The following is a 115,343-nucleotide window of genomic DNA, read 5'->3' as shown; positions in this document are numbered from 1 at the left end:
GTGCCGGTGCCGGTGCCGGGATCGCGGCCGGCTGGGTCGAAGCCGCGGTTGACGATGCGCAGGACCTCCTGCCCGTCGCGCAGCACGAAGGCCCGGGCGGTGGTCTGGACGACGGCGGTGTCGCCGGCCATGGTGGCGGGGACGATCGCCTCTGCGCCGTCCGGGGCCACCGCGTAGATCACCGGGACGCGCCGGCTGCCGGGAAAGCGGAACGCGGTCTGCCGACCGTTGTCGCTGACCTCGGCCGGCTCCAGGGTGCCCGAGCCCTGGGCGACATAACGCCAGTTGCGCGGCCCCTCGGCCCAGGCGCCGGCGAGCCGCGCCTGCGCGTCCTGCTCCCGCGCCCGCTCCGCCGCCCGGGTCCGGCGAGCGGTGCGCTCGGCGCGCTCGTCCTGCGGGTAGCGGAAGTGGACGGCATACATGGCGCCGCCCACGGTCTCCCCTCTGGCGCTGGCCATGACGCTGGCCATGGCGCCGTCGATGCCCTCGCCGCCCGGTTCGGCGACGAGGCGCAACTGGTAGGAGCGCAAGCTGCCGTCGGCGCGGCGGGTGACGACCTGGGCGTTGGTGGCGGGGCGCCGCTCGGTGGGCTTGAGGAACAGCATGTTGGCGGCCGGCTGGGCCAGCCAGCCCTCGGCGTCGCCGATCGCCACCTGGGTGATCTCCTCGCCGGCGCCGAAGGTGATTTGCGTGGAGTTGGTGGGAGAGCCGACGATGCGCACGACGTCGAGCGGGTTGTAGGCGACGAGCTGGACCCGCGGGTCGAAGCCGCCGGGCTTGGGCGCCTGTTCGGCGCTGGCGGCACCGCCGGCGAGGACCGCGCCGGCCAGCAGGCCGGCGGCCGCCGCGGCGGTGGGGCGGAGCGGGATCATGGCGTGGCCTCCACGTCGGCGCGGTAGCTGGTGACGACGAATCCCAGCGGGTTGACGTTGATCGCCGAGGCGCTGACCGGACCGGGGACGATGTCGAAGCCGATGGTGGCGACCATGCGCCGGACCGGCAGCGCGACATCGCCCTTGCGCTCGTGCTGGACGAAGCGGAGCTGGGCCAGCTTCGGTCCGAGAAAGCTGGTGGAAACCCAGCGCAGCGTCGCCGTGCCGTCGCGCCCCAGCAGCACCTGCGGGCTCGCCGGGTTGGAGCCGCGGAACTCGGCGGCATACTCGGCCTGGACCGGCGGCGCCGACAAGAGGGCCACGGCCTCGAAGTTGGCGGGCGCCTCGGCGGCGCTGTAGCCCTGGCGCAGGCGGACATACTGCCAGAGGAAATAGCGCCGCTCGGCCTCGGTGGCCGCCAGCGGTCCGCCCTGCAGGTCGTAGACGCGCTCCACCGCACCGGTGGCGTTGTCGACGCGGAAGACCAGCGGCACCACGCTTTTCAGCGGGGTCAGCGCGGCGACGGCCAGCGCCCCGGCCAGCCCGACCAGGGCGCCGGCGGCGCCGATCGCCACACCGGCCCGCGCCGTGCGCCGGTGGCTGCGCAGGCGGTCGGCCTCGTAGCTGGCGACCTGGGCGAAATAGGCGTCGAGCATTGCTGGATCGGCGGCGACCGGACGGGCGAGGAAGGCGTCGGGGGGCGGGGCGGGGGCGGTCATCGGGCGGCCGCCTCCGGCAGGGCAGGCTGCAGGTCGCCGACATCGGGCGTCCAGCGGCCGGGGTTGAGCGCGCGGTAGGGGCCTGAAGGCTCGGGCGCCCCCGGCTGGCCGGCACAGGCTGAGAGAGCGAAAAGGAGGACGCAGGCAAGATGCTTCGTCATGGTGCGGCGGTTCCTCAAGGCTAGGGGCACGGCGCCGGTGGCGTGGGCGTGTGGAAGGGCGTGCGGGTGCGGGCACGGGGGCTCAGAGCGGCGCACCGCGGTCGGAAAGGGACCCGCCGGCCGGCCGGCGGAGCGGAGCGTGTGGCGGCCCGCCGGCCGGCGCCAGCGGCGGCCCGCCAGCCGGCCGAGCCGGCGAGGTGCAGCGCGCCGAGTGCGCCGGAGCGGCCGGTCCGGTGGCTGTTGCCCTGGGCATCCACCCGGCTGTGGCCGGTGGAGCCGACGGCACCCTGGGCGGCGCGGGCGAGCGCGCCGGTGTGGAAGGCCAGGCCGCCGGACAGCGAGGCGGCGAAGGCGGGCAGCTGGAAGGCGACATAGGCGGCGACGGCGAAGAAGATCATCCCGGCGAGCAGCACCTGGAGCATCACCATCGGGTCCACCGAACCCATCACAACGATCCGACCGACGACCTGCTGCTCCACACCAAGCACGATGTACAACAGCACGATGGTGGTGACCTGCAGGATGACGCAGGAGATCAGCGAGCCGATCCAGCGCTCGAAGATGGCGCGGGTGGCGGCGAACAGCACCAGAGGGACGAGCAGCGGCCCGAGCGCGATGTAGAGCGCCAGGATCACCCGCGAGATCAGCCAGATGGCGAAGCAGAAGCCGGTGGACAGGATGGCGACACCCCAGAACAGGACGACGACGGCTTTTTCGGCGATGTCGCTCCAGCCGAGCGTGCGCCATACCTCAAGACCGGCCCGCCATGCTTTCAACCAAACCTGATCGAAACTTTCCGCGCTGACGGCGCTGACCGACCCCGACGAGGTCAGCGCACCCGCGAGACCATTTGGCAGCATGACGAAAAATAGATCGTAGACGTACTGCTGATATACCCCAGCTCCGGTGACGAGCCAGACGACCAAGATCATCTTGAGCAAGCGGCCAAATAGTACGGCGCCGGTCTCAGTCACCTCGCCGCGCAGGACGAGCAGGCCTGTGAGGGCGATGTAGAGCACCAGTGTCAGTCGCAATGGTGTGACGACAAAGGTCAAGAAGGCAGTCAGCACATCGGCGACCGCAGCCACCAGCGGGGTCTCCACCTGGGAGACGATGTAGGCGAAAATCTGCCATTGGATGTCGCCCATTGAGGATCACCTCTGAATTTTCCCAGCTTCGATGAGCAACGAGCGTTTGGCGGCGTCGCAGTGGTCAAGATTAGGGGTCCGCCGGCACATGATGAGTTTGCCCCGCCGGGTTTGCGGATCGTTTGACCAAAAGGCCGGATCGTTGGGGTCCATGGTTCCGGTGCGCGACCGCGCCTCGCGGAGCGCCACCTCGACGCTCGCCTGCTGGGCGTTGACGCAGTCAGGGTCACGGCCCAGCCGGCCGGGATCGTCGAAGCAGGCGAGCTGGACTTGCGCGCGGGCCTGCGGGTGGTCGGCGTACCAGCTCACGGTACGCGGTTCCGCGGCCGGGGAGCCTTGCGCCACCGCCGGCCCGGCGGCGAGTGCCAGGGCGAGACAGGCGGGCAGAGCCCGCCGGCTGGATGGTGTCCTGGTCATCGCTCAGCCTCCCCGCGCCTTGGCCTGGTCGATCAGCGCGTCGATCGATTGCCGGCGCCGTTCCTGCTCGCGCTGGTCCTGGTTGCGCATCTGCGCCTGCTGCCACAGCACCAACGATTGCGCCTGCACCTGCTGGGCCTGGATGTAGGCCTGCTCGGCAGCGAGGCGGGCGGCGAGGTCGGCCACCGCCTTGGCGTCCCCGGCGGCGGCAAGCTGGCCCTCGATTGCCCGCAAGGCGGCGATCCGGCTGGACGCCGATTGGTAGAGCCCGCTCGCCATCGCCTGCGCCCCGGCGATGCTGGTGGCGCTGCGCTGCATCTCCTGCGCCTGGAAGTCGCCGCCGGACGGCGCATAGACGCGGTTGCGCTCCAGATTGCCCTGCGCTGCATTGCCGAAGCCGCCCGGACCGAGCGCGGTGCCGGTCATCACCGCGCCCAACTCGCCGCTCTGCGCCGGCAGGGTGTTGCGCAACGCCTCGACGTCGAGCTGGCGGCCGAGCTCGGTCAGCGCGTCCGAGGGCGCATGGGCGATCGCCTGGTAGGTCTGCTGGAGCTGCTGGTATTGCTGCTGCATCGCCTGGAGCTGCTGGGCCATCTGCTGGACCTGCTGGACCGCCTGGGCGAGGTTGGCCGGGTCGATCACCGTCAGCTGGGCCAGGGCGGGCGGGGCCGCCGCGCTCAGGGCGGCGAGCGCCAGAAGACAGGGCAGGGCCTGCACGGTGTGAATGGTCCTGGTCATCGCCGGATCTCCATCCTTGGTGAGGGCGGTGTCATGTGAGGGCGCCGCGCCACTGCCGACGGAACTGCGGCAGCCAGGCGTCGGGCTTGGCGCCATGCTCGGCGATCAGCTGCTCCATCAGCCGCACCGTGCCGGCACGCGCCGACAGCACCGCCACCAGATCGTCGAGCCCGCCGAGATCGAGTTCGCAGGCGACCGACGCCGTGCCCTGCTTCAGCAGGAAGCGCCGGCCGCCGACGGTGAGATCCTCGCGCACCGCCTGGAACTCCGGGCCGGTCAGCTTCAGCCCGCCCTGGTAGTCGGCGGCATCGGCGCGCGGGTTCGGCATCAGGATCTGCGTCGGGCACTGCTCGATGATCGAATGGGCGATCGGGCTTTTCAGCGCATCGGCCGGCGACTGGGTGCCGAGCACCACCAGCCCGTTCAGCTTGCGGATGGTCTTCAGCTTGTCGTTCACCAGCTCGCGGAAGCCGGGGTCGAGCAGAGCCTTCCAGAACTCGTCGATCATCAGAACCAGCCGCCGGCCGTCGAGCAGGCGCTCCACCCGGTGGAACAGGTAGGCCAGCACCGGGCCGCGGGCGACGGGGTCGTCGAGCAAGGCCGTGACGTCGAAGCCGAGGAACGGCGCCTCGAGCGCCAGCGCGTCGGCCTCGTTGTCGAGCACCCAGCCGAGCGCGCCGCCGCGGCACCAGCGGTCCAGCCGGGCGCCCGGCCCGCCGGCCTCGCCCTGGCCGAGAAAGGCGCGCAGCTCGCCCAGCGAGCGGGCCTCGGGGGGCAGCGCCAGCACGGCGCGCAAGCCCAGCTCCAGCCGCCGCTCGGTCTCCGGGGCAAGCCCGGCGCCCGGCTCGCCGATCAGCGGCGCCAGCAGGCTCTTGAGGAAGGCGATGTCGGCGGGGGAGCCGGTGAGGGCTTTCAGCGGCGCCAAGCCCGACGGGGCGCCGGCCGGCAGGACGAGGTAGGTGCCGCCAACGGCGCGGGCCAGGATCTCGCCGCCGCGGTCCTTGTCGAAGAACACCACCTGGGCGCCTTGGCGCCCGGCCAGTGCGGCCAGGAACAGCATCAGCGTCGTCTTGCCCGAGCCGGCCGGGCCGGCGACGAAAACGTTGCCGAGGTCGCTCACCGTCCCGGTGGGGGCATGCAGGTGGAAGCGGTAGGCGGTACCGCCGCTGGTGCGCAGCAGGGTCAGCGGCTCGCCCCAATGGCCCTGCGCCGCCCCGGCCGGGTGGTTGTGCAGGCTGGCCATGGCGGCGAAGTTGCGCGAGCTGATGGCCCCGGGGCGGGTGCGCAGCCGCAAGTTTCCCGGCAGCTGCGCCCAGTAGGCCGCCTCCAGCGCCAGATCCTCGCGTGCCACCACCGCCCCGCTCTCGGCGAGATCGCGCCGGGCGCGGGCGGCGACCTCGCGCAGGCCCTCCAGGCTGTCGGCGACGGTGACCAGGCTCAAATGGTGGTCGCCCATGACAAAGGCGTTGGAGGCCAGCAGGTCGGCCGCCTCGCTGAGCGCCGCGGTCTGGCTGGCCGCCTTGTCTTGCGCCGTCACCATCTGGTTCTGCTTGCGGGTCAGCACGGCCTGGGCCGCCTGCTTGGGCAGAAAGCCGAAGCTCTGGGTCAGCACGCAGCGGTAGGGAGCGGCCAGCACCGCGTCGAACATGCCGGGCCAGCTGGTGGCGGGATATTCGCGCAGGCCGAAGGCGGCGGCATAGCTGGAGCCGCCGGGGCCGCGGATTTCGATCGCCTCGCGGCCGACGATGACGCGGTCGGTGTAGATCGCCCCGCCAAGATGGCCGGTGACCAACGGCACCGGCAGCGTCTGCCCGGTCAGGATCAGCCGCAAGGCCTCGGCCGGCTCGGAGAACAGCACGCCCTTGCCCTCGCGCAAGCCCAGCCGCCGCGGGGCATGGTCGTCGAGTTCGGCCAGCAGGGTGGCGACGACGGCGTCGAGCGCCTCCAGCGTGGCCGGGCCGGCCGGGCGAGCGAGGTCACCGCGCCGGCGCCGGGCAAAGAGGCCGGCCAGCCGGCTGCGCTCGCCGGCCCCGGGCGGGCGCAGCAGCACCGACAGGTAGAGCCGGTTGCGGAACAGCCGGCCCACCAGCAGGCGCGCCCGGTAGGCGGCGTCAAGATCGCGGGCGAAGGCGGTCGCGCAAGCGGCGGCGGGATAGCCCGAGCCGTCGTCCAGCGTGCGGACGGTGTGGGTGGCCAGCACCAGGCGGTCGGACGCGATGTTGCGCAGCAGAAGGTTGCGCCGGCCGTGGCGGGCATTGACCTCCTCGGCCGCCGCCGTCTCGAAGCCGGCGCCGGCGAGCTCGATCATGGCGAGCAGCGAACCGTCGTCGAGCAACAGCGTGCCGGCGGCGGCGTGGCCGAGATAGGGCACATAGGTGTCGGGGTCGCGCTCGCGCGCCCACAGCGCGGTGTCAGGCATGGATGCGGATCTCCCAGGCGCTGCGGGCGGGACCGAGCGGCAGCGGGCTGACCGAGGAGCCGCCCCAATGGCCCGTGTTGCGGGCGCGCGCCTTGGTGTCGGCCCACAGCCGCAGCGTGCCGAACAGATGGGCGTCGCGGGCCACCAGTGCCCGCAGGGCATGGTGGAGGACGACGCCGATCAGCAGGTAGGCCGGGTTGCCGGCCAACACGAAGACGATGCCGGTGGCCATGCCGTTGACCGCCACCGCCTCCAAGGGCACGCCGCGCCACATCGCCGGTCGGGTGCAGGCGAGAAACAAGGGGTCTTCGGCGAGAGCTTGGCCGTCCATGTCAGGCTCCGACGATCTGGGTGACGATCCAGGCGGAGGAGAAGATCAGCATGACGCCGAGCAGCACGCCGCCGGCGGTGCGCAGGCTGAGAGCCCCCATCAGCGCGCCGATGCCGACGATGCAGATGGCGATCACCGCGATCAGGCGGCCGGCGGTGCCGGTGAGGATGTTGACGACGTTCTGCAGGAAGGTGGTGAGGTCGCCGCCGCCGCCGGCCGCCTGGGCAAAGGCGGGGGCCGCGGCCAGCACGACCAGCAGTCCGATGCCGAGCGCCGTCAGGCGGGGTGGTGTGGTGCGGCCGGCGCGGACACCGGAGGGAGGGAGCACGGCGACACCGTCGGAGGCCGGCCGCCGGGCGGGCAGGGAGCGGGAGTTGACCATGGACGAACGCCTCCTCGGAAACTGGGGCTGGGGGCTAATCGGGACGCCGGTGCCGGCTGTCGTCAGGGGCGGGCCTCCGGTGCCGGCGGGGGTGCCGGTGTTTGCGGTACGACCGGCGGCGGCGGTGGTCTCTGGGCGCGGTCGCGGTCGCGGCGAGCCCGCGCGTAGACGTCCCAGGCCGGCGGCTCCGGCAGGGGGGCGGTCGCGGGAGGCGGGGGTGCCGGGCTGCCGGAATCAGGACGCGCCGTCCCCTCCAGCCGGATCGCCGGCACCACGGCGGCGGCGGCGGCCTGGACGCGGGCGACGTAGCCGTTGGCAACGCCGCGTTCGGGTGAGCCGGTGTTGTAGCGCGACAGCGCCCGCACCAGCGCCTGCTGGCCGTCCTCACTGCCCCGGGGGTCGAAACCGCCGGCCAGCACCCGCGCGCCGGCGGCGATGTTGCGGCAGGGCTCGAAGGCGTCGGCGACGCCGAGCCCGAGCCGGGCCAGGGTGGCGCTGTTCAGCTGCAGCAGGCCGAGGTCGAGGGAATGGCCCCGGCGCAAGAGTGCGGTCGCTTGAGCCACCGCGGCGGCGGGGCTGCGCGGGCGGTGCGCACGGCCGGCGGTGGCGTCGCCGATCGCCAGCGGGTCGAGGCCGCTTTCGGCCTGGGCGACGGCGGCCAACGTGTCGACATGCACCCAAGGACCGCAAGCGGCGGCCAGATGGGCGAACAGCGCCAGGGAGAGGGTCATCGCCGTCCTCCCCGGCCGGCAGCGGCGGGGACGAGGCTAGCCCGGCGGTGCCGCTTCGGGCCGCTGGAGATCGATGTCGCAGTGGGGCGGCAGCGCGCCGGCGACCGGCAGCTCCCGGGCCAGCGTCTTGTAGCGGGCGAGCTCGGGGTCGCCGGCGATGTAAACCGGAATGCAGCCGGCAAAGCCGAACTCCACCCGAATGAGGGTGAGCAGGCGGTCGAGGTCGCGGTAAGTGCGGTCGCCGCGGTCGTTCCAGGTGCGCAAGGGCAGGAAATCGCGGCGCCAGCTCGCCCGCAGATATGCCAGATGCTCGACCGCGCGGCCGATGCCTTTGGTGACAACCAGAACATTGCGGATGCGGCCGCCCTCCTGGAGGGCCTGCCTGATCTCGCCTTCCTGCAACCCGGTCGCCAAGCCTCGCCCCCGCCGTTCCGCTGTGCTGCGCGCCGACAGGGCGGCCCGGCCCGGTCGACCGGCCGCGGCCGGCCGGTGTCGCGAGGCGTCCCGCCTGCCACTGGTGTCTTACCAGCGCAAGCGGAGCGGGAGCGAGTGGTCCTTGCGGATAGGCACCTCATCATTCCGTGGGCCTCCCTTGGAAGAGCGCACAAGCGGCTGAGATGGGCAATGGCTGGTGCTTTTATAAAAACGCCAGCGATAGAGGGTGGGGCTGATGCAGCGGAGACGGGAAAATCATCGCCGCGTGGACACGTCCCGCGGTGAGACAAAAAGCGGTCCGCAGCCAGTTTTTCGAGACTCTTTCGCGCAAGGGTGGCGCGAACGGCTGTCGCCTTTGTAGTCACGCACGCCGGGCGGACATTTCACCGACGATCGAAGCGTATTTGCAAAAACCCCTCCGCGCGCTCTCGGCCTGTGGGCAGCGCGCGGCCGGACAAGCCCCCTTTGAGGAGGTCCGATGAAAACCTTGGCCGTGATGAACGAGAAGGGCGGGGTCGGCAAGACCAGCCTCACCGCCCACGCCGGCTGGTACTTGGCCGAGCGCTTCCGCACGCTGGTGATCGACCTCGACCAGCAGGCCAACCTGACCGCCACCTTGGGCGCGCATCTCGGCCGGGTCGACAGCGTCGAACTGTTCGTCCGCCCGACCCGGGTGCCGGAGGCCGGCCGCCTGACCGTCACCCGCTCGACCCGCGACCTGCTCGGCGTGGAGGGGGCGGAGCGCGCCTGCATCGCCACCTTCCGCGACAGCCTCGCCGCCATGGATGCTGACTACGACGTCTGCGTGATCGACACCCCGCCGGCGCTGACCAACCGCACCTTCGGCGCGCTCCTGGCGGCCGACGCGGTGCTGGCGCCGATCGGCATCAACGACTATTCGCTCCAGGGGGTGGCCGAGCTGTTGCGCGCGATCAAGGGGGTGGCGCGGCATTACGGCCGGCCCGAGCCCCTGTTCCTCGGGCTGCTGCCCTCAATCTTCGACCGCAAGAGCCGGCGCGAGCGCGCGCTGTTCGAGAGCCTGGCCGCCGAGCTCGGTCAGTTGCTGTTTCCAGGCCTGGTGGCCAAGCGCGACGCTTATGCCCGCGCCGCCAGCGACCGCGCCCCGGTGTGGGCGATGCCGGGCAGTGCGGCGCGCGAGGCGGCCTCGGAGATCCGCAGCGTGCTCGCCACCGTGGCCGAGCGGATGGAGCTCCGGCCATGAGCGCACCGTCCAACCCGCGCGCCGCCTTCGCCGCGGCCAGCTTCGCCGCCTTGCGGGCGGCGGCGGGAGACGGGCAGGGCGAGGTGCTGCACCTGCCGCTCGCCGACATCGACGAGGACCCCGGCCAGCCGCGCACCGTCTTCGCGGAGGAGGAGTTGGCGCTGTTGGCCGCGTCGATCCGCGCGCATGGGCTGGTGCAGCCGGTGGTGGTGCGGCCGGCGGTGGACGGGCGCCACCGACTGGCCTTCGGGGCGCGGCGGCTGCGCGCCGCCCGGCTGGCCGGGCTGGCGGAAATCCCGGCGGTGATCCGGCGGGAGGGCGACGGCGACTTCGCAGCGCAAGTGATCGAGAACCAGCACCGCGCGTCCCTGTCCAACAGCGATCTCGTCGCCGCCATCGCCCGGCTGGCGGCGGACGGGCACACCGGCCCGCAGATCGCCACGATCTGCGCGCTCAAGCCGTATGAAATCTCGGCGTTCCGGCAGGCCGGCAACTTCCCGCCCGAGCTGCGGGCGCGCATCGACCAAGCCGACATGCGGGCGCTCTACGACCTCTACCGCCAATGGCGCAAGACCCCCGACGCGGTGCTGGCGGCCTTGGCCGATAGGGACATGGTCCTCACCGTCACCGAGGCGCGCCGGATCGTCGGCGGCATCACCGGCCGGCCGACCGGCAGCCTGGTTCCGGACCGGCCGGTGCCCGCCGCCAAGGAACCGGACCCGTTGCGCGGCGTCCCGTCCGCACCGGCGGGCGGCGCCCTTGCGGCCGGCGAGGGTTTGCACGGTGCAAAACCGGACGTCCAGGAGAAGCCCGGGCAGAGTGGGGGCAAACCGAAGCCGACCGTAGTTCCGGACCCCGTGGCAGTCGCCCCGGTGCCGCCGGTGTTCCATGTCACGGCCGGGGACGGGGCGGAGGGCCGCCTGATCGTCGACCGGCGGGCCGGCGGGGCCGGACTGGTGCTGGTGGCCTACGCCGGCGGCATCGCCGAGGTGAAGGCCGCCGAACTGCGCATCGTCCGCGTCGAGTGAGCGGCCGCCACCTCAATCGGCATGTGTTGCGGGTTTTGCACGGTGCAAAACGGAAGCGGGGCCATGGAGGAAGGAAGGAGAGGGCAGGATATGTTTGGTGGGAGCAGGTTTGAAACGGGGCTGGCGTGATGCCGCCGAAGCCCGGACAGAAGATGGTCGGCGGCTATGTCGACGCCGCTCTGGCCGAGCGCTTCCAGGCCTGGGCGCGGCGGACCGACGGTGGCGCCTCGGCTGCGCTGCGGCGGCTCATCCTCCAGGCGATGGACGGGACGGCGCCAGCGGCGCCACGAGGGAGTGGAACGGGCCAGCAAGTCGGTGTCCGGTTCAAGGAGGCCGAGCGTGCGGCCCTGGCCGAGGCGGCCCGGGCGCACGGCACCGGCCCGGCGACCTGGCTGCGCTCGCTGGCCCTGGTGCATCTGACGCGCCGGCCGCAGTGGAACCCCGCTGAGCTGGAGGCGCTGCGCGCGGTGTTCCACGAGCTACGGACCATCGCAACCAACCTCGACCGCAGCACCCGCGTGCTGGCCGAGGCCGTCGACGCCGGTCTGTGTCCGCCAGAGCACTGCAACGCCGCGCGCGAGGCCGGCGATCTGGTCCGGACCGAGATGCGCCGCGTCGTCGCAATGATGACCGGCAACTTCGACTATTGGGGCCTGCCGGACGCCGAGCGCCCGGATGCGGCGCCAGGGGCGGCCGACCGTGCCGCAGCCGCGATCCGCGTGGCCGAACAGCGTCGGAAGAACCGGCCGCGCCGGTTGGCCGCGCGCGGCCGTGAGGACGGGTGATACAGGCGGGCAAGGGGGCCGGGGTGACGCTTCGTGGACGCAAGTTGAAGCGGTGCTCGTAGGATTGAAACTCGATTAAAAGATAAGGCGATCAGTCATGGGGCTTTGTTCCGATCGCCGCCCAGGAGATCTCGTTGACCCAGGCGAGCTGCACGTCTTCCAGCCCGGCGCCCTTCATCAGCGCCTCCACCTCGTCGCGGCGCCAGTAGTTGGCGATCTTCGGCAGCATCTGGTCGAACACGATGGAGCGCAGATGCGCGAAGTCGAAACGGCGGATCAGGCGGAAATATTCCAGCCGGTCCAGCCCCAGCCGCAGGGCCAGCCACAAGAGCGCGGTCGGCGGCAGGGACAGCGCATGCACCAGCCCGATCGGCAGGCGGCTGAACAGCGCCTTGCGCAACGGGTCGGCGAAGCGGACGATCCAGCCGTTGTTCTCGCGGCCATAGACCCAGATCATCACCCGCCCGCCCGGCTTGACCGCGCGCACCATGTTGGCGAGCGCCGTCTCCGGATGGGCCAGATGGTGGACGACGCCGATGGAGAAGGCGAGATCGAAGCGTTCGACCTCGTTCAGCTCATAGGCGCTCTGGCGGCGCACCTCCATCGCCGGATGCGGCGCCAGCGTGGCGCGGGCCGAGGCGAGGCTGCGCTCGTCGATATCGATGGCCAGCCCGCCGGCCGCACCGTAGCTCATCGGCCAATGGCTGTTGCGCCCCATGCCGCAGCCGACGTCGACGAAGGTCAGGCCCCGCCAGTCCTCCGGCTTGAGGAAGGGGGTCCAGCGGCGGAACTGCTCCTCATAGATGTCCTTCAGCTCGGCATAGCGGCCCCATTCGTAGCCGAAGCGGTCGGCCGACCCGCTGTGCACCGCGGACGCGGTGTCGGGGGCGGGGGAAGAGGGCGGCGCTTCGCTCATCGCAGCGGTCCGGTGTGGTGGCGGGGAAGGAAGGCGCTATCGGTAGAAGCCGGAGGGCGGGCTTGTCAAGCAAGGGGCAAGGACGAAAGGCGGGCCGGGCGCAGGACAGGCCGGTTCCGCCCGCCGCCGCGGGCGGCTACCATGCAGCCCCTTATCGCGAGACGAAGCAGCCCCTCCATGCCCGACACGCCGTTCGACAAGCCCGGCATTCCGATCCTGTTCGTCCATATCGGCTACAAGGCCGTTCTGGACATCGCGCTGAGGCAGGCGGTGCGCGCCTCGCCCGGCAGCCCGGTGATCCTGCTGACCGACGAGATCCGCGAGCTGCCCTTCGCGGTGCATCAGGCCGACATCCGCCTCTACACCGGCTCCTACGCCCGCTTCGGCGCGGTGTACGAGCATCTCTCGGTGAATGGCGAGGGGTACGAGGCGATGTGCTACGGGCGCTGGTTCTTCGTGCATGACTTCGCCGTCCGCCATGGGCTCGGCCGTTTCTGCGTGTTCGACAGCGACATCATGCTCTACCGGCCGGTGGAACGGTTCGCCGAGCCCTTCGCCGGCCATATCGCCGGAAACTGGAGCTGGGCCAACTGCTTTGCGGGGCCGGAGGCGCTGGGCGTGCTGTGCGACCGCTTCGTCGAGATCTTTGCCGACAAGCCGCGGCTGCATGCCCTGGCCGACCGTTTCCGGATCGGCGGCCGGCCGCATGTCAGCGACATGCATCTGCTGATGGAGATCGCCGCCGCCGATCCCCGCTTCCTGGAACAGGGAAGTCTAATCGACCAGGGGTTTGACCACAACATCCGCGACGCGAACGGCCGCTTCGCCATGCGCGATGGGCTGAAGGACGTCCGCTTCGGCACGGATGGGGTTCCGGTGTGCGCCCGCACCGACGGCGGCGCCCCGGTCTTCTTCACCTTCCTGCATTTCCAGGGACCGGCGAAGGAACGGATGGGCGATTTCGCCTGGCCGGTCGCAGGGATGCCTGCCGGCAAGGGGCGGGTATAGGATTGGGAACGGAGCATGGCAAGAAACCTGCTGCATTGACAATTTTTGCCAATCTGCTCAGCCTTCACGTCGAAAAGCAGGAGGTTTCCCGTGCCCACCATGAACGTCAGCCTGCCCGAGGCCCTTGCCAGCTTCGTCGAGCGTCAGGTCGCCAGCGGGGGATATGCGTCGCAAAGCGAGGTCGTCCGGGATGCGTTGCGCCTGCTGCACCGGGAAAAGGCTGCCGAACATGAGAAGCTGGAGATGCTCCGGCGGGCAGTCATGGTCGGTGTCGAGGATTGGAGGGAAGGTCGCCTGGACGACCGGCCCATAGACGACATCCTCGACGGGATCGACGAGTGAGGACGGTGTTGGCCTATCGGGTAACCGACGCGGCGAAGCAGGACTTCAAGATGGTGCTGAGGGAAACGTTGGAGCGGTTCGGAACGCACCAGCGCGAAACCTATAAGCGGCTTATCGCGAAGGCGGTGACGATGATCGCTGAAGACCCCGGTCGGGGCGGTTCCCGAGACCGTGGAGGCGTCGTTCCGGGCCTTCGGGCATTTCATCTGGAAACCGCGGCGGGCCGGCGGGGCGCCGCAGCCCACATGCTGTATTATGCCGTCGAACGTCCGGCCGGCGGAGCGGCCAGGGTCATCGTCCTGCGCCTGCTGCACGAAAACATGGAGCCGGCCCGGCATTTCGTGCCGGAGTCCGATCCCGCCGCGGAAGTGGATCAGCCGCCTTCCGTTTAGCTCTCTGGCCGCCGCTGATCGCACCAGCGCCGCCACATCAGCCGGTAGGCGGTTTCCAGATTGCGCATGAAGCGCGCCTCGTCGCACAGGGCCGATGCCCGCACCCGCTCGCGCAGGCCCATGCGCAGCCGCATCAGCCGGGTCAGGTCGCCGGCCAGACCGGCGGCGATCTCGGCATAATGGGCGGGCGTGGCGGCGACCAGCTCGGGCAGGCCGATGGCGGTCATCAGGCTGGCGCCGACGCGGGCGGCGTGGCGGCTGCCGGCCAGCGTGACCAGCGGCGCCCCCATCCACAGCGTGTCGCAGGTGGTGATGGTGCCGTTGTAGGGGTGCGGGTCCAGCGCGATGTCGATGCGGTTGTAGGCGGCGAGATGGCCGGCGGCGTCCTTGATGAAGCCGACGAGGTCGAGCCGGGCCGGATCGATGCCGGCGGCGGCGAAGCGCGCCCGTATCATGTCGGCGGTGCCGGGATCGGACAGCGGACGGTCCTTCAGCAGAAGGCGCGCGTCCGGCACCCGCCGCAGCACCTCGGCCCACAGCGCCACGGTGCCGTCGGTGATCTTGGACAGCTTGTTGAAGGACCCGAAGGTCACGGCCCCGGTGGCGCCCGCCGGCAGCGGAACGACCGGCGGTGCGGAGGCCGGCGGGCGGAAGCACAGGAAGGGGGCGGGCAGCCGGACCAGCGTTTCCACCGCATGGGCGTCGGTGGGACCGATCGGGTCGCTGACGGGATCGACGATGCGGTAGCCGACCGACGCCATGCCGGTGCCGTTGGGATAGCCCAGCCACGTCACCTGCACCGGCGCCGGGCGCCGCGCCAGCATCGGCAGCCGGTTCAGCCCGGAATGGCCGGCGAGGTCGACCAGGATGTCGATGCCGTCGGCGCGGATCTGCGCGGCCAGGGCCTCGTCGTCCAGATGGCCGATATTGCGCCAGCCGTCCGCCTGCGCCTTGAAGCGGGCGGTGTAGGCGTCGGCGTGGCTGTCCGGCAGGATCGAATAGCAGACGATCTCGAACCGGCCGCGGTCGGCCGCCTCGAACAGGGGCGTCAGGAAATAGGCGCCCAGATGCTCGCGGAACTCGACCGACAGATAGCCGATGCGCAGCCGCTTCTCCGGATCGGGCGGGTTGGCATGCGGGACGGCGGGCAGGCCGGCCCCGCCGGGCCCGTCACCGAACCGCTCGTCGAAGCGCCGGTGCTCGGCCAGCAGGCGCTCGCCGGACAGGTCGAGATAGTTGAGGCACAGCAGCCGCTGGCTGGCGACGCGCGGGTCGTCGGGCTTCAGCGCCTCGGCCCGGTCGAAGACGGCGGCGGCCTCGGCGGCCTCGCCCCGCATCTGCCGGGTCACGCCCAGGTTGAACCACAGCCCGGCGCTTTGCCGCGGTTCCAGCCGGATGGCCCGTGTCCAGCAGCGCACAGCCTCGTCCAGCCGGTCGCCGAAGGCGGCGCTGCCCAGCCCGACCCAGGGCTTGTCGTAGTCCGGCCGCAGCACCAGGGCCTTGCGCAGCGCCGCCGCCGCCTCGGCCGGGCGCTTCAGATCGGACAGCAGGATGCCCAGGTTGTTCCACAGGTCGGCGGCCGTGCCGTCCTGGCCCAGCAGGTGGCGGTAGAGGGCCTCCGCCTCCTCCAACCGCCCGGCGCCGAAAGCCTCCAGCGCCTGGCGTTTCAGCGCATCCCGGGCGTCCCGGACATCCTGGGTGAGCGGGGTCATGGACGGGGTCAGGCCAGCCGGGCTTCGACCTGCTCGCACAGGTAATGATAGAGGCAGATGTGGACCTGCTGGATCAGCGGGGTGGAGCGCGACGGCACGTCGAGCAGGATGTCGCTCATGCCCGCCAGCTTGCCGCCGCCCTCGCCGGTCATGGCGATGGTGGTCATGCCCAGGCTCTTCGCCACCTCGAAGGCGGCGATCACGTTGCGCGAATTGCCGCTGGTGGAGATGCCCAGCAGGACGCCGCCCGGCTCGCCATAGGCCTCGGTCTGGCGGGCGAAGACGCTGTCGTAGGAGTAGTCGTTGCTCCAGGCGGTCAGCACGGCGGCGTTGGAGCTGAGGCAGATCGCCTTCAGCCCGCGCCGCTCCTTCAGGAAACGGCCGACCAGTTCGCCGGTGATGTGCTGGGCATCGGAGGCCGAGCCGCCGTTGCCGCAGACCAGCAGCGCCTTGTTGGCGCCGAGTGCCGCGGTGACCGCCTCGACCGCCGCCTCGACCCGCGCCGGATCCAGGATGTCCATGGTGCGCTGCAGGACGTCGATGGCGGCGGTGAGGCAGCCGTGCAGCGAGGGGGCGGGGGCGGACTGGTTGGCCATGGGACGGGATACCTTGTGCGTGACCGATGGTGCGTTTCGGCGGCGACGGCGGGAAGACCGGGAAAGGCCGGGTCCGTGCGCAGCGGCCAGTGGATCCTATGGATCGTGGGGTCTGTCAACTCCAAGCCGCACAATGACGGCTTTTCCACACCGCGTGAAAAGCTTACCTTCCGTCCCGTGCCCCGGCGGCCGGGGCGCGGACATCAAGGGTGGCCAATGACGACGCGGACGGTCCGGCTGGGCCCCCTCAGCGTGAAGATGTACTGTGCGATCGGCATGATCGCCGTGTCCTGGGCCCAGCTCGAGGACATGGTGTCGCTGTGCATCTCCCGCCTGCTCGGGACCGACCACACCGACTTCCTGCCCATCGCCTCCAACATGCAGGTGAAGGCCCGCTTCGACGCGCTGAAGTCCATCGCCGGCCTGCGCCTGCCCCCCGACGAGGCCAAGGCCCTGGTTGCCCGTTGCGACGAGGCGTTGGAATTGGGCCGGGAGCGCAACAAGATCCTGCATGGTTCCTGGATCCAGGGCGAGACCGACGACGTCGCCATCCGCCTGAACTACCGCGCCCACGGCCGCATCGCGGCCGACGCCCCGGTCATCTCCGCTCGCGAGATCGCCGAGATCAGCGACCGCATCACCATGCTGACCGAAGGCTTCGCCCAGACCTTGCAGCGCCTGGGCCTGTTCGACCCGAAGAATCCGATGCGCAACCCGGCACGCGGGCCGGTGAACGAGACGGTCAAGCCACCGGAACCGGCGGCGGACTGAAGCGCTCCCGCCGCCCTCCTGCCGCGCGCGCCCTACCGCCAGACCTCGAACGGCTGCAGCCCGCGGTTGCCCTCGGCGGGGTGGAGCAGCAGGCGGGGGGAGGGGTTCAGGGCGGCGGCGGTGGCGGCGAAGAAGCCGGTGCTGATCGCCAGGATGTCGGCCCGCGTCATCACGTGGAAATCCTGCAGATACTCCAGCCCCTCCCAACGGACCGGGAAGTCGGCCGGAGTGGTCGGGTTGAAGCGGGCGAATTCGGGAACCACGCTCGGCTCGTCGGTGGCGACGAACAGCACGGGGTCCTCCAGCGTCGGCCACAGCCCGTCCAGCCAGTCCAGATAGAGCGACAGCGGCGTGTAGTCCTGGTTCCACCAGTCGGTCTGGCGGATGTGCACGGCGACCAGCGTGCGGCCGCGCCGGCGCAGCGCCTCCACCGGCGGTTCCAGGAAGCGGTTCCAGCAGGGGCGCGGGGTCAGCCAGGACAGGATGTCGGCCCGCCGCTCCTTCAGCATGGCATTGACCGGCGAGCCGCCCAGGAACAGGTCGCGGTCGCGGAAGGGATCGTCCACCCGCTCGTCGAAGCCGCGGGCGAAGTCCTTGCGCTGCCGCAGCCAGCCCTGGAACTCCGGCAGCACCGACGGGTCCAGCCGGGGATCGTCGAGGGAGAAGAAGGCATGGCCGACCCAGTCCGGGGTCAGGAACTCCATCCCGTATTTCTCGGCATAGAGGCGGACGGCGACATACTCGTTCACCGTCTGGGCGAAGCGCCCATAGGAGCCGAGCGAGGCCATGGTCAGGCGGGGGCGGTCGCGCCGCGCCTCCCGCCGCCGGTTCCATCCCTCTTCCTCCGGGGGCAGCGAGCGGTCGAAGCGCATCAGCGAATAGGTGATGTAGGAAGGCGAATAATTGCCCTTCAGCGCGACGGACCGCTGCAGCAGCGCGAAGGCGCCGTCGGCATCGCCCTTGGCCCGGTGCACCTCGGCCAGCCCCGCCATCGCCTCGGCATAGTCCGACCGTGCCTGCATCGCGCAGGTGAAGGCCAAGCCAGCCCGGTCGAACTGTCCGGACAGCAGCAGCGCCATGCCCAGATGGTACATGGCGTCGGACGAGGACGGGTCGCGGCGAAGCGCGTCCGACAGGATCGCCACGGCGCTCGCCGGGTCGCGGTCCTTGTAGGTGGCGATGCCCCGGATCAGCAGGGCGTGGGCGTTGCCCGGATCGGCGGCCAGGATGCGGCCGCAGATGTCGGTGCTGATGTCGAGCCAGCCGGCATTGCAGTAGTCGAGCGCCTGCTTGACGGCATCGGGCACCGTCATCCGCTGCCCCGGCAGGGTTTCGATCTGGATGGGGGCGTCGATTTCGGCAGAGGCAACCATAAAAGGGTAACCTGGAAGAGAGGGAAGTGATCGTTCTGACTTGCACCTTCATCGGCGGGAGGGTCAAGCTGCCTTGTTGCAAGGCTCCGGAATTTCACTGATCTTCCTTCGCCTTCCAGGCTCCTGCGGCCCGGACGGCCCCCATCGTCCCTTTGCCCCGCTTCCTCGCCCCTCCCGGTTCCGGAACTGCGCCCGCACCATGACCACGATTCAAGATACCCTGATCCGGGCAGCCACTCTGCATCAGGCCGGCGATGCCGACCGGGCGGCGGTACTCTACCGCCTCGTCCTGACGACCGATCCGGCCCAGCCGGACGCCCTGCATCTGCTGGGATTGCTGCGGCGCCGTTCCGACCCGGGACAGGGTGCGGCGCTGGTGAACCGCACGTTGCGGCTGATCCCGGCCCATGCCGCCGCCTTGTTGAACCAGGGCGGCACCCTGATGCAGATGGGCCGGCTGGACGAGGCCATGGCGCATTTCCGCCGCAAGCTGGAGGTGGATCCGGACTGTGCCGCCACGCTGCAGCGCCTGGGGACCGAAGCGCTCGCCTGCGGGCGGATCGATGAGGCCGAACGGCTGCTGCGCCGCGCCGCGGTGGTGGAGGCCGGCGGCCGTGTGCCCGGTTCCCGGCTGCGCTGCGCCCTGGAGCGTTGCGTCACCGCCCGCACGATCCGCGACGATGCCGCCGACCCGTCCCTGCCGCCGGGGCTGGTGGTGCGCGGCGTGTTCCGCGACAGCAGCGGCTACGCCTATGCCGTACGCCGCTTCGTCCAGGAACTGGTGGCGGCCGGGATCCACGTCCGGCTGGTCGACCTGAACTATGGCGACGCCGATAACCTGCCGGACGACCAGATCGACCCGCTGCTGCTCTCGCTCGACCGCCCGGTGCGGGCGAAGGCCGTCCTGTCCATCACCACCCCGCCGGCGGTGGAGCGCATTCCCGGGCTGAAGACCATCAATTTCAGCATGTTCGAGGGGGTCGACATTCCCCCCCTGTGGGCGACGCTCAGCCGGCGCCACGACCATGTCGTTGTCGCCACCGACTCCTCGCGTACGGCTTGGCTGCGTGCCGGCCACCCGCAGGACCGCATCCACATCTGCCCTGCCGGGGTGGATGAAATCGATCCCGGCGGCATCGCCCCAGCCCCCATCGCCGACCATATGGGCCGCCGGTTCGCCGATTATCCGGTGCGCATCCTGAACGTCTCCGACTTCACCGATCGCAAGAACCTGGACGGGCTTCTCCGCGTCTGGGTGCGCGCGACACGGGCGGAGGACCGGGCCGCCCTGCTGCTGAAGGTCGGCAAGAGCAGCGGGGTTGCCGGCAGGATCGGCGAGCTGCTGGTGCGGGCGGCGGCGCAGGTCGGCCGGCCGGCGATGGGGGTGGCGCCGATCTTCCTGGTGGAAGGCAAGCTGCCGGATGCGGGGATGATGTCGCTCCATGCCGCCTCCACCCATTACTGGAGCATGTCGCACGGCGAGGGCTGGGACCTGCCGATGGCGCAGGCCGGAGCCATGGGGCTGACCCTGCTGGCGCCCGACCACAGCGCCTACCGGGCCTATCTCGACGGGCGGTTCGCACACATGATCCCCTCCGCCGTGACCCCCGCCATCGGCGCCTATGCCGGCCAGGACTGGTGGAGCCCCGACGAGGACGCCGCCGCCCGCCTGCTGCGCGCGGTCATCGACGATCCCGCCGGCACCCGCCGGTCGGCGCAGGCCCACCTGCTGGAGCATTTCAACTGGCAGGCCGCCACCCGGCGGCTGATCACCCTGCTGCGGGAGCTGGACGCGCTGTGACCGGCCCAATCCCGCCGGTTTCCGGCCTGCCCGATCCCGTCACGCTCTTCTGCTGCCTGGCTCCGCCCGACTATTACCGCCGGCCGCTGTTTTCGGAACGCGAGGTGTTCTGCGGTCCCGACTGCCTGACGGTGGAGACCGGCGACGGCTTCGCCTCGCTGAACACCCCGCCCGGCGAATACGACCTGACGGCCATCGTCGCCCGGCTGCCGGCGCACCAGCGGCCGGAGCTGATCGTGGTGAAGGCCGATGCCACCCGGCGCAACCTTCCCCGCGGGCTGGACCGGCTGCCGGGCACCAAGGTGCTGCTGGTCGGCGACACCCACCATTTCGCCGGCCCCCTGCGCACGCTGCTGGCCTACGGCGCGATGGAGAGCTTCGACGCGGTGATGCTGGACCACACCCGCCAGCACGCCCATGCCTTCCTGGAGGCGGGGTTCGAGCGGGTCTACTGGATCCCGGCGGTCGATTATGCACTGCGCCGGCGCGACATCCCGGCGGATGGCGAGTTCCCCCTCACCTTCGTCGGACAGATCGGCGCCTTCCATCCCTGGCGGCGCCATGTTCTGGACCGGCTGACCGCAGCGGGGCTGCCGCTGCTGGGCATGCGGGCCGGGCCGGAGAGGGCGGCCGACGTCTATGCCGCCTCGCAGGTCACGCTGAACGTTTCGCTGAACGGCGACCTCAACCTGCGCGTCTTCGAGGCGCTGGGTGCCGGCGGCTTCCTGCTGACCGATGCGCTGTCGGAGGACGCCGGGCTGGAGCGCTGCTTCACCCCCGGCCGCCATCTCGCCACATACCGCTCGCCGGACGAACTGGTGGAGTTGGCGCGCCACTATCTCGACCATCCCGACGAGGCGATGGCGATCCGCCGGGCAGGCCAAGCGCATCTGCTGGAGTTCCACAGCCCGCAGGTCAAGCGCGCCCAGTTCTTCGCCGCGGTTTTCGACGACCGCGTCGATCCGGCGCTGGAGGTGCGCGGGGAGCGGCGCGGGCTGTCGGCGCTGCCGGTCCAGGGCATGGGCTTCCGCCGCCGCCTCGCCGCCTACGAGGCGCTGCAGCGGCTGCAATTGACAGCGTCGCGGCTGACCGTCCATGCCGGCGGGGAGGAGGACGGTTTCGCGTCCGACCTGCGCCTTATGGCCCGCGACTTGGCACGGGTGGCGTTCGCTCCGCCCGACAGCACGGCCGATCCGGTTACCCTGCCGCTGCCGCCATCTGCCGATCAGGCCGCCGACCGGGTGCGGGATGACGCGGTGACCCTGCTGCCCTGGCCCGACAGGGCGGAGACCGACCGCCGGATGGCCGGGCTGCCCGGCGCCTCCGTCCTCTGCCCCACCGCTTCGTCGCGCGACCATGCCGCGGCGGCGGCCCATCTGGCCGGCTGGGGTTTCGCGCCGACCGAACCCGGCGGCATCCTGTTCCAGTGCGCCGACGCCCTGCGCTATGCCGCCCGCTCGCTGTCCGACCCGGCCCTGGCGGCGGGGCTGGCGCCGGTCCTGCGGCGTGCCCGCCTCGCGGCGCTGGAGCCGATGCTGAGGACGACGGACCAGATGGTCGGCGTCGCCCGGCTGGCCCTCCGCTTCGGCGAGGACGCCCTGGCGGAGCGGTTCCTGCTGAACGCCGTCGGGCTGGACCGCCAGCAACCGGACGCGCTCGCCGGGCTGGCCCGCCTGTGCGCAGGGGCCGGACGCCCGGTGGAGGCGGTGATCTATCTGGGCGAGGCCCGGCGCGCTGCCCGTCTTGCCGGTGCATCCGATCCCGCCCCCGACCTCGGTGACGACGCACTCGCCGCCGCGGCCGGCAATCATCCGGGGCTGGAGCGCTACCGCAGCCTGTTCCGGCAGGCGACCGCCCCCTCGACCGGGCGGCACCGCCGCATCCTGGTGGTCACCAACCTGTTCCCGCCGCAGGAGTTCGGCGGCTATGGCCGCAAGCTGTGGGAGTTCTCGGCCGAGCTGATCCGCCGCGGCCATGCGGTGAAGGTGCTGACCGCCGATGTGCCCGAGCTCGCCCGCCCGGGCATGGCCGGGACCGACGACATCGAGGCGCATGTCGACCGTTCGCTGACACTTTACGGATATTGGAAGGACGGGCGCGCCTTCACCCACGACGATCCGGCCCACTGCGCCGCGCTGATCCGCGCCAACATCCGCCGCGTGCTGGAGACCGCCCGCGACTTCCGCGCCGACGCCTGTCTGGTCGGCAACCTCGACATGCTGGCGACTGGGTTCCTCGACCCGCTGACCCGGCAGATGGGCGTGCCGGTGCTGCATTGCCTGGGCAACCAGCATCCCGGCTACGCGCCGGATGCGGCACCCCGCTCCCCCCTCTACCGCGCCGGGCCTGCCAGCGGCTGGGTGGCGGAGCGGCTGGCCGCCGGCGGCTACGGCCTGTCCGCCACGGTGATCCACCCGGGCGCCCGCGTCGATCACTTCCACCGCGCGGTGATGCCGGCGCCCGACCGGCTGCGCATCGCCTTCGCCAGCCTGTTCGTCAACTACAAGGGGCCGCAGACGCTGGTCAACGCGCTTGCGATCCTGCACCGCGAGGGCATCGACTTCGACTGCACCTTCGCCGGGGAGGCGCCGGACGCCGACCTCGCCGCCCGCTGCCGCGACTTCGTGGAGCGCAACGGCATGGCCGGCAAGGTGCGCTTCACCGGCTTCCTCGACCGCCGCGGCCTGTCCGGCCTGTTCGCCCGCTGCAACGTGCTGGTCTTCCCCAGCGTCTTCCAGGAGCCCTTCGGCATTTCGCAGGTGGAAGCGATGGCCGCCGGCCTGACCGTGGTCGGCAGCGGCACCGGCGGCAGCGGCGAGGTGCTGCGCGACGGCGTCGACGGCCTGCTGTTCCCGGCGGAGGACCACGAGGCGCTCGCCGACCGCCTGCGCAGTCTGGTTGCAGACCGCGCCGCCTGGCAGCGCTTGGCCCTGTCCGGCCGCGACCGTGCCCGCGACTTCACCGTCGCCCGGTCCGTCGACCGCATCGAGGCGGTGTTCGAGGAATTGATCGCGCAGAAGGAATGAACGTGGAGAGGAGAACGTGGAGAGGACCGGCAGCGCCGTGGCCGGTGAGAAAAAAGGTCCGGGTTCTCCTCCCCTTTCGATAGGGGAATGAAAGGCTGTAGAGTGGCGGAGCCGCAGTCCGCGGCGCGGATTCTTCCTCCCGGCCATGACGACCACCATCTCCGACCTGTCCGACGACCCGGCCGGCACGATGCCCGCCTGTTCCTGCCTGCTGTGCAGCGCCGCCGGCTGGAGCGCCGCTCCCATCGCCGCAGGGCTGGACCCGCAGGGAAGCCAGCCGCAGGGCGCCTCCTTCGCCACCGTCTCGACCCTGCTGGCGGCGGGGACGCCCCGCTGGGGCAGTGGCGCCGTCGGCAGCGGGGCGACGGTCAGCTACAGCTTCATGGAGCAGGCGCCGTCCTACGCCTCCACCTCGGACAGGACCGGCTTCGCGGCGCTGTCCGGCACGCAGCGCGACGCGGTGCGGCAGGCCTTCGCCGCCTGGAGCGCCGTCGCCAACATCTTCTTCGTCGAGACCTCCGACAGCGCCAACAGCGGGCAGGGCGGGTCGATCCGCATCGGCACCAACCGGCAAGGCTCCAGCGCCGCCTACGCCTACTATCCGACCAGTTCGCTCTATGACGGCGGCGGCGACATCTATCTTTCCAACAGCGCCGCGACCAATGCCAGCCCGACGCAGGGCAGCTACGGCTATCTGACCATCCTGCACGAGATCGGGCACGCCATCGGGCTGAAGCATCCCGGCAACTACAACGCCACCGGCGGCGGGGGCGAACCGCCCTACCTGTCCTCGTCGGAGGACAATTACCGCTACACGATCATGTCCTACAACCGGCACCCCAGCCTGGGCCTGAACGGGCTGGCGACGGGGCCGGCGCTGTACGACATCGCGGCTGTCCAGTATCTGTACGGCGCCAACACCGCCACCCGCATCGGCGACGACCGCTACGCCTTCGCCAGCAACACCGTGGCTGTCAGTCAGGCCATCTGGGATGCCGGCGGCGCCGACAGCATCGACGCCAGCGGGCAGGCGTCGGCCGTCACCATCGACCTGACGCCCGGCGCCTTCAGCTCCATCGGCCCCAACGGATCGGGCGGGCTGGCGGTGGACAATGTGGCGATCGCCGACGGCGTCACCATCGAGACCGCCATCGGCGGCGGCGGCAACGACATCCTGATCGGCAACACCGCCAACAACCTGCTGACCGGCGGCGAGGGCTCCGACACGCTGACCGGCGGGGCGGGCGACGATACGCTGCAGGGCGGCGGCGGTACCGACACCGCGGTCTACAATGGCAGCCGCTCCTCCTACACCGTCACCGTCACTGCCGACGGCGCCGTCATCTCCGGCGGCGGCGAAGGCACCGACACGCTGACCGACGTCGAATACGCCCTGTTCGCCGACACCCGCATCAGCCTGATGCCCCCGGCGGTCACCGTCCGGGCCGGCCGGGTTTCCATCGGCTCCTCGATCACGCTGGCCAGCCTGATCACGGCCGCCGATCCGGCCGGCGGCCTCGTCACCCAGTACGAACTGGTCGACAACACCAACGGCGCCGGTTCTCTGATGGTCGGCGGGACGGCTCAAGGTGCCGGCGCCGTGGTTTCGCTGACCGCGGCGGCCTTCGCCGGTGTCACCTTCGCCGCCTCCACCCTGACCAGCCTCGACGAGCTGTCGGTGCGTGCCTACAACGGCGTGGCGTGGAGCCGCTGGATCGGCTTCACCATCGCCTCGCGCCCGGCCAACCGGCCACCGGCCGTGCAAAGCGACAAGACCCTGACCGTGCAGGAAGGCGGGCCGGCCATCGCGCTCGGCATCGACCGGCCGAGCGACCCGGACGAAGGCGACGGCATGACGGTGACGCTGGCCCGGCTGCCGGCCGCCGGCACGCTCCGTCTGGCCAACGGCACCGCCATCACCGCCGGGATGACGCTCGGCACGGCCGATCTGGCCGGCCTGGCCTATCATGCCCCAACCGGCACCCCGGCATCGCCGGGCTCCTTCGCCTACACCGTCACCGACAGCCAGGGTGCGGTCAGCGGGCAGACCGTGACCTTGCGGGTGACCCCGCTGGCCGAGACGATGGCCGGCTTCGACCCGCTGGCCTATCTCGCCTCCAACCCCGATCTGGCCGCCGCCTTCGGCACCGACGCGACGGCCGCGCGCGAGCATTACCTGGGCTTCGGCTTGGCGGAGGGGCGGGCGACCCGGTCCTTCGATCCGCTCTCCTACCTCGCCGCCAACCCGGATCTGGCGGCGGCCTTCGGCGCCGATCCCGTGGCGGCGAGCCGGCATTATCTGACGCTGGGCCGGCGGGAAGGCCGGTCGGCCGGCAGCTTCGACCCGCTGGCCTATCTGGCGGCCAACCCCGATCTGGCCGCCGCCTTCGGCACCGATACGACGGCCGCCACCCGCCATTACCTGTCCAACGGCCGGCGAGAAGGGCGCAGCACCAGCTTCGACGGCTACGGCTATCTGGTGTCGAACCCGGATCTGGCGGCGGCATTCGGGCTGGACCCGGCAGCGGCGGCCCGCCATTACGTGACCTCCGGCCGGACCGAGGGGCGCGGCATCACCTTCGACCCACTGGCCTATCTGGCCGCCAACCCCGACCTTGCCGCCGCTTTCGGCACCGACACCGCCCGGGCGGCCGGCCACTACCTGTCCAGCGGCCGGCGGGAGGGGCGGGCCACCAGCTTCGACGCGCTCTCCTATCTGGCGGCGAACCGCGATCTTGCGGCCTCCATCGGCAACGACCCCGTGCGGGCGCAGGAGCATTACATCCGCTACGGCCGGCTGGAGAACCGCACCACCAGCTTCAACGCCCACGATTATCTGCTGGCCAACCCCGACCTGCTGAGCGTCTTCTCGGGCAGCGAGCAGCAGGTGAAGCTCTATGTCGTCCTTTACGGCAGCACGCCGCGGCGCGACGCCGCCGGCTTCGACGCGCTGAGCTATCTGGCGGCCAACCCGGATCTGGCAGCAACCTTCGGCACCGACACCGCCGCCGCCACTGCCCATTACCAGTCGACCGGACAGGCGGGCGGGCGGGCGACCCGGTTCAACGCGCTCGCCTATCTGATGGCCAACCCCGACCTGAGCGCCGCCTTCGGCAGCGACCAGCAGCAGGCCCTGGTCCATTTCATCCAGCATGGCCGCAACGAGCCGCGCCCCAATCCGATCGGCTACGTCCGCCCGCAACCGGCCGGCTTCGCCATGGCCGGCGGCGGGATGCTGGCGGTGGGGATGGGGTGATCCCGTACGCCTATTGACCGGTCAGAAGCCCGTCTCCCGGATCAGCACCGACGCGGCGATGCGCCAGAAGCGCTCGGCGATGCTGCGGGCCTCGCCTGCCACTCGGACGATGCCGCGGGTCACGCGCTCCGGCCCTTCTTGCACGGCGCCGGCAACGGCCGGCCCGCTGTTCGCTTGGCCAATGTTTGCCGGCTCGACGTCCAGGGTGATGCGGTAGACCGCCTCCACCGGGGCGAGCGCGCTGCGGCCGCCATCGAGCCTGGACCCGCCATGCGGCTGGCCCGGCTGCGGTCCCGCCTGCCCCTCCACCGCCACCGGGCCGCCATTGACCGAGGCGAGCGCCGGCACGTCCAGAACCGAGACGGCGACCGGATCGACCGCACGCACCCTGGCCGCGCGCCGGGGGGCCAGCGGGTCATCCGGGTGGAACTCCGCCCCGGCACCCGGGCTCAGCCGATCGAAATCGCCTTCGCCGACATAGCCGACCAGTTCGCCGCTGCCCGGCGCCACCACCATCGCCAGCGGCAGCTTCGGCCCGATCCAGCGGCCGGGGGTCAGCGCATCCTCCATGTCGCGCACGGTGCCCGACAGGGGAGAGCGCACCACCAGCCGCTCGCGGCTGTCGAGAAGCCCTTGCCGCTCGGCGAGCGCGGCGGCCAGATCTTCCTCCATCGCCCGCACGCGGTCGAGCTGCTCGCGGCTGGCGGTCAGGCGGGCGATCTGTTCCTGCATCCAGTCGATGCGCAGCTCCGCCTGGCGCAGCTTGCCCTCCAGGTCGGGGGCGGTCAGGCGGAACAGCGGCTCGCCCTCCACCACGCTCTGGCCGCGGGCGACCAGCGTCTCCTCCAGCCGGGCGGGGAAGGGGGCGTAGACGGTGGCGAAGCCGGACGCCCGCCAGACCACCGGCACCGAGACGGTGGTGGTCACCGGCAGCAGGGTCAGCCCGACCGCCGCCGCCAGCCCGGCCAGCGTCAGCCCGGTGCGCAGGTTGACCCGGAAGCGGTCGCGCAAGGACCACCAGACCTTCGCCTCGTGCAGAAGGGGGCGGGCGATGAACCAGCCGATCTCGATGGCGAACAACAGGATCCCCAATACCTTGATGGCGACGTGGTAGACCAGCAGCGCGATGCCGAGGAACAGCACCAGCCGGTAGACCCAGGTGACATAGGAATAGACCAGCAGGATGCGCCGCCGCGCCGCCGGCATCTCCTCCGGCGGGGCCATGCCCAGGCCGAACAGCCACTCCCGCAGCTTCCAGCGCGCCATGGCGAAGCCGCGCTCCTGCAGGTTGGGCACGTCCAGCGCGTCGGACAGCAGGTAATAGCCGTCGAAGCGCATGAAGGGGCTGAGGTTGATCGCCAGCGTGGTGATCCAGCTGACCGTCGCCAGGAAATAGGCGGCGCTGCGCAGCGGCCCGTCGGGCAGGAAGCTCCAGGCCAGCGTGGCGAAGACGGCGATCGTCAGCTCGGTCAGCATGCCGGCCGCCCCCACCGCCAGCCGCTGCCGGCGCGAGACCAGCCTCCAGGCGTCGGTGGTGTCGGTGTAGAGCACCGGCCACATCACCAGGAAGGCCACCCCCATGGTCGGCACCCGGCAGCCGTAGCGCTTGGCGGTGTAGGCATGGCCCAGCTCGTGGCAGATCTTGGTGCCCATCAGCGTGACGCCGTAGAGCGCCAGCCCTTCGGGGGAGAAGAAATGCTGGAAGGTGTGCAGGAAGGCGTCCCACTGCCGCGCCACCAGCAGCCCGGCCAGCACCGCGGTCAGCAGCACCAGGGCCAGCCAGGCCCGGCTGTAGAAGGGCGCCACCAGCCCCACCGTCGCCGACAGGAAACGGTCGGGCCGCACCAGCGGGATGCGGAAGAACAGGTAGTTGTGGACCAGCCACCAGAACCAGCCGGTTTTCCGTGCCGCCGCCTGACGGGCCAGGAAGGCGGTGTCGACGGTGACGGTCAGGTTGTTGGCCGCCAGGAACTGGTAGAAGCCCATGACGTCGTCGACCGTCGGCTCGAACAGGCTGTCGTCGGCCACCGCCGCGGCGATGGCGAACGGGTTGGCGTGGTGCCAGTGCGCGATCAGCGCGAAGGCCTCCGGCCCGATGCGGAAATAGCGGTTGCGCACCGGATCGTGGATGGTCCAGCCCGGCGCCCCGTCCTGCCCCGCCGGCGCCGGCAGCAGGGCCAGATCGTCGCGCAGTCCCGGCAGCCGCAGGGAGGCCCGCGGGTCGGCGGGGGCGGAACCGACAGTGCCGACCTTGGCGGTACGGAGGCCATTGGCAGGGCCAGCGGGAGGCGTGAGGGCGATGGACACGGGAGGACGGCGTCCTTTTCGGGAAAGCGGGTCAGAAGTGGCGTGAAGCTGTGGAGCGGCGCCGAGCCCGCATCGCCGTTGACGGTGCGGGCGAAAGGGCCCAGGTTACATGTAACCGATGACAGGAGCCCGCCATGCCTGCGATCCACCATACCTCGCGCGAGAAGGTGAAGGCGCACCGTGCGCGGCTTCGGGCGCAGGGGCTGCGTCCGGTGCAGATTTGGATCCCCGACGTCCGCAGCCCGGCCTTCGTTGCCGAAGCTCTGCGCCAGTCCCTGGCCGTCGCCCGCAGCCCGCGGGAGGCCGACGACCAGGGCTTCGCCGATGCCGCTGGCTGGGGATCGCTGGATGACGGGGAATGAAGCGGGGTGAGATCTGGACGGTGGCCGGCGGGGCCGATTATGCGGGAAAGCCGCGGCCGGTCGTCATCCTGCAGGACGACCGTTTTTCCGGCACCGCCTCGGTCACCGTCTGCCCCTTCACGACCGATCCGACCGACGCACCGCTGTTCCGCCGGCTGGTCGAGCCGACCGGCGGCAACGGCCTGACCCAGCCATCCCGCATCATGGCGGACAAGATCATGACGGTTCCGCGGGCCAAGGTCGGGCATCCGATCGGCGTGCTCGAAGCCGCCCATCTGGCCTGGATCGGCAAGGCCGTCCTCGTGTTCCTGGGCTTGGCCGGAGGGGGCTTTTCCGAGGAGGAGGCATCCGGTCAAATCCGTCCGGACTGATGGAGAGGGCGGGCTATCCATCTCCGGCCCCTTTTCAAATTCCCAGCGACTGGCGCAGCAGGGCCAGCGGGCGGCGGAACAGGTAAAGCGCCAGAGGCACGCGGTCGCCCAGGATCTTGGCGGTGCCGCGCAGGCCGATGCGCGGCGGGGCGTCCCCTGGGCTCTGGCCCGGTTCCAGCGCCGCCTTGACGCGGTAGGACAGCACGCCGGCGGCCGACAGGCCGGCTTCGTAGCTGGCATGGGTCAGGCGGGCCCGGAGGGGGTGGAGCGGATCGACGTTCAGGAACAGCTCCACCGGCGAGCCCGGCTCCAGCACCAGGGCGTCGCCGACCGGCACCATGATGTCGATCTCCGGCGCCTGCGGATCGGCCAGCGTCAGCACGCGCTCGCCCACCGACAGCGGCTTGCCCAGCCAGTCGTTGACGTCGGTGAAGACGGCGATTCCGGCGCGCTCGGCCTTCACCGTCACCCGGTCCAGCAGGTCGCGGGCGAGCGCCAGCTCGGCCCGGCGCAACTCCACCTGGGCACGGAGCTGGGCGACGCGGGCCTTGGTCTGCGGGTCGGCGAAGGCGGCCTGGGAGGCGGTCAGCAGTTCGGCCTCCGCCTGGGTCAGGCCCTTGCGCGCCACCTCGAACCGGCTGCGCAGCACGGTGGAATCGAAGCTGAACAGCGGCTGTCCGGCCGCCACCGCCTGGTTCGGCTGCACGTGGAAACGCTCGATCACGCCGTCCAGCGGGGCGGCGACGATCACCGGGTTGCTGGTCTGGATCTCGGCCGGGGCCAGGGTCGACATCGGCACCGGGATGGCGAGCGCGCCGGCGAGCGTCAGCAGCACCAGCAGGGGCAGCAGGACGCGGCGCAGCCCACGCCGCTTGGCGCGCTTGCCCGACAGCGCCCACCAGGCATGGCCGTAGCCCTCCGCCAGATGGCTCAGCAGCAGGATTTCGCCGTCGGTCCAGGGCTCGTCGCGGCCCAGCCACAGGCCGGCCAGGGGCGGGGCTGCCTTGTCCCGGCTTTCCGCCGAGGCGCCGGGCGGGGGCTCCCGCTGGGGTTCCGGCTTGCGCAGCGGGCACCACAGAACCTGCGCCGGCCCCCACTCGCCCCAGGCGCCGCGGACGTCGGCGGGCAGGGCAGCGGGATCGACGACATGGACCGTGTCGGCCTGCGGTCCGGTGGCGACGGCGCGCACCGCCTGCTCCAGCCATTGGGCGAAAGGGGCGTTCGGTTCCAGAACCGCGATGTTGGACACCGCCTCCAACGTCGGCCGGCCCCGGTCCGCCAGGGTCAGGAAGGCGGCCTGCCGGTAGGCGATCAGTCGGCGGGTCTGGTTGACGATGTGATAGCGCAGCTCCGGCGCCGTCGCCTGCCGCCACGCCTGCCGCTGCAGCTCCAGCAGCATCAGCAGGCCGTTGACCGGCTGCGGTGCCGCCTGTGGAGCGGCCTGCTGGGGCGGGGTCTGGGCCATCACGGCGCTCATGGCTTCGCGGTTCCGGGCTTGGCAGTTCCCTGCGGAGTCCCCTGAGCCCCGGCCGGCAGCGCCGACAGTGCCGGCTCGGGGAAGATGGCGGTGCCGCTCATGCCGGCGACAAGCGCCTGGGACGGAGCGTCGCCGGTCAGCTTCGCCGTCACCTTCACCGACTGGCTGGCCGGGTCGACCTTGGCGCCGGGCAGCACCACCTCGCCCGGCAGGGTGACCCCGGTCTCGTCGACCCGCAGGTCGAAGCGCTGCCCCGGCCTCAGCCACACCAGCCAGGAGGAGGGGACGATCAGCTCCACCTTCAAATCCCGGTCGGACAGGATCTCCAGCAGCGGCGCGCCGGCGGCGACCGACTCATGCTCCTGGATCCGGCGCTCGACCGCGCGGCCGTCGAAGGGCGCCTTGATCTCGCAGCGCCGGGCCTGCACCTCCGCCTTGCGGACATCGGCGCGGGCGACCTGGGCCTTCGCCTCGGCCAGCTGCACCTCCGCCTCGCCGATGGACCGCAGGCTGTTCAGGCGCCGGTTGACCCGCGCCGTCACGTCCGCCGCGTTCAGCTGGGCGCGGGCGGCGTCCAGCTCCGCCTGATAGCTGGCGCAGTCGAAGGCGACCAGCAGGTCGCCGGCCTTGAAGCTCTGGCCGGCATCGACGCTCATGCGGGCGATGCGGCCGGGGATCTCGGAGGACAGGACCGCATGCCGCCGGGCCTCGATCAGCGCGCGGACCTGCCCCTGCGAGGCGTCCTGGGCGACTGCCGGAGCGGGGGCGAAGCCCCCGCCCAGCAGGACGGCCACGAATGCGGCGGCCTTGACCGCAGCACCGGAACGGATCACAGCGACGCGACCTTGCCCATCGGCAGGCTGTCGAGCTGGATGTCCTGAGCCGAGAGGGTACGAACGGTGCATTCCCGCTGCTTGTCCTTCACACGATGACAGAACCGCTCGGCCGCGGCGCGGTCGGCGAAACCGCCTGCGCGCAGCTGGACGATCGGCTTGCCGTCCTCGCTGCGCCGGGTGGTGACGTACAGGGCGCCGGCCCCTTCCGTTCCCGTTCCCAGGCGTTTGGCGATCATACCCCATTCCTGCTCGGCAAGCCTGTGGCTTGCGTAAGCCCCAAGCTCGGCCTGTATGACGGGAGAGAAGAACGCCGTCGCAACCGGAGCGGCGACGGAAGGCGATTGTTTCGCTGCCGTAATGGGGGCGGGGGCAGGAGCGGGGGGCGCAATCGGAGCCGGAGCCGAGACCTGTTCAGGTTCCGGGGCAGGCTTTGCGGAAGACTCCAGAACGAAAGGCGTGGAGGCCGGGGTCGGTTCGGCCGCCGCGGCCTTCGGCGCTTCCGCGGCAGGAACAGGAGCGGAGGCCGCAACAGGGGCCGAGGCCGAGGTCGGCGCGGCCGCCATGGGCACCGCCGCCTTGGCGGGCTCCGGCTTCACCGGCTCCACCTTCGCCGGTTCCGCTTTCTCGGCCTTGGCCGCGTCCTTGGCCATCAGATCCTTCACGCGGAGAACGCTATTGGCGCGCTCCTGCCAGGAGGACAGGCCCTTGGCCACCGCCTGGGTCAGGCTGGGCAGGTCGTCGGCGGCCATCGTCTCGGGCAGCGGATCGACGCCGGCCGACACCATGACGCGGGCATAGGCGTTGTGCAGGTCGGCCAGCACCAGATCGCGGCGCAGGTCGGACAGCAGCGCCGTCACCTCCGACTGGATCACTCCCAGTTCGCCCACCTGGCCGGCCTCGCCGACGTTGACATATTGTGAGCGGATGCGGGTGTCGAGGTCGGCCTGCTCGGCGGTCAGGGCGAATTCCTGCTTCAGTTCGCGGAACTGCAGCACCGCCACATGCACCTGGCTCAGCACCGCCATGCTCAGTGCCTGACGGCGGAAGGCGACCAGCTCCTCCTGCGCCTCGGCGTAGGACTTGGTGGCGGGGGCGGAGACCAGATTGATCAGGTTCCAGCTGATCCGCGCGCCGTAATCGGCCCAGCGCTGGTTCAGCAGGAAGCTGTTGCTGTCGTAGCGCAGGGCGGTGTTGACGTCGATGCCCGGCAGCAGCTTCAGCAGCGACCGCCAGGTCTCGTCGGCGGAGATGCGCTGGTTGTAGCTCTCCTCCAGCAGCTCCGGCCGGTTCAGCAGGGCGTAGGTCTCCAGCGCCTCCGCCGCGACGTCCAGCTTGGGCGGCGCCTTCATGACGCTGGCCGGCGGCAGCTCGATCTCGAACGGCTCGCCCGGCGGCAGCCCCATCAGCGCGCCCAGCTGCGACTTCGCCGCCACCAGCTCGCGCCGCAGCGACTGCAGCTGGCGCAGCGTCTCCACCAGGGTGCGGGTGTAGGTCAGCGCCTGCAGCGGGGCCTGGACGCGCAGCGCCTCCAGCGTGCGGGCATCGCGGCGCGCGCCCTCCACCCGCTTCTCCACCGGCTCCAGCCGTTTCAGCAGCCGTTCGGCGGCCACGGCGCGCCAATAGGCGGTGCGCACGTCCTGCATGATGCCCTGGACGACGCGGCGGCGGCGCTCGTCGGCGATCAGCACCAGATTGGCGTTCTGCCGCGCCCGCAGATAGCTGACGCCGAAGTCCAGCACATTCCAGGTGAAGGCGAGGTCGCCGGTGCGGCGGTGCTTGTCGGTGGCGGTGGTGCTTTCGCCCGTCCGCCGGCCGGTGGCGAGGTTCAGGCTTTCCGACCCGGCGTCGTTGTTGCGCCCGACATAGCCGGCGGCGGCCACCACGCGCGGCAGCATGTCGTAGCGCGACAGGTCCAGCTGGTCGGTGGCGACCGCCACCTCCATCAGCTTCACGCGTTCGTCGAGGTTGTACTTGATGGCGCGCGCCATCGCCTCGTCCATCGAGACCGCCTTGGTCAGCGGCTCCTGCGGGGCCATCACGACGCCCAGATCCTTGCGCACGCGCGCCAGATTTTCCTCGGCCGTCAGCGGCTCGGGTTTGACCGCGCAGCCCGCGGCCAGCAGGGATGCCGTCAGGACGGCGACGGGAACCACCGAAGAAAGCAAGCGGCGGCGGAGTTGAGCGGTCGAAGTCTTCATGGCGGGAGCAATTCCGTTCGGCGGAAAAGGATTGGACGAGGAAACGATGCTGGAAGGAAGGGGTGCTGAAAGGGGGTGGGCCGCCGTCAGGCGGCCCGGCTGTCGGGCAGGATGTGGCTGGCGAGTGCCGCCAGCAGGTCGGCAGCGCCGGCCGGACCGCCATGGGCGCGGGCGACCTGACGGGCGAAGCCGGGAGAGGCCGGCATGATCTCGGCACGGTCGTCCGCACCACGCTCCGCCGGCTGTCCGGCCCCATCCGCCGGGGTGCCGCCGCCATCCTGGGGGGCGTCCTGGTTCTGGGGCTGGTTCTGGGGCTGGTTCTGGTTTTGCGGCTGGCCCTGCGGCTGGCCCTGACCTTGGCCCTGCTGGCCCTGCGGACCCTGGGTCCCCGGCTGTCCTGCCGCCGGGCCGCGGCCCTGTCCGGTGCCGAGGCCGTTGCCCCGCTCCTGACCCAAGCCTTGTCCTTGGCCTTGGCCCTGACCGTTGTTCAGGCCGTTGCCCTGCGTGCCGGTCTGGCCGGGAGTGCTTTGGCCGGGAGTGCCCTGGCCGCCGGTATTGGTGCCGGTGCCGGTGCCAAGGCCCGTGCCCGTTCCGGTCCCTCCGGGCGTGCCGCCGGTGCCGAGGCCGCTGCCCAAACCATTGCCGCCCAAACCGCTGCCGCCGAGGCCGCCGCCGTTCAGACCGCCGTTCAGACCGCCGCCAAGGCTGCCGCCCAAACCGCCGCCCAAACCACCGCCGAGCCCGCTTCCCCCCAGCCCGCTGCCGGAGCCGCTGCTGGAGTTGGACGAGCCGCCGCCGATGCTGTTCAGCGTCACCGACCGGCCGGCATCCGTGCTGGACGAGCCGCCGCCGATGTTGTTCAGCGTCACCGACCGGCCGGCGTCCGTGCTGGACGAACCGCCGCCGATGTTGTTCAGCGTCACCGACCGGCCGGCATCCGTGCCGGACGAGCTGCCGGGCATCCCGCCGCTTCCACCGCTGCTGTTGCCGCCCGGCAGGCTCGGTGCGGAGCCGGTGCTGCCGGTGCCGCCCGACGAACTGCTGGAGGAGCCGTTGGAGGACGGGCCGTTGGACGAGGAGCCGGTCGTCGAACTGCCGGACAGCGACGGGCCGTTGCCGCTGACGGTGACGGGCGTGGTCGTCGCCGGTGTGGTGGGCGCCGTGGTGGTCGTGCTGGCGCGGGCCACCGCGACCGTCACCGTCGCCGCGGCCGAGCTGTTGCCGGCAAGGTCGCGGGCCTGGATGCTGATCGACCGGCTGGTCGCCGTGCCGGCGAAGCTCGGGTCGCCGGCGCTCGACCGCAGCCCGATCGCCCGCACCGCCGCCTGATAGTCGGCGGCCGACGCCGCGCCGGTCAGCACGATGCTGTTGCCGTCGCGGGTCGCGGTGATGCCGGCCGGCAAGGCGCCGATCACCAGCTCGTCGCCGCTGCGGGCGTCGGTCAGGGTGACCGTGACCCGGTTCAGCGAATTGGCGTCCGACAGCGAGACGGCGGAACCGAGCGTCGCCGTGCCGCCGGCGCTCAGCGTCGGGGCTGTGCCGCCGGCGGAGACCGTCGGGGCCTGGGTATCCACCGTCAGGCTCAGCGTTCCCGACCGGCCGATGTTGCCGGCGCGGTCGGTGGCGGTGGTCACCACGCTGTGGGCGCCGTCGGCCAGCGGGGTGGTGACGGCGAAGCTCCAGGATCCGTCGCTGCCGGTGGTGGCCGTGCCGACGGTGACGCCGTCGATGATGACGGTCACCGTGCTGTTCGGATCGGCGGTGCCGGTCAGGGTCGGGCGGTTGACCGGGGTGACGTTGGCCGCGTTGTCGATGCCGCCGGAGATGGCGGGGGTCGACAGCACCGGCGGCGTGGCGTCGACGGTCAGGGTCAGTGCCGCCGAGGTGCCGCTGCTGTTGCCGGCAGGGTCGGTCGCCCGGCTGGTGATGGCATGGGTGCCGTCGGGCAGCGGGGTGGTCAGCGTGTAGCTCCAGCTGCCGTCGGACCCGGCGGTGGTGGTGCCGACCGCCACGCCGCCGACCAGGACGGTGACGGTGGAGCCGGGCTCCGCCGTGCCGCCGACGGTCGGGCGGTTGATGTTGGTCAGCCCGTCGGTGGTGGAGACGCCGGTGTCCTGTCCGGCCGCCAGCACCGGGACCGAGGGGGTTGCCGGGGCGGCGGTGTCGACCAGGACGTTCTGCAGGCCCGGCATGCCGGTCAGCGTCGAGGGCAGCGGGATGCGGGCACGGTCGGTGATGCTGCCGCCGTTGTAGTTCAGGCCGGTGACGGCGATGCCGTCGGCATCGGCGTCGCCCGCCTGCACCACATAGTCGAAGCGCAGGACCGTCCCGCTGCTGGCCGCGGCGTTGTAGACCGCCTGACGGGTCTGCCCGCCGACGTCCAGCGTGATCGTCGGGACACCGTTGACGATCACCACCTCGCTGGTCTGGACATAGAAGCTCATCGTCCGGCCGACGCCATAGGTGCCGTCGGCGGGTGCGACGATGCTGCGGATCGTCGGCGCCGTGGTGTCGATGGCGATGTTCTTGTTCAGCCCCAGCGACCGCACGTCGCCCGGCTGGGTGAGGGTCAGGACCCCGGCATTGCCGGCGATGTCCGTGATCGAGCCGGTCAGCGCGCCGGTGCCGGAGGCGTCCAGGTCCGCGGTGGTGTCGCCGGCCTGCACCGTGTAGGTGAAGGTCAGCGTGTTGGTGCCGGCCCCGCTGCTGTAGGTGGCGGTGCGGCCGGTGTTCAGCGCCAGCGTCGGGGTGCCGTTGACGGTCACCGCCTCGCTGAAGGTCACCTGGATCGAGATGGTCTCGCCGGTGGTGTAGGTGCCGTTCTCGGTGCTGGCGGTCACGTTGGTGACGGTGGGATGGACGCTGTCGACGCGCACGGCCCCCATGCCGGCGACGTTGTTCAGCGTGCGGATCGCGCTGTTGCCGATCAGGTCGGCGATGCTGCCGCCGCTGATCGAGCCGCCGATGCCGATGCCGTCGGCGTCGGTCAGGTTGGTGCCCACGGTGTAGCGGAAGGTCAGCGCGGTGCCGCCCGACCCCGACAGGTAGGTCGCCTGCACCACCGTGCCGTTGTCGAGCGTGATTCCGAAGGTCGGCGTGCCGGTGACGGTGACCGCCTCGTTGAAGGTGACGGTGACGTCGATGGTCTCGCCGGCCCGGTAGGTGCCGTTCACCGCCGAGACGGAACTGACCGTCGGGGCCGCGGTGTCGATGACGATCGCCTTGTTGGCGCCCAGCGAGCTGGCGCCCCCCGGCGTCGCCAGCGTCAGGATCGCGTCCAGGCTGGTGGTGCTGTCGGCGATGCTGCCGCCGTTCAGCGTCAGCGCATTGATGGAGGCGTAGTCGAGGTCGGTCGCGTTGTCGCCGTCCTGCACCGTGTAGGTGAAGGTCAGCGTGGTCGTCCCCGACCCGCCGCTGTAGGTGGCGTTGCGGCCGATGTTCAGCGCCAGCGTCGGCGTCCCGGTGACCGTCACCGCCCGGTTGAAGGTGACGGTGATGGTGACGGTGCTGCCGGCCTTGTAGGTGCCGTCGGCGGTGGTGGCGGTGACCGACGAGACGGTCGGGTTGACGATGGCGTTCAGCACCAGGTCGTTGCCGGTGCCGCCGACATAGTCGACGGTGTAGAGATCGCCGTTGCTGGTCATGGTGGCGCCCTGCGCCAGCCCGGACAGCGTGCTGGACACCGCCCCGGCCCCGGTCTGGTTGATGACCGTATAGCTGGAGTTGGTGGCGGCGAAGCCGTTGACGCGGGTCATGGTGACGGTGCTGGAGCCGCTGGCCAGCGTGATGCCGCCGCTGACGATCACCTGGTCGTAGTTGGTGCCGGGGGAGCCGGTGCCGGCGATCTCCACCGCCAGGGTGCCGCTCATCGACAGGGCGCCGTTGACGGTCAGCGAGCCGATGCCGTTGCTGGTGCCGGCGACGCCGGGCGCCAGCGTGGCGCCGGAGGCCACCGTCAGCGTGCTGGACGAGCCGGCGGCGAAGATGCTGCCGGTGCCGCCCAGCGTGGCGCCGGAGGCCACCGTCATTCCGGTGGTGCCGTTCAGCGCGCCCGTCACCAGCAGGGTGCCCGCGGACACCGTGGTCGGGCCGGCATAGGTGCTGGTGCCCGACAGGGTCAGCGTGCCGGTGCCGGTCTTGGTCAGCGCGTCGTTGCCGCCGATGGCGCCCGACAGCGTCACGGCGACGCCGGTGTCGATGGTGGCGCCGTTGACCCCGGTGTCGAAGGCGTTGTCGATGGTGCCCGTCCCGGTGACGCTCAGCGTGCCGCCGTTCAGCGTCACGGTGCCGGTTCCTAAGTTGGCGTCGCCGGCCACGCTCAGCGTGCCGCCGCCCCGCACCGTCGTGGTGCCGGTGAAGCCGCCGCTGTTGTTTCCCGACAGGGTCAGGGTACCGGTGCCCGACTTGGTCAGGCCGCCGGTGCCGGTCAGGACGCCGGAGAAGGTCGTGCTGCTGTTGTCGCCGCCGGCGCTCAGGGTGTTGGCGCCGAGCGCCACGGTGCCGGCCCCGGCGAGCGAGCCCACGGTCTCGCTGGCCGACAGGGTCAGGGTGGTGTCGGTGCCGACCGACACCGCGCTGTTGTCGCTGATCGCCGAACCACCCGACACCGTCAGCCCGCCGCCCGACAGGGTGGTGGTGCCGGTGTAGGTGTTGGTGCCCGACAGGGTCAGGGTGCCGGTGCCGGTCTTGGTCAGGCCGCCGGTGCCGCCGATGGCGCCGGAGAAGGTGGTGGTGCTGTTGTCGGCGCCGGTGGTCAGAGTGTAGCCGCCCAGCGCCACCGAACCGGCACCGGACAGCGACCCGATGGTCTCCGCCGCCCCCAGGCTCAGGAAGGCGCCGGATGCCACGGTCACCGCGCCCGCGTCGGCGATGGCGCTCCCGCCGCTCAGCGTCAGCGTGCCGGCGCTGACGCTGGTGGTGCCGGTGTAGCTGTTGGCCCCCGACAGGGTCAGGCTGCCGGAACCGCTCTTGGTGAAGCCGCCGGTGCCGCCGATCACGCCCGACAGGGTGGCGCTGTTGGTGGTGCTGACCGTGGCGCCGTTGCTGCCGGCGGTGATGGCGTTGGAGACGGTGGCGCCGGTGCCGATGATCGCCAGCGTGCCGCCGTTGAGCGTCACGCTGCCGCTGCCCAGGTTGCTGCCGCCGGTCACCGACAGGGTGCCGGCGGTGACGCCGGTGGTGCCGGTGTAGGTGTTGGTGCCGGACAGGGTCAGGGTGCCGCTGCCGGTCTTCGCCAGGTTGCCGGTGCCCGACAGCACGCCGGAGAAGGTCGTGCTGCCGTTGTTACCGCCGGCCGTCAGCGTGTTGGCGCCCAGCGTCACAGAGCCGGCACCGGCGAGCGAGCCGATGGTCTCAGCCGCCAACAGGTTCAGCGTGGCGCCGCTGTCCACCGTCACCGCGCTGCTGTCGGCGATGGCCGAACCGCCCGACACCGTCAGCGTGCCGCCCGACACGGTGGTGGCGCCGGTATAGGTGTTGGTGCCCAGCAGGGTCTGCGTACCGGTGCCGGTCTTCGTCAGCCCGCCGGTGCCGGACAGGACGCCGGAGAAGCTGGTGGTGCTGTTGTCCGCACCGGTGGTCAGGGTGTTGGCGCCCAGCGTCACCGAACCGATACCGGTCAGCGAGCCGATGGTCTCACTGGCCGACAGGTCCAGGGTGGCGCCGAAGTTGACCGTCACCGCGCTGCCGTCCGCGATGGCCGAGCCGCCCGACACCGTCAGCGTGCCGCCGGACACGGTGGTGGCCCCGGTGTAGGTGTTGGTTCCCGACAGGGTCAGGGTGCCGGTGCCGCTCTTGGTCAGGCCGCCGGTGCCGGAGAGGACGCCGGAGAAGGTGGTGGAGCCGCTCGACGGGCTGACGGTCAGGGTATAGCTGCCCAGCGTCACCGAACCGGATCCTGCCAGCGAACCGATCGTCTCGGCCGCACCCAGGTTCAACGTGGCGCCGGTGCCGACCGTCACCGCACCGCCATCGGCGATGGCGCTGCCGCCGTTCAGCGTCAGCGTGCCGGCCGACACGCTGGTGGTGCCGGTGTAGCTGTTGGCGCCCGACAGCGTCAGGGTGCCGGTGCCGGCCTTGGTCAGGCCGCCGGTGCCGGAGAGGACGCCGGAGAAGGCGGTGCTGCTGTTGTCGGCACCGGTGGTCAGGGTGTTGGCGCCCAGCGCCACCGAACCGGCCCCGGCGAGCGAGCCGATGGTCTCGCTGGCCGACAGCTCCAGGGTGGCGCCGGAGTTGACCGTCACCGCGCCGGTGTCGGCGATGGCGCTGCCGCCGGAAACGGCGAGCGTGCCGGCGCTGACTGTGGTGGCGCCGGTGTAGGTGTTGGTTCCCGACAGCGTCAGGGTGCCGGCCCCGGTCTTGGTGATGGCGCCGGTGCCGGAGAGGACGCCGGACAGGGTGGCGGCGTTGGCGTTGTCGACCGTACCGCCGCTGCTGCCCAGCGTGACGGCGTTGGAGACGGTGGCGCCGGTGCCGGTGATCGCCAGCGTGCCGCCGTTGAGCGTCACGCTGCCGCTGCCCAGATTGCTGCCGCCGGTCACCGACAGGGTGCCGGCGGTGACGCCGGTGGTGCCGGTGTAGGTGTTGGTGCCGGACAGGGTCAGGGTGCCGCTGCCGGTCTTCGCCAGGTTGCCGGTGCCCGACAGCACGCCGGAGAAGGTCGTGCTGCCGTTGTTACCGCCGGCCGTCAGCGTGTTGGCGCCCAGCGTCACAGAGCCGGCACCGGCGAGCGAGCCGATGGTCTCAGCCGCCAACAGGTTCAGCGTGGCGCCGCTGTCCACCGTCACCGCACTGCTGTCGGCGATGGCCGAGCCGCCCGACACCGTCAGCGTGCCGCCCGACACGGTGGTGGCGCCGGTGTAGGTTTTGGCGCCCGACAGGGTCAGGCTGCCGGCCCCCGACTTGGTCAGGCCGCCGGTGCCGGACAGGGCGCCGGAGAAGGTGGTGGAGCCGCTCGACGGGTTGACGGTCAACGTGTAGCTGCCCAGCGTCACCGAGCCGGCACCGGCCAGCGACCCGATGGTCTCGGCCGCACCCAACTCCAGCGTGGCGCCGGAGCTGATCGTCACCGCGCCGCCGTCGGCGATGGCGCTGCCGCCGTTCAGCGTCAGCGTACCGGCCGACACGCTGGTGGTGCCGGTGTAGCTGTTGGTCCCCGACAGGGTCAGGGTGCCGGTGCCGGACTTGGTCAGGCCACCGGTGCCGGACAGGACGCCGGAGAAGGCGGTGCTGGTGTTGTCGGCGCCGGTGGTCAGGGTGTTGGCGCCCAGCGTCACCGAACCGGAACCGGCGAGCGACCCGACGGTCTCGCTGGCCGACAGGTCCAGGGTGGCGCCGGAGCTGACCGTCACCGCGCTGCTGTCGGCGATGGCCGAACCGCCCGACACCGCCAGCGTGCCGCCCGACACCGTGGTGGCGCCGGTGTAGGTGTTGGTTCCCGACAGGGTCAGGCTGCCGGAACCCGACTTGGTCAGGCCGCCGGTGCCGGACAGGGCGCCGGAGAAGGTGGTGGAGCCGCTCGACGGGCTGACCGTCAAGGTATAGCTGCCCAGCGATACCGAACCGGCACCGCTCAGCGAACCGATGGTCTCCGCCGCACCTAGGTCCAGGGTGGCGCCGGAGCTGACCGTCACCGCGCTGCCGTCGGCGATGGCCGAACCGCCCGACACCGCCAGCGTGCCGGCCGACACGCTGGTGGTGCCGGTGTAGCTGTTGGCGCCCGACAGGGTCAGGGTGCCGGTGCCGGTCTTGGTCAGGCCGCCGGTGCCGCCGATCGCGCCGGAGAAGGTCGTGCTGCCGTTGTTGCCGCCGGCCGTCAGCGTGTTGGCCCCCAGCGTCACCGAACCGGAACCGGCGAGCGAGCCGATGGTCTCGCTGGCCGACAGCTCCAGGGTGGCGCCGGAGCTGACCGTCACCGCGCTGCTGTCGCTGATCGCCGAGCCGCCCGATGCGGTCAGCGTGCCGCCGGAAACGGTGGTGGTGCCGGTGTAGGTGTTCGTTCCCGACAGGGTCAGGGTACCGGTGCCGCTCTTGGTCAGGCCGCCGGTGCCGGAGAGGACGCCGGAGAAGGCGGTGCTGCTGTTGTCGGCACCGGTGGTCAGGGTGTTGGCACCCAGCGTCACCGAACCGGCACCGGCAAGCGAGCCGATGGTCTCGCTGGCCGACAGAGCCAGGGTGGCGCCGGAGTTGACCGTCACCGCGCTGCCGTCCGCGATGGCCGAGCCGCCCGACGCGGTCAGCGTGCCGCCGGACACGGTGGTGGCGCCGGTGTAGCTGTTGGTTCCCGACAGGGTCAGGCTGCCAGCCCCCGACTTGGTCAGGCCGCCGGTGCCGGACAGGGCGCCGGAGAAGGTGGTGGAGCCGCTCGACGGGCTCACGGTCAGGGTGTAGCTGCCCAGCGTGACCGAACCGGCACCGCTCAGCGACCCGATGGTCTCCGCCGCACCCAGTTCCAGCGTGGCGCCGGAGCTGACCGTCACCGCGCCGGTGTCGGCGATGGCGCTGCCGCCGGAGACGGCGAGCGTGCCGGCGCTGACGGTGGTGGCGCCGCTGCGGGTGTTGGTGCCGGACAGGGTCAGGGTGCCGGTGCCGGTCTTGGTCAGAGCGCCGCTGCCGCCGACCACGCCGGTCAGGGTGGCGGTGTTGGACACGCTGATCGTGGCGCCGCCGGTGCCGGCGGTGATGGCGTTGGCGAAGCTGGCACCGGTGCCGGTGATCGCCAGCGTGCCGAGGTCGATCGTCAGCGTGCCGGTGCCGATGTTGGTGGCGTCGGTCACCGACAGGGTGCCGCCGCTGACGTTGGTGGTGCCGGTATAGGTGTTGGCGCCTGACAGGGTCAGGGTGCCGCTGCCGCCCTTGGCCAGGTTGCCGCTGCCGGACAGCACGCCGGAGAAGGTCGTGCTGGTGCCGGAAGCGCCGATGCTCAGGGTGTAGCTGCCCAGCGCCACCGAGCCGGCACCGGCCAGCGAGCCGATGGTCTCGGTGGAGGACAGGGTCAGGGTCGCGCCGCTGTCGACCGTCACCGCGCTGCTGTTGCTGATCGCCGAACCGCCGGACACCGTCAGCCCGCCGCCCGACACCGTGGTGGCTCCGGAGTAGGTGTTGGTGCCGGACAGGGTCAGGGTGCCGGTGCCGGTCTTGGTCAGGCCGCCGGTGCCGCCGATCGCGCCGGAGAAGGTGGTGCTGCCGTTGTCGCCGCCGGCGGTCAGGGTGTTGGCGCCCAGCGTCACCGTGCCGGAGCCGGTGAGCGAACCGATGGTCTCGTTGGCCGACAGGGTCAGCGTGCCGCCGGCTCCCACCGACACCGCGCTGCCGTCGCCGATGGCGCTGCCGCCCGACACCGTCAGGGTGCCGGCGGAAACGGTGACCGACCCGCTGTGGGTGTTGGTGCCGGACAGGGTGACCGTACCGCTGCCGTCCTTGGTCAGGGCGCCGGTGCCGCCGACGGTGCCGGACAGGGTCAGGGCGTTGGCGGTCTTCACCGTGCCGGTGCCGGCGAGATCGATGGCGTTGGTCAGCGTCTGGCTGGCCGCCGTCGTGCTCAGCGTGCCGCCGTTCAGCGTGATGGTGCCGCTGCCGATGGTGCCGGAGGCGCCCAGCTCCACCTCGCCGCTGCCGATGGTGGTGCCGCCGGAATAGACGTTGTTGGCACTGCTCAGCGTCAGCTTGCCGGTACCGGACTTGGTCAGGCCGCCGGTGCCGGTGACGTCGCCCGACAGGGTGACGGCGTTGGCGTTGTCGATGCCGGCGCTGGACGACAGGGTGATTGCGTTGTCGATGGTGGTGGCGCCGGTGACGGTCAGGTTGCCGCCGTTCATCGTCACCGTGCCGGTGCCCAGGTTGGCGTCGCCCGCCACCGACAGCGTGCCGCCGCCGACGGTGATCGTGTTGATGCCGGTGCCGCTGGTGCCGCCGGTCGCGGTGTTGTTGGTGCCGCCCAGCACCAGCGTGCCGGCGCCGCTCTTGGTCAGGGCCGCCGCATCGCTGTTGCCGTTGTCGGCCAGGGTCGAGTTGATGGTCAGCGTGTCGCCGGTGCCGACGCTGACGCCGAAGCTGTTGCCCAGCGTGAAGCTGTTGCCGGTGATGGTGATCAACCGGCTGTTGGTGTCGCTGTCCATCGCCAGCGTCACCCCGTCGCGCACCGACAGGGTGGCGGGCAGCGTGATGGTGCCGTCCAGCGTGGTGGCGAAGCGGATGGTGACGTTACCGGTTACGCTGTTGGCGAGAAAGATCGCCTCCTTCAGATCCAGGCCACCGCCATCCGCCTTGTCGGCCGTGTAGGTGCCGACCGGTGCGCTGCTGTCGATGGCGGTGACGTCGACCGTCAGGTCGTTCGTCACGCTGATGCTGAACGACTTCTGATAGGTGGCGGTGCCGTCGCTGACCTGGATGCGGACCGAGTAGCTCTGCCCGGCGGTCAGGGCGCTGGCGTTGTTCGCCTGAAGCGCTGTGCCGGAGATGCTGAACAGGGCGTTGTCGGTATCGCCGGTGCCGCTGACCAGCGTGTAGGTGAAGGTCTGGCCGGTGTCGGCATCGGTCTTCGACAGGGTGCCGACCACCGCATTGGTGCCGTCGAAGATGGTGACGGAGTTGTTCGACAGGGCGATGTCGGTCGGCGCGTCGTTGATCGAGGTGGCGGTGACGACCGTGCTGGTGTTGGCGCTGCTGCTGGCCGTGCCGTCGCTGGCGGTCAGGGTGAAGGTGGTCTGCACCGTGCTGCCGGGCGCCACCTGGTTGTTGGTGGGGGTGAAGACCAGCGCCTGCAGCAGGGTCTGCAGCCCGCCCGGCGTGGTGGAGGTCAGCGTGTAGTTGCCGGCGCTGCCGGTCAGCCCGCCGCCGGCGCTGGACAGCGTGCCGTTGGCCGCGGTGTAGGTGATGGTGACGGTGAAGGTGCCGGTGCTGTCGTCGGCATCCGTCACCGTCACGCCGCCGAAGGGCGTGGTGGTGGCGTTGTCGTTGACCGTGCCCGCGGTGGTGAAGGTGCCGGCCAGTGCCGGCGCCTGGTTGACCGGTCCGGTCAGCACGACGTCGTTGCTGTTGCTGCCGGCGGCATAGCTGACGGTGATCGATCCGCTGTTCAGGCTCAACGTGGCGCCCGACGCCAGCCCGGTGAAGGTGCCGGTGACGGCGTCGCTGCCGTCGTTGGAGATGATGGCGAAGCTGTCGCCGCTGGCGGTCTTGGCGGGGGTGTAGCTGCCGCCGGCGGTCAGGGTGGCGCTGCTGACGTTCACCGCCCCGGTGACCGCCACCTGGTCATGGCTGCCGGTGCTGACCAGATCGACCGCCAGGGTGCCGCCCGACTGGATGGTCAGGCCGCCGTTGACGGTCAGGGTGCCGACGCCGTTGTTGGTGCCGGCGATGCCGGGGGACAGGGTGCCGCCGGACTGGACGGTCAGGCCGCCGTTGACGGTGCCCGTGCCGGCCAGCGTGCCGCCGTTGCCCACCGTGACCGCGCCGGCCGACGACCCGTTCAGGGTGCCGGTGACGATCAGGGTGCCGGCCGACAGGCTGGTGGTGCCGGTGTAGGTGCCGGTGCCGGACAGGGTCAGCGTGCCGGCGCCCGATTTGGTCAGGTTGTTGGCCCCGCTGATGACGCCCGACAGGGTCAGGGCGTTGCCGCTGCCGACGCTGACGGTGCCGTGGCTGCTGCCCAGCGCAACGGCGTTGGTCAGCGTGACGGCGCTGCCGGTGGAGGCCAGCGTGCCGCCGTTCAGCGTGACGGTGCCGGTGCCGAGGTTGGCGGCCGCACCGACCGACAGCGTGCCGCCGGTCACCGTGGCGGCCCAGGCGGTAGCGTCGTTGGTGCCGGTCAGGGTCAGGGTGCCGGTGCCGCTCTTGGTCAGCGTGTTGGTTCCGGCGGCGATGGTGCCGGACAGGGTCAGCGCGTTGGCCGTGTTGACCGTGCCGCCGCCGGTGCCGACGGTCAGGCCGTTGGCAAGCGTGACGCTGCTGCCGGTCACATCCAGCGTGCCGCCGTTGCTCAGCGTGACGGCGGCGCTGCTGATGTTGCCGGAGCCGGCGATCGACAGGGTGCCGGCGCCGACGGTGGTGGTGCCGGTGTAGGTATTGGTGCCCGACAGGGTCAGCGTGCCGGCGCCGGCCTTGGTCAGGTTGTAGGCGCCGCCCAGCGCGCCGCTGGCCTCCAGGCTGCCGGCGGTGATGGTCAGCGTGGTGTCGGCGGCCATGGTGACCGCGCCGCTGATCGTGTTGGCGCCGCTGCCGTTGACCAGCGCGCCGCCCGACGACACGCCGGTACCGGACAGGGTGATTGCTTCGGCGACGGTGATGCCGCCCGACAGCGACAGGGCGGCGCCGCTCGCCACCGTGGTGCCGGCGGCGGTGGTGCCGAGAGCGTTGGCGTTGCTGATCGCCAGCGTGCCGGCGCTGACGGTGGTGGCGCCGGTGTAGGTGTTGTTGCCCGACAGGGTCAGCGTGCCCGTTCCGGTCTTGGTCAGGGCGTAGGCTCCGCTGACGACGCCCGACAGGGTCAGGCCGGTGCCCGACACACCGACTGTGGTGTCGGCGGCCATGGCGACGGTGCCGCTGAGGGTCGCGCTGCCGCTGGTCACCTGCAAGGCGCCGGCCGACGACACGCCTGTACCGGAAACGGTCAGGGCTTCGGCCAGGGTGACGCCGTTCGATACCGCCAGGGTGGCGCCGCTGGAGACGGTGGTGCCGCCGGCGGTGGTGCCCAGCGCATTGCTGTGGCTGGCCACCAGCGTACCGGCGCTGATGGTGGTGGAACCGGTGTAGGTGTTGTTCCCCGACAGGGTCAGCGTGCCCGTTCCGGTCTTGGTCAGGGCGTAGGATCCGCTGACGACGCCCGACAGGGTCAGGCCGGTGCCGGTGACGCCGACGGTGGTGTTGGCGCCCATGGTGACGGCGCCGCTGAGCGTGGCGCTGCCGCTGGTGACCTGCAGCGCGCCAGCCGACGACACGCCGGTGCCGGAAACGGTCAGCGCCTCCGCCAGGGTGATGCCGTTCGATATCGCCAGCGTGGCGCCGCTGGCGATCGTCGTGCCGGCACTGAGGGCGGCGGAGCCCAGCGCATTGTTGTGGCCGGCCACCAGCGTGCCGGCGCTGATGGTGGTGGTGCCGGTGTAGGTGTTGGCCCCAGACAGGGTCAGCGTGCCGGTGCCGTCCTTGGTCAGGGCGTAGGCTCCGCTGACGACGCCCGACAGGGTCAGGCCGGTGCCGGTCACGCCGATGGTGCTGTCGGCGGCCATGGTGACGGCGCCGCTGATGGTGGCGCTGCCGCTGGTGACCTCCAACGCGCCGGTCGAGGACGCGCCGGTGCCGGAGATGGTCAGCGCCTCCGCCAGCGTGATGCCGTTCGACACCGCCAGCGTGGCGCCGTCGGCGACGGTCGTGCCGGCGGCGGTTGTGCCCAGCGCGCTGTTGTGGCCGGCCACCAGCGTGCCGGCGCTGATGGTGGTGGTGCCGGTGTAGGTGTTGTTCCCCGACAGGGTCAGCGAGCCGGCGCCGGTCTTGGTCAGGTTGTTGGAACCGCTGACCACGCCCGACAGGGTCAGCGTCTTGCTGCTGCCGACATTGACGGTGCCGCTGCTGCTGCCCAGCGCGATGGCGTTGGTCAGGGTGACGCTGCTGCCGGTGCTGTCCAGCGTGCCGCCGGCCAGCGTGATGGCGGCGCTGCTGATGCTGCCCGATCCGGCGATCGCCAGCGTGCCGCCGCCGACCGTGGTGGTGCCGGTGTAGGTGTTGGCGGTGCCCGACAGGGTCAGCGTGCCGCCGCCGGTCTTGGTCAGGTTGAAGCCGCCGCCGAGCACGCCCGACAGGGTCAGGTCGCTGCCGGTCACGCCGATGGTGGTGTCGGCGCCCATGGTGACGGCGCCGCTGAGCGTGACGCTGCCGCTGGTGACCTGCAACGCGCCGGTCGAGGACGGGCCGCTGCCGGAAACGGTCAGTGCCTCCGCCAGGGTGAGGTTGCCGGAGAGCTGCAGCGAGGCGCCGCTGGCGACCGTCGTGCCGCCGGCGGTGGTGCCCAGCCCGTTGCTGTGCTCGACGATCAGCGTGCCGGCGCTGACCGTGGTGGAACCGGTATAGGTGTTGTTGCCCGCCAGGGTCAGGCTGCCGGTGCCGATCTTGGTCAGGGCGTTGGAACCGCTGACCACGCCCGACAGGTGCAGGGTGCTCGACACGTTGAAGGTGGTGTCGGCCGCCAGGTTGACGGTGCCGCTGGCCATGACGCCGCTGCCGGAGACCAGGATGGTGCCGGAAACGGTCAGGTTCTCGGCCGTGACGATGCCGCCGGCGAGTTGCAGCGTGGCGCCGCTGTCGACCGTGGTGCCGGCGGCGGTGGTGCCCAGCGCGTTGTTGTGGCCGGCGACCAGCGTGCCGGCGCTGACGGTGGTGGCGCCGGTGTAGGTGTTGTTGCCCGACAGGGTCAGCGTGCCGGCGCCGGTCTTGGTCAGGGCGTTGGAGCCGCCGACCACGCCCGACAGGGTGGCGCTGATCCCGGTGGCGACCTCCACCGTGCCGTTGCCGCTGCCCAGCGTCACGGCGTTGTCGATGGTCGCGGCGGCGGTGATGCCCAGCGTGCCGCCGCCCAGCGTCACGGTGCCGGCGCCCAGGTTGCCGTCGGCGGAAACCAGCAGCTTGCCCTGGCTGATCGTGGTGGTGCCGGTGAAGCCGGTGCTGTTGGTGGTGCCGGACAGCGTCAGGTCGCCGGTCCCGCTCTTGATCAGGCTGCCCGACCCGGTGATCGCGCCGCTGAAGGTGCCCGCGGAGCCCTGGCTGACGGTCAGCGCGTTCGCCCCGATGGCCAGCGTGCCGGCCCCGCTCAGCGTGCCGATGGTCTCGGTCGCCGAGGTGAGGCTTACCGTGGCGCCCGACGCCACCGAAACCGCGCTGCTGTCGGACAGCGCGGTGCCGCCGGTGCTGTTCAGCGCCAGGGTGCCGGCGCTGACGGTGGTGGTGCCGGTGTAGCTGTTGGTGCCGGTCAGGGTCAGCGTGCCGGTGCCGGCCTTGGTCAGGCCGCCGGTGCCGCTGATGACGCCGTCGAAGGTCGTGCTGGTGTTGGCGCTGACGGTCAGCGTGGAGCTGCCGAGCGTGACGGCGCCGCTGCCGGTCAGCGAACCGATGGTCTCGCTGCCGCCGAGCGACAGCGTGGCGCCGCTGGACACCGTGACGGCGCTGCTGTCGCCGATGCCGCCCGTGCCGGAGGTCGCCAGCGTGCCGGCGCTGACGGTGGTGGCGCCGGTGTAATCGTTGCCGCTGTTGCTCAGCGTCAGCGTGCCGGCGCCGGTCTTGGTGACGCCGCCGGCGCCGGTGATCTGGCTGGAGATGGTCAGCGTGTCGCCGGTGCCGTTGCTCAGCGTCAGCGCCTTGCCCGACGAAACGCTGATCTTGTTGCCGCTGATGGTCAGGGTGCCGGGCAGATCGGCGTCGAAGGTCAGATCTTCGGTCACCGCCAGATCGGACGTGAGCGCGATGCTGGTCACGTCGCTGGCGAACTTGATGGTCTGGGTGCCGGTGGCATCGGCCAGGGCGATGGCCACCGCCTCGCGCAGGCTGACGCCATTCGATACGTCGATGGTGCCGGCGTCGGCGTTGTTGGTGACATAGATGGTGTCGCTGGTCACCGTCACGTCGGCGTTGGTGCTGCCGCCATTCCCGTCAGTCATGGTGTAGCGGATCACGGTGTCGCCGGTCGGCGTGTCGTTCCGATACTGGATGTTCCGCATCACCGTCTGGATCAGCGTCGCGGTGGCGCTGCCGTTGAAGGTGACGCTCAGGGTGCCGTTGGCATTGGTGACGGTGCCGAAGACGGTGTTGGAATTTCCCGTATCCAGCAGGTTGCCGCTGCTTTCCGAGAAGGTCCCGTTGGTCTTGAACGAGAACACGTCCGACGTCAGCGGCGTCGCGGTGCCGGAAACGGAACGCCGGACGGTCAGGACGCTGCCGCTCCAGCTGCCGGCGCCGTTCTCCGCATCGGACACGGTGGCGTCGGTGCCGAGGTCCAGCGTCACCGTGTTGCCTTCGCCGGCCCAGGCGACGCTGTTGCCGTCCAGGCTGCCGATGACCGGGTTGGAGTTGTTGCCCGACACGTTGATGCCGACGCCGGTGGCATCGGAGATGTCGTCGGCGATCAGGCCGTTCCAGTCGTCGGCCAAGGTGATCTTGTAGGTGGTGCCGCCCAGGGAACTGGTGCCGTTCTTGTTCAGCAGGGCGTCGACGCTGGTCTTGGTCGCCCCGCTCAGCGTGACGGAGAAGCTGGTGGCGCTGGTGATCTCCACCGCGCCGGTCAGCGCGGCGGTGCCGCTTCCCTGGCCGGTGATGGTCAGCTTCGTCAGGTCGATGTCGTTGCCGGCGCCCGGCTGGTGGACCAGATTGGCGCCGGTCACCGTCAGCACACCGGTCGCGGCGTTGTAGGCGACGGAACTGATCGCCGGCTTCTGCGTGCCGGACACGGTGACGGCGTTGCCGGTGCTGTCGGCCGGCGCCGACTGGGTGCTGTTCCAGTTCGCCGCCCCGGCCAGATTGTAGGTCGTGTTGCCCTGGGAGCTGGTGCCGTCCTTGTTCAGCAGCCCTTCCACATGGGCCTGATCGGTAGACCCCAGCGTGATGGTGAAGCTGTTGGAATTGGGGGTGGAGGTGACCAAGGAATCGGAGGTCAGCGTATAGGTGCTGCCGCCCTGGCCGGTCAGGGTCAGCTTGGTGACGTCGATGTTGGCGCCGTCGTTGATGTTAGCGCCGGTCACGACCAGCGTGTTGGTACCGGAGTTGTAGGTCGCCGAGGTGATTTTTGGAGTCGTGTCGACACGGATATTCTCAAGAACCAAATTGTCTATAGAAAATCCTGATCCATTAATGTCAACGCCGTTGTTGTTTTTTCCGCTTGAACTATAAACTAGATATATAGTCGAAATGCCTTTGTAGTTGATGTCGCCAGCCAAGGGAGTAACTGTTGTAAATACAGCAGATCCGGTATGATCTGGCAATGTTCCAGAAAAGCCAACCAAATCGTTATCTGTGTAAACTTTATATGTAGAGCCGGACTCGTGATCCATTTCTGCAGCTAACTGGACAGATGATAGATCAAAAATGTATCCCGGTATCTCTACCGTTACGACAAAGCTATCATTGTTTGTCTGGGTAATAACAGAAAAATGAGTTTGCAAATAATTCGTCGAACCAAGCACATCAAGAGTGCTTGTGCCAGAAACTGTAAACTTCACACCGTATGTATCGCCAGTCGTAGTCCATGTCGCTGTCCGCGTCGGCGCCGAAGGATTCCAGTCGTCCGATCCATTTGCACTATCAAAATCAAAGGTCTCCTGCGTGGAAAGAATATAACCATAGTCGTTGACTGTCCCGACCTCTATGGGCTTTTGTGTTTCGATCTGCCCCTTCTCGGCTTCCAGAGTCCAGTTGCCGCCCAATCTGGCGGTCCCGGTGGCATCCACGGAAGCCGCCACATCGGCTCCGGTCACGGCCGACACCCGGGAAATGAAATCTCGCCCTTCGCCAGTTGCGACATTGCAGCCATACAGCATCAGGTCGCCCTGTTCCGTCAGGGAAGCACCCAGGGCTGCCATATCAGCGGCACGATGCGTTACGGCCTCGCTGTCGAGCGACAACGTTCCGAGATTGATGCTTCCTTCCGACCCATGGCTGACGATGTGAATGGCGTCATAGCCGCTGTGCGTCCGTGCCCATTGGGCAATCTGTGAAAGGCCGTCCCGGTTGGCGTCGAGCACCACCACTTCGACACCGGCCTTTATCCCATCCACCAAGGCGCCGTAATTGGCGACGTTGCTCTCGATAAAGATGACCTCTTTCCTGCCGCCATTCTGTGCAGGCTCGACGGCTCGGACTTCGGTCGGACCGGTTACGGACGATGCATCCGCCACCGCTTGGGCCTGCCACTGGTCGGCGCTGTGGTCGGTGGTGTCGTGGCTGGCGGCGGCGGGATCGGCGCTGTGGTCCGTCGCCGCGTTCGGATCGGCGGTGGCGGCACCGGCCGCGTCGAACATGAAGCGCGGTTCCAGCGCATAAGCCAAGGGTGGACGGGCGGACGGCTTGTGCGCCGCCTGTGCCTCCGTCTTCGAACCGGTCTTCTTCGCCGAACCCTTCACCCGCGTGAACCTGGACTTCATCGCCACACCCGCCAGCAGCCCGAAAAGGGGAGTTATCAAACCAACCTGAGATTACTAAGAAAGAAACTTGCCATTCGCAACATGCGAATATGTGCCGAAATGTAGCACGGAAAGGAATATTATTCCTGCGACATCGCAACTTCCAAACGAGAGGCCGTGAAGGAAGTTCGGCGGCAGAAGCAAGGAGTTCGGCGGGTATCATCCCTATGCGGGAGTGAGGCCGGGCTTTTGCACCGATCCACCGATTTTGGAGAAGAACAGTTAAGGAAGTTTTGCATGCGGATCGTCCGCCGAAGCGGGCCTGCCGGATCGGATGAGGAAGCGTACATACTCCTGCATGTGGTTTTCGAGAAAAACCGCAGAAAATCGCTGTTTTCGGGTGAATTCGCGGGGAAAAAAGCAAAGAACCTGATTTCAGTGGCTCCCAATTCCGGTAAAACATGGGATTTTCGGGCCAAAGTCACGAAAAGAGGGAGGATTGGGGAGGGAAGCAGGTGGTTTCGGGGTGGAAGGGCTACCCATTCTCCCGGGATTTTCCGTTTCCGTCCTTTTTTCACCGGTCGCCGGTGGAGGAAAAAAATCGAGAGTGGGCGGCGTCCTGTGCGACCGGACGGGGCCAGGCGGCGGTTCTTGGCGGTGACTTTTGAAAGACATGATGGGCAGGAGGGCAGGGCAGTCGAATATAAAAATCCTGTTCCTTTCCAAGGAAACCAGTCATCCCCGCGAAGGCGGGAATCCATCCGTTTCAGCCGCTGGATTGCGGAGTCTCCTGGATCCCCGCCTCCGCGGGGATGACGGTCGAAGAAATCCATCAGGTCTTGGCTGTTACATAAGTCTGAGATCAGCACATGCCCCGCTCCGCGAATGAGGCGCGCGGCAAGACTCCAAACCGCGCCGGGCCGGTGCGCGCATTGCGATATTTTGCTGAAACATTATTCTCCGTGGCGGAAATAAAGGCGCGGCCATGGTGCATGACGGTAGCGAACCTGGGGAAAGCCTCTACCCTGCCGCCGACGATTTCTGGTCGGCCATGCGCCCTGGGGAACAATCGATGCGTAGGACACTGGTCAGCTTCTTTCGTGCAGGTGGGCTGTCTCACGGGAAAAAGCTATTTTACGGCCAGCGTCATATGTGTACGATGATCGCAATTCATTACAAAAAAACAAACATTGCGATAAATTGAGACTACGTATCGACTCTAGCAGATTACATTGGTATAGAACGACAACCGGCGGGGAGCAATCTTTAGACCGGTTCCCGTTAATTGTGCATAGCACAAAAATATTCGAAAGAGAGGATTTTCAATGGATCCGATGCTCGGTATGGTGTTCATGGTTCCGTGGAGCTGGGCGCCGATGGATTATGTCCGCTGCACCGGCCAGCAGATGAGCATCCAGCAGTATGCGGCGCTCTACTCCCTGATCGGGACCATCTATGGTGGTAACGGCTCCACCACCTTCAACGTGCCGAACCTGCAATGCCGCATGCCGATGGGCTCTGGTCAGGGCACGATCGGCACCGGTATCGGTGTGCTGAACGTCGGCCAGACCGGCGGCGCCTTCGTCTCCACCCTGAGCCAGGCCAACGTCCCGGTCCACACCCACACCTCCACCTTCACCCCCGGCGGCGCCGGCGGCGGCACCACCATCACCGGCACGGCGAGCTTGCCGTTCAGCACCACCGCCACCCTGCCGACGTCGGTGACCGGCAGCCTCACGCTCGGCGTCTCCACTGCTACCGGCAACAACTCCAACTTCGCCAATGGTGCGCTTCTGGCCAAGCCGAGCCTTGGTACCGGCAGCCCCTATGCAGCCTCGAGCGCCACGGCGGACACGGTGATCGGCGGCACCCAGACCCTCAGCGGCAACGCCACCGGTTCGGTCAGCGGCACCGCGTCCGGCCCGATCACCCTGACCGCCAGCGGCGGCACGGGCGGCGGCACCGTCACGGTCGGCCCGAACGTCGGCGGCGGCGGTACTGCCTTCGGCACCGTGTCGCCCTATCTGGCGCTGAACTTCATCATCGCCATCAACGGCCTCTATCCGAACCGCAACTGATGACCGACCTCAGCCAACTTTCCGCCGCCCTCTTCACCCCCCATCTGAACAGCGTCTTCACCATGACGTCGGAAGAAGGGGTGGTGATCGAGGCGACGCTGACGGCCTGCACGGAAAATGCCAAGGGCACCATGCCCGGCAGCCCGCGCACCGCCTTCAGCCTGTTCCTGGAATGTCCGGCCGACGGGCTGCCCTTCTTCAACGGGGCGTCCTTCACCGTCACCCATCCGCAGATGCCGGCCTTCGGACCGGTCCATATGGAACGGATTCTGTCGGAAGCCGGCGGAGCGGAACGGGCGGTCTTCCAGATCACGTTCAACTGAGGCTGGCGTCACGGTCGGCCGCCGTCTTTCCCCTGGGGGCTCCCCCGGGGGAAGGCGGCGGCCTTCCGCCCTTCATTCCTTTGCCATTCCTTCGCGGAGGATGCGTCGAACCATGTCCGGTTTTTCCGGTTCCTTCCCCTTTCCCGGCAACCTGACCGCCCGCTTCGCCACCGCCGGCGACGAAAGCTTCCTGCTGGATCTGTTCATCGAGGCGCGCCCCTGGCTGGCCTGGGCGCAGGGGAACCCCGATTTCCTGCGCGCGCTGTACGAACAGCAGTACCGGGCGATGCGGGCGGGGCAGGAGATGGTCTATCCCGAACACATCGATCTGGTGATCGAGAAGGCCGGCGACCGTGTCGGCCGGGTGGTGGTCGACCTCGGCTATCGGAACTGGCGGGTGTCGGAATTGCAGGTGCTGGAACGCGCCCGTGGCAAGGGCATCGGGTCGGACGTGCTGCGCGGGCTGCAGGCGGCGGCGACCGGGCCGATGATGGGCATCACCCTGTCCACCCCGATCATCGGATCGTACGGGCGGCAGGTCTACCAGCGGCTGGGCTTCCGCACCACCGGCTACGAACCGCCGCATTTCCATATGGGCTGGCTGCCCCCCGGCCATCCGGAAGCCGACGCGCTGGAAGCCCTGTCCGCCCAGGTGGAGGCCCAGGCCCAGGCCCACATCTCCAGGATGATGGCCATGCAGGCCCAGGCCCACGCCCAGGCCCGGACCGCGGGCGGCGTGAGGGGCGGGGCCTGAGATGCAGTCCCTGCTGGCCGGTGTCACCGCGGCGGACATCCGCACCGATCCCTTTCCCCACATCGTCCTGTCCGACGTTCTGGACGAGGAGACCCACCGGGCGCTGAACGCCGGCTTCCCCGGCTTCGCCCAGATCGGCTGGGCCGACCCGCGCCGTCCGCCGGGCAGCAACCGCCGCTACCAGCTGTCGGCCTCGCTCATCATCAACCATCCGGAGCTGCCGCAGGTGTGGAAGGACTTCGTCCGCCGGCACAGCTCCCCCGAATGGCTGGCCGAGGTGGCGGCGCTGTTCCGCGGCCACTGGCCGGACGGCCTGCTGCGCGCGCTGGGCGGCAGCCTGACCGGACACGGAACGGGACTGATCCTGCGCGACGGCTTCGACCGGGCGCGGATCCTGATGGATGCGCGGGCCGAGATCAACACGCCGGTCACCGGCCCGGCCTCCTCCTCGCGCGGGGCCCATCTGGACACACCGAATCGGCTGTTCACCTGCCTCTATTACCTGCGCCGGCCGGAAGACGACGCCGAAGGCGGCGACCTGGAGCTGTTCCGCTGGAAGGACGGCCGCATCGCCGGCCTGGAGCATTACCAGCTGCCGGCCGACGCGGTGGAGCGGGTGGCCGTCATCCCCTACCGCTCCAACCAGATGGTCATCTTCCCGCAGAGCGCCCACGCCCTGCACGGCGTCGGCATCCGCCACCCCACCCCGCACACCCGCCGATACGTCTTCATCAGCGCCGAGATCGAAGAGGATTGGCTGACGGCAGGGCAGGGGACGGAGCGGGCGGCCTGACCGCTCCGCCACAAAAGCAAGGCCCCCCAGCGATGCGTCTCCTGGTCTACGGCATGCAGTCGAGCGGTGCGACCGCCTTCACCCTGTTCCTGGCCCAGCGGCCGGACTGCCTGGCGCTGGTCGACATCCTCAACAACTACGCCGCCCCGCGGGTGGACACCGAACTGGACATGGTGGTGAAGGCGGTGGTCACCACCGCCTACCCGCTGGAGGTCCACCGGGAGCGCTTCCGCCCCGACCGCACCGTCCTGCTGCTGCGCGACCCGCGCGACACCTACCGCAGCCTGTCGGTCAAGCCCTACCGCAACCATTCCGGCCTGATCGACGAGAAGTTCGCCCTGATCGACGAGGTCTTCGCCGGCCGGGAGGAGCGCTTCGACGCGGTGGTGCATTACGAGGATTTCGTCGCCCGCGATCCCGCGGTGCCGGCCGCGATGACGGCGCTGGGCTGGCCGGTGGACGACGGCTTCTACGACTACCGCCGCCGCCACGACGAGCTGGCCGGCGCCCTGTGGCGGCATGTGCCCGACCTGATGGAGCGCATCGAGTTCGCCTTCGGCAACGTGCAGGGCCGGGCGGTGTCGGAACGGTTTCGCGACAAGCCGCAGAATCCGGATTTGAAGGCCCAGGCGCTGGAGGCGAAGCTGGAGACGCTCTGCCCGCGCCTGCTCGCCCACTACCGGGAGAGGGCGGCTGCACAAACGGCACCGCTTGCGCTATAACCGGGGGACAACCCTCGGAAAAGAAGAGAGCCTCCGATGCGTGCCCACACCCGTTTCACCCGGATCGCCGCCGTCGCGGTGCTTGCGCTGTCCACCACGCTGGCCGGCTGCCAGACCGGTTCGATGGGCAGCAAGGAAGGGTTCGGCACCGTCGGCGGCGCCGTTGCCGGCGGCCTGATCGGTTCACGCTTCGGCGGCGGCTCGGGCAAGCTGGTTGCGGTCGGCATCGGCACGCTGCTGGGCGCCTTCGCCGGGCGGGAGCTTGGCGCCTCGCTCGACCGTGCCGACCAGGCCTATGCCGACCGCGCCGCGACCCAAGCCTACAGCGCCCCCATCGGCCAGCGGATCAGCTGGAACAACCCGCAGTCCGGCAACCAGGGCGTCATCGTCCCGGTGCGCGACGGCTATGACGGGTCCGGCTCCTACTGCCGCGAGTTCCAGCAGACCATCGTCGTCGGCGGCCGAACCGAACAGGCCTTCGGCACCGCCTGCCGCCAGCCCGATGGGTCGTGGAAGATCGTGGGGTAGAGGGGACGGTATGGGGAGCTGGGGGGGCTTAGCCCCTCAGTCTCCCCGCCCCGCCAAGCGTTCCATCAGAATTTCGACGATCTCGAAATCGAACTCGCTGTCGATGTCGAACAGCGTCCAGTCCGGCATGACGTACAGGCGCGTTCCATCCATGTGGACCGGCGCCCCGGCTTCGAAGAAGGCGGCGCGGCTCCACCCATAGATGGACGCGTTCATGTCGAAGGTGGGCGGCGCATCCTGACGGCGGACGATCGGCGGGTCCATCGGCTTGCACAAACGCGGGACACCATCCGGTCCGGTTTCGACCAAGTTGAAGTAGGGGGAGCGTCGCGCCGGGCAGACGGAATAGATGTTGGTGGCTTTGCTGTCCTCCAGCAGGGCCACAGCCTCGCGGATATGCTCCGGGGTACGGAGCGGAGCCGTCGCGTCGAGGTCGAAGAAGCTGTCGAAGCGCAAGCCGGTAAGCCGTTCGACCTCCTGCCCGCAATGGACGATGGCGGGACTCTTGTCCACCGTATCGCTGGCCAGTTCGGCAGGGCGCAGGATCGCCCTTGACGCACCGGCCTCCAATGCCGCCTTGAGGATCGCTTCGGAATCGCTGCTGACGGCAATCTCGTCGAACAGGCCGGTGGCGGCGGCCTGCATCACCGTATGGGCAATCAGCGGCCGCCCGGCCAGGGGGCGCAGGTTCTTGTTCGGAACGCCCTTCGAACCACCGCGGGCACACACGCTGCACAGGCGCTTCATCGATACACCCATCGTTTATCTCGAACTGCCGTCTCGGCGGCGTCAATCATGGCGACGACCTCTTCGGCCTCGCCGATCGAACAGCATCCGTCACCATTGTTCAGCATTGCGTGGTGCTGGGCGATATAGGGGGCATCCAGCGCCGCCGGATCGGCCGATTGGACAAGGCGCCCGTTCTCGCTCAGCGTCGCGGCAACGAGGTCGGCCCGCCATGATCGGCCTTCAGCCGTGTTCACCGCGATCCAGCGCTCTTCCGTTCCATGATCGATATAGCTGAGAGAGATGGAGACGACCGGGCAGCGCTCGGTTTCGGCCAGCAGGATGAAGGCCTCGTCGCTGTCGATCTCCAGGCAGCCGAGATGCCCCCCCAGCGCGGTCAGGCGCCGCCAGCGTCCGAACAGCCAGGTCACATAGTCCAGTTCGTGGCTGAGATCGCGCAGAACGCCGCCGCCCGCTGCCTTGGACGCTGATTCGGTGGCACGATAATCCCGGCCCGCTCGCCAGGATGGCAGCCAGCTGGCAGCGCGCACCTCGACCGTCAGCGGCCTGCAGCCGTCCAAGGCCTCGCGCAATGCAAGAAGGATGGGATCGAAGCGCAGATGGTACCCGACACGGACCGCATTGAAACTTGCTTCAGGAACATGCTCGCCGGCCTGACCCAGCGGCTTCTCGATCAGGATCCGTCCGGTGAAACCCGCAGAATGCAGGGATCGGACGGCCTGATGGTGCAGGCTGGTCTCCGTGCAAACCACGGCATAGTCGGCCGGACCGCAGGCGAGTGCGGCGGCGATGTCGGGAAAGGCGCCGGGCAGCTGCGGCGCCCGGCGGCTCACCACCGCAACCTCAAGCCCCAGGTCGCGGAGCAGGCGGGCGTGGCGTGCGCCGATGGAGCCGTGACCGACGACCAGGGCGCGTGACGGACGGGCAGACGGGGCGGACGGTGGAGACACGGTGTCGGCGGGTCCTGTGCATGCGGGGGCGCTGTGGGAGGCCTTGACGGCGTTCGGATGATAGCGGGTTGGCGGCTATGCGCATGCCTTTTCGGCGTCTTCCGGCATGCTCGGTCCCATGCCCTTATCCCGGCCCCCCGGCGATACGATCCGGATGGGAGGCCGTCAGGGCGCCGAGGTCGTCGAGAATATGGCGGATCACCGTGTCCGGGGCCGTCTGCGCCGGCTCCAGTCGCGAGCGGATCCGCTCCCATGCACGCCGGCGCACCGGTTCCGCGATGGCCGCGGCCAGCCGGTCCGGCAGGTCGGCGGCGGACAGGGCCGCCTCTGCCAAGCCGTCTTGGGCCGGCCACGGCACCGGCAGACCGGTCTCCCGCTCCAGCCTGTCGCGCAGGTCGGCTTCGGTCATCACGAACACCACTCCACCCAGCGGGGTGGGGGAGCGGCGCTGGAGATGGACATGATCGATGCCGCAGGTCGAAAAGCAGGTCGTCACCAGATCGACCGCGCAGAGCGACTGCTCGATCGCCGGATTGGGATCGGCGACAGCCGCCAGCCCCGCAGAGGCGAAGATGCCGAGGCTCCGGCTTCGTTCCGCCGCGCTCTCCTTGGGGTGCGGGCGGTAAACGACGATCGCCGAGGGCAGCCGTGCAGCGAGACTTTGCGCGAGATGGATGATGGAGCGTTCATAGCCCGGCCATTGCCAGGCCGGCTGTCCGTAGAAGCCAACCAGCGGCCACTCCCGATGGGGAAGTGCGGCCCTTCCCGTCCTGCGCAGGGCCGTCGGATCGAGCATCCCGTAATGGCTGTGCTTCAGCGATCCCACGACGACCGTGCGAATGCCGCCGAACCGTTCCCCCTGCCGCCGGGTCCGGTCGGCGGCTCCGGGATCGGCGACGAAATAGGTCGGAGCCGGCCGGCCGAAGCCGGGCACCACCCATCCTTCGAAATCCTGGATGCTGTAGCGCGGCCGATCGACCGCGCAATGGAGCAGCGCTTCGTCGATCCCTGCCCCGGGGCCCGAGAGTCCGGTCACCACGGCGTTCGGATTCTCGCTCTCCAGCAGGCTCCCGGCAGCCTCCAGCAGGGCGTCGCGCCCGGGCGCGTCCGGGGCAGGAAGGGCCGGAAGATCCAGGATGCGGACAGGCAGTCCGGCCGCGGCGAGGATCTCCGCCGCCGGCCCCTGCGCCCAGACGACGGAATCGACCTGCGGATGGGACAGGGCGCAGCGGATCACCGGCACCATCGCCTGGGCCGCTCCCGGATCCCGTGCGGAAAACAGGATGCGGAGCATCCCTGTCACCACGCGCTGAGGCCGCCGTCGACCATCAGGCATTGGCCGGTCACATAAGAGGAGGCATCGGCGACCAGATAGACGACCGTGCCGGCAATCTCGTGGCGGTGGGCCATCCGGCCCATCGGGATTCGTGCGGAGTAGCGTTTGGTGAAGGCTTCGTTCTCTCCGCTGAATACCCCCCCGGGGGCGACGGCGTTGACGCGGATGCCGCGATCGGCCCAGTAGGTGGACAGCCAGCGGGTCAACCCGACGACGCCGGCTTTGCTGGCGGAGTAGATGGCCGGATTGTTGATGGCATAGCCGCGATATTCCGAGCCTTCGTAGATCCGGTTGTCGGATGCCATGACGCCGTAGATCGACGAGGTCTGCACGATGGCGCCGCCGCGGCCCTGCGCCGCCATCTGGCGGCCGACGGCCTGAGCGACCAGGAAGTAGCCGTCGAGATTGATCCCCATGATCCGGCGCCATTCGGAAAGATCGTATTCTTCGAACGGGGCGAAGAACGTACCCGGATCGACGACGGGCGCCACATGGTTGTTGATCAGGAAGTCGATGCCGGCAAACCGCTCCACAGTCAGGCGAACGAGTTCGTTGACGGAGGCTGGGTCGGCGGCGTCGAAAGCCACCGCAGCCACCCGGCCACCATGAGCGGCATCAAGCCGGGCGGCCAAGGCTTCGGCTGCGTCTTGATCAATGTCGGCAACGACCACGCTCGCGCCATGGGCCAGCAAGGCCTCGACGAAGGTGGCGCCCAAAATGCCCGCTCCCCCTGTGACGATTCCGGTGCGGCCGGTCAGGTCGAACAACATGCGGGGATCGAAGTCGAGGAGAGGGGATGGGTCGGGACGCGACATGGAAAACCTTCGTCAGCTTGCGGATACCGGTGGGTAATGGCGGGTGGCCACGGTCTTATCGACACTGTGCCCATAAAAGAGGGCCACACTGTCCCAGGCGGCGCTTTCCGACCATCCGAGGGTGGAGCCATCGATTCGGTCGGTATTGATGCGAACAGCCGGCTCAATGAACTCCGTCTGCTCCAGCAATTCCAACGGGCAATCCAGCGCCAGGCGCGGCGCCAGTTCGCGGGCGAAGCGCTGGGCAAAGGCGCCCTGGGTTTCGACGTAGCCGCTGGGATTCAGCTTCGCTACCCCTTTGCTGCCGGCGATCTGTTCGGCAAACCTGGCATAAGCGCATGCCAGAAGGCTGACATGGATATTGTCCCGAACATAGAGCGGGGTGCGGACGCGCGGAACCTCCCCACGCTGCCAGCATCCCACCAGATATGCGCAAAAGCGCGGTTCCTCGAACGGACCGAAAGGGTTGGCAATGACGAACTTTCCTAATGGAGCGCCAAGAACACTGCACCAATAATCAAAAACCTGTGCAGTTAGTCCTTTGGACAAACCATAAGGGGAGAAGGCACGCAACGGGGCATCGCCTGCACCTTCATTTTGTTCGAATACACTGCCGGTCAACACGACGCCGCGCAGTCCATGTTTGAGCAGGATGCGCAACGTCTGGGGCAACGCGAAGCTGTTTTCCGCCATTGCTCCGGCGATATCGAAGTCGGAGCTGCGATAGTCCCCGACGTGGGCCGCGTGATGACACAGCAGATCCCACCTGCCGTCGGCAAGTTCAAGGAAACGGGTTCCGCCGAATGGACAGTCCCAGACGATCTCCGCAACGCGGGCCAACTCGGAGACACGCATGCCGCGCAAGCCGTCATAGTCGGCGGCAGAGCGCCGCAGGGGAGTTGTCACCTCGTGCCCCGCCGCGCTGAGTGCCCGGGCAAACCAGAGGCCGGTGAAGGAACTGGCCCCGGTCAGCAGAATCCTCACAACAGCCCCCGCAACCGCTCAACACCATGAAAGTCCGGATCGAAATCCGGCCAGCTTCGATCCTTGACCGACATTTCGGTTGGCGGCAACGGCCAGTCGACGGCGAATTTCGGGTCGTCGAAGCGCACTCCGCGTTCGTTTTCGGGGCTGTAGGCCTCGCTTACCAGATAGATCACCTCGGTCTCATCGGCCAAGGTGAGAAAAGCGTGGGCACAACCGCGGGGAACATACATCATCGAACGGTTCTCCGCGCTCAGCTCGGCTCCAAACCACCGCCCATAGCTGGGCGAGTCAGGCCGCAAGTCGAGTATCACATCATAAAGAGCCCCGCGGATGCAGCGGATCAGCTTGATCTCCGCGACCGGTGCCAACTGATAGTGGAACCCGCGCAACGTGCCCGCCTTGCTGGTCACCGAATTGTTAAGCTGAGCCACCGAGATGGGCCAGCCGGCCTCGCCGAATTCCCGTTCGCAGAACATCCGGGCGAAGAATCCGCGCTCATCCCCACGTTTCTCCAGTTCGACGAGGCAGGCTCCGGTCAGCGGCGTGGCGTGGAACTTCATGATCCTCTCACGGCTTGGCGATAGGCTGGGGCAACGGGACCCGGAACGAGGGCAAAAGCAGTCCGGCGGCAAGTGCCGTCCGGAACTTGCCCCAAGCCGCAGGCCGCCAGAAGCGGATTCTGTGTGCGGTCATCGAATTTGCCGGCCGCTTTGGTCTCGTCTAGAAAAAATGCCAACGGCCGATAACCGGAAAGGAAGGGTGCAGCATGATGCGGGTCCTAAATGATGTGGCTCATCTGCCGACGACTGTCCCGCTGTTTGTATTCGGCGCCGGACAGGGAGGGCGTCTGGTTGTCCAGGCCATCCAGCGCCGGCCGCAGATGCGGATAGAGGCTGTGATCGATACATATAAGCGTGGTGAGGTTGACGGCATTCCCGTCATCACGCCGGCTGAGTTCTTCAAACGTGCCGAACCGGACACGCCGGTCGTGATCGCCAGCATGTATATGGACGAGATCAAGCTCCAACTGGTGGCTCACGGCATCCGAAACCTTTACAATCTCTATCCCTTCGTCCGCAACCAACTGGCGGAAGCCCGCTACAGGAGGGACCGGCTTCGTGCCGCCTCGGTTCTGGCGGTCGCGGTGGCTGCAGCGTGGTTTTTGGCTGGTTGACCAAACAGCCCCCATCCGCCCGCACGACCGCTCAGGAGCCCTCTGAAACAGCCGCCTCGATGAAATCATTGCTTTCCGCGGCGTTCATACCCTTCTTGTAGCGGACGAATTTCGAATCGTTGACCCGTTCCCAGGCACCGCGCCGGATGTCTTCCAGTTCCGCCGGCGGAACCAAGGTGTTGACCATGCTGGCCCGGCTCCAATTCAGCCGGTCGGGATCGTATTCTTCCGACAGGTGGCCGCCGGCGATGGCCATATCGAACAGCCGGGTTCCCGGCAGCGGGATCACCAGCATGAAGCTGGCAGCGTCGAGACCACAGTCGCGGTGCCATTGCGCCATGGCGATGGTGGCCTCGATTTCCTCCCTCGTCTCGTCGGGATAGCCGATCATGTAGTTGCCGGTGACCCCAAGGCCATGATCCTTGCAGGCGCGGATCAGGCCTTCGATGTCGCAGCGTTCCACATTCCATTTGGAGGAGGCATAGCGGGAAATGATCCGCTGAGAGGCTGATTCGAACGGCAGGGCAACCTGCTTGAATCCCGATTCGACGAGCAGTTCGATCAGTTCGACATCCGGTTCCAGCCGATTACCGGTGCCGCTCTTGCGCAACAGATGGATGATGTTGACGCCGTTGACGTCGAAAATCTCAAAACCTGACGTTCGGACGTTGCGGATCAGATCGATGCCACGCCGTTTCATGCCGAACAGGGAATCATCCTCGATGAAAACCTGCTTTACGCCGAGATCGCGCAGGCGGTCGAGTTCGGCCATGACCCGCTCGGTCGATTTGACGCGGAACTTGCCAATGGGGCCGGAGACGTCGCCATCCGCCTCGCCAGAGATGTGGCAGTAGCTGCACGTGAAGACGCAGCCCAGAGACGTCATCATGGAGGCGTAGCGGAGTTCCTGCCCCTCCTTGAAATGGCCGCCATGCGGACGGGCGATTTTCCAGTACCGTTCATTGGGCAGCAGTTCCCATGCCGGGATCGGCAACTCGTCCAAGTTCCAGACGATGTCGCCGGCCGAAGCCGGGGTCGACAGAATCCGATCGCCCGCCATGAAAGCGAGGCCGGAGATTGCCCCCCAGTCCCTGTCACCGCGGCGAACGGCGTCGGCAATGGCGACGATCGTGCGCTCCGCCTCCGACAAACAGACGAGATCGACACCGGCGGCGAAGAATACCTTCAGCCGGTTACGCGCATTCACACCACCGGATACCACCAGCTTATCGGGAAAGTGCCGCTTGATGAGCCGCACCGTCGACAGGACCATCGTCTCCTGATCGGTGAAGATGGATGTGATGCCGATAATGTCCGCGTCGGCAACCTCCTCCAGGATTCTGTCTTCGGAAACCCCTGTTCGCAGCAGGCCGCTCGGCAGGTTGCTGGAGCGGTAGAAGACCTGGTCCAGATCGTCCTTCACATTGCCGACGCAGGCGTCGAACACACGCACCTCGATCCCGGCCTGCAGCAAGGCGCCCCCCAGGCTGGGATAGGCGAGAGAGCCATTGGGCTTGCACATGTAGCCGGGCCATGCCTGATGCGGCGGATAGAGCAGAAGAACTTTGGGAGCTCTGATGGCTTCCGACATGGCGCTCTTTCACTGCAAGCTGTTTCACGGATCGCCGCAGGGCGTCCTGGAGTATGCTAAATTCATCAAGATGCAGCCGCAAGGGGCAGCGGGCAATAGCCTTGCCGGCAAAGATGCGCGTTTCTTTTCCAGTTTCCCTCTTGCCGCTTCGCCGCCTCTTCTTTTATTTTTTCCGGCTACTCGGCTTGTTCGGAAATGAAAAATTGATGCCGCCACAAGGAGATATAAAACATTTGAGAGAAAGCCAAAACAAATTCAAAAAAAGCACCAACGCCAATCGCAAGAAGTCAGTTATACTGAACGTCTATGAACAGACGCATTTTCGCGAGATGTCCAGAGTTGTAAAACTGCTTCTGGATGATGGAACATTCACCCCTGTCGTGCATTTCGGATGCCCTTATCCTTTCCTTTTTCAGGACATGCAGAGCGCGCTTGAAATGGGGGTGGTAAGTTTCTACACCTCCGGCACTGCAGTTGCATCGGATGGCGCGCAGACGGCCGGCCCACTTGCCCGGCATGCGGCAGCCTGCCCGGGGGGCTTCGACGGGGTGCATGCCGGAAGTGTCCATGAGGTGGATGCAGAACATTCCGCCCCATGCGCCGATCTGGCCAACGGCTGGCAGATCGGCACCCCTGGCCCCGGAGGCGCCGTACGCGTTTCAGGCGAGACGGACTCGGACGAGACACACTTCCTGCGTTGGCGCCAGTTGCGCGCGGCAACCGGGGAGAGCAGGCTCCAGAAAAGACTGGGGGACGTGGATCGCTTCGCCGGTTCACGGCTGCGGCTGAGGCTGCGGGCACGGGCTGACCGCCCGCTGGCGGTCAGGATCTGCCTGCAGCAATATTACGGAGACGGGCTGCCACCCGTTCACACACAGGATCGCTATGTCCTGCTGTCGCCCGATTGGACATCGCTCACCGCCGACTTCGACGTCCCGCCCGTATCCCGCCGGCGATTGGGAAAGAACGCCAATCTGATGCTCCGCGTCCACTTCCCGGGGTGGGGCGTGTTCCAGGCCGATCTCCTGGCAGTGACATTCGACAAGGGTTCCGGTGGTCGCACCCTCCTGGCGCCGGATGCTGGTCCCCAGGCCTCCGATCGCCCCTGGGTTCTTCCCTGGAGGCGCTTCGCAGGGGAAATTTTCCGCCTGTGGCGTCTCAAGCGAGCAGTGGCGGCCATGCTGCGCAAGACGGATGCCCGCGCTTTGCTGTTTCCGGAAGACAATCCCAGCTATGCCACCGGCATTCCAATCCGTGTCGGGCATGCCCATGGCGTACCGTCGATCGTCCTTCCCTATACCATCGCGACGGCCCTGGAGCCGGCCAGTGTGCTGGAGCGTGACCCTCGCCATCGGCCGGGACCGGTCGGGTGCAGCCTGCTGCGTTTGTGCGGCGGTCAATGGCTTTACGAACATGGCGGTTCGATGATGAGCCGCCTGCCCATTCCCGAAGCCCTGGCCCTGCAATGGACAGGCGGGGCCCCGGACCGCCCCTGGATCGCCCACAGCGGCGATGCGGACGTGATCGCCGTGGAAAACGCTGCGATGGCCGACCATTACCGCCGCGAGGGCCTGAGTGGCGCCCGGCTGGTCGAGGTCGGGGCCTTGTATGACGATGTGCTGGCACAAGGCATGCGCAATCGGGAGAAAGGACGTGCCCTGCTGGCCCGATCGTTCGGCCTGCCGGCGGACCGGCCGCTGCTGCTGTGCGCCCCGCCACCCGACGGCCATCATCGCGGCGGCCATCGTTGCGAATTCGCGACCTTCGACGACCTCATCGAGTATTGGGCCGAGCGGCTGGCACAGGTGAAGGACTTCGGCATTCTGGTCTGCCCTCATCCTACGGCCATCGATCGGCACTTCGTTCCCTTCCGGGAGCGGGGGATCGCCGTGGCGACAGGATGGGACACCGCCCGGCTGGTACCGCTGTGCGACCTCTATGTCGCTTCGGTGTCGGCGACCATCCGCTGGGCGATCGCCTGCGGACATCCGGTCTTGAATTATGATGTCTACCGCTACGGCTATACCGATTTTGCCGGCGTGCCAGGGGTGATCCGGGTGGAAGGGCGCGATGCCTTCGCCGGGCAGATGCGGCGCATGACCTCGGATCCCGCCTGCCTGGCGGAGCTGGCACGCCTGCAACGACAGGAAAGCCGCCGCTGGGGGCGGTTGGACGGACAGGCGCAGACCCGCCTGCTGGCTCTTCTCAACCGCATGACGGTGCACGACCGCCCCGATTGATCGGGGAAATCGGCATGCATTGCCCCGTATCTCCGGATTTGCGAACCGCGCACCCCGGTCTCATACTGCGCGCGCCATGCGCATCGCCGCGGAACTGTCAGCAACAAGGAGGAAACATGCCCACTATGTGCTTTCAGGACGACCGCCCGTTGAGCGTCGCGCAGTTCTATTCCGCGTTCCCAAGCCCATGGGGGGGGCTGCAAACCTATGCGCGCTTCAAGGTCGGCGAGTTGTCTCCGGCTTTGAAGGAAGCGTTCTGCCAGTACGGCATCGTCAAGATCACCGACGTGTTCGAGCCGGCAGAGGTCGAACGCTGCATGAACGTCATCAAGGCGCTGTCGGGGCTCGAAGACAGCGATTTCCCCGCAGTGGCTCAAGGGACGACGGACTCCTTCATCTTCCCAGGCGGTATCGGTCACTGTCCCGACTTGTGGCCGCTGGTTTCCGATGCCACGGTGCGCAAGGCTCTCGACCTGCTGATCGATGAGCCGGTCTGCATGATCACGAACACGATCGGTGCGAATTTCTCCTCGCCCGGCCTGCATCGCGACAGCGTGTTGGACCGTCCGGGGACGCTGGACCACGACCCTGGGCACTATCTGATCCAGGTGGTCATCCACGCGAACGGGCCTGGGCGCCCGAAGAACAGCCTGGCCTTCATCCCTTTCTCGCACCAACGCTCCATCTACGCCCGCAAGAGCCGCGAGGCGGGTGTCGTGCACCCTGCTGATTTTTTCCTGATCCACCATTCCGTGAAGATGCGGGCTCTGGAATCCGGAGATTGCACCGAACTCCTTGAAATGGAACGCCACATCATGAAAGTCGACATCGATCCGGGCGATATCGTCCTGTTCGATACCCGGCTTATTCATAGCGGGGATGTTCTGTCTTCGCCAAAATATATGGTTATAAACAAATATGGTCCCCATTCATTTTTTAATGATGATTTGCTGATTGATGTTTACAAGAACACGGCTCCTCCAAACGACTGTGACTTTCCTGAACCGTTCATCGAGTTTCTTCGCCGGCACGACCTGATGGCGCCGGAAGCCGAGCGCGCCCTGATGGCCGTCGACCGCGTCGTCCTGCGCAATTTGGCGATGCTGCGACCGGGCAGCCCCATGTTCATCTACGGCGCGGGAAGCGCGGGACGAAGCTTTCGAGTGTTGCTTGCCGAGCGGAAGTTGCCGGATGTCCAAGGCTTTATCGACACCAACTTTTCCGGCGAGGTGGACGGCCTGCGCTGTTACAGCCTATCCGAATACAAGGAGATCCATAGCAAAGCCCACACGATCCTGATCGTTTCCACATATGGGGACGAAATCCGGGCCGGACTGGAGGCTGTGGGAATCGAAGGTGCTCTCGACGCATTCCGCTTCGTCAAGAAGAAGGGGAATCCCTATGCTTTTTAAGACGCATTTCCTGGAGGCAGGAATTCGCATTCCGGGAGAGCTGCATTCGACCCAAAATTCATCTTTGTTAAGGGCTTGGTGATTAAACATCGATGACCTGCGTTTGACCACCGATGGACAATGCGATGATCGCCTGGAAGCAGGCTGCAACGTCTCCGGGGACGCCCGTCGTCGACGTGTTGCGTCTCTTCGAAAGGAACTCCGAATCGATCGCCCTGGTGGTGGACGATCACAGCCGGCTGCTCGGAACGGTCACGGATGGTGACGTGCGGCGTGCCATCCTGAAAGGGATTCCGCTCTCGGCACCGGTCACCGATGTCATGGAGCACCAGCCGATCACCTTCCCTGAAGAGGGAAACCGCGAACAGGCGGTCATGCTCATGAATCGCCATGCCATCCGCTATCTGCCGGTGCTTTCCGCCCAAGGGCGGATCGTCGGGCTGCTGACGCTCCATGACATGACAACTCCCGTCCGTCACGACAATTGGGTCGTCCTGATGGCCGGCGGCGAAGGCCGGCGTCTGCGACCGCTGACCGAGAATTGTCCCAAGCCGATGATCCGCATCGGCGGCCGGCCGATCCTGGAACTCATCCTGCAGAGCTTCATTGCTCAAGGCTTCCACCGCTTTTTCATTGCCGTGAACTATATGGGGGAGGTGATCGAGCGGCATTTCGGCGATGGCGAGCGCTGGGGGGCGGAGATCCGCTACCTGAAGGAGGAAAGCAAGCTGGGAACCGCCGGAGCCTTGTCCCTTCTGCCTGAGCGCCCGGACGCCCCGTTCTGCGTCATGAACGGCGACCTTCTGACCCGCATCGACTACGCCAGCCTGTTCGAGTTCCACCGCCTTTCCGGCTGTGCCGCCACCCTCGGCGTGCGTGAACATAGCATCGACCTGCCGTTCGGCGTCGTTTCGCTTCAGCATGACCGGGTGTTGGATATCGTCGAAAAGCCGACCTACACCCACTTCATCAACGCCGGAGTCTATGTACTAAATCCAGACTGCCTGGACCACCTGCCGTCCGGTCAGCCCGCCGATATGCCGGCTCTGTTGAGCCGGGTGCTCCAGAACCGGCAGCCCGTAGGGTCTTTCCCCATCCATGAATACTGGATGGATATCGGGCGCCTGTCCGATCTGGAGCGCGCCCATCAGGACTATGAGCAGATCTTTCTTTGATCCCGAACGCGAGTCGCCATGCCCCGCTACCCATCCCGTCGCACCATCGATCTTGCGCCGTTCCAGCCGGACGCTCCGGCGCCCCAGGCTTTGTACGGGCTGCCCCAGGAGATCGAATTCTGCCGGTCCTGCGTCATTTCGAACCAGCGGCCGAACTCGACGGTCGAATACCGGCACACGGCGGGCAGCCGCAAGGAAACCATTCATTTCGACGAGCAGGGCGTGTGCGACGCTTGCCGCCAAGCGGAGCGGAAGCAGCGTGAGATCGATTGGCAGCAGCGCGAAGCGGAACTGGTCGAGCTGTGCAACCGCCATCGGCGCACCGATGGCCGCTACGACTGCCTCGTGCCGGGTTCGGGCGGAAAAGACAGCTTCTATGCCGCCCACATCCTGAAGCACCGCTACGGCATGCATCCGCTGACGGTCACTTGGGCACCGCATATCCACACCCCCTGGGGATGGCGGAATTTCCAATCCTGGATTCATTCCGGCTTCGACAATTACCTGTGCACCCCGAATGGACAGGTTCATCGCCTGCTCACCCGTCTGGCAGTCGAGAACCTTTTCCATCCCTTCCAGCCCTTCATGATCGGCCAGAAGGCAATGGCGCCGAAAATGGCGGCCTTGTTCGATATCCCGCTGGTCTTCTATGGCGAGAACGAAGCCGAGTACGGCAACCCGATCCAGGACAACGACACCGCCTTGCGGGCCTGGAAGTATTTCGCCCTGTCGGATCCGAAGGACGTCTATCTTGGGGGCGTCTCTTTGAGCGATCTCAAAAGCGAGTTCGGTCTGGACGAATCGGATTTGCAGATTTACATGCCTGCCAACCCCGATCTTATAGAAAAGAAAAATATTTCCGTCGCCTACCTTGGGTATTTCCTGAAATGGCATCCGCAAAGCTGCTACTATTACGCGGTCGAGCACGGTAATTTCGAAGCGGCGCCGGAGCGCACCGTCGGCACCTACAGCAAGTACAACAGCATCGACGACCAGATCGACGATCTGCACTACTACACGACCTTCATCAAGTTCGGCATCGGGCGGGCGACCTATGATGCTGCACAGGAAATCCGCTCCGGCGACATCACGCGGGAGGAAGGGGTGGCGCTGGTCGACCGCTTCGACGGGGAGTTCCCGGAGCGCTTCCTGGACCGTATCCTGGAGTATCTGAGCCTGCCGGAGCGGGAGTTCCCCATCGCAAGCCGGGCCTTCGAATCCCCGATCATGGACCGCGCCTATTTCGACAACCTGACCGACAGCTTCCGCTCCCCGCATCTGTGGCAGCAGGTCGAGGGGCAATGGCGCCTGCGGGGACGGGTGGCCGACGCGCGATGAGGCGGCCGAGGATTTCTGGAAGTCGGTTCTCCCGCCATGCTAGACCGGAAGAGCTGCGGAGTGTGTAGCCGATGTCCTGCACGGGACCGGTCTTTCAAGTCGCATCTGTTCGAAAGAGGGGCGTGATGGTCAGCACTGATGCAGGATCGGTCGTGAGAAAAACCAATCCAACTTCCGCCGATATCGAAGCATGGCGGCAGCGCATCCGCAGTTCGACCTTCGCCAATTATCATTATGAAATGGGCAAGGCGTTTGCCCGCACTGGCGAGATTGCCCATGCGGTTGCCGCTTTCGACCGGGCGGTCGCGATCGACCCGACCCATGCCGCCGCCCACACCTGCATGGTCGAGGAACTGACCCGTGCAGGGCGTTCCGAAGAGGCCCGCCTTGCCCATGAACGCGCCTTGCAGGCCATGGCCGGCTATCAGGCCGAAGGACTGACAAGGCTGGGGTGGCAGATCTTCGAAACCCAACCGAGCGATGCGGCGGTACTGGACGAGGCGCTCCGCCGCTTCGAACAGGCTCTGGCTCTGCCCGATGCTCCCCACTATGCGCAGCATGGGCGTGTGCTGACGCTGATGGCGCTGCGGCGCTACGAGGAAGGCTTGCCGCTGCTGCCGGTTCCTGCAATGGACAACCCCGCCACGAATGCCGAGATCGCTGTGTATTATCATACCGCGGCGGATCATGCCTGGAGCAAGGCCCGCAGACGTGACGTGGCCCGGCAGCTTTACACGGAAGCACTGCGGCTGGATCCACAACGTTTCGAGCCCGTCTATCGCAACGGACTGCTCTCCTTCATCGACGAGGATCTCTCGGCGGCAGAATCACTCCTCAAAAAGGCGGTGTCCTTGGCCGACGTGCCGGCCAAGGTTCTTGTACATACCGGAATGGTTCAACTGGCGGCCGGCAACCTTGCGCAAGCGCGCGCGAGCTTTGCCGAAGCGGCGGCCGACCTCAGCCATCGGGCCATCGCACAGGGGTTCATCGCCTATGTCGACCAACTGAGCGGAAACATCGACAGCGCGATGGCCGGATATGACGCGGCGCTTGCCAGTCTCAAGGCATCGAAGCCGGCTTGGCCCTGGCATCACAGTTGGACATTGTCGCTGCATGGTCTGGGGCTGCAGATGCTGGGGGACAGCATGGGGGCACTCGACATGCACCAGCAGGCGGAAAGGGTCCTGGCTGATCGTTGGGTGGTCGTCAATATCGCCATCGCCCTGGATGGACTGGGACGCCGCGCGGATGCGGATGAACAGTATCTGCGCACGCGAGACCTGCTACCGGAATGGCTGTCCGCCGAAACACGGTTGCGCCCCTGGATCCGCCCTGCCTTGATCGAGCGCCTGCGCGGCCTCGCCCTGATCTGACCGACGGGAAGAGGAGCCAAGACGCTGATGGCAGTCCGTGCCTTCCTTCTCGTGACGGGACCGATGCGTTCTGGAACGACGCTGATGGGGGAATTGCTCTACTCCCGCTATCTGGCGATGCCCCGTCATCCGGAACTGTCTTTTGCCAATGACACCGTGTCGCTGGTGCGTGATTTTTCCGCTCGTGCCAGACGGGACACGGTGCCTCCCGTTGCCCTGATGGACACGCGCCGGCCGATTCCCGTGCCCGACGGGGAGGGCAGCAGTCTGTGGAGCCGTCTGGTCGAAGCGGTTACGGCAGCGGCGCCGCTTGCCGAACCGCCGTCAGTGATCGGGGTGAAGACGACCTGCCTTCTGGGAGAGTCCGCGCTGCTTCGGCAGATTCTTCCCGTTCCCGTGTCCACCGTTCTGATGCTGCGCGATCCGAGGGACGTTTTTGCATCGACCTTGGGCCGCAACAGGAAACTGCCGGGCATGACCCCCGAGGATGCGCTCGGAACGGCTGCGATGAACACCGCCTTCCTGATGAACTACCATGCCGCTCTGTCTGCGTCGGGTAGGTTGGGCGACGCTCTTGTCATCCGGTATGAGGATCTGATCGCAGACGTGGAGGGGCACATACGGCGGATTCTGGCGATGGTCGGCCTTTCCGCGGAGCAGTATGATTTCGCTTCCATTCAGGCTGGCAAGGTGCCCAGCAACAGCTCCCGTCTGAACATTGGCCCCGATGACGCCGAGCCGATGCACGGGATCGATCCTTCTTCGCGCGGTTCGTTCCGAACCATGCTGTCACCCGACGAAATACGGCTGGTGGAATGCATGACCGGGCCGTTCATGGATGCATTTGGCTATCCCCGCATGTTCGCCCCGGACCCCGGACATGATATCCGGATCATGGATTCCGTAGCCCCCCTGGTCACCAAGATTGCCCACGAGCACGGATACTTCCTGGAGCCGCTCTCTCCACAAGGGTGATCCGTCTCTGCCAACCGGGAAAAGGGCCTACAGGGCGATAGTCACCTTTTTGGCCCTAAGACCTCTGCGCCCCTCTTTTCTCCCGGCTCGCGGTCCCAGAGGCGCCAGGGCGCCCGGTTCTCAAGCCAGAGACTGTTGAGGAGCTGCGTTTCCCGAAAGGTGTCCATGCACTGCCAGAACCCGTCGTGACGGAAGACGGCAAGTTCCTTCATCGCAGCCAGCTTCTCCAGAACCCCGCTTTCCAGGGAAACGTCGGCCGTGGGATCGAACAACTGGAACGCCCGCTTTTCGAAGACGAAAAAGCCGCCGTTGATCCAGCCGTCCGTGACCTGCGGCTTCTCGGCAAAAGCGTGGACAATGTCTCCCGACAAACCCAACTCCCCGAAACGCGAGGACGGATGAACCGCGCAGACGGTCGCCAGCTTGCCCAGCGACCGGTGATGTTCGAACACAGTGCCGATGTCGACATCGCACACCCCGTCGCCATAGGTGGCGAAGAAGCGGTCGCCCTGGATGTATTTCAGCGCCTGCTGGATGCGCAGGCCTGTTTCGGCGCGCGCCCCCGTCTCGACCAGGACCACCTCCCAGTCCTCCTCAGGCGTGTTCGCCGCCAGCCGCGTTACGGTGCCCGAGGCGATGTCGATGGCGATATCCGACGTCCTGTTGCGGTAATTCAGGAAATAGTCGCGGATGACGTCGCCCTTGTATCCCAGGCACAGCAGGAACCGGCGAACGCCGAAATGGCGGTAGAACTTCATGATGTGCCAGAGGATGGGCTGTCCGCCGATCTCGACCATCGGCTTCGGCTTGAACTCGGTCTCTTCACGCAAGCGCGTTCCAAGGCCGCCGCACAAAATGACCGCCTCCAATCCTGCCGCCATGTTCATGCACTCCGTTCCACGTCCAGGCACGGCCTTGCCGCCGCGTCAGCTCCCCACCGAGTTGTGGCATGAGACAAGCAGTTCAGCCAGCAGGAAATCCTGCTCCGTGTCGATATCGACGGACCGCTGCCGCGGCATCGCATAAGCCAGACTGGCATCGTCAAATAAAAGCCCGGTGCGCAGGAAGTGCTCGACGCGCACGACATAGACGGCGCCATTGAGGGTATGGGCATGTTTGCTTGAACCGGCCAAGCTCTTCACCGCCTCCGACACGCTGCCGCCGAGTACGGGCTGAAGGGTTCCCTGCGCCGTCAGCCAGAACTGGAAGTGCACAGGCTTTTCCATTTCCGTCACCGAAACCGCCGACGAAGCCCCGGAACGGTGTGCCAGTTCCAGACAGCCGTCGATGTCCGATGCCGTGCGCAAGGGCGAGGTCGGCTGCAGCAGGACCAGCCACTCGCAGGGATCATCCAGCGTCGTCAAGGCATGATGTACCACCGCTGCCGAGGGCGTGTCGTCGGCAGCCAGGGGCGCGGGACGGATGAAGGGCACTTCGCATCCGGCTGCTACCGCCGCCGCCATGATGTCCGGATCGTCGGACGACAGCACAACACGGTCGATATGACAGGAGGCTTTGGCCGCTGCCACCGTCCAGGCGATCATCGGACGTCCGCCCAAGGGACGCAGGTTCTTTCCCGGCAACCTCTTCGACCCGCCGCGCGCCGTTACCAGCGCCATCACCCGCTCGCTTCCGATCATGCCGTTCCCCGCTCTCGATTCAAGCCTACCTTCCGGCCGCCGCAAATTTACCATGTGTCCACCACTGGCCTGGACAATGTCGTGCATGCGATGCACGATCCGCCGCCTTCACCCCGCCTTCGATCTTGCGGAGCCGGCCGCAGCCCGGCCGGTCCCGTTCCTGCGGATGTTGTCGCGGTTTCCCTTCCGCCTGTTCGAGAGACGGGCGGACGTTTCCGAAAGGAGCATCGATTGGCTGCCATCCGTCTGATCGCGCGCCTCGACATCAAGGGGCCGAACCTGATCAAGGGCATTCACCTGGAGGGTCTGCGGGTGGTCGGCGACCCGGCGGTCTATGCCCGGCGCTATTACGAGGACGGAGCGGATGAGCTGATCTACATGGACGCGGTTGCCAGCCTCTATCAGCGCAACAGCCTCCACAGCGTCGTCTCGGCGACCGCCGACGGCATCTTCATCCCACTGACGGTTGGGGGAGGAATCCGCAGTCTCGCCGATGTCGAAGCCTTGCTGCGGGCCGGTGCCGACAAGGTGGCCATCAACACCGCCGCCGTCGAACGACCGGCCCTGATTGAGGAGGTCTCCCGCCGGTTCGGTGCGCAATGCATGGTGGCCCAGATCGACGCCAAGGCGGTCGGACCTAGGCAATGGGAGGTCTATGTGAACGGCGGTCGCGACAAGACAGGCCGCGATGCCGTCGCCTGGGCCCGCCAAGTCTCCGAGCAGGGGGCCGGCGAAATCCTGCTCACCTCCATCGACCGCGAGGGCACGCGCAAGGGATTCGAGATCGACCTGGTGCACGCGGTGGCTGAAGCAGTGCCGGTCCCCGTCATCGCCAGTGGCGGCATGGGAACACCGGCCCATCTGGTCGATGCGGTGCAGCGTGGCAAAGCCGACGCCATCGCCATGGCTGACATGCTTCATTACAACCGAGCCACCTTGTCCGGGGTGCGCGCCCATGCGCAACAGGCCGGGATTTCAGTGCGGGCGGTCCCGACAGAACCGGCACCGATGCAGGCGACCGGCGCCAGCCGATAGACGAGGACAGCAATGAGCCAGCGGACAATCGTCGTCGATCACGGAATCGGCAATCTCCTCAACGTCGTCCGTGCCCTGTCGGCTTGTGGCGCAGACGCTCGCCTGTCCTGCGATCCCAAGGAAGTGGCCGGAGCCGACCGCCTGATCCTGCCGGGCGTCGGCGCCTTTCGCGACTGCATGGCCGAACTGGACCGGCTCGGCCTGTCCGATGCCGTGCGGGATTTCCACAGCAGCGAAAGACCGCTTCTGGGGATTTGCGTCGGCATGCAGATCCTCTTCGAACTGGGCGAGGAGTATGGCGAGACCCCCGGGCTGGGCCTTCTGCCCGGCCGAGTGGTCGCCGTGCCGGAAACGGGCAATGACGGAACCCGCCACCGGATCCCCCACATCGGCTGGGCCGCTTTGGAACCGGCGCCCAGCGCATCCTGGGATGCCGGCATCCTCGGTGGGCTGCCTTCCGGCAGCGCGGTTTATTTCCTGCATTCCTTCATGGCGGTCCCGGCCGACCCGGCCCACCGGCTGGCTGAATGCGATTACGACGGCCGGCGGATCTGCGCCGCCGTCGGCCGCGGCACGCTGTTCGGCTGCCAGTTCCATCCGGAAAAAAGCGGGCCGGCCGGCCTTACCATCCTGAAGCGCTTTCTCACGCTGTGAACGCCCGGCTCGAGCCGGGACGCTCCTTTCCTTCCATCAGCCGCAGGACATTCCCATGCATATCCTGGTCACCGGTCATCTCGGCTACATCGGTCCAGTCGCCGTCCGAATCCTGAAGCAGGCCGGTCACCGGGTTACCGGTCTCGACATCGGCTATTTCCGCGACTGTGTGGCGGACGGGACCGGGCTGGTGCCGCCCGACCGGGAAATCGTCCGCGACATGCGGGATGTCGGTCCCCGGGATCTGGAGGGCGTCGATGCCGTCGTTCACTTGGCTGCCTTGTCCAACGACCCCATGGGCGAACTGGACCCCGCCTTGACCCACTCCATCAACACCCAAGCGACCCTGCGGATGGCGGCTCTTGCCCGCGAGGCCGGGGTGGTGCGTCTCGTGTTCGCCTCTTCCTGCAGCATCTACGGGGCGGCGGAAGACCAGACGGAGCCTTTGACGGAGGAGGCTCCCTTCAACCCCGTGTCGGCCTATGCCGTGTCGAAGGTCGCGACGGAGCAAGGGCTGCGGGATTTGGCCACGGACGGCTTCTCCCCGGTTTTCCTGCGCAACGCCACGGCATTCGGGGTCAGCGGACGCCTACGCTTCGACCTCGTCCTCAACAATCTGGCGGCCTGGGCCCACACGACCGGAAGCATCAAGGTCCTGTCCGACGGAACGCCCTGGCGCCCCCTGGTCCACATCGAGGATATCGCGGCGGCGATCCTGGCTGCGGCGGAGGCCCCGGCCAGCTCCGTGCATGCGCAAGCCTTCAACATCGGACGGGCTGATGCCAACCACCAAGTCCGCGACATCGCCGAGGCGGTGGGCCGCTGCTTTGCCGGCGCACGGGTCGACATCACTGGCGAGACCGCGGGCGATCCCCGTTCCTACCGCGTCGACTTTTCCAAGGCCCTGACCCGGCTGCCCGGCTTCACTCCCGGCTGGACTCTGGAACGTGGCTGCGCGGAGTTGCACGACTGGCTGAAAGCCGGGCGGCTTGACGAACGGGATTTCCAGTCACGCACCTTCATCCGGCTAAAGCAGCTGCGTCACCTGATGGAAATCGGCAAGATGGATGGCGCCTTGCGCCTGAGGCAGACTGCCGAGGCCGGAATCTGACTCCCTACAGCCTCTGATCGAGATTCCGTCCCGTCTCGATATGGCGGAAATGAGGAACGGACGCAGCGATCTGCACCAGGACGGATGTTCTGTCGAACGGCGCCTCACCCTGCAGGACATCGTCCAGCATGGTGAGTAACCTCTCCACGCTCTCCGGCGGGGCCGGCACGTAGCCGACTCCCCGCAGCGCGTCGAAACCAAGATCGACCAGGGTCTCGTCGCTGCCGACGAACTCCTCATAGGGCTTTTCGCCGCTGGTGTCGCGGGGGGTCAGGAGCAGGGGGTAGCGACCCGCGGCCAAATCCCGCTCCACTGCCCGGCAGGCGGCGCGCTCGTCCTCGTAGAATTGCGCCTGCAGCCCGGCGCGCTCCAGGAATCCGGTGGCCACGGTGACCAGGTCGCGCAGATGGATTTGCGGCTCCAGGGCCGGAACCACGATGGTGCGCCCAGGAGCCCGCAACGCGGCCAGCAGACAGATATGCCCCGCTTCCTCCTGCGAGACGAAGTAGCGGCGGGTGTCCTGCGGCACGGCCAGCGGCTGGCGCTTCTGCAGGCGCTGAAAGAAACCATGCAGAAGGCTGCCGTCGGAAAAGGCGACGTTGGCAAAACGGGCGGAGGTGGCGAGGCGGGGAGACGTGCTCGATAGGTCCCCGAACACGATATGCTCGGCAACCCGCTTGCTGGCCCCCATCAGGTTGACCGGATTGGCAGCCTTGTCGGTGGACACGGAAAAATAGCGGCGGTCGTGGCCGTAACGCCGCAGCCATCGCAGAAACCGTGACTGCTTGACCAGATTGGTATCGAGCATCTGGAGCAGGGACCAGGGGTCCTTCTCCGAACGCACATGCTTGAGGGCCGCGAAGTTCAACACGGCATCGTAAGGCGGCTGCTCGCTTAGGAACAGCCGGGTCGGGGCGGCGCCATAGTCGATCGGCAAGGTGCGGAAGTCGGCGACCGGCAGCCCGTCCGGCCGGCCTCTCAGCGTCCGCACCAGCTCCACCAGATTGTTCTCGCTCTGGTCGATGACATGCAGGGCGGCCGGCGCGCAGGCGGCAAGCTCCGCGACCAGTTGGGAACCGATGCTGCCGGCGCCGCCGACGACAAGGATGCGCCGGCCGGCCACCGCATCCTCGATCTCCGGCCGGTGGCGGGCGATGTCCTCTGCGAACAGGCTGCCGCTTCGGCCGGTGGCGACCTCGGCCAGGGTGGAGGGATCGTAGGGCCGGAACTCAGGCATCGTCGGTCGCCGTCGGAGGAAGGTCGTGGAAAGGCTTGCGGATCAGCGCCGTGAAGTCCGGAACCTCCCGCAGGACACTGACGATCCGTTCGGCGGCATGCCCGTCGCCGAACGGGTTGACCACGCCGGACGTGTCGAGCGTGAAGGCCTGGCGGATCGCCGCCGCGATGGCATCGGCCTGCGGGGGCACATCGATCACCGAGGCGGCGCGCGGCCGTCCCTTCTGGCGGTCGCCGATGTTGACGGTCGGCTTGCCGAAGCTCGGCACCTCGGACAAGCCGCTCGAGGAGTTGCCGACCACGGCGTCCACCGCGGCAATCGCCGAGCAGTAGCGCCGGTGGCCGAGCGAGGCGACGGCGACGGCATTCGGATGGTCGCGGACGAACTCCTCCACCATGCCGGCCAGCAGGCGCCCCTCGTTGTCGGCATTGGGCAAGGTGAACAGCAGTCCGACCTCATCGCCCAGCCCGTGAAGCGCAGTCAGCAACTGGGCGAACTCCGCCGCCGACTCACCGGGCCGGAGCGTGACCGGATGGTGGGTCACCAGCAGATTGCGGGCGCGCGGACCGAGCTTGACCTCGTGCCAGAACCGTTCGGGCGGCAGGCGCTCCATCCGCAGCAGGGTGTCCAGGCTGGGGCTGCCGACCGCATGGACCCGCCAAGGCTCCTCGCCCAACTGGATGACGCGGCGGCGCGAGGCCGTTGTGGCGGTGAAGTGCAGATGGGCCATCTTGGTCAGGGCATGGCGGATCGCCTCGTCGTACGCCCCTTCCGTCGTGTCGCCGCCATAGATGTGAGCCATCGGGATACGGGCCAACATCCCGGCCTGCGCGGCCGCCAGGGTCTCGAAGCGGTCGCCCAGCACAAGCAGCAGGTCGGGACGCAGACGATCCAGCACGTCGGCGAAACCGATGATGCCCAGCCCAACGGACTTGGCGACGCCGACGCCGGTGTCGCTGGACAGAAGCATCTCCACCCGGGCGTCGATCGCAAAGCCGTCGTCATCGATCTCCCGGTGGGTCAACCCATGGGCCGGCGACAGGTGCATGCCGGTCGCCACCACCTGCAGGGCCATCCCAGCCTCGGCACGGATGGCCGCCATGACCGGCGCAAGATGGCCGTAATCCGCACGCGAACCGGTGACCACGCAGATACGCCGGACATCGGGCATGCTATTCCTCTCTCGCATCTCGCCGAGCCATCGGATGGCACGCCCCGGGCTTCAGCCATTCCCCGGTACCGGCCCGGCGCCGGGCGGGATCATACCGGCCGGCTTCCCATCCGCACAAGCGTGGTTCCGTTCCCGCGTTCCACCGGCATCGCCCGCCGGCTCCTTGCCCGTCTCGTCCACCCCGCACAGCCGGTCGACCAGCGCAAGAAGCCGGGTGGCGTTCGCCCCGTCGAACAGAGCCCAGCGATCCTTCACGTCGGCCTGCGCTGCGGCGGCGGCCTCGTAGAATGCCTGATCGGTGGTCAGGCGCTGCAGGACGTCGGCATAATCCGCGGCGGTTTCCACATGGTAGACACCCGGCACCTCCCGGTAATCCGAGTAACGGCAGGCGTAGGCGTCGTAATTCACGCATGGAATGCCGCAGGCGATTGCCCAGCGGATGGTTGCCGAAACGCAGGCGACATACAGGGCGCTCAGTGGAACGAGGGACGCCGTGTCCTGGCGGGCGATGCGGACGCCTTCGCGTTCGAGCCAAGCGCAAGCTTCGGGAGGCAGCATCGGATGCAGGCACAGCACCACATTCCAATCACCGGCGCGCGCAGCTTCCGCAACCAGGACCTCCAACCATTCGTCATGCAGGATGAATTCGCAATCCCGTCCCTCGATCTGGATCGGCGGAGGAAGGGAGACCAGCAGCATCGGCTTGCCGGCCGGCAAGCCCAACTCGGCATAGAGCGCCTCCCGACGCTGGTCTGCTTCGGCGAGGACCCGGTGCAGGAGGTCGTTGTAGAGGGCTCCGGTCAGAACGAGCCTGTCCTCGCTCAAGCCGCTGCGCCGGTAGTAATCCAGCATCGCCGGGCTTTCGACCGTCACTGCATCGGCTTGGCTGCTGTTCTGCATCCAGGGACGGGGTGGCGCAAGCCCCAGCATCTCCAAAGCCAGCACGAGCGAAGCGCGCTCCCGCAGGACAAGACGGCCGCGATGGAGCATGCCCCAGCGGGGAAACAGCCAGCCGACGATGCGATTGGTCCAGACCCGGTCGCTGCGCTCGATGTCATGACCATAGGCGCACAGCGCCTCTTCATGGTTGGCAATGGAAAACGGCACGATCACCGACGGCACCCCTGCATCGTGTCCGGCGCGGATGAATTCCGCCGAACCACAGCCGGGATAATCCACCGCCAGCACCAGCAGAGCCGGCCCCTGTTCGGCGATCAGGCGGCGGGCATGGGACAGGCGGCGGGATAGGGCGACCAGAAGCCCCGGCAATGTCTGCAGGCCGGCGTGCCCTCCCGGCACGGGCGGTGCCTCGAAGCGGAGCCAAGACACCTTTGCCTCGCGGCAGACGGCCTGATCCCGGGCAAGCGCGGCGTAGTCGTAAGCGAAGACGATGACGGGCCGGTAACGCTCCGTTCCCACGAGCAGCGCCGCCACGCGCCAGAGTTCCCGGAAATGGGATTCGCCGAACACGACCAGAAGAACGGTGCGCCGATGGCCTGAAGCCCGTGTCCGGTCATGCCGGGGCCCAGGCACCGGTTCTGTCGACGGGACGGCATCGAGCCGGGAGTGGAGCCGGATCATACGAGACTGGAGTCCAAAAACGTTCCCGAGGCTGCGGCAGATTGGAGGCTGGCCGATTAAGGCAAGTTTAATAGGATGAAGCTCTTAGTCGACTGCAAGGGCGCCTACAACCCCCGGGAATGGTCGGGGCTGACCGGACATGAAAGCCGGCAGCAACGGGGCGCAGCGAATGAATGACAGACCGGAGGAAAGACCATGCCCAATCTGTACCTGCATGATGATCGCCCGCCGGAGATCGCCGCCAGTTTTTCCGGCCTGCCGAATCCATGGGCCGCCGTGCAGACCTACGACGTCTTTCCCTCCGGCGAGGTGACGCCGGCCTTGCGCGATGCCTACCGCCGCTATGGCATCGTCAAGCTGACCAATGTCCTGTCACGGGAGGAAAACGCCCGCTACCGCGGGATCGCCCGGACATTGAGCGGGATCGAGGATCGCGATTTCGCCGAGATCGCAGCAGGACGGCGCGCCAATTACGTCAAACCCGGCATCGTCGGCCATGTGCCGGATCTTTGGCCCCTTGCCGACCATCCCCGTATCCGTCCTTCCCTGGACATGATCTTCGGACGGCCGTTCGGCTTGATCAACAGCTCCGTCGGCGTGAATTTCGCCGCCTCCGGGCTGCATCGCGATGGCGACTACTTCGGTATGGACGATCAGCCTCACAACCTGATCGACGATCCGGAAAACACGAATGCCCAGGTCATCCTGTCCTTCAGCCCACCGGGGCGGCAGGCCGCCCGGCTCGGCATCATTCCATTCACCCACCAGAAATCGATCTACGACCGGATGGCGTCAGAAATCGGCCTGGACGTCCCGTTCGAGTACTATACCGCCCATGGCGCCGTGAAGAACCGGGCACTGGCGACAGGGGACTTGCGCCCGTTGTACGAGATCGAACGCTATGTGGTTTTCATCGACATCCATCCGGGAGAAGCGCTGCTGTTCGATGGCCGCCTGCTGCATTTTGGCGAGTTGATGAGCGGGCCGAAATGCATCAGCATCCTCAGCTATTCGGCCGAGGATGACATCCAGCTCGAACGCATCCACCGGCTCCTGCGGCGGCATGCCAATGGCGGCGACGGGGATTTCCCGCCTCCCTTCCGCAGCTACCTGAAAGATCACGGCCTGTTCTGGCCGCGTATGGAAGAAACGATCGAAGCGGCACTGCGCGGCCGTTTGGAGCGGCTGGAGGATCTTCGGCGTGATGCTCCGGTCTTCATCTATGGCGCCGGTTCCTCCGGCACCCGGCTGCAGGAGAGGCTGGCCGCCCTGAACCTGCCGGCGGTGAGCGGCTTCATCGATACCGAACGGTCGGGAACCTTCAACGGCTTGCCGCTTCATGCCGTGGCGGACTATGCAGCCTTGCATGATCCGGGGCACCAGATCCTGATCGCCTCGCAATACTACGATGCCATCGAGAAGACCCTGATTCGCCACGGCATCAGGTCCTTCCATACCGTCTTCCACCTGATGCAGCGTCAGGGGGACTGAAAAGTCTGAAGGACGGCGGCAATCACCCGGTCCTGCTCGGCCTCGGTCAGGCCGGCCGAGCAGGGAAGGGTGACCACGCGGGACCACAGATCTTCGCAGACCGGCATCTCCGTGCGCGGCGCATCGCGATAGGGGGCCTGCAGGTGGACGGGTTTCCAGAAAGGCCGGCTGTCGATCCCCAGCCCCCGCAGTCTTTCGCGCAGCATGGCCTCCCGTCCGTCCCACGCCGAACGCCGCAAGACGATCCCGGAAAACCAGCAGGCGCCTTCGGCCCAAGGTGGGGCGGGAAAGGGTTCCGCCCCTTCCAGGGAGGCGAAGGCCTGATCGTAGCGGCGGCGGATGCGCCGCTTTGCGGCAACCAAGCTTTCCCAACGCTCCATCTGGGCGCAACCGACAGCGGCCTGGAGATTGGTCATCCGGTAATTGAAGCCGGGCCGGTCATGATCATAGTCCTGGCCGACGCGGGCCGTGGAAGACAGATGACGCACCAGTGCCAGAAGCTCCGGATCATCGCCGACCACTGCGCCGCCAGCCCCCGCGGTGACGGTCTTGTTGCCATTGAAGGACAGGACGGACAGGTCGGCCCCAAGCGCCCCCGGCGGTCGCCCGCGGCAGGTGGCGCCAAGGGCTGCGGCGGAGTCCGCGACGACGGGCAGACCGTAACGCCGGGCGACCGGGACGATGGCGTGCATGTCCGCCGGCAGGCCAAGGGTGTGGACCGGCATCACCGCAGCAACCCGACGACCGCTGGAACGATGGAACAGACCTTCCGGCCGGCGCTCCGTTTCCACGGCAAGGCGGCGTTCCAGCAACTCCGGATCGAGAGTCCAGCTTTCCTGCGTGACGTCGAACAGCCAGGGCTGCGCACCGCATTGCGCGATCGCGTTGGCACTTGCGATGAAGGTCAGGGACGGCAGGACCACCAGATCGTCGTGCACGACGCCCAGCGCGGTCAACGCGACATGCAGACCGGCTGTTCCGCTGCAGGTCGCCACCGCGCCACGGCTCCCGATCGCGGTGGCGACCTGCTCCTCGAAGCGCGGAACGAAAGCCCCGACGGTCGAAACGAAGGTGCTGGCGATGCACGCGCGCAGATACTCCTCCTCACGCCCGGAAAGATCGGGAACGGCCAGGGGGATCAAGGGCTCGGTCGTCATGGCAGCATGGCCCGGAAATAAGCGACACGGTAATTGATGATGCCGGCCTCTTCCAGGGTGCGCCGGATCTCGCCGTGCATGCAGGATGCAATCAGCACCATGTCATCCGGCCGATGGACGGCGCGATACTCCTGAACGGTCAGGCACGGGCGCCCCTCGACCGTTCCTCCGTGGAAGCTGTCGATGTATCCCGCAACCGAAAGCCCCAATCCGTCGAGACGGGCAGCCAGGGCGCGGCCGGCGCCGCCAGTTCCATAGATATAAATCGGCCGGCTCGCATCCAGTCCGGTGAACTCGTCGAGAATGGCCGCATCCAAGCCGCATCCCTCGTGCTTCCAGGCCAGATGCGCCATCGCCGCAATGTCGCGGAGCGCCTCATCGCCCCAATCGGGCCAGAAAGCCGCCTCCGTTTCGATGCGCATCAAATCGCGATGGAAAACCCCTGGCTCCGCCATCTGGCGGATCAGGTCCTCCTCATTGGCCAGATAAGCCTCGACGCAGCGAATCGCGTGCCGCCTCCCGCCTTCCCGCTCCATTCCGGCGGTCTCCTGCAGGATTTCCGCACAGATATCGAGAAATTGCTCGTATTGCTGCGGGTCGGCCCCATCCTGGTAAAGCTGTCTCAGGTTGGGATAGCCGGTCCCCAAGCTGCGGCTCCAGGAATCGAGAATATCCTGACGTGCCTGATAGAAGATCGGCAGGGTCCGATGCCGTCCCCCCGCCGTCACGGACAGGCCGACCACGAATTCCATCAACTCGCTGTTGTGCAGGCGGCCATCCATCATACCGTAAGCCCGGCGAAGCAGAGGAGTTCTCTGCACCGCATACATCTGATGCATGTAGTTGGACATCAGGTGGAGTTGACGGTCCCGAGGATCATCCTGTGCGACCTGCCAGTCATGACGCGCCCAGTAGGCGCGCAGGCCCCACACCCGGTTGGGGCTGCGCAGGAAGAACAGGAAGTGCCCATGGACCGAACTGTGGCCCGGGTGGGAGTCGAGGAACGCCACGCACTCGGCCAAAGCGTCCAGACGGATCATGTCGTCATCGGCGCTCAATACGACATAGGGCGTGTCGACGGTCAGCAGGCACTCGTGCAGCTTCGTTGCGAAGGGAACGCCGGGCCGATGGCGGTAGTCGACGCAAGGGTACGCGGCGGCATCGAAGACGATGGGGTCGGCGCTGGAATCCACGATCACGCAGTGGTAGGGGCCGTTCCCGTAATGCTCCAGCGTCCGTTGCAGGAAAGCGGGGCGATTGTGGCTGGGGACCACTATGGTCAGGGACGCGGCCGTCATCCGGCGGCCTTGCCGGAACCGTTCCCGCCACCATGCTTCTCATCGCCATAAATGGCGGCGATCAATCGCATGGTTGCCAGGGAGTCCTCCAAGGTCGGCAGGCCATCGGACGGCCCGCCTCCGGCCACCTGAACCGCCAGTTCGGCCTGACGGCGGAAGCCGGGTTTGAAGGCTTCGTCCCAGGGATGAAGCGGGGCCGGGTTCAGCATGCGTTCCCCGGCGTTCTGGAACACGGCCTTCTCGAGCGGACGCATTTCCCAGCGGCGGGCCGGGGTGGTTACCGTGCAGGCCCAAGGCGCCGGGCCGTTCCACACCGCCTCGTAGAGCGCCAGGTCGCCGCTGGAAAACTCCACCTTGGCCAGCACGATGCCCGGCCGTTCCGGATCCCAGGGCTGGACGGGCGTGACCGACGTTACCGTGCCGCGTCCGAAAACCGCCAGATAGTCCACCATATGCACGGCATTCGCATACATCCAGTTGCGCACCACCGTCTCCGGATGGCCGATGGCCGCCGCCTGGGCCATCGATTCCTGGTCCTGGACATGGATGAAGCGGGGACCGGGCACGGCGTTCAGGTCGTCCAGCGCAGTGCGGGTGCTCGACAGATGGCGGCGGTTGAGTGCGACATGGACGCGGGCGCGGGCAGCTCCCGCCGCCTCGGCGATCCCGACCGCGTCCGCCAGATCGTAGCCGGCCGGCTTTTCCAGCAGGATCGTCCAGGGAAAGGCGAAGCAGGCCTTCGCGACGGCAGCCATCGACAATTCGGTGACGGTGACCACCACCAGATCGGCCTTGCTGGCCGCGTAGAGGCTGGCGATATCGTCGCAGACGGCGGAAATGCCGAACTCGGCGGCGAGAGCCTCCGCACGCGCACGGGTGCGGCTGTGGATGCCCGTCAGCAGGACCCCGGGCACGTCGGCGAACGCGCGGAGATGTTCGCGCGCCATACTTCCGGCCCCGATCACGGCCACCCGGCACTGGTTTTGCGACATGTTTCCTCACACCTTTCCGGCAATCCGCACAAGGGCGGGTTCAAGACTCCAGCACCAGTGCGCCGGTCATGCCCAAATCATGCCCAGGCGAACACGCGGCTTCCCGGCAGGTCCGCGCTGTCCAGATCGATCTCGCGCCCCCCCGCCTCGTGCGACACCGCCGCCGCCAGGAGGACGCGCACCGCCATGCGGCCCACCTCGCCGTCGGGATGGTTCTCGCCCGCCAACAGGGCCTGCAGCACAGCCCGCGTCGGCTCCAGGGCGTCCGCCGGCGGGATGTCGCTCTCCTCCAGCAGCGGAGCGGTGCCGTAGCGTGTGGTCGGCAGGTCCCGGTCCTGCGGGGCGCGGGTAGCGAGCCGCATCCGCCCCGACAACTCATCGACCTCCAGCCGGCCATAGCGGCCGGCATAGACGGCCATCATGCCGTGCCCCTGGTCCGTACCGGCCTCCAGATAGAAGCGGCGGCCTGAGGCGGTGGTCAGGCGCAGGCAACCGCCCGCGTCGGAGAATTCCGCGCCGCGCGGGTTTGGAACCGCTTCGCTCGACAGCCAAGCGGCGACGGTGCGCGGCGCCTCCCCAGTCATGAAGCGGAAGGCTTCCACATAGTGGGAGCCGTTCATCGCCAGTCCGAAATTGCCGGCGACCACCGTCATGCTCGCCAGTCCGCCGAAGGACGGCGCATCGACGATGGCGCGGGGACGGATATACTGGTCCATGAAGCGCATCTGATGGTTCACCGCCAGGCGGACGCCGGCATCGCGGCAGCGGTCGATCATCCGGTCGCAGTCGTCGAGCGACACGGCCATCGGCTTCTCGCACAGGATCAGGCGCGCACCGGCCTCGACGGCGGCACAGGTCAGCCGGGCATGGGAGGGAGCCGTGGAAGCGACCACCACGCAGTCCGGCCGCGTGCCGGCCAGCATGGCTTCGGCATCCTCGAACATCGCCCCGTCCGGCAGATCGAACTGGGACTTCGCCGCGGCGCGCGCCTCAGCACGCGGGTCGGCGGCGCCGACCACGTCCAGACCCAGTCCGCGCGCGACGGCAACATGACGGAGTCCCATGCGGCCGAGGCCGATGATCGCAGCCTTCACAACCGAGGCTCCCCTTCCAATGAACGCAGTGCGGGCGGCAGGTTAGCCTTCCGTTCGGGTTACGCCAAGGGGCGACGTTGCGGTACCGGGACAGCGAAGGGAATGCCCGCCAGTTCGACCACCGCCCCCGGATAGCCGGGATAGCTGGTTGCGCGGATGCGGCGCCGGATTTCCTCCGCCGTCATATCCGGGGTGACGCGGCATAAGCCGTTCAACTCCCGCCGGGTGAAGGGCCGGCGGGTCCAGGACCGCGTTCCAACCGGAAGGGAGGCCCCCGTAGCCAGCCGGGTCGCCACATCGTGGAACATGTCCAGCATCGTCACCATGGTACGCAGCTTCAGCGTTTCCACGCTGTCCTGCGGCAGGATCGGGAAAAGCCGCTCGGCGACGAGCGTCCCGGTATCGACCCGTGCCGCCATGTGATGACAGACCGCTCCATACTCGGCCGCTTCCTCGTAAAGAGCGAAGTTGTAGCAGCCGATCCCAGGATAATCGCAGGATCCGGGGTGGAAATTGAGCGCGAGTGCGGCACGCTCCAGCACGGCCGCCGGGACGATCCAAGGGGACAGGAAGGACAGGATCACCGGCGGCACCGGCAAAGCCGCCGGATCGGACAGCACACCGGGCAGAGGATCGCCGGCCATGCCGGCCTCCGTTCGCAGCCGATCGCCGAACAGGGCTCCGGCCAATGCTGCGGCCTGTTTGCTCCAGTCGTCGCGCTTGCACAGGAGGACGAAGAGGGGGGCGTCCATTCCGGCTACTCCAGCATGTCCATGGTCAAGAGCACCCCGGCCGGAATGTCCTGACGGGTCCGGCGGCCAAGCACCCGGTCCAGGGCGGCCGGCGGCAAGCCATTCCCCGGGCGCAGGGCAACGAGGTGCCGGCGTTCCAGCCTGGAGCCGGCCGCCAGCGGCACGGCGACCGCCAGGCTCTTGCGCGCGATGGCGCGGGTGTCCCGTTCGCTGTCCATGCAACGCTTGCGCCCATCGCCGAGGGCGGCTTCGACGGAGCGGATGGCGCGTACCATCGCGCCCAGCTCTTCCGGCGTCAGCGATGCCGCGTGGTCGGGGCCGGGAAGCGACCGGTCCAGCGTGAAGTGCTTCTCGATAACCGTGGCCCCCAGAGCGGCGGCGGCCGTGGCGACGGCGATGCCCTCGGTGTGGTCGGAATAGCCGACCGGGCGGTCGAAGGCAGCTTGCAGCGTACCCATAGCCCTCAGGTTGGCTTCGGCCGGATCGGCGGGATAGTTGCTGAGACAGTGGAGCAGGACGATGTCGGTCGCCCCGCCCCGCTCCAGGGTCTCCAAAGCCGTCGCGACCTCGACCAGGTCGGCCATGCCTGTGGACAGGATCAGCGGCAGCCCCAGCCGCGCGCAATGATCCAGAAAGGGCAGGTTGACCAGTTCGCCGGACGGGATCTTCAAGGCGGGAACACCCATCCCCGCCAGGAAATCGGCGGAAGCCTCGTCGAAGGGAGAGGACAGGAACATGATGCCTGCGTCCCGGCAATGGACCTGCAATTCATGGTGCGCTTCCGGGCGCAGTTCCAGGCTCCGGAGCATGCCGTGCTGGGGATCGTCCTGCCCGGTATTGGCTTTCTGGTAGGCGGCTTTCGGCGCATCGGCGGTGACCAGGCGGTCGGCGACGAAAGTCTGGAACTTCACCGCATCGGCCCCCGCCGCGCGGGCCGCGTCGATCAACCGGTGGGCCAGGGTAACGTCGCCATTGTGGTTGACACCGGCTTCGGCGATGAGAAAACACGCGGAGTCCGGGCCGATGATGCGCGAACCGATGAGGACGGGGTTGGGCATGGACATCATGCTCCTTGGCCGGGAAATGGGGGGGATTGGAAAACCGCCATCGCCTGTTCGAGCATCGCGGCATATTTCGTGACGAAAAGGGTATCGATGTGCAGCTGTGCCGTCCGCTCCAGCGTCGGGGTGGCCAGAGCCGACGCGAAGCGCAGCCCCCGCTCAAGCTCCGGGTGGCGGACCGCCACCACATCCAGCACGCCGCCGGGCGGCATCGGGTCCGGCGGAGAGCCGATCCGGGTCGGCGTCCATTGGCCAAGGCCGGGCATGGCGTCCTGCAGGACATCGAGCCCGAGTTCCCCATAGGGAAAACGGTACTTGCTATCGCCGAACACCGCGAGAAGGGGTTGCCAAAGCGTGACCGTCAAGGAGAAGCCCAATGCTTCCAGCGTCTTCAATCCGTCCGGAACCGCAGGTGCGGTGGGAACCCCCAACCAAAGCGCCACGACGGTCTCCGGCCCGGTCACCGCAGCCTGCAAAGCCGGGAAGTCTTCGCTCCCAACCGCACAAACGGCCGGCGCCTGGCCGTCATCCTCCAGCCAGCCGCCCCGGGCCATGCCCTGCCACCAGCATTCGGGCATCGTGCCGAGCACGCGCAACGGCATCGTGCCGGTCCACAGGGCCGGAAGCCAAAGGGCAGGACCGTCCCGCAGAAGAGGCAGAGGCTCATCCATGATGGAAACGCGATGCTAGGCAGGGGATGTGGCTGGGGGTGAGGCTTCGAACCGGAATGCCGCTTTGCTCCAGGGCCGCAACCTGCCGATCCAGCCACAGATAATGCAGCATGACTTCGCGCTGGTCGTAAGGCAGGAAGACCAGATTGGCCTGACGCTCCCAGTCGCGCCGGCTCTGGTTTTCGGTCCCGCCGGCATGGGCCCAATCCAGCGCATCGGCATCCCAAGGACGTCCGTCACAGCCCATCAGGTTGATCGCGCCACCGCCGGAGGCGAACAGCCGGGCAAGCGGCAGCATCAGCGTCGTCAGCACGTTGTTGGTGGAATTGAGCCAATATTCCTTCGACAGGTCGCCATCGACCCGCCGCTCCATCGTGAAAGGAATGCCGAGCAAGCGGCGGTGCTGCGTTTCCGGCAGCAAATCCTCAAGGAAAGGAACATAGGCAACCGGCGTTACCAGGATCAAATCCTCGAACTGCGCCATGGTATCGGCAAGGGCGCGCCGGAAGCGCGCGGTCCAGGAACGAAGCCCCAGGAGGTCGTCATCGTAGACCACGAGGATGTCCGGGCGCAGAGCCCGCAAAAAGCCGGTCTTGAAGACGATGTTGTTGCATACGATCGTCACGCTTCCCGCAGGCGGGAAAGCGGCCTGATCGATCGACGGTCCCAGCCCCACGAGAAAGACCTCACGCCCCCGGCCGAAGCGTCGGCACATCGCCTCGAAACGCGATTGGGATCGCCGGACATGGCGGATGCGGCCGGGATCGGCCTGCCAAGCCGCCAGAAGGAAATCGGCGGTGGCCGGGAAACCGGGTTCCGGCCGGCCCCCCCCGCCATTCCGAACGGGGGCGGGTTCCAGGGCAATACAGCGGCCGCCGTTTGACAGCCCCTCTCCTTCCCGGACCGTACCGGGGTCGGGCTTCCAGACCAGAACCTGCCGTGGACCGGGTGGCAAAGGCACCTCATTGCGATGATGCACATGCAGCTTGCCGCGCCAGCGGCCGAGCAGGTCAAGAACCGCCGGGTCCGTAGCATCGTCGATCGGTGCGCCACCATCCGTCAGAGTATCGACGAACTGCAGAGCGGGCTGGAAGACACAGGAAAAGGTAACGGAGGACACGAGCGCGCTGACCCCGCGATAGTGCCAGGCAAGCTCGATGAAGCACCGGTGCAGGCTGTCGGCGTCTGGAAACGGCGGGTGGAAAAGCAAGTGAACGTCGGCGGGAGCGGGAAAGGAAACCGGAGCATGGCTCATGACGCCGATCAGTCCGTCGGCATCGGGCGCCGGAGATAGCCTCCGCGGTTGGACGTCATGACCAGTTTGTCGTCGATTTCGCTGTCGACGACGAAGTCCCGACATTCCGCAAGAAACGCGTCCCGGGCGGTCAGCGGGCTGTTGCCCGGCCCCCAGGGGCGGGGCCTGCGGGGGGGCGGAACGATATGGTCGGCGATGGTGTCGCACACCACCAGATACTGCCCAGGCGTAACGAGCGGGGCGTACAGACGGAGTTCGGCCAGGACATGGTCGTGCGAGTGGTTGCTGTCGAGGACCACCATGACCCGGTCGTCCGGAGCGAGCCGGTCGCGCAGCCGTGCAATCACCTCCGGATCGGTCGACGACCCGTCGACGATCTCGAGATCCGCACCGAACGGATGCTCGGCCAAACGTTTGCGGTTCTCGGGACGCAATGCGACCTCCACCCCGACGACCCGGCCACCACCCAGAAGGCGCATCATGGACGCATAGAAGATCAGCGAACCGCCGCGTGCCACACCGGTTTCGATGATCACGGTCGGACGACAGTTCCAGATGATCTCCTGCAGCGCCATCACGTCGGGAGGCAACTGGATGAACGGCATGCCGAGCCACCGCCACTGGTAGCTGCTGTCGTAATCGAAGGACCGAAGCAGGACGTTCTGGGCACGGGCACCGAAATCGGCGTCGGCCGCCATAGCGGCGGCCTGAGCCCGAACTTCACGGGCAAATTCTCGGTCCTCGTCCCAATTCCCAGTCAATTGGCAATCCTCTGATTCAACTTGCGGCGAAGTATAAGTGGCGTTTCCCGACATGAAAAGGTTCTCCCTCGCAAGTTTTCTTCGGTCTTCACACCCCCAGCACCGGATAGCCTTCCGGCAAATCCACCACCTGCGGCTCCGGCATCGGGCCCAGCTCCGCCACCATCGCCCCCCAGGACCAGCCCACCCCGAATCCGGCCATCAGCGTCTTCACCGGCCCGGCCTCCAGCTGCCCCCCCATGCTGTGGCAGATCGCCAGCGGGATGGAGGCGGAGCTGGTGTTGCCGAAGCCCTGCATGTCGATGACGAAGCGGTCGGCCGGCGCCTTGATGCGCTTGCGCAGATGCTCCAGCATGAAGGCGTTGGCCTGGTGCAGGACAAAGCGGTCGATGCCGTCAACATCGGTGCCGGCATGCTCCATCGCCTCGCGCAGCAGCGGCGGCACGGCGCGCAGCGTGAAGGAGAACACCTCCGCCCCGTTCAGCGTCAGGCGGGAGTCGCGCTCCAGCTGGGCGGCGGTCTCCTCGTCGGCGATCCGGCCGGCGGTGCCGACCGGCGGGATCAGGCAATGGCGCTTGCCGCCGGCCTTGACGAAGATGTGCGGGGCGCCGGCGCCGTCGGTGCCGATCACCACCGGAATCGGCGGAGCGGCGGCATCCACCTCCAGGGCGGTGGCCGATCCGGCATCGCCGAACAGCGGCAGGGTGGCGCGGTCTTCGGGGTGCAGGTGGCGGGTCGGGTTGTCGCCGCACAGGACCAGTGCCCGCTTGGCCGTCGATCCCCCCAGCAGCTTCGCCGCGATCCACAGGCCATAGACATAGCCCGAGCAGCCCAGCGGCACGTCGAAGGCCGCCGCACTGGTCGGCAGCCCCAGCCGGTGCTGCATGATGCAGGCGGTCGCCGGCAGCACGTAGTCGGCGTCCTGCGAGACGAAGACCAGCACCTCCACCGTCGCCGGGTCCCAGCCCAGCTGCTGCATCAGCCCTTCCGCCGCGGCGACGCAGAGGTCCGACGCGCAATAGGGCGGCGGCAGCACGCGGCGCTCCTGCACGCCGATGGTGGCGGCCAGCTTCTTCGCCTCCTCCACCGTGAACATGCCGGGATCCTCGACGAAGGAATGGCGCTGGGGCGGCACCACCGCGCGCAGGCCGGCGATCCGGATGCCGTCGATGATGGCTTTCATGGCTGTCCTGTCCTTCGCGTATTCAAGGGCCTGGCGGGGGCCTCTTCGGAAATCGGTGGCCGGCACCATAGCCCAAACCATAGCGCACAGTGGCGCCGGATTGGTTTCCGGAAGGTTGATTGCGGACAATTGCAGCAGACGGCACCTCCGGCCAGGCACCATCCGCCATCCATCGAAAAAGCCGCAGCCGGGAGCATGTCGCGCCTGTGCTATGGTCCGCGTCCCGATATGCCACCAACCTGGATTTTCCCGCCATGACAGCCGCCTACAACCCGGCCGCCTACAATCCCATGGACCTGACCGGACGCCGCATCCTGGTGACCGGGGCGTCGGCCGGGATCGGCCGGGCGACGGCGGTGGTGCTGGCGAAGCTGGGCGCAAGGCTGGTGCTGAACGGCCGCGACGAGGAGCGGCTGGCCGAAACCGCCGACCGTCTGGAGGGCGATGACCACGCCATCGCCCCCTTCGACCTGTCGGATCTGGAAGCGGTGCCGGGCTGGGTGAAGGGGCTGTGCGCCCCAGCAGGATCGGAAGAAGCGCCCTTCGACGGGATCGCCCACTGCGCCGGCATCCAGACGCTGCGGCCGATCCGCATCTTCTCCGCCGCCTTCTTCGACGAGGTGATGCGGGCCAATCTGGGCAGCGCGCTCGCGCTCGCCCGCGGGCTGCGGCAGAAGGGCTGCCATGCCGAACGGGCGGCGATGGCGCTGATCTCCTCCACCGCCGCCACGGCGGCCTCGCCGGGCAACGTCGTCTATGCCGCCAGCAAGGGCGGCATCATCGCCGCCACCAAGGGGCTGGCGGTGGAGTTGCTGAGCGACGGCATCCGCGTCAACTGCGTGGTTCCCTCCATCGTCGAGACCGAGCTGATCGAGCGCGGCAAGCAGAAGCTGACCGCCGAGCAGTACGAGCATCTGCGCACGCTGCAGCCGCTGGGCTTCGGCCACCCCGACGACATCGCCCACATGATCGCCTATCTGCTCGCCGACACCAGCCGCTGGATGACCGGGTCCATCGTCACGGTGGACGGCGGCCGCACCGCCTGAGGCCCGCGATGCAGAACGATTCCCCCGAAAACCGCTGGTTCCACCTCTGCATGGAGGATGATCTCGCCACGCCCAATGCCTTCGTCACCACGCGGGTGGGGGCGGTGCCGCTTGTGGCGCAGAACATCAAGGGGCGGGTGGTTGCCTTCCGCAACGTCTGCACCCACCGCTTCGCCGTGATCCATGGCGAGCCGGCGGGCTGCGGTCCCTTGCGCTGCCCCTATCACGGCTGGAGCTTCGACGCCGACGGCGTGCCGGTGGGGCTGCCCTTCAACCCGACCGACTTCCAGCTGGAGGCCGAGGGGCGCCGAAGGCTGGCCCTGCACCCGGCCTCGCTGGCCCGCTGCGGCCGGCTGGTCTTCGTCCGGGTGGCGACCGAAGGCCCATCGCTGGAGGAGGAACTGGGAAGCGGCACCTTCGCCCGGCTGGCCGCCCTGTCCGACGCCTTCCCAAGACGTGGCGACGCGGCAGAGCCGGCCCATGATTGGGAGCGCATCGAGGCGGCCAACCTGCGCCTCCACCTGGCCCCGGACGGCGCCCTGGTGCTGCACAGCGCCGCGCCAGCCGGCGCAGACAGCCGCTTCTCCCGCACCGTCACCCTTTATCCCATCACCGCCGATGCGGAGCTGCCGGCATGAGCGCGCATCCCGTCCACAGCATCGTCCCCGAGGACGGCGCCTTCCTGCCCCACAGCCATTTCTGGACCGACGAGGCCTTCGCCCGGGAGCGCGAGCGGGTCTTCGGCCGCTGCTGGCTCTATATGGGCGTGTTCGACGACACGGATGTCCTGACCGCCGAGATGGCCGGGCTGCGCTTCGAATTGCAGCGCCGGGGCGGGGCGATGGGCGGCGAGGCGATGGAGGGCGTGTGCCGCGACGGGGAGCGGGTGCGGCCCCTGGAGATCGACCGCTGCGGCGCCCTGGTCTTCGCCCGCGTGGCGCCAAAGGAAGGCGGGGACGGCGGGCCGACCCTGGCCCAGCATCTGGCGCCCTATGGCGAGCGGCTGGCCATGATGTCGGCCAACTGCCTGAACCCGCAGCCACCGGTCGGCATTGCGTTCCAGGCCAATTGGAAGGCGCTGGTCGAGAACACGATGGACGATTTCCACGGCTCCACCGTCCATCCCGACACCATCCACCCCGCGGTGCATCCAGACTGGCAGACCCACCTCGTCACCGAACGCCACGGGGCCAACAGCGATTCCCGTTGGCTGCTGGCCGACGGCACCGCCGGCTGGTGGGCGAAGCTGGACGCCAAGCTGCGCATGCGCCGCTTCGCCGAGGAGCCCTTCTACCGCCACACCTTCATCTTCCCGAACTTCTATCTGGCGACCTTCTACGGGGCCACGGTCATTCCGCACCGGGTCGACCCGGTCGCCCCCGACGCCGCAGTCCTGCGGTGGCAGCTGTTCCTGCCCACCACCCGGCTGGCGACGGCGCGCGAGCAGGCCTTCCACCGCTCCACCGCCACCTACCTGATCGACTCCGCCAGCACCGTGATCGCCGAGGATTGCCCGGTCTGCGAGGCGGTGCAGCAGGGCCGGCCGGGCATCGCCGACCTCCCCCACATCACCGGCATCTACGGCCGGCGCGAGCGCCGCATCCTCGACTTCCATCAGGCGATGCTGCGGCAGCTGGGGGAAACGGCGTGAGCGGCGCGCTGACCTTCATCGAGCCGACCGAGGAGCACGCCCAGCTTCTGCTCGACTGGCGCACCCGGCCCGACATCGCCGGCCAGATGCTGACCAGCGTGGCTTACGACGTGGAGCGCCAGAAGGCGTGGCTGCGGCGCAGTAAAGAGCGCGACGACTATGTCCACCGCATCCTCTGCGTCGACGGCGTGCCGGCCGGCCATGTCTCCATCACCGTGACCGAACCGGAATGGCGGATCGCCACCATCGGCGTGCTGATGGGCGAGCGGGCAGGGCGGATGGGGGCGGCGCCGCTGAACTTCGCCTACATGCTGAACCACGTCTTCTTCACCATGGGGCTGCGCAAGGTGGTGAACCACATCCTGGGCACCAACAGCCCCCGCCTGCTGAAAGGCCAGCCGATGATCGGCTACCGCCCGGTCGGCGTGCTGAAGCGCCAGGTGGTGAAGGACGGCCGGGAGATCGACCTGCACATCTTCGAGATGCTGGCCGAGGACTGGCTGATGGTGCGCGGCCGGTTCGGGGTGTACCGGGACATGGACGGGCGGGAGTGGCGGTAGGAGACTCATCGCAGACTCTGTTCAAAGCCGCACGCCAAGCGACGAAACCGGGAAGGATCGGCGGCTGGTGTCCTTCGATGCCGGCATGGCGACGGTCTCGCGACATTGGTCGGCCATGAGCGTTGGGTGGCCAGCCTGATCTTTTGCCGAGTCGAGACCTGTGCGGGCGCGCTTGCGGATCATGATCGACCGCATCGAACGCACGCTGGCCAGCTTGGACTGGCTCCAAGCCTCAGACCGACGACGCCCTGAATTGCCTTCGCCCGCGTTCCGATCACTCGGTGAATGCCTGCTTCATTCCGGAGATCTGCCATTCGGCAAGGCTTTTGGACAGAGCTTGCGATGAAGTCTCGAGGAATGTCTGTCCGCCGCGCTTCCATCGACGTCGATAGAGTCAGATTGGCTCGCTCCGAGCATCGCAAGTTTCCGTGTTCACGAAACAAGTGCACTGGAAATCAATTTGTTTATTACCAAATAAACATAAGAGTTTCTTACTAATCAATTAAGAGAGTTAACTGAATACATGGATATATTTGACAGTGATTTCTGCTTATGACACAAATGAACGAAAGGATATTAATTTTTGCGAAGACATGGAGCCTCATGCAATGAAGCGCCTACATAGTCTAAGCATAACCGCGACGTTGCTGATGCTGTTTGGCGGCGTCGTCGCATTTCTAGTGCTGATCGTTAGCATGGACACCGTGTCATCTTTCCGCACGCTGTCGAGCAGCCGAAGCGTTCAAACCGTGGCCGAGGCGTCGCGGACCATCTTCTCGGCGATGCAGGCGATCCGCTCCGAACGTGGTGGAACGCGTCGGTTGCTGTTGCAGCCCCCGGGATCCGATGCGCCGATGCTGGCGAAGCTGCCGGGTCTGCGGCAGTCCTCGGCTGTCGCTGTCGAGGCCGTCGCCACCGTCTGTGGTGCGGTGGAGTGCGCCTCCGGCCTGGGTACGGCCGAAGTGCGTGCCGCCATTGCCCGGCTCGATGGGCTGCGCAATGAGGTGGACGCGGCATTGAAGATCACTGTCGCCCAACGCCGCAAGGATTTGGTCGACGAGTGGATGGGCGGTTCGACGGGAGCCATTGACCTGCTCGCCCGATCGTCGACGACCCTCCTGGAACCGATGCGCACGCTCGACCCCCTGTTCTCCGAACTGATCGGCCTGAAGGACGCGGCCGTGGCGGCCCGTGAAGCCGCGACACCGCTGCGCGTGCTGTTCGATGGCGCGATGCTCCAAAAGAAAGTTTCTTCGGAGGACGGCTCCCGGATGGCTCTTGCCCGTGGCCAGTTCGAGGCGGCGTGGCGCATGGTGCGTGAGGCGGCTCAGCGCCCCTCGACTCCTGAAGCCGTCAAGGCGGCAATTGCAGCAGCCGAGCGCAGCTACATATCCGATTACCTGAAAGTCCGGGAGGCGGTCCTGGCGGCGGTTACCGCAGGCCAGGAGCCACCGATGCGTCTGAACGACGTGAACGAGTTGGCCGACCGCTCGATGAGAGACCTCGACGCCGTGGCCAACGCCACCCTCGATGCCATCGCCGTTAGCGCGGCGCAGCATCAGAGCGAGGAGATCACGGCACTGTCGATCAATGCCGCGTTTCTGGTGCTGGCTCTGGGGCTCGGCATCGCCGGCACGCTCATCGTCCATCGCCGGGTTGCCGTCCCCATTCATGAGATTTCCAAGGCAATGCTGCAGGTTGCCGGTGGCGACCTCTCCGGCGAAGTCCCGTATCGCGGCCGCGGCGATGAGATCGGCAGGCTTGCCGGCGCACTCGTCGTCTTCAAGGAGCATGCTCAGGAGCGCGATCGTCTGGAAACCGCGCAGGCCGAGGAGCGTCGGGCCAAGGAGCGTCGGGCCGGGATGGTGGAGACACTCGTGCACGGTTTCGACAGGACGGTGTCCGGCATCCTGCACACCGTGTCGACCTCCGCCGGGGCGCTGGAGTCCACGGCCCAGGCCATGACGAGCACTGCGACCTACACCAACCGGCAGGCTGCCGCAACCGCAACCGCGGCCGAACAAGCGTCCAGCAACGTGCAGACCGTCGCCACCGCAACGGAGGAACTGACCGCCTCGATTGCCGAGATCAGCGGACAGGTGTCGCGCTCCACCGCCATCGCCGATCAGGCGGTCGCAGAGGCGCAGCAGACGACCGAGCATGTCAACGGCCTGGTCGAACAGGCGAACCGTATCGGCGAGATCGTCCAACTCATCACCAACATCGCCAGCCAGACGAATCTTCTGGCGCTGAACGCCACGATCGAGGCAGCGAGAGCCGGTGAAATGGGCAAGGGCTTCGCCGTCGTGGCGTCGGAGGTGAAGAATCTTGCCACCCAGACCGCCAAGGCGACGGAGGAGATCGCCGCTCAGATCGCTTCGATGCAGACGGCAACCAGCAACGCCGCGGCATCCATCACCGGAATCGGCCATACCATCGCGACGATGAGTGAAATCGCCACCACCATTGCAGCCGCCATCGAAGAGCAGGGGGCCGCGACGGCCGAGATCTCCCGGAATGTCCAGCAAGCGGCGGTCGGCACCCAAGCGGTGACAAACAACATCGCCGATGTCAGCCACGCCGCCACCGAGACCGGTTCCGCCGCCGGCGACGTGCTCGATGCGGCCGGCCAACTGTCGCATGAGGCTGACCGGTTGCGCGGAGAGGTGGAACAGTTCCTGACCGCCATCCGTGCGGCATGATCCTGACACCGGGTGCGATCATGTGAACGCACGCAGATCATCGGCCAAGTCGCGTGCGGCCTGGCCGATGGCTTCCTGAAGGAGAGCGTCACCGCGAGCGTGGGGCTCAGCCCCCCATCATCCCCCGCCACACCACGTGGAACTGCTGGATGCGCTCCTCGTTCAGGCCGAGCAGGGCGGGGCGCTCCGTCTGGCGGCAGCCCCGGAAGGCCAGTTCCGACGCCTCCTGGTCCTCGCGCAGCAGGGCGACGTTGAGATCCCGCGCGCCCTCCTCGATCAGGCGGCGGGCCGCGGAGCCGCCCCTGCCGGCATCGCCGTCCGGATCGGCCAGGAACAGGCGGAGGTTCAGCGTGCAGCGGTCGGGGCCGAGCGGATCGTAGGTCTGGACGCTCATCACCGCGCCGCGGGTGAAGCCGATCTCCAGGTTGGGGAAGATGTGCAGGTGGTCGTACTCGCGCAAAAGCGGGCTGGGGCGGAAGCCCAGCCGTTCCGACACGCCGTCCCACCAGCGGGCGCTTTTGTCCGACACGCCGGTCACGCCGCGGGAATGGGCGCCGTCGTAATCGCAGCGCCAGTCACCCTTCACCAGCTTGCGGAAGGTCGTGGGGTGGGTGAGGTCGGCGTGGTAGACCTCCAGCACGCTCTCCACCCCCATCTTCCAGTTGGCGGCCCATTCCATCGACCGCTCCTCGAAGGGGCGGACGAAGATTTCCGAGGCATGGCGCAGCACGTCGCCATAGACGCCCAGCCAATCGTCGAGCTCCGGCCCCTCCGCCGCCACCCGCAGGAAGACGAAGCGGCCGCACACCCCCACCGCCACCGGCGTCAGGGCACGGCCGCAACGGCCCTCGCGGTCGAGGCCGAAATTCGCCTCGTTGCCGGGGATGCCGTAGGGAACGCCGTCGCGGTCGAAGGTCCAGCCGTGATAGCCGCAGCGCAGCATGCCGTTGCCGCGCGGCGCCCGGTGAATCATGGCGAAGCGGTGGGTGCAGACATTGCGGAAGCCCCGCAGTTCCCCGTCGAAATTCTGCACCAGCACGTCCAGCCCGCCGATCCGCCGGGTCAGATAGTCGTTGGGCCGGGCAAGGTCGTCGGTGAAGCCGGCAAAGACCCAGGCTTGTCGGAAGATCCGCTCCTCCTCCGTCCGGAAGATCTCCGGGTCGTGGTAGGCGGCGGGGACGATGCCGGGGACGGCCTTGGCCGGAACGAAGGGGGCGGGAGTGCTTTTCATGGTGGCGAAGGGTAGCCCGCGCCCCGCCGGCCGGTCCAGGGCACAGCGGGTCGCAGGGCTCAAGCGCCATCACGGCCGGAACAGCGTCGCCTCGATCCCGCGCGAGCCGGTGGAGTCGCAGATGTAATAGGCGACCATGGCGCGGCCGTCCGGCAGTGGCGCCGCCCAGGGATAGCCCAGATCCGGCGCCGGCCCGTCGTCGCGCAGCACCAGGTCCGGCACCTCGTCCGGCTGCTGGCAGCACGGGTCGTAGAGGCGGGCGCGCACGCCGTAGGGTGCATGGCGGTAACCGCCGACCAGCAGCAGCCGGCCGTCCGGCAGCGGGCAGGCGTCATAAGGATGGCCGACCACCGCATGGCGCCGCCACGGCTCCCAGCTGTGGCCGAGGTCGGTGGAGCGCGAGGTCGCCAGATGGTCATCCAGCCCGGTGGTGCGGTGGAAGGCGTGCAGCACGCCGTCGGCGTCCAGATGCAGCGCCGTCTCGCAGAAGCCGGCCTTGGCCTCGGGATCGATGGCGATGATCGCCCGGTGCACCCAGCTTTCCCCTCGGTCGGTGGAGGCGAAGAGATGACTGGCATAGGTGCCGGTGGAGGGGTGGTGGGTGTAGCCGGTCTGCAGGATGGTGCCGTCCGGCGCCTCCACCGCCCGGCCGCGCACCGCCCCGCCATGGAAGGGCCGCTGGCCCGGCACGATGTCGGGATGGCCGGGCAGGGGGGGCAGGTCGCGGTGCGGGGTCCAGCTGTGACCGCCATCGTCGCTGTGCCGGCTGTAGCCGCCCCAGAACAGGTAGAGGTCGCCGGTCCTCTGCGGGCTTCCGGCCAAGCCGAACCCCAGCGCGCGCAATGCCTCTCCGTCGGCCGCCGGCACCGGGTACCAGCGGAATCCGGTCAGCAGGATGCGGCCGTCGCGCAGGCTGAGCAGGCTGGCGTCCTGATCGGCCGCCTGCGGGTCGGGGGGCAGGGCGGTTGCCTCCCCCAGCGGTTCCGCATCGGGGCCGAGCCGCAGCAGGACGGTCTGGGAGCGGGAATCGAGATGGTCGACATGGTTGAACCCCGCCTCTCCCGCCCGGAACGCAGCCCCGCGCAGCCAGCGATGGTCGCGCGCCCGCCGGAAGGCCAGCAGCACCGAACCGTCCCGCCCCGCCGTCAGCGACGGGAAGGACGCGTAGAAACGCGGGTCGCGATACAGCACGCGATGTTCCACACCGGTCATGGCCATCGGCTTTCCCCTGCCTCCCTGCTTCCCTGCTTCCTGAAAGGACCGTCCGCCCTTGGCTCCGGACAACAGCCTCGGACAACGGCCTGGACGGCGACACCGTGCCCCGGCAGCATAACGGGACCGGAGCCCGGCCGCTTCAATTCATGGCTTCAATTCATGGCCACGGCCGTGGCATAGCCGAGCTGGTAATACAGCCGGATCACCGCCCGCAGGCCATCCCCCTCCAGACCTTCGACGTCGAGGGCGGCCAGATCGGCCAGATTGACGTTGAAGTCGCAACGCTGCTCCTCCATCCCGTACCGCCGTTGCGTCAGGCGGTTGGACACCCCCTGATGGAACATCCGCCGCATCAGCCAGCGTCGGTTCAGCCGGTCCGGATGGATGAAATGGGACACCGTGGCGGCCGGCACATAGTAGGTGGCGGCTCCGGCGTTGCGCATCTGCATGAAGACGATGCCTTCATTCGTCAGCAGCCCGTCCCCCTTGCGGCCGAGATCGGTCGGAAAGCACCGCCCGTCCATCAGCCGCTTGCGGAAGGCGCAGTTCCCTTCCCCGAACCACTCATTCTCGCGCAGGAAGCGGGCTTCGCTGTCCCATCCCCAGCGGCACGAGAAGAAATGCATCATGTCGTCGGCCAGCCAGCCGGGCCTTGGCAGCGCGCCGAAATCCGGCTCGACCTCGCCGGCAACGATGCCGACGGCATCGCCCAGCCGGTGGAACGGCTCCAGCAGCCGCTCCAGCCACCCGTCGCAGGCCCGCTCGTCGTCGTCGATGAAGACGATCAGTTCCCCGGCCGCCTCGGCCACGCCGCGGTTGCGGGCGAAGCTGACGCCGGGCCTTTCCTCCAGGACATGGCGCAACGGCACGCCCCGCAGGGCGAAGGCGGCTTGCCGGCTCTCGACGACCGGCCGTCCCTCCGCCAGGGCGGAATTGTCGATCACCAGGATCTCATGGATCCCTGGAATTCCATGGACAAGGTCCGGAGAGCCGCCGCCCACCCGCTGCCCGATCAGGCTGTCCAGGCAGGCGCCGAGCAGCTCGGGCCGCCGATGGGTGCAGACGACGATGCTGGCCGCGATCCCCGGAACGGCGGTGGCGGAGATGGCGGAGACGGGAGGCTGGGTGGTCGGCATGATGCTTCGCCTGTCAGTGATCGGCATGGACGATGCGCAGACCCGGCAGACCCCAGGCGGTGACGCCCATGTCGCGCGCCATCGCCGCCAGCCCTTCCGTCTCGATGTAGCCGCGATGGCTGTAGGGTGGGAAACACAGCCCCTCGCGGTGAAGGTCCGCACGCACCAGCAAGGCCGTACCGCCCACCCCGTGCAGCGGCACGGCCTCCTCTCCCGGAAAATCTCCCAGATAGCGCCGTCCGGCGCCGCGCGGCGGCTGGAAGATGCCGTCTGCCAGATGGCGCGGGTCCTCCGTCTCCCCCTCCAGCCGGAAGCTGTTGAGGTCGAAGGTCCGCCCGTCGGGCAGGACACAATGGGGGACGACGATGTCGCGCCCGGCGGCGAGCAGCCGGGCCGCCAGGTCCGGCGGGTAATCGACCAGATCGGCGTCGAGCCACAGAACCCAGTCCTCGTCCCCCAGCGCGCCGGACAGCAGCCGGTTGCGCGAGCGTGCCAGCACCTCCCGCCGCCGCCGCTGGATCGCCGGCGCCCAGCGCGGTCCCTCGGGCCGGAAGCCGTGGTCGTGGCGCAGCAGGGTCACCCGGCGGTAGCGCTCCCGCAGCTCCGGCAGCCGGGCGGTCAGCCAGTCATGGGTCCCGTCGCGGCTGTCCCCCTCCAGGAAGCCCAGCGACAGGCGGGACGGATCATGGTCGAGCCGGCCGAGCAGTTCCAGGTAGCGCGGCAGATGGGCGACGGCGTCCTTCACCGGGGTCAGCACCAGCACGCGGTCCTGCCGCGCCGCGGCGGTGGCCGGGACGGGGACGGCCGGCACCGGCACGACGGCCCGGCGGTAGGCCTCCACCGGCAGGCGCTTGCCCATCTCCTCCAGCACGGCCCGGCAGCGCCCGCCGTCGAAACGGGCGGTGGCCGTCTGCCAGTGGACCTCGAAATGGGGAGCGGTGAAGGTGTTGCCGCCATGGATGACGTAGGTGTAGAGCCGCGGCAGGTCCATGCGGACGACGCGGGCGCTGCGGCGCAGCTGCTTGACCACCGGCGTGTCCTCGCCGCGGCGAAGGGCGGGATAGCGGGGCATCGCCGCCTTCTCGCACAGGAGCGAGCCTTCCCAGTCCCGTTCGGGGGACACCACCAGCCGGTCTTCCGCCGGCCACCATATCATCCAGCGGCCGAGCAGACAGGCCTGGGCGCCGGCGGCGGCCAGAACCCGCTGCTGCATCTCCAGCCGGCAGGGGTCGTAGAGGTCGTCGTCGTCCCACTGGCAGACATAGCGGCCGGCCGCCTGGTCGACGGCGATGTTGCGCAGCTCGCCCAGCGTCAAGCTGCTGGGCTGGGAACCGGATGGGGAGGCGACCTCCACCCGGATCAGGCGGATGTTCGGGCACTCCGCGTCGCGGATGGCGCGCTCCAGCGGATCGTCCTGCGGCAACGCCGGGCTGTCGCAGACGACGACCAGCTCGCGGTTGGGATAGGTCTGGCGCGCAAAGCCCTCGATGGCGAACTTCAGCAGCCCGCCCCGCCCCCTGGTGACCATCAGGCAGGAGATCAGCGGCTGCCCTTCCGCCCCGGTGATGGGTGAATGGGCCAGGGTCGGACGGTCTCCTTCCGGCCGGCCGTCGGTCACCACCGCCGCGACCTGCCGGGGCAATCCGGCGCCAGGCCCGGCGCCAAGCCCGGCGCCGCGCTCCGCCGCCCCGCGGAACCATGTCCCCTCCCAGTAATGGACGGCATAGGCTTCGCGCGTCGCCCGCTCCCAGAAGACCGGGTCGAACAGGCGGCCGCTCCAGCAATCGTCCTTGGTGACGGGGTAGAGCAGCTCCGGCGGCAGCACCGTCACCGCGGCCGGCCCATCTTCATACCGGGCCCCCTCATAGGCAGCGTGGGCGCGGGTCAGCAGGAAGGGGCCGGTGGCGTCCAGCACATCCCCGCAATGCCGCGCCTCGACCAGCCGGGCCAGCAGATGGTCCCAGAAGGGATGGCCGGGGACGGAGGCGAGGAAGGACGGGCAGAGGATGCGCGGCAGCCCGCGCTCCGCCGCCTTCGCCAGCCGGCCATGCTCCTCCGGCTCCTGCCCGACGACGAAGCTCCGGCCCTCCAGCAATCCATCGATCGGGCGCAGGCATTCGAAGTCGAGATCGGCATAGACCCCGCCGAAGCGGCGCAGGATCAGGTAGCGCGCCAGATCGATGCGCGCGATGGGGTCGGCATAGCCGCGGAAGACCGGCAGCAATTCCGGATGCTCCTCGGCCACGAAGCGCCCGATGTCGTCGTCGGTCCAGAACCGGTAGACGAAGCCGGGATTGCGCCCGGTCCAACTGCGCTGAAGGACCTGGAGTTCCGGCGGGACGTCGCGGGTCTTCCAGGTCTGATGGATCAGGCGCGGAATGGGGGAATTGGCCTCGGTCTGCATGGCTCTCGATGGAAATGGAGCGCAAACCGATAAGCATTTTGCTGAAGTGTCTCAATGCAAATGGATAGACAGTAAAAACTGATCACAACTTGTTTCATTCGACACACGAATGAGGTGATGGTTTTGCAGGAAATTCCCTGTTTTGTTGATTGATGTCGGGCATGAATAGAATAATTAGTTCAGCGTCTGAGAATCTTCATTCCTGCCTTGCGGCTGCAGCTCATTGCCCTCTCCCTGAGGAGGGCTGGACGAAGACCGACGGCTGCTGGTAGGCCTCTCCCCGGCATAGCCCTGCCGCGGAATGCGGTCCCATCACAGAACAGGCCCTTCCATGCCCGCACACCGCCCCTACCGCCTTCACCGCCCCTGGACCGTGCTGGGCAGCCGGGATCTGCTGGACGCCGATCCCTTCCTGAAGGTGCGGGTCGAGACGGTGGAACTGCCGGACGGGCGGCGGATCGACGACTATTACCAGTTCGACCAGCCCTCCTTCGCCTGCATCTTCGCCGAGACCGCGGACGGCCGGATCGTCACCTACCGCCAGTACCGCCACGGCCCGCGCAAGGTCGGGTTGGTCTTTCCCGGCGGCCACCTGTCCCCCGGCGAGGAACCGCTGGCCGCGGCCAAGCGCGAGCTGATGGAGGAGACGGGGATGGAGGCGGAGAGCTGGACCGATCTCGGCGCCTACATCGTCAACGCCAACCAGGGCGGGGCCTGGTCGCACATGTTCCATGCCACCGGCTGCCGCCACGTCGCCGATCCGGTCGCCGCCCCGATCTCCGACGATCTGGAGGACACCGAGATCCTGTTCCTGACGCAGGCGAAACTGCTGGAGGCCATCGGCCGCGGCGAGATGCACCTGCTGACCCAGATCGCGCTCGTCAGCATGATCTGGCAGGCCGACATCGCGCGGGTGCTGTCCCGCCCCCAATCACCAGATACAGCCCGCTGAGGAAACGCTCGATGCCCCGCTTCGCCCTGTCCATTCCGAAGGCCGCCCTTCTGTTGACCGGCGCCCTTGCATCCCTGGCCGCATCCCCGGCCGCCGCCGCCGAGCCGATGAAGGGGCGGTACGAGCTGCGCTGCCAGGATCCGCAGACCCGGCAATGGACCGTCGCCGGACAGCTCACCGACCCGGAAATCGTCGATCGGCCCGCCGCCGCCGGAAAGCCGGCCGGACGCGAGGTGCGCGGCACCGGGACCGACGGCAAGCCGGTGGTCCTGCCCATGCCGGCCGACCGCACCTGCATGCTCAGCGCGCGCTGACCGATGGATGGTCGCGCCCTATCGAATGGGAGGCGACCGTCAAACTGTAACATCCCCGCTGTAGCTTCCCGACGCTCGCCAAGAACAAGGCCGCGCCGAACGGGCCCCTCCGGGCCCAAAGGCGCCGCTCATGCCAGCCGCTTGCCCTGATGAGGGTTCGGGAGACACCAGCCATGACCAATCCGTCCGCCAATCTTCCTGAGACGTCGCGCCGCTCCGTGCTCCGCGCCCTTGCCGGGTTGCCGCTGCTGCCGGTCGCCGGCATCGGCGCCGGGGAGCTGCTGTTCGCCTCGGGCGCCGAAGCAGCCGCCGCCAAGGGCGCGCCGGTCGCCGTCGAGTTCGTCGGCATGGCCGCCCCCACCACCGCCGCGGCGCAGGCCAAGACCGTGGTCGAATCCAGCATGGTCGTGACCTGGGCCGACGGCACGAAGCAGAGCTTCGCTCTCGGCTACCAGCCGCTGTTCATCACCGGCGACATGGTTCCGGACGGCAAGGGCGGCACGATCCTGGCCGGCGGCTATACTGACATCGACGGCAAGCCGATCCTCGACCGGTCGATGGCGACTCCGGCGCAGTTCTTCTCCGACTGCCCGGACGGCTGCAACCTGCTGAATCCGATCCCCGGCGCCAAGGTGGCCGGCGTCACCGGCAACACCCTGTTCGCCGTCGTCCAGTTCGAATATGCGAGCCGCGATTCCAAGGACGCCTCGATGTACGGCAAGCTGCCGTCGCCGATCGCCGTGCTGACGCTGGACCAGAACAAGGAAACCGGCGCGCTGAAGCTGGTGCAGTACCACAACGTCGACACCAGCCCGGCGCACGGCCTGTGGATTACCTGCGGCGCCAGCCTGTCGCCCTGGAACACCCACCTGTCGAGCGAGGAATACGAGCCGGACGCGACCGCGCTGGACGACCAGTTCCGCGCCTACAGCAAGAACCTGTTCGGCGACGAGACCAAGGCCAACCCCTATCATTACGGCCACATGCCGGAAGTGTTCGTGAACCCCGACGGCACCGGCACGATCAAGAAGCACTATTGCATGGGCCGCATCTCGCACGAGCTGGTGCAGGTGATGCCGGACGAGCGCACCGTGCTGATGGGCGACGACACCACCAACGGCGGCCTGTTCATGTTCATCGCCGATCAGGCGAAGGACCTGTCGGCCGGCACCCTCTATGCCGCCAGGATGGAGCAGGAAGAGGGCAAGGACATCGACAAGGGCGGCGCCTTCGCGCTGAAGTGGGTCAAGCTGGGCCACGCCACCAGCGCCGAGATCGAGAAGCTGGCCGACAGCCTGAAGGCCGCCGACATCGTCGAGGTGAAGAAGGAGGATCCGAAGGACCCGTCCTTCACCGCCATCGGCTTCAACGGCAAGACCCAGTGGGTCAGGTTCAAGCCGGGCATGGAGAAGGCCGCCGCCTTCCTGGAGACCCACCGCTACGCCCCGACCGTGGGCGCCACGCTGGCCCTGTCGAAGCTGGAAGGCGTCACCGTCAACGCCAAGGACAAGACCGCCTACATGGCGGTGTCCTACATCTACAAGTCGATGAGCGACGGCAAGAGCGGCATCAAGGTGAAGGCGATCAACGCCGGCGCCGTCTATCAGCTGCCGATGAAGGGCGGCCAGACCGACCTCGCCGGCGCCGCCATCGCCAGCGAATGGGTGCCGGTGCATTTCAGCCCGGTCCCCGCCCTGGTCGGCCGCGACCTCGCCACGCCGGACGCGCTCGGCAACACCGCCGACGCCGACCTGATCGCCAACCCCGACAACCTGAAGTTCTCCGAGAAGCTGCGCACCCTGTTCATCGGCGAGGACAGCGGCAACCACGTCAACAACTTCCTGTGGGCCTACAACGTCGAGACCAAGCAGCTGGCCCGCCTGCTGTCCTGCCCGGCGGGGGCTGAATCGACCGGCCTGCAGGCGGTCGACGACGTCAACGGCTTCTCCTACATCATGAGCAATTTCCAGCACCCCGGTGACTGGGAGAAGGGCCTGCACGACAAGGTCAAGGACAGCGTCGCCTCCCTGATCGACGATGCCTACCGCAACCGCCGCAGCGGCGGCGTCGGCTACATCCACGGGCTGCCGCAGGCGGTCTGATCACCATCCCCAGGGCAGTGCGCGTGCATGCCTTGAACCTTTCCGGGGGGCGGCTTCCAGCCGCCCCTTCCGGTTTGGGAACTTGACCGGCAAGGAGCGGCGCGAAGAGGCGCACGAAAATATTTGTCCAACCTCACGCTCTAGTGAGAAATATAATATCTAATTTGTAGCAGAAAACTTTCTGGATTATACTTCCCACTTCCGATCATCTCCCATTCAAGGGGGCGGCGATGTCGTACGATTTCGAACGGGAGCGGTATGAGGAGCGGCGGCGCTGGGCTCGCGAAGCCCGGCGGGAGTACGAAGACGCTCTGAACACGGCCCAATTCCCACCGGTGGTCAGCAAAGCACTGGACCGATGGAGCGCCGCCTTCACGGACGCTCTGCGGCTCTGGGACCAGAGCCACGACTGGCGGCTCTACCGGTTATGACGGCAAGGCCCCGGGAATTCCCGGGGCCTTTTTCCTGCACACTCCGGACCACACCGCCACCACCATCGAAAGAAGTAACTCTACCGCCAAATCGTGAACTGGCGTTTAGTTGGGTTTTTCTTGGAAGTGGTAATCACCAATCGACCTAGGACCAATCGGTGATCTTAACACCTCGTTAACTGGCCGGATGGCTCAATAAGCTCATCAGAACGGGCAAAAGCCTCCGCCACGAATACAGGGATCGCCGCCATGTCCAAGACCGATTGCGCCGCCGAGATCTTTAATTCCGCCGCCCTGCACCTGGATGTCGTCGATGAATTCATCGCGATCGCCCAGTCGAAGCTGAACGGCGCCACCAGCGAATTCACCCGCGACAGCCTGACCGACCTGCTGTCGGGCCTGACCGAGCAGCGCGAAACCTACCGCGCCGTGCTCGCGACTGTTCAGCCCGTCACCGCGCTCGCCGCCTGATCCTGCCGCTCCCCCTCCGCTCCCCTTCTCCGCGAAAGACCGCCACCATGACCGCCCAGATCGCTGCTCCCATTGGCGCCCCGATTGCCAAGGACGTCCTCGCCTCCGCCACCCTGCATCTGGAAGTGCTGGAGGAGTTCATCGGCGTCGTGCGCCGCAAGCTGACGGCGACCACCGACACCTTCGCCCGCGACAGCCTGACCGACCTGCTGCTGAGCCTGACCGAGCAGCGCGACAGCTACCAGGCCCTCGCCATGCCGGCGATCGTCAACGCCTGACGGCGGGGGCGTCACCGCCCGACGGCACTGCGATGCCGAATGATATGGACGGTGAACGGAGTGGACAGGTGCGGTTGCTTTTGTGAAGCTCCCGCTTGCCCGTTTTCACCCCGACCGGCCAAAGGGTTGCCAAAGGGTCATGGATCCGCTTCCGTCCTCCACCGAAGGACGCCTGCTCCTCGCGGCGTTTCTCGTCCTCCTGACCCTGATCGGCCTTTCCATCCTGGGGGAGCGCACCCTGCCGCTGTTCGGCGGCAACCGCGATCTCGCCGGCCGGGCCTACAAGACGCTGTTCGTCGGTCTGGGCGGCAGCATGCTCGGTCTCGCGGCCCCGGCGCTCGTCACCGGCTTTGTCGGCCGCCTGCGTGCCCTGTTCACCCGGATCGAGGCCAAGGGCGCCATCGCCGACGCCATCCTGCGCGACCGCGCGCCGGATCTGGCGCAGACCGCCGGCTTCACCCTGATGGCGCTGTTCCTGATCGCCGGCGGCGTCGCCGCGGCGCTGGTCTGGACCGGCATCCTGTGGCCGGGCGAGCGCTGAGCCATGCTGCGCATCTCCGACCGGCAGCAGGACCAGCTCCACGCCGCGCGCGCCGACGCCTTCCATGACCGCCTGCGCACTGCCGCCGCGGCGATGATGGCCCGGGAAGCCCCCGACGTCCCGACCGGGGAGGTCGCCGCCCGGATCGAGGCGGCGCTCGCCGCCGCTCCCGCTCACGGCATGGAGACCGAGCGGCAGATCACCCGCTACGTCCACATCCTGGCGGCCTTCCCGGCGGACCATGCCCGGCGGGAGGAATTCGCCTGGCTCGGCACCCTGCTGGAGGGGCCGGGCGGCGCCGACGCGCGGCTCGACCAGATTACCGCCGCGCTGACGGCAACCCGCGGCGGTGCGCGATGACCGTGCATACCGTCCAGCGCGGCGAGACGCTGTCCGCCATCGCCCGGCGCAACGGCACCACCGTGGCCGAGTTGCAGCGGCTGAACGGCATCTCCAACCCCAACATGATCGCATCGGGCCAGCGGCTGGTCGTGGCGCCGCCGCCGGCCCCACCGGCCGCCCCCGCCGCGGCCCGCACCGGACAGGCGGCGGCGCAGACGGCAGCGCCCGCGCCGCCCGGCGCGCCGGTCGCCCCCTGCCCGAAGAAGCCGCTTTTCCTGAAGCGGGCGGGTGGCGACGACAATGTCAGCGCCCTCTACGCCATGGCCGACGGCGAGGCGAAGCGCCAGGGCCTGCTGGGGCAGGCCAAGGGCGAGGTCGGCGTCGGCATGGTGAAGATGGAGCATGCCGGCCATCTGGGGAATCGCTATGTCGGCGGCTCCCACAAGATGGAGAACCTGACCGCCGAGGCGAAGGCCGCCGGCGGCATCGTCCATGGCATCGGCGGCACCGCCTCGGCCAAGGCGGTGATGGTCTCGCAGGAAGGCACGCTGTTCGCCGGCACCGATAAGAACAACCCCTGGGCCGAGGGCGGCGGCGAATATTCGCTGATGCAGGCAGAAGCCAAGGCCGACGGGCTGATCGGCTCCGACGGGCGGCGCGCCGGCATCGCGCTGGGCGCCAAGGCCGGGGCGGCGGCGGCCTCCGGCGACCTCAAGGGCGAGATCAACATCCCGATCCCCTTCACCGACTACACGATCAGCCTGCGCGGGAAGGGCGGCGCGTCCGCCGGCTCGGTCGGGGCCGGGGCGTCCGCCCATGCCTTCAAGGATCTGGAGACCGGGCGCTACCATATGGGTCTGGCGGGCGAGGCCGCGGCCTTGCTGGGCCTGAAGGCCGATGTGGACCTCAGCGTCGGCCCCCGCTACACCGGCCGGGAACGGAGCGCCGGACCATGAGCCCGGCCGGCCTCGCGACGGGAGAGTAGAGCATGGACCCCAGACTGCCGACCCTGCTGACGGCGCCGCTGTCGCCGCGCCCGGTGATCGAGGCCACCTATCTGGACGTCCTGGTCCGCGACGGCCTGCCGGCGGGAACCGGCTTCTCCATCGCCCTGCCGCGGGGCTGGGCGGTGGAGCGGACAGCCACCGCCGCGCCCGGTCCGGAGGCCCCCCTCGTCCCGCTGGCCCGCTTTCATCCGGGCGAGCCCGGTGCGCCGGGGGCGGCGGAGGGGGTGGAGCTGGTGGTCTGGGCCGCCTTCCTGCCGCGCGAGATGCATGGGGCGGACTGGCTGCGCGCCTGGATGCGCTCGCAGGGCTACCGCGAACTCGATTTCCGTCAGGCGCCCTCGCCGACCGGCATGATGGGCGACGCGCTCGCCGCCGGCCGCCATGACGGGGGCTTGCGCCTGCACCGGTTGCTGACGGTGAAGGACGGCGACCTGCTGTTCCTGATCGACGGACGCATGATGCAGGGGGGACCGTCGCGGGGCGGGCAAGCCGACCACCGGGTGATGCAGGAGATCGTCCTGCTCGCCGCCATGCGCTTCCGGCTGGCCGAGCCGACCGGCCAGACCTTCGCCGAAGGGTTCGAATGGACGGAGCTGAAGGGGGCGCACGCCGTCCGCTTCCTCGCCTCCGGCCTGTGGCGGGAGACGCCCGGCGGCTACGCCCCGCCGGACGGCGCCTCCCTGGTGCTGGACCATGTCGGGCCGGACGGCTCCACCGGCCGCGGAAGCCTGATCGCAGTGCTCGGCGCCGCGGAAGCGACCGCCGACGCCGCACTCGCCGACGCCGCGGAGATCGAGCGGACCACGCTCGCCAAGCTGGCCAACCAGGGCTTCACCCTGTCCGCCGATGCCGAGCGCGTCGCCGAGGAACGGACGGCGGAGCGCAGCATCCTCCTCCACCGCCGCAAGGCCCGCCGGAGCGGGACCGCCATGACCATCCTTGCCGCCCGCATTGCGCTCAGCGAGGAAGCGCACAGCCTGCCGGTCTGCCTGATCCTGCTCTCCCCCGACGAGGACAGCGCCTTCGAAGCCTGGGCGATCAACCGGCGGGCCTTCGAGATCGCCCTGTCGACGGTGCGGTAGGGCGACGGTGCGCTGAAGGCTCAGAACGCCTTCAGCTTCTTCCAGGCGAAGACCACCATGCGGGCCAGCAGCCAGCCATGGGTGAAGCGGGAGATCTGGGTCTCGCCATAGCTGCGGTCGGCGTAGCGCACCGGCACCTCGACGATCTTCAGGTTCTGCTTGGCGGCGCCGAAGATCAGGTCGAAATCGCCGAACGGGTCGAAGTCGCCGAAGTAGTGGCGGTTGGCGACGATGGTCTCGTAATCCTTGCGCCACAGCACCTTGGTGCCGCACAGCGTGTCGGTGAAGCGCTGGTTCAGCAGGAAGGAGAAGATGCTGGCGAAGGCCCGGTTGGCCAGGAGGTTCAGGAAGCGCATCGCCTCCGGCGCCATCGGGTAGACCAGCCGAGTGCCGTTCACGAACTCGCCGCGCCCCGACACCATCGCCTGGTAGAATTTTCCCATCGTCTCCGGCGGCACCGTCAGGTCGGCGTCGAGAATGATAAGGATGTCGCCGCGCGCCACGGCGAATCCGGCGCGCACCGCGTCGCCCTTGCCCTTGCCGGGCTGCTTCATCACCTTGATGTCCCAGTCGGGATAGGCGTCGCGGACGCGCAGGCACTCCTCGTAGGTGTTGTCCTGGCTGTTGCCCTCGACATAGATCACCTCGACGTCGGGGGCGAAGCGGGGCAGGCGGCGGATGGCGTTCTCGATGTTGCCGCGCTCGTTGCGGCAGGGGATCAGGACGGTGACCGAGGCCGGCTTGCCGTCGACGGTGACCTCCTCCACGGTGGGCTGCGGCCGGGCGACGACATAGTTGCGCACGCACAGCCGGCGGATGCCGGGCAGGGGCGCGACGTAGCGGTTGACCAGCGTGCCCAGCCCGAACAGCCGCTTCGGGATCAGCTGGCGCCATTCACGGCGCACCGGCTCCCAGCCGGCAAGGTCGAGCAGGTTGACGATGTCGCTGGTCGACAGCCAGTTCTGCTGGCCCTGCGGCATGCGCATCCCCAGCTTCTCCGCCGCCCACAGGATCGGCTCCCAGATGCGGGAGTGATAGCTGACGATAATGCGGGTTTTGGGATCGGCGACCCGGCGCAGCAGGCGCAGCGTCTCCTCGATGTCGTCGAGGAAGCCGATGGTGCCCGACAGCAGGATGTGGCTGAACGGCCCCTCCACGGCGTCGATGGTCGCCGGGTTCTCGGCGTCGGCGGCGATCAGCTCCAACTCCGGGTGGCGCGCCTTCGCCGCCTCGATCGTCGCCGGGCTGAGGTCGATGCCGACGCCGCGCGCCGGCTTCAGCGCCGCCAGCGTGTCGCCGACGCCGCAGCCGATCTCCAGCACCGTCGCCCCTTCCGGGATCAGGAATCGCAGATAGGCGCGGTCGGCCTCATGGAAGGCGCTGTTGCGCTCGGCCCAGCGGTCGCGCAGGGGGGCCATGGCGTCGAACAGCCCGCGGATGCGCTCCTGCCGGGGGGAGAGGGCGCGCGGCGCGGCGGCAGATTCCGGGGCGGCGGCCTCCGGGGCAGCGGTCCGGTCGAGCGTCGGAAGGGGCTGGTCGGTCATCGGGTGGAATCCGTGGAAAGGGCAGCGGGCACTGCGATGCCCGGCTGAACAGGATCGGGCCGGGAGGCGGTCTCGTTGCGCAGCAGCAGCCAGAACAGGCCGCCGGGCAGCGACAGGACGGCGATCGACAGCCCGATCAGCAGCGAGACCAGAAGGGCCGCATCGGCATCGAAGCCGAGCAGCGCGAAGCCGGCGACCATCGCCCCCTCGCGCACGCCCCAGCCGCCGAGCGAGACGGGCAGGGCGGCGGCGACGATGGCGGCCGGCACGATGGCCAGCCCGTCCAGCCAGCCGAGCGGCAGGCCGACGGAGCGGGCGAACAGGATGGTGGCGGCGATGGTGGCGAGATGGACGCCGACGCTGTGGCCCAGCGCCGCCCAGGCCGACGGATTGCCGCCCATGGCGCGCAGCTGCGCCACCGCCCCCCAGGCGGTCCGCACCAGCGCCCCGTCGCGCAGCCGCTTCGGGATCGGCAGCCGGTCGCGCGGGATGCGGCCGGCCAGCAGCAGCAGCCCCATGGCCACGGCCAGGACCAGCGCGCCCGCCAACACGGTGCCGGCGACGGCGGGCGGCGCCACCGCGGCCAGATGCGGCAGCCCGACCAGCCCGATCAGCACCACGCCCAGCAGCGCCATCAGCCGGTCGACCAGCA

Annotated in this window: 95 protein-coding genes and 1 pseudogene (2 of these 96 only partly in view); 46 read left to right on the top strand and 50 right to left on the bottom strand. The window is 68.1% G+C overall.

Annotated elements, in window-relative coordinates; translation table 11 throughout:
* The 11 genes from FZ983_RS20260 to FZ983_RS20215 all read right to left on the bottom strand — a co-directional run.
* Positions 1-872 carry the 5' portion of a TrbG/VirB9 family P-type conjugative transfer protein gene (locus FZ983_RS20260; RefSeq protein WP_149225306.1) on the bottom strand. 40 nt of this gene lie to the left of the window's left edge, so the window shows 872 of its 912 coding nt (coding positions 1-872); its start codon is at positions 870-872; its stop codon lies off the left edge, out of view.
* On the bottom strand, positions 869-1,591 hold the full coding sequence (locus FZ983_RS20255) for a VirB8/TrbF family protein (RefSeq protein ID WP_149225305.1): 723 nt from the start codon (positions 1,589-1,591) through the stop codon (positions 869-871). The genes FZ983_RS20260 and FZ983_RS20255 overlap by 4 nt, the downstream gene beginning before the upstream one ends.
* Positions 1,588-1,752, bottom strand: coding sequence for a hypothetical protein (locus tag FZ983_RS34200; protein ID WP_188092424.1), 165 nt, complete (start codon positions 1,750-1,752; stop codon positions 1,588-1,590). The genes FZ983_RS20255 and FZ983_RS34200 overlap by 4 nt, the downstream gene beginning before the upstream one ends.
* Positions 1,753-1,772: 20 nt before the next feature.
* Positions 1,773-2,900 carry a type IV secretion system protein gene (locus FZ983_RS20250; protein WP_149225304.1) on the bottom strand — a complete coding sequence of 376 codons (1,128 nt, stop codon included), beginning with the start codon at positions 2,898-2,900 and terminating at the stop codon, positions 1,773-1,775.
* Positions 2,901-2,906: 6 nt separating this feature from the next.
* Positions 2,907-3,317: an EexN family lipoprotein gene (locus tag FZ983_RS20245; protein WP_149225303.1), complete on the bottom strand. Its 411-nt coding sequence runs from the start codon at positions 3,315-3,317 to the stop codon at positions 2,907-2,909.
* A gap of 3 nt (positions 3,318-3,320) precedes the next feature.
* Positions 3,321-4,055 (bottom strand): type IV secretion system protein, encoded by a 735-nt coding sequence (locus FZ983_RS20240; protein WP_188092423.1) that lies wholly within the window; start codon positions 4,053-4,055, stop codon positions 3,321-3,323.
* A 31-nt stretch (positions 4,056-4,086) separates the two neighbouring features.
* Positions 4,087-6,474, bottom strand: coding sequence for a VirB4 family type IV secretion/conjugal transfer ATPase (locus FZ983_RS20235; RefSeq protein ID WP_149225301.1), 2,388 nt, complete (start codon positions 6,472-6,474; stop codon positions 4,087-4,089).
* Positions 6,467-6,805: a type IV secretion system protein VirB3 gene (locus FZ983_RS20230; RefSeq protein WP_149225300.1), complete on the bottom strand. Its 339-nt coding sequence runs from the start codon at positions 6,803-6,805 to the stop codon at positions 6,467-6,469. Before FZ983_RS20230 ends, FZ983_RS20235 begins: the two co-directional genes overlap by 8 nt.
* Position 6,806: 1 nt before the next feature.
* The gene (locus FZ983_RS20225) at positions 6,807-7,187 is read right to left on the bottom strand and encodes a TrbC/VirB2 family protein (protein ID WP_149225299.1); all 381 of its coding nucleotides are present in this window, start codon (positions 7,185-7,187) and stop codon (positions 6,807-6,809) included.
* Between the two features lie 62 nt (positions 7,188-7,249).
* Entirely contained in the window at positions 7,250-7,918 is a 669-nt protein-coding gene (locus FZ983_RS20220) for a lytic transglycosylase domain-containing protein (protein WP_149225298.1), read from the bottom strand.
* A gap of 36 nt (positions 7,919-7,954) precedes the next feature.
* A complete protein-coding gene (locus tag FZ983_RS20215; protein WP_149225297.1) occupies positions 7,955-8,332 on the bottom strand; it encodes a hypothetical protein in 378 nt (125 codons plus the stop codon).
* 499 nt (positions 8,333-8,831) lie between these two features.
* Between FZ983_RS20215 and FZ983_RS20210 the strand changes: the two genes are divergently transcribed.
* The 3 genes from FZ983_RS20210 (at position 8,832) to FZ983_RS20200 (ending at position 11,388) form a co-directional block, all read left to right on the top strand.
* Positions 8,832-9,575, top strand: a complete 744-nt coding sequence (locus FZ983_RS20210; RefSeq protein WP_149225296.1) for a ParA family protein — start codon at positions 8,832-8,834, stop codon at positions 9,573-9,575.
* Entirely contained in the window at positions 9,572-10,603 is a 1,032-nt protein-coding gene (locus tag FZ983_RS20205) for a ParB/RepB/Spo0J family partition protein (protein ID WP_149225295.1), read from the top strand. The genes FZ983_RS20210 and FZ983_RS20205 overlap by 4 nt, the downstream gene beginning before the upstream one ends.
* Before the next feature lie 128 nt (positions 10,604-10,731).
* Positions 10,732-11,388 (top strand): hypothetical protein, encoded by a 657-nt coding sequence (locus FZ983_RS20200; protein WP_149225294.1) that lies wholly within the window; start codon positions 10,732-10,734, stop codon positions 11,386-11,388.
* Positions 11,389-11,479: 91 nt separating this feature from the next.
* On the opposite strand, the gene FZ983_RS20195 is transcribed toward FZ983_RS20200, so the two are convergent.
* The gene (locus FZ983_RS20195; protein ID WP_149225293.1) at positions 11,480-12,304 is read right to left on the bottom strand and encodes a class I SAM-dependent methyltransferase; all 825 of its coding nucleotides are present in this window, start codon (positions 12,302-12,304) and stop codon (positions 11,480-11,482) included.
* Positions 12,305-12,481: 177 nt separating this feature from the next.
* Between FZ983_RS20195 and FZ983_RS20190 the strand changes: the two genes are divergently transcribed.
* The 3 genes from FZ983_RS20190 (at position 12,482) to FZ983_RS20180 (ending at position 14,046) form a co-directional block, all read left to right on the top strand.
* On the top strand, positions 12,482-13,312 hold the full coding sequence (locus tag FZ983_RS20190; protein WP_149225292.1) for a hypothetical protein: 831 nt from the start codon (positions 12,482-12,484) through the stop codon (positions 13,310-13,312).
* A 99-nt stretch (positions 13,313-13,411) separates the two neighbouring features.
* Entirely contained in the window at positions 13,412-13,654 is a 243-nt protein-coding gene (locus FZ983_RS20185; protein WP_247883885.1) for a type II toxin-antitoxin system ParD family antitoxin, read from the top strand.
* Positions 13,651-14,046: a type II toxin-antitoxin system RelE/ParE family toxin gene (locus tag FZ983_RS20180; RefSeq protein ID WP_247883870.1), complete on the top strand. Its 396-nt coding sequence runs from the start codon at positions 13,651-13,653 to the stop codon at positions 14,044-14,046. Before FZ983_RS20185 ends, FZ983_RS20180 begins: the two co-directional genes overlap by 4 nt.
* Here FZ983_RS20180 and FZ983_RS20175 read toward each other — a convergent pair.
* Positions 14,043-15,758: a glycosyltransferase family 41 protein gene (locus FZ983_RS20175; protein WP_149225290.1), complete on the bottom strand. Its 1,716-nt coding sequence runs from the start codon at positions 15,756-15,758 to the stop codon at positions 14,043-14,045. The two genes, FZ983_RS20180 and FZ983_RS20175, sit on opposite strands and share 4 nt — an antisense overlap.
* Positions 15,759-15,766: 8 nt before the next feature.
* On the bottom strand, positions 15,767-16,354 hold the full coding sequence (locus FZ983_RS20170) for an SIS domain-containing protein (RefSeq protein WP_149225289.1): 588 nt from the start codon (positions 16,352-16,354) through the stop codon (positions 15,767-15,769).
* Between the two features lie 216 nt (positions 16,355-16,570).
* On the opposite strand from FZ983_RS20170, the gene FZ983_RS20165 reads away from it, so the two are divergent.
* On the top strand, positions 16,571-17,125 hold the full coding sequence (locus tag FZ983_RS20165) for a hypothetical protein (RefSeq protein WP_247883869.1): 555 nt from the start codon (positions 16,571-16,573) through the stop codon (positions 17,123-17,125).
* Positions 17,126-17,157: 32 nt separating this feature from the next.
* On the opposite strand, the gene FZ983_RS20160 is transcribed toward FZ983_RS20165, so the two are convergent.
* On the bottom strand, positions 17,158-18,498 hold the full coding sequence (locus FZ983_RS20160) for a tetratricopeptide repeat protein (protein WP_149225288.1): 1,341 nt from the start codon (positions 18,496-18,498) through the stop codon (positions 17,158-17,160).
* 199 nt (positions 18,499-18,697) lie between these two features.
* Here FZ983_RS20160 and FZ983_RS20155 point away from each other — a divergent pair, with 199 nt between their 5' ends.
* From FZ983_RS20155 to FZ983_RS20145, 3 genes are all read left to right on the top strand, one after another.
* Entirely contained in the window at positions 18,698-20,299 is a 1,602-nt protein-coding gene (locus tag FZ983_RS20155) for a tetratricopeptide repeat-containing glycosyltransferase family protein (RefSeq protein WP_149225287.1), read from the top strand.
* Positions 20,296-23,325 carry a glycosyltransferase gene (locus FZ983_RS20150; RefSeq protein WP_247883868.1) on the top strand — a complete coding sequence of 1,010 codons (3,030 nt, stop codon included), beginning with the start codon at positions 20,296-20,298 and terminating at the stop codon, positions 23,323-23,325. Before FZ983_RS20155 ends, FZ983_RS20150 begins: the two co-directional genes overlap by 4 nt.
* A gap of 145 nt (positions 23,326-23,470) precedes the next feature.
* Positions 23,471-26,581 carry a M10 family metallopeptidase C-terminal domain-containing protein gene (locus tag FZ983_RS20145; protein WP_149225286.1) on the top strand — a complete coding sequence of 1,037 codons (3,111 nt, stop codon included), beginning with the start codon at positions 23,471-23,473 and terminating at the stop codon, positions 26,579-26,581.
* 21 nt (positions 26,582-26,602) lie between these two features.
* On the opposite strand, the gene FZ983_RS20140 is transcribed toward FZ983_RS20145, so the two are convergent.
* Positions 26,603-28,888, bottom strand: coding sequence for a biotin/lipoyl-binding protein (locus FZ983_RS20140; RefSeq protein WP_149225285.1), 2,286 nt, complete (start codon positions 28,886-28,888; stop codon positions 26,603-26,605).
* Between the two features lie 134 nt (positions 28,889-29,022).
* Between FZ983_RS20140 and FZ983_RS20135 the strand changes: the two genes are divergently transcribed.
* Both FZ983_RS20135 and FZ983_RS20130 read left to right on the top strand, forming a co-directional pair.
* Positions 29,023-29,250 carry an antitoxin MazE family protein gene (locus FZ983_RS20135; protein ID WP_149225284.1) on the top strand — a complete coding sequence of 76 codons (228 nt, stop codon included), beginning with the start codon at positions 29,023-29,025 and terminating at the stop codon, positions 29,248-29,250.
* The gene (locus FZ983_RS20130) at positions 29,247-29,621 is read left to right on the top strand and encodes a type II toxin-antitoxin system PemK/MazF family toxin (protein WP_149225283.1); all 375 of its coding nucleotides are present in this window, start codon (positions 29,247-29,249) and stop codon (positions 29,619-29,621) included. Before FZ983_RS20135 ends, FZ983_RS20130 begins: the two co-directional genes overlap by 4 nt.
* 34 nt (positions 29,622-29,655) lie before the next feature.
* Here the strand turns inward: FZ983_RS20130 and FZ983_RS20125 are convergent, their stop codons facing one another.
* From FZ983_RS20125 to FZ983_RS35100, 5 genes and pseudogenes are all read right to left on the bottom strand, one after another.
* Positions 29,656-31,098 carry an HlyD family efflux transporter periplasmic adaptor subunit gene (locus FZ983_RS20125; RefSeq protein ID WP_149225282.1) on the bottom strand — a complete coding sequence of 481 codons (1,443 nt, stop codon included), beginning with the start codon at positions 31,096-31,098 and terminating at the stop codon, positions 29,656-29,658.
* The gene (locus FZ983_RS20120; protein ID WP_247883867.1) at positions 31,095-31,931 is read right to left on the bottom strand and encodes an efflux RND transporter periplasmic adaptor subunit; all 837 of its coding nucleotides are present in this window, start codon (positions 31,929-31,931) and stop codon (positions 31,095-31,097) included. Before FZ983_RS20120 ends, FZ983_RS20125 begins: the two co-directional genes overlap by 4 nt.
* Positions 31,928-34,132, bottom strand: coding sequence for a TolC family protein (locus tag FZ983_RS20115; RefSeq protein ID WP_247883866.1), 2,205 nt, complete (start codon positions 34,130-34,132; stop codon positions 31,928-31,930). The genes FZ983_RS20120 and FZ983_RS20115 overlap by 4 nt, the downstream gene beginning before the upstream one ends.
* Before the next feature lie 86 nt (positions 34,133-34,218).
* On the bottom strand, positions 34,219-50,931 hold the full coding sequence (locus FZ983_RS35105; RefSeq protein WP_282187015.1) for an autotransporter-associated beta strand repeat-containing protein: 16,713 nt from the start codon (positions 50,929-50,931) through the stop codon (positions 34,219-34,221).
* A gap of 567 nt (positions 50,932-51,498) precedes the next feature.
* Positions 51,499-51,882 (bottom strand): annotated as a pseudogene (locus FZ983_RS35100) (DUF4347 domain-containing protein); the annotation flags it as partial.
* A gap of 37 nt (positions 51,883-51,919) precedes the next feature.
* Between FZ983_RS35100 and FZ983_RS34800 the strand changes: the two are divergent.
* The 7 genes from FZ983_RS34800 (at position 51,920) to FZ983_RS20075 (ending at position 57,425) form a co-directional block, all read left to right on the top strand.
* A complete protein-coding gene (locus tag FZ983_RS34800; RefSeq protein WP_247883888.1) occupies positions 51,920-52,147 on the top strand; it encodes a hypothetical protein in 228 nt (75 codons plus the stop codon).
* A gap of 1,405 nt (positions 52,148-53,552) precedes the next feature.
* Positions 53,553-54,305: a tail fiber protein gene (locus FZ983_RS20100; protein ID WP_149225280.1), complete on the top strand. Its 753-nt coding sequence runs from the start codon at positions 53,553-53,555 to the stop codon at positions 54,303-54,305.
* A complete protein-coding gene (locus FZ983_RS20095) occupies positions 54,305-54,628 on the top strand; it encodes a hypothetical protein (protein ID WP_149225279.1) in 324 nt (107 codons plus the stop codon). The genes FZ983_RS20100 and FZ983_RS20095 overlap by 1 nt, the downstream gene beginning before the upstream one ends.
* Before the next feature lie 112 nt (positions 54,629-54,740).
* Entirely contained in the window at positions 54,741-55,382 is a 642-nt protein-coding gene (locus FZ983_RS20090; protein WP_188092422.1) for a GNAT family N-acetyltransferase, read from the top strand.
* A gap of 1 nt (position 55,383) precedes the next feature.
* Positions 55,384-56,175, top strand: a complete 792-nt coding sequence (locus FZ983_RS20085; protein WP_149225278.1) for a 2OG-Fe(II) oxygenase — start codon at positions 55,384-55,386, stop codon at positions 56,173-56,175.
* Positions 56,176-56,207: 32 nt separating this feature from the next.
* Entirely contained in the window at positions 56,208-56,897 is a 690-nt protein-coding gene (locus FZ983_RS20080; RefSeq protein WP_149225277.1) for a hypothetical protein, read from the top strand.
* 36 nt (positions 56,898-56,933) lie between these two features.
* Positions 56,934-57,425: an RT0821/Lpp0805 family surface protein gene (locus FZ983_RS20075; RefSeq protein WP_149225276.1), complete on the top strand. Its 492-nt coding sequence runs from the start codon at positions 56,934-56,936 to the stop codon at positions 57,423-57,425.
* A gap of 36 nt (positions 57,426-57,461) precedes the next feature.
* Here the strand turns inward: FZ983_RS20075 and FZ983_RS20070 are convergent, their stop codons facing one another.
* The 6 genes from FZ983_RS20070 to rfbC form a co-directional block, all read right to left on the bottom strand.
* The gene (locus FZ983_RS20070) at positions 57,462-58,172 is read right to left on the bottom strand and encodes an acylneuraminate cytidylyltransferase family protein (RefSeq protein ID WP_247883865.1); all 711 of its coding nucleotides are present in this window, start codon (positions 58,170-58,172) and stop codon (positions 57,462-57,464) included.
* Positions 58,169-59,122, bottom strand: coding sequence for a Gfo/Idh/MocA family oxidoreductase (locus FZ983_RS20065; RefSeq protein ID WP_149225274.1), 954 nt, complete (start codon positions 59,120-59,122; stop codon positions 58,169-58,171). Before FZ983_RS20065 ends, FZ983_RS20070 begins: the two co-directional genes overlap by 4 nt.
* Before the next feature lie 124 nt (positions 59,123-59,246).
* The gene (locus tag FZ983_RS20060) at positions 59,247-60,416 is read right to left on the bottom strand and encodes a hypothetical protein (protein WP_149225273.1); all 1,170 of its coding nucleotides are present in this window, start codon (positions 60,414-60,416) and stop codon (positions 59,247-59,249) included.
* A gap of 5 nt (positions 60,417-60,421) precedes the next feature.
* On the bottom strand, positions 60,422-61,273 hold the full coding sequence (locus tag FZ983_RS20055) for an SDR family oxidoreductase (RefSeq protein WP_247883864.1): 852 nt from the start codon (positions 61,271-61,273) through the stop codon (positions 60,422-60,424).
* A gap of 12 nt (positions 61,274-61,285) precedes the next feature.
* The gene (locus FZ983_RS20050; RefSeq protein WP_149225272.1) at positions 61,286-62,257 is read right to left on the bottom strand and encodes an NAD(P)-dependent oxidoreductase; all 972 of its coding nucleotides are present in this window, start codon (positions 62,255-62,257) and stop codon (positions 61,286-61,288) included.
* Entirely contained in the window at positions 62,254-62,820 is a 567-nt protein-coding gene (rfbC, locus tag FZ983_RS20045; protein ID WP_149225271.1) for a dTDP-4-dehydrorhamnose 3,5-epimerase, read from the bottom strand. Before rfbC ends, FZ983_RS20050 begins: the two co-directional genes overlap by 4 nt.
* A gap of 206 nt (positions 62,821-63,026) precedes the next feature.
* Here rfbC and FZ983_RS34195 point away from each other — a divergent pair, with 206 nt between their 5' ends.
* Entirely contained in the window at positions 63,027-63,434 is a 408-nt protein-coding gene (locus FZ983_RS34195) for a hypothetical protein (protein WP_188092421.1), read from the top strand.
* Between the two features lie 31 nt (positions 63,435-63,465).
* Here the strand turns inward: FZ983_RS34195 and FZ983_RS20035 are convergent, their stop codons facing one another.
* The gene (locus FZ983_RS20035; RefSeq protein ID WP_247883863.1) at positions 63,466-65,025 is read right to left on the bottom strand and encodes a radical SAM protein; all 1,560 of its coding nucleotides are present in this window, start codon (positions 65,023-65,025) and stop codon (positions 63,466-63,468) included.
* Here FZ983_RS20035 and FZ983_RS20030 point away from each other — a divergent pair.
* From FZ983_RS20030 to FZ983_RS20000, 7 genes are all read left to right on the top strand, one after another.
* Positions 65,012-65,224, top strand: a complete 213-nt coding sequence (locus FZ983_RS20030) for a hypothetical protein (protein WP_149225269.1) — start codon at positions 65,012-65,014, stop codon at positions 65,222-65,224. The two genes, FZ983_RS20035 and FZ983_RS20030, sit on opposite strands and share 14 nt — an antisense overlap.
* A gap of 34 nt (positions 65,225-65,258) precedes the next feature.
* Positions 65,259-67,265: a hypothetical protein gene (locus tag FZ983_RS20025; RefSeq protein WP_149225268.1), complete on the top strand. Its 2,007-nt coding sequence runs from the start codon at positions 65,259-65,261 to the stop codon at positions 67,263-67,265.
* Positions 67,266-67,381: 116 nt separating this feature from the next.
* Positions 67,382-68,677 carry a phytanoyl-CoA dioxygenase family protein gene (locus tag FZ983_RS20020; RefSeq protein WP_149225267.1) on the top strand — a complete coding sequence of 432 codons (1,296 nt, stop codon included), beginning with the start codon at positions 67,382-67,384 and terminating at the stop codon, positions 68,675-68,677.
* 125 nt (positions 68,678-68,802) lie between these two features.
* Positions 68,803-69,852 carry a nucleotidyltransferase family protein gene (locus FZ983_RS20015; RefSeq protein ID WP_247883862.1) on the top strand — a complete coding sequence of 350 codons (1,050 nt, stop codon included), beginning with the start codon at positions 68,803-68,805 and terminating at the stop codon, positions 69,850-69,852.
* 18 nt (positions 69,853-69,870) lie between these two features.
* Positions 69,871-71,190 carry an N-acetyl sugar amidotransferase gene (locus tag FZ983_RS20010; protein WP_149225265.1) on the top strand — a complete coding sequence of 440 codons (1,320 nt, stop codon included), beginning with the start codon at positions 69,871-69,873 and terminating at the stop codon, positions 71,188-71,190.
* A 125-nt stretch (positions 71,191-71,315) separates the two neighbouring features.
* On the top strand, positions 71,316-72,563 hold the full coding sequence (locus tag FZ983_RS20005) for a tetratricopeptide repeat protein (RefSeq protein WP_188092420.1): 1,248 nt from the start codon (positions 71,316-71,318) through the stop codon (positions 72,561-72,563).
* A gap of 27 nt (positions 72,564-72,590) precedes the next feature.
* Positions 72,591-73,538 (top strand): sulfotransferase, encoded by a 948-nt coding sequence (locus FZ983_RS20000; protein ID WP_149225263.1) that lies wholly within the window; start codon positions 72,591-72,593, stop codon positions 73,536-73,538.
* Positions 73,539-73,579: 41 nt separating this feature from the next.
* Here the strand turns inward: FZ983_RS20000 and rfbF are convergent, their stop codons facing one another.
* Together rfbF and FZ983_RS19990 are read right to left on the bottom strand one after the other, a co-directional pair.
* Positions 73,580-74,419, bottom strand: a complete 840-nt coding sequence (gene rfbF / locus FZ983_RS19995; RefSeq protein WP_211102962.1) for a glucose-1-phosphate cytidylyltransferase — start codon at positions 74,417-74,419, stop codon at positions 73,580-73,582.
* 45 nt (positions 74,420-74,464) lie between these two features.
* Complete coding sequence (locus FZ983_RS19990) at positions 74,465-75,265, bottom strand: acylneuraminate cytidylyltransferase family protein (RefSeq protein ID WP_247883861.1); 801 nt, start codon at positions 75,263-75,265, stop codon at positions 74,465-74,467.
* A 144-nt stretch (positions 75,266-75,409) separates the two neighbouring features.
* Here FZ983_RS19990 and FZ983_RS19985 point away from each other — a divergent pair, with 144 nt between their 5' ends.
* From FZ983_RS19985 to FZ983_RS19975, 3 genes are read left to right on the top strand one after another with little or no spacing between them, the layout of a single operon-like run.
* A complete protein-coding gene (locus FZ983_RS19985) occupies positions 75,410-76,213 on the top strand; it encodes an imidazole glycerol phosphate synthase cyclase subunit (RefSeq protein ID WP_149225262.1) in 804 nt (267 codons plus the stop codon).
* 12 nt (positions 76,214-76,225) lie between these two features.
* Positions 76,226-76,867 (top strand): imidazole glycerol phosphate synthase subunit HisH, encoded by a 642-nt coding sequence (gene hisH / locus FZ983_RS19980; protein ID WP_149225261.1) that lies wholly within the window; start codon positions 76,226-76,228, stop codon positions 76,865-76,867.
* A 55-nt stretch (positions 76,868-76,922) separates the two neighbouring features.
* Complete coding sequence (locus FZ983_RS19975; protein ID WP_149225260.1) at positions 76,923-77,978, top strand: SDR family oxidoreductase; 1,056 nt, start codon at positions 76,923-76,925, stop codon at positions 77,976-77,978.
* A 4-nt stretch (positions 77,979-77,982) separates the two neighbouring features.
* Here the strand turns inward: FZ983_RS19975 and FZ983_RS19970 are convergent, their stop codons facing one another.
* The 3 genes from FZ983_RS19970 to FZ983_RS19960 are packed head-to-tail and all read right to left on the bottom strand — an operon-like array spanning position 77,983 to position 81,820.
* Positions 77,983-79,215 (bottom strand): polysaccharide biosynthesis protein, encoded by a 1,233-nt coding sequence (locus FZ983_RS19970; protein ID WP_149225259.1) that lies wholly within the window; start codon positions 79,213-79,215, stop codon positions 77,983-77,985.
* Positions 79,208-80,386, bottom strand: a complete 1,179-nt coding sequence (gene neuC, locus FZ983_RS19965; protein ID WP_149225258.1) for a UDP-N-acetylglucosamine 2-epimerase — start codon at positions 80,384-80,386, stop codon at positions 79,208-79,210. Before neuC ends, FZ983_RS19970 begins: the two co-directional genes overlap by 8 nt.
* A 51-nt stretch (positions 80,387-80,437) precedes the next feature.
* Complete coding sequence (locus tag FZ983_RS19960; RefSeq protein WP_247883860.1) at positions 80,438-81,820, bottom strand: hypothetical protein; 1,383 nt, start codon at positions 81,818-81,820, stop codon at positions 80,438-80,440.
* Between the two features lie 342 nt (positions 81,821-82,162).
* On the opposite strand from FZ983_RS19960, the gene FZ983_RS19955 reads away from it, so the two are divergent.
* The gene (locus FZ983_RS19955) at positions 82,163-83,458 is read left to right on the top strand and encodes a hypothetical protein (protein ID WP_149225257.1); all 1,296 of its coding nucleotides are present in this window, start codon (positions 82,163-82,165) and stop codon (positions 83,456-83,458) included.
* Here FZ983_RS19955 and FZ983_RS19950 read toward each other — a convergent pair.
* The 10 genes from FZ983_RS19950 to FZ983_RS19905 all read right to left on the bottom strand — a co-directional run bounded on the left by FZ983_RS19950 (position 83,446) and on the right by FZ983_RS19905 (position 93,682).
* Positions 83,446-84,615 carry an aminotransferase class I/II-fold pyridoxal phosphate-dependent enzyme gene (locus FZ983_RS19950; RefSeq protein ID WP_211102961.1) on the bottom strand — a complete coding sequence of 390 codons (1,170 nt, stop codon included), beginning with the start codon at positions 84,613-84,615 and terminating at the stop codon, positions 83,446-83,448. The genes FZ983_RS19955 and FZ983_RS19950 overlap by 13 nt on opposite strands.
* Complete coding sequence (locus FZ983_RS19945) at positions 84,612-85,913, bottom strand: TIGR00180 family glycosyltransferase (protein ID WP_149225256.1); 1,302 nt, start codon at positions 85,911-85,913, stop codon at positions 84,612-84,614. Before FZ983_RS19945 ends, FZ983_RS19950 begins: the two co-directional genes overlap by 4 nt.
* Positions 85,910-86,905: a Gfo/Idh/MocA family oxidoreductase gene (locus FZ983_RS19940; protein WP_247883859.1), complete on the bottom strand. Its 996-nt coding sequence runs from the start codon at positions 86,903-86,905 to the stop codon at positions 85,910-85,912. Before FZ983_RS19940 ends, FZ983_RS19945 begins: the two co-directional genes overlap by 4 nt.
* Positions 86,906-86,982: 77 nt before the next feature.
* Positions 86,983-87,999, bottom strand: a complete 1,017-nt coding sequence (locus FZ983_RS19935) for a Gfo/Idh/MocA family oxidoreductase (RefSeq protein WP_149225255.1) — start codon at positions 87,997-87,999, stop codon at positions 86,983-86,985.
* Between the two features lie 59 nt (positions 88,000-88,058).
* The gene (locus FZ983_RS19930; RefSeq protein ID WP_149225254.1) at positions 88,059-88,751 is read right to left on the bottom strand and encodes a formyltransferase family protein; all 693 of its coding nucleotides are present in this window, start codon (positions 88,749-88,751) and stop codon (positions 88,059-88,061) included.
* Positions 88,752-88,756: 5 nt separating this feature from the next.
* A complete protein-coding gene (gene neuB, locus FZ983_RS19925; RefSeq protein WP_149225253.1) occupies positions 88,757-89,809 on the bottom strand; it encodes an N-acetylneuraminate synthase in 1,053 nt (350 codons plus the stop codon).
* 5 nt (positions 89,810-89,814) lie between these two features.
* Positions 89,815-90,414, bottom strand: a complete 600-nt coding sequence (locus FZ983_RS19920) for a hypothetical protein (protein ID WP_247883858.1) — start codon at positions 90,412-90,414, stop codon at positions 89,815-89,817.
* A 61-nt stretch (positions 90,415-90,475) separates the two neighbouring features.
* Positions 90,476-91,738, bottom strand: coding sequence for a hypothetical protein (locus FZ983_RS34795; RefSeq protein ID WP_247883857.1), 1,263 nt, complete (start codon positions 91,736-91,738; stop codon positions 90,476-90,478).
* A gap of 8 nt (positions 91,739-91,746) precedes the next feature.
* On the bottom strand, positions 91,747-92,436 hold the full coding sequence (locus FZ983_RS19910; protein WP_149225251.1) for a CmcI family methyltransferase: 690 nt from the start codon (positions 92,434-92,436) through the stop codon (positions 91,747-91,749).
* Positions 92,437-92,587: 151 nt separating this feature from the next.
* Positions 92,588-93,682: a ketoacyl-ACP synthase III gene (locus tag FZ983_RS19905; protein WP_149225250.1), complete on the bottom strand. Its 1,095-nt coding sequence runs from the start codon at positions 93,680-93,682 to the stop codon at positions 92,588-92,590.
* 254 nt (positions 93,683-93,936) lie between these two features.
* Between FZ983_RS19905 and FZ983_RS19900 the strand changes: the two genes are divergently transcribed.
* The 4 genes from FZ983_RS19900 to FZ983_RS19885 are packed head-to-tail and all read left to right on the top strand — an operon-like array spanning position 93,937 to position 96,939.
* Positions 93,937-94,728: an SDR family NAD(P)-dependent oxidoreductase gene (locus FZ983_RS19900; RefSeq protein WP_149225249.1), complete on the top strand. Its 792-nt coding sequence runs from the start codon at positions 93,937-93,939 to the stop codon at positions 94,726-94,728.
* 8 nt (positions 94,729-94,736) lie between these two features.
* Positions 94,737-95,366, top strand: a complete 630-nt coding sequence (locus FZ983_RS19895; RefSeq protein ID WP_149225248.1) for a Rieske 2Fe-2S domain-containing protein — start codon at positions 94,737-94,739, stop codon at positions 95,364-95,366.
* Positions 95,363-96,379, top strand: a complete 1,017-nt coding sequence (locus FZ983_RS19890; RefSeq protein WP_149225247.1) for an RHO alpha subunit C-terminal catalytic domain-containing protein — start codon at positions 95,363-95,365, stop codon at positions 96,377-96,379. Before FZ983_RS19895 ends, FZ983_RS19890 begins: the two co-directional genes overlap by 4 nt.
* Positions 96,376-96,939 (top strand): GNAT family N-acetyltransferase, encoded by a 564-nt coding sequence (locus tag FZ983_RS19885; RefSeq protein ID WP_149225246.1) that lies wholly within the window; start codon positions 96,376-96,378, stop codon positions 96,937-96,939. The genes FZ983_RS19890 and FZ983_RS19885 overlap by 4 nt, the downstream gene beginning before the upstream one ends.
* A 21-nt stretch (positions 96,940-96,960) precedes the next feature.
* Here FZ983_RS19885 and FZ983_RS34190 read toward each other — a convergent pair whose 3' ends face one another.
* A complete protein-coding gene (locus FZ983_RS34190; RefSeq protein WP_188092419.1) occupies positions 96,961-97,122 on the bottom strand; it encodes a hypothetical protein in 162 nt (53 codons plus the stop codon).
* A gap of 425 nt (positions 97,123-97,547) precedes the next feature.
* Between FZ983_RS34190 and FZ983_RS19880 the strand changes: the two genes are divergently transcribed.
* Positions 97,548-99,641 (top strand): methyl-accepting chemotaxis protein, encoded by a 2,094-nt coding sequence (locus FZ983_RS19880; RefSeq protein WP_247883856.1) that lies wholly within the window; start codon positions 97,548-97,550, stop codon positions 99,639-99,641.
* Between the two features lie 106 nt (positions 99,642-99,747).
* On the opposite strand, the gene FZ983_RS19875 is transcribed toward FZ983_RS19880, so the two are convergent.
* The 4 genes from FZ983_RS19875 to FZ983_RS19860 all read right to left on the bottom strand — a co-directional run bounded on the left by FZ983_RS19875 (position 99,748) and on the right by FZ983_RS19860 (position 105,627).
* Positions 99,748-100,935: an SRPBCC family protein gene (locus FZ983_RS19875; protein WP_247883855.1), complete on the bottom strand. Its 1,188-nt coding sequence runs from the start codon at positions 100,933-100,935 to the stop codon at positions 99,748-99,750.
* 6 nt (positions 100,936-100,941) lie between these two features.
* Positions 100,942-102,090 (bottom strand): sialidase family protein, encoded by a 1,149-nt coding sequence (locus FZ983_RS19870; RefSeq protein ID WP_149225245.1) that lies wholly within the window; start codon positions 102,088-102,090, stop codon positions 100,942-100,944.
* Positions 102,091-102,239: 149 nt separating this feature from the next.
* Entirely contained in the window at positions 102,240-103,223 is a 984-nt protein-coding gene (locus tag FZ983_RS19865; RefSeq protein WP_149225244.1) for a glycosyltransferase family A protein, read from the bottom strand.
* A 13-nt stretch (positions 103,224-103,236) separates the two neighbouring features.
* Complete coding sequence (locus FZ983_RS19860) at positions 103,237-105,627, bottom strand: glycosyltransferase (RefSeq protein ID WP_149225243.1); 2,391 nt, start codon at positions 105,625-105,627, stop codon at positions 103,237-103,239.
* A gap of 331 nt (positions 105,628-105,958) precedes the next feature.
* On the opposite strand from FZ983_RS19860, the gene FZ983_RS19855 reads away from it, so the two are divergent.
* The 10 genes from FZ983_RS19855 to FZ983_RS19810 all read left to right on the top strand — a co-directional run bounded on the left by FZ983_RS19855 (position 105,959) and on the right by FZ983_RS19810 (position 113,147).
* On the top strand, positions 105,959-106,579 hold the full coding sequence (locus FZ983_RS19855; RefSeq protein WP_149225242.1) for an NUDIX hydrolase: 621 nt from the start codon (positions 105,959-105,961) through the stop codon (positions 106,577-106,579).
* 11 nt (positions 106,580-106,590) lie between these two features.
* Positions 106,591-106,893, top strand: a complete 303-nt coding sequence (locus FZ983_RS19850) for a hypothetical protein (RefSeq protein WP_149225241.1) — start codon at positions 106,591-106,593, stop codon at positions 106,891-106,893.
* Between the two features lie 173 nt (positions 106,894-107,066).
* Positions 107,067-108,995, top strand: a complete 1,929-nt coding sequence (locus tag FZ983_RS19845; protein WP_247883854.1) for an alkaline phosphatase PhoX — start codon at positions 107,067-107,069, stop codon at positions 108,993-108,995.
* A gap of 230 nt (positions 108,996-109,225) precedes the next feature.
* Positions 109,226-109,426: a hypothetical protein gene (locus tag FZ983_RS19840; protein ID WP_149225239.1), complete on the top strand. Its 201-nt coding sequence runs from the start codon at positions 109,226-109,228 to the stop codon at positions 109,424-109,426.
* 249 nt (positions 109,427-109,675) lie between these two features.
* The gene (locus FZ983_RS19835; RefSeq protein WP_149225238.1) at positions 109,676-109,897 is read left to right on the top strand and encodes a hypothetical protein; all 222 of its coding nucleotides are present in this window, start codon (positions 109,676-109,678) and stop codon (positions 109,895-109,897) included.
* A 47-nt stretch (positions 109,898-109,944) separates the two neighbouring features.
* On the top strand, positions 109,945-110,175 hold the full coding sequence (locus FZ983_RS19830) for a hypothetical protein (protein ID WP_247883853.1): 231 nt from the start codon (positions 109,945-109,947) through the stop codon (positions 110,173-110,175).
* A gap of 139 nt (positions 110,176-110,314) precedes the next feature.
* Positions 110,315-110,716, top strand: coding sequence for a hypothetical protein (locus FZ983_RS19825; protein ID WP_149225237.1), 402 nt, complete (start codon positions 110,315-110,317; stop codon positions 110,714-110,716).
* A gap of 3 nt (positions 110,717-110,719) precedes the next feature.
* Positions 110,720-111,076, top strand: a complete 357-nt coding sequence (locus FZ983_RS19820) for a hypothetical protein (RefSeq protein ID WP_149225236.1) — start codon at positions 110,720-110,722, stop codon at positions 111,074-111,076.
* Positions 111,073-112,014 carry a LysM domain-containing protein gene (locus tag FZ983_RS19815; protein WP_149225235.1) on the top strand — a complete coding sequence of 314 codons (942 nt, stop codon included), beginning with the start codon at positions 111,073-111,075 and terminating at the stop codon, positions 112,012-112,014. The genes FZ983_RS19820 and FZ983_RS19815 overlap by 4 nt, the downstream gene beginning before the upstream one ends.
* A 32-nt stretch (positions 112,015-112,046) precedes the next feature.
* Positions 112,047-113,147 (top strand): hypothetical protein, encoded by a 1,101-nt coding sequence (locus FZ983_RS19810; protein ID WP_149225234.1) that lies wholly within the window; start codon positions 112,047-112,049, stop codon positions 113,145-113,147.
* Between the two features lie 20 nt (positions 113,148-113,167).
* Here FZ983_RS19810 and FZ983_RS19805 read toward each other — a convergent pair whose 3' ends face one another.
* Positions 113,168-114,691 (bottom strand): bifunctional class I SAM-dependent methyltransferase/glycosyltransferase family 2 protein, encoded by a 1,524-nt coding sequence (locus FZ983_RS19805; RefSeq protein WP_149225233.1) that lies wholly within the window; start codon positions 114,689-114,691, stop codon positions 113,168-113,170.
* On the bottom strand, positions 114,688-115,343 hold the 3' portion of the coding sequence (locus FZ983_RS19800; protein ID WP_247883852.1) for a lysylphosphatidylglycerol synthase transmembrane domain-containing protein. The gene runs 448 nt beyond the window's last position; the window shows 656 of its 1,104 coding nt (coding positions 449-1,104); the start codon falls outside the window, past its right edge; it ends in the stop codon at positions 114,688-114,690. The genes FZ983_RS19805 and FZ983_RS19800 overlap by 4 nt, the downstream gene beginning before the upstream one ends.

Origin of the sequence: Azospirillum sp. B21 (genome assembly GCF_008364825.1) — a bacterium.
Lineage (GTDB): Bacteria > Pseudomonadota > Alphaproteobacteria > Azospirillales > Azospirillaceae > Azospirillum.
The sequence above is the reverse complement of the archived record's forward strand: the minus strand, read 5'-3'. Positions and strand labels throughout refer to the sequence as shown.

Coding starts and splice junctions, on each gene's coding strand:
- FZ983_RS20255 (WP_149225305.1), bottom strand. CDS start 1,591: ATGACCGCCCCCGCCCCGCCCCCCGACGCCTTCCTCGCCCGTCCGGTC.
- FZ983_RS34200 (WP_188092424.1), bottom strand. CDS start 1,752: ATGACGAAGCATCTTGCCTGCGTCCTCCTTTTCGCTCTCTCAGCCTGT.
- FZ983_RS20250 (WP_149225304.1), bottom strand. CDS start 2,900: ATGGGCGACATCCAATGGCAGATTTTCGCCTACATCGTCTCCCAGGTG.
- FZ983_RS20245 (WP_149225303.1), bottom strand. CDS start 3,317: ATGACCAGGACACCATCCAGCCGGCGGGCTCTGCCCGCCTGTCTCGCC.
- FZ983_RS20240 (WP_188092423.1), bottom strand. CDS start 4,055: ATGACCAGGACCATTCACACCGTGCAGGCCCTGCCCTGTCTTCTGGCG.
- FZ983_RS20235 (WP_149225301.1), bottom strand. CDS start 6,474: ATGCCTGACACCGCGCTGTGGGCGCGCGAGCGCGACCCCGACACCTAT.
- FZ983_RS20230 (WP_149225300.1), bottom strand. CDS start 6,805: ATGGACGGCCAAGCTCTCGCCGAAGACCCCTTGTTTCTCGCCTGCACC.
- FZ983_RS20225 (WP_149225299.1), bottom strand. CDS start 7,187: ATGGTCAACTCCCGCTCCCTGCCCGCCCGGCGGCCGGCCTCCGACGGT.
- FZ983_RS20220 (WP_149225298.1), bottom strand. CDS start 7,918: ATGACCCTCTCCCTGGCGCTGTTCGCCCATCTGGCCGCCGCTTGCGGT.
- FZ983_RS20210 (WP_149225296.1), top strand. CDS start 8,832: ATGAAAACCTTGGCCGTGATGAACGAGAAGGGCGGGGTCGGCAAGACC.
- FZ983_RS20205 (WP_149225295.1), top strand. CDS start 9,572: ATGAGCGCACCGTCCAACCCGCGCGCCGCCTTCGCCGCGGCCAGCTTC.
- FZ983_RS20200 (WP_149225294.1), top strand. CDS start 10,732: ATGCCGCCGAAGCCCGGACAGAAGATGGTCGGCGGCTATGTCGACGCC.
- FZ983_RS20195 (WP_149225293.1), bottom strand. CDS start 12,304: ATGAGCGAAGCGCCGCCCTCTTCCCCCGCCCCCGACACCGCGTCCGCG.
- FZ983_RS20190 (WP_149225292.1), top strand. CDS start 12,482: ATGCCCGACACGCCGTTCGACAAGCCCGGCATTCCGATCCTGTTCGTC.
- FZ983_RS20185 (WP_247883885.1), top strand. CDS start 13,412: ATGAACGTCAGCCTGCCCGAGGCCCTTGCCAGCTTCGTCGAGCGTCAG.
- FZ983_RS20175 (WP_149225290.1), bottom strand. CDS start 15,758: ATGACCCCGCTCACCCAGGATGTCCGGGACGCCCGGGATGCGCTGAAA.
- FZ983_RS20170 (WP_149225289.1), bottom strand. CDS start 16,354: ATGGCCAACCAGTCCGCCCCCGCCCCCTCGCTGCACGGCTGCCTCACC.
- FZ983_RS20165 (WP_247883869.1), top strand. CDS start 16,571: ATGACGACGCGGACGGTCCGGCTGGGCCCCCTCAGCGTGAAGATGTAC.
- FZ983_RS20160 (WP_149225288.1), bottom strand. CDS start 18,498: ATGGTTGCCTCTGCCGAAATCGACGCCCCCATCCAGATCGAAACCCTG.
- FZ983_RS20155 (WP_149225287.1), top strand. CDS start 18,698: ATGACCACGATTCAAGATACCCTGATCCGGGCAGCCACTCTGCATCAG.
- FZ983_RS20145 (WP_149225286.1), top strand. CDS start 23,471: ATGACGACCACCATCTCCGACCTGTCCGACGACCCGGCCGGCACGATG.
- FZ983_RS20135 (WP_149225284.1), top strand. CDS start 29,023: ATGCCTGCGATCCACCATACCTCGCGCGAGAAGGTGAAGGCGCACCGT.
- FZ983_RS20130 (WP_149225283.1), top strand. CDS start 29,247: ATGAAGCGGGGTGAGATCTGGACGGTGGCCGGCGGGGCCGATTATGCG.
- FZ983_RS20125 (WP_149225282.1), bottom strand. CDS start 31,098: ATGAGCGCCGTGATGGCCCAGACCCCGCCCCAGCAGGCCGCTCCACAG.
- FZ983_RS20115 (WP_247883866.1), bottom strand. CDS start 34,132: ATGAAGACTTCGACCGCTCAACTCCGCCGCCGCTTGCTTTCTTCGGTG.
- FZ983_RS34800 (WP_247883888.1), top strand. CDS start 51,920: ATGACCTCTTTCCTGCCGCCATTCTGTGCAGGCTCGACGGCTCGGACT.
- FZ983_RS20100 (WP_149225280.1), top strand. CDS start 53,553: ATGGATCCGATGCTCGGTATGGTGTTCATGGTTCCGTGGAGCTGGGCG.
- FZ983_RS20095 (WP_149225279.1), top strand. CDS start 54,305: ATGACCGACCTCAGCCAACTTTCCGCCGCCCTCTTCACCCCCCATCTG.
- FZ983_RS20090 (WP_188092422.1), top strand. CDS start 54,741: ATGTCCGGTTTTTCCGGTTCCTTCCCCTTTCCCGGCAACCTGACCGCC.
- FZ983_RS20085 (WP_149225278.1), top strand. CDS start 55,384: ATGCAGTCCCTGCTGGCCGGTGTCACCGCGGCGGACATCCGCACCGAT.
- FZ983_RS20080 (WP_149225277.1), top strand. CDS start 56,208: ATGCGTCTCCTGGTCTACGGCATGCAGTCGAGCGGTGCGACCGCCTTC.
- FZ983_RS20075 (WP_149225276.1), top strand. CDS start 56,934: ATGCGTGCCCACACCCGTTTCACCCGGATCGCCGCCGTCGCGGTGCTT.
- FZ983_RS20070 (WP_247883865.1), bottom strand. CDS start 58,172: ATGAAGCGCCTGTGCAGCGTGTGTGCCCGCGGTGGTTCGAAGGGCGTT.
- FZ983_RS20060 (WP_149225273.1), bottom strand. CDS start 60,416: ATGCTCCGCATCCTGTTTTCCGCACGGGATCCGGGAGCGGCCCAGGCG.
- FZ983_RS20055 (WP_247883864.1), bottom strand. CDS start 61,273: ATGTCGCGTCCCGACCCATCCCCTCTCCTCGACTTCGATCCCCGCATG.
- rfbC (WP_149225271.1), bottom strand. CDS start 62,820: ATGAAGTTCCACGCCACGCCGCTGACCGGAGCCTGCCTCGTCGAACTG.
- FZ983_RS34195 (WP_188092421.1), top strand. CDS start 63,027: ATGATGCGGGTCCTAAATGATGTGGCTCATCTGCCGACGACTGTCCCG.
- FZ983_RS20030 (WP_149225269.1), top strand. CDS start 65,012: ATGGCTTCCGACATGGCGCTCTTTCACTGCAAGCTGTTTCACGGATCG.
- FZ983_RS20035 (WP_247883863.1), bottom strand. CDS start 65,025: ATGTCGGAAGCCATCAGAGCTCCCAAAGTTCTTCTGCTCTATCCGCCG.
- FZ983_RS20020 (WP_149225267.1), top strand. CDS start 67,382: ATGCCCACTATGTGCTTTCAGGACGACCGCCCGTTGAGCGTCGCGCAG.
- FZ983_RS20015 (WP_247883862.1), top strand. CDS start 68,803: ATGATCGCCTGGAAGCAGGCTGCAACGTCTCCGGGGACGCCCGTCGTC.
- FZ983_RS20010 (WP_149225265.1), top strand. CDS start 69,871: ATGCCCCGCTACCCATCCCGTCGCACCATCGATCTTGCGCCGTTCCAG.
- FZ983_RS20005 (WP_188092420.1), top strand. CDS start 71,316: ATGGTCAGCACTGATGCAGGATCGGTCGTGAGAAAAACCAATCCAACT.
- FZ983_RS20000 (WP_149225263.1), top strand. CDS start 72,591: ATGGCAGTCCGTGCCTTCCTTCTCGTGACGGGACCGATGCGTTCTGGA.
- rfbF (WP_211102962.1), bottom strand. CDS start 74,419: ATGGCGGCAGGATTGGAGGCGGTCATTTTGTGCGGCGGCCTTGGAACG.
- FZ983_RS19990 (WP_247883861.1), bottom strand. CDS start 75,265: ATGCACGACATTGTCCAGGCCAGTGGTGGACACATGGTAAATTTGCGG.
- hisH (WP_149225261.1), top strand. CDS start 76,226: ATGAGCCAGCGGACAATCGTCGTCGATCACGGAATCGGCAATCTCCTC.
- FZ983_RS19975 (WP_149225260.1), top strand. CDS start 76,923: ATGCATATCCTGGTCACCGGTCATCTCGGCTACATCGGTCCAGTCGCC.
- FZ983_RS19970 (WP_149225259.1), bottom strand. CDS start 79,215: ATGCCTGAGTTCCGGCCCTACGATCCCTCCACCCTGGCCGAGGTCGCC.
- neuC (WP_149225258.1), bottom strand. CDS start 80,386: ATGCCCGATGTCCGGCGTATCTGCGTGGTCACCGGTTCGCGTGCGGAT.
- FZ983_RS19955 (WP_149225257.1), top strand. CDS start 82,163: ATGCCCAATCTGTACCTGCATGATGATCGCCCGCCGGAGATCGCCGCC.
- FZ983_RS19950 (WP_211102961.1), bottom strand. CDS start 84,615: ATGACGACCGAGCCCTTGATCCCCCTGGCCGTTCCCGATCTTTCCGGG.
- FZ983_RS19945 (WP_149225256.1), bottom strand. CDS start 85,913: ATGACGGCCGCGTCCCTGACCATAGTGGTCCCCAGCCACAATCGCCCC.
- FZ983_RS19940 (WP_247883859.1), bottom strand. CDS start 86,905: ATGTCGCAAAACCAGTGCCGGGTGGCCGTGATCGGGGCCGGAAGTATG.
- FZ983_RS19930 (WP_149225254.1), bottom strand. CDS start 88,751: ATGGACGCCCCCCTCTTCGTCCTCCTGTGCAAGCGCGACGACTGGAGC.
- neuB (WP_149225253.1), bottom strand. CDS start 89,809: ATGCCCAACCCCGTCCTCATCGGTTCGCGCATCATCGGCCCGGACTCC.
- FZ983_RS19920 (WP_247883858.1), bottom strand. CDS start 90,414: ATGCCGTTGCGCGTGCTCGGCACGATGCCCGAATGCTGGTGGCAGGGC.
- FZ983_RS34795 (WP_247883857.1), bottom strand. CDS start 91,738: ATGAGCCATGCTCCGGTTTCCTTTCCCGCTCCCGCCGACGTTCACTTG.
- FZ983_RS19910 (WP_149225251.1), bottom strand. CDS start 92,436: ATGGCGGCCGACGCCGATTTCGGTGCCCGTGCCCAGAACGTCCTGCTT.
- FZ983_RS19905 (WP_149225250.1), bottom strand. CDS start 93,682: ATGAAAGCCATCATCGACGGCATCCGGATCGCCGGCCTGCGCGCGGTG.
- FZ983_RS19900 (WP_149225249.1), top strand. CDS start 93,937: ATGACAGCCGCCTACAACCCGGCCGCCTACAATCCCATGGACCTGACC.
- FZ983_RS19895 (WP_149225248.1), top strand. CDS start 94,737: ATGCAGAACGATTCCCCCGAAAACCGCTGGTTCCACCTCTGCATGGAG.
- FZ983_RS19890 (WP_149225247.1), top strand. CDS start 95,363: ATGAGCGCGCATCCCGTCCACAGCATCGTCCCCGAGGACGGCGCCTTC.
- FZ983_RS34190 (WP_188092419.1), bottom strand. CDS start 97,122: ATGATCCGCAAGCGCGCCCGCACAGGTCTCGACTCGGCAAAAGATCAG.
- FZ983_RS19880 (WP_247883856.1), top strand. CDS start 97,548: ATGAAGCGCCTACATAGTCTAAGCATAACCGCGACGTTGCTGATGCTG.
- FZ983_RS19870 (WP_149225245.1), bottom strand. CDS start 102,090: ATGGCCATGACCGGTGTGGAACATCGCGTGCTGTATCGCGACCCGCGT.
- FZ983_RS19865 (WP_149225244.1), bottom strand. CDS start 103,223: ATGCCGACCACCCAGCCTCCCGTCTCCGCCATCTCCGCCACCGCCGTT.
- FZ983_RS19860 (WP_149225243.1), bottom strand. CDS start 105,627: ATGCAGACCGAGGCCAATTCCCCCATTCCGCGCCTGATCCATCAGACC.
- FZ983_RS19855 (WP_149225242.1), top strand. CDS start 105,959: ATGCCCGCACACCGCCCCTACCGCCTTCACCGCCCCTGGACCGTGCTG.
- FZ983_RS19850 (WP_149225241.1), top strand. CDS start 106,591: ATGCCCCGCTTCGCCCTGTCCATTCCGAAGGCCGCCCTTCTGTTGACC.
- FZ983_RS19845 (WP_247883854.1), top strand. CDS start 107,067: ATGACCAATCCGTCCGCCAATCTTCCTGAGACGTCGCGCCGCTCCGTG.
- FZ983_RS19840 (WP_149225239.1), top strand. CDS start 109,226: ATGTCGTACGATTTCGAACGGGAGCGGTATGAGGAGCGGCGGCGCTGG.
- FZ983_RS19835 (WP_149225238.1), top strand. CDS start 109,676: ATGTCCAAGACCGATTGCGCCGCCGAGATCTTTAATTCCGCCGCCCTG.
- FZ983_RS19830 (WP_247883853.1), top strand. CDS start 109,945: ATGACCGCCCAGATCGCTGCTCCCATTGGCGCCCCGATTGCCAAGGAC.
- FZ983_RS19825 (WP_149225237.1), top strand. CDS start 110,315: ATGGATCCGCTTCCGTCCTCCACCGAAGGACGCCTGCTCCTCGCGGCG.
- FZ983_RS19820 (WP_149225236.1), top strand. CDS start 110,720: ATGCTGCGCATCTCCGACCGGCAGCAGGACCAGCTCCACGCCGCGCGC.
- FZ983_RS19815 (WP_149225235.1), top strand. CDS start 111,073: ATGACCGTGCATACCGTCCAGCGCGGCGAGACGCTGTCCGCCATCGCC.
- FZ983_RS19810 (WP_149225234.1), top strand. CDS start 112,047: ATGGACCCCAGACTGCCGACCCTGCTGACGGCGCCGCTGTCGCCGCGC.
- FZ983_RS19805 (WP_149225233.1), bottom strand. CDS start 114,691: ATGACCGACCAGCCCCTTCCGACGCTCGACCGGACCGCTGCCCCGGAG.